Raw genomic sequence first — 114,549 nt, forward strand, 5'->3', positions numbered from 1 at the left:
TGAAAGATGATCAGGTTGATAGGTTCGAGGTGGAAGCATGGTGACATGTGGAGCTGACGAATACTAATAGATCGAGGACTTAACCATATAATATGAAGCAATGTTATCTAGTTTTGAAAGAATATAAAAAACTTGTTGACTTTCAAAGTCAAATAAGTTATAATGATTCTTGTCTTAAATGAATACAGTCTGGTAATGATGGCAGAGAGGTCACACCCGTTCCCATACCGAACACGGAAGTTAAGCTCTCTAGCGCCGATGGTAGTTGGGACCTTGTCCCTGTGAGAGTAGGACGTTGCCAGGCAAAATGGAGGATTAGCTCAGCTGGGAGAGCACCTGCCTTACAAGCAGGGGGTCGGCGGTTCGATCCCGTCATCCTCCACCATATATGTCGGAGGGGTAGCGAAGTGGCTAAACGCGGCGGACTGTAAATCCGCTCCTTCGGGTTCGGCAGTTCGAATCTGCCCCCCTCCACCATTCTTAATTAATGGGCTATAGCCAAGCGGTAAGGCAACGGACTTTGACTCCGTCATGCGCTGGTTCGAATCCAGCTAGCCCAGCCATTAAGAGCCATTAGCTCAGTTGGTAGAGCATCTGACTTTTAATCAGAGGGTCGAAGGTTCGAGTCCTTCATGGCTCACCATTTTAACAAAATATGCGGGTGTGGCGGAATTGGCAGACGCACTAGACTTAGGATCTAGCGCCTTTGGCGTGGGGGTTCGACTCCCTTCACCCGCACTTTTAATAAAATAACTCATACATGTCTTGCGGAAGTAGTTCAGTGGTAGAATACAACCTTGCCAAGGTTGGGGTCGCGGGTTCGAATCCCGTCTTCCGCTCCAATTTTCAATATGACATGCCGGGGTGGCGGAACAGGCAGACGCACAGGACTTAAAATCCTGCGGTGGGTGACCACCGTGCGGGTTCGACCCCCGCCCTCGGCACCATATGCGCCCGTAGCTCAATTGGATAGAGCGTTTGACTACGGATCAAGAGGTTAGGGGTTCGACTCCTCTCGGGCGCGCTTTTATTAACGGGAAGTGGCTCAGCTTGGTAGAGCACCTGGTTTGGGACCAGGGGGTCGCAGGTTCAAATCCTGTCTTCCCGATATTCCCAAAAAACATGGGGCCTTAGCTCAGCTGGGAGAGCGCCTGCCTTGCACGCAGGAGGTCAGCGGTTCGATCCCGCTAGGCTCCACTTTATTTATTATATGTCTCGGAGGTATACCCAAGTTCGGCTGAAGGGATCGGTCTTGAAAACCGACAGGCGGTGAGAATCGCGCGGGGGTTCGAATCCCTCTACCTCCTCCATTTTCTTTTTAAATGGTTTAGACATAAATAATATAATATTTATTTTTTCCTTCATGGAGGTATACCCAAGTTCGGCTGAAGGGATCGGTCTTGAAAACCGACAGGCGGCGAGAGTCGCGCGGGGGTTCGAATCCCTCTACCTCCTCCATTTTTTCTAAAGTAAATATTTTATCATCGCGGGGTGGAGCAGCACGGTAGCTCGTCGGGCTCATAACCCGAAGGTCGCAGGTTCAAATCCTGTCCCCGCAACCAAATGGTCCCGTGGTGTAGTGGTTAACATGCCTGCCTGTCACGCAGGAGATCGCCGGTTCGACCCCGGTCGGGACCGCCATTTATGTTGGCTCGGTAGCTCAGTCGGTAGAGCAGAGGACTGAAAATCCTCGTGTCGGCGGTTCGATTCCGTCCCGAGCCACCATTTTTTTATGCCGACTTAGCTCAATTGGTAGAGCAACTGACTTGTAATCAGTAGGTTGGGGGTTCAAGTCCTCTAGTCGGCATCCTTTAGGGGCATAGTTTAAAGGTAGAACTGAGGTCTCCAAAACCTCCAGTGTGGGTTCGATTCCTACTGCCCCTGTAAAGTATATGGGCCTATAGCTCAGCTGGTTAGAGCGCACGCCTGATAAGCGTGAGGTCGATGGTTCGAGTCCATTTAGGCCCACCATATATTATTCCGCAGTAGCTCAGTGGTAGAGCTATCGGCTGTTAACCGATCGGTCGTAGGTTCGAGTCCTACCTGCGGAGCCATGGCCCGTTGGTCAAGTGGTTAAGACACCGCCCTTTCACGGCGGTAACACGGGTTCGAATCCCGTACGGGTCATAAAAAAAGAGTCAGCAATGTGCTGACTCTTTTTTATTGTGCGTTAATCCTCCGTTATCAACTGATTTTCCTGAAATAAATAAAGGGATTTAGGAAAAGCTATGGTATGTATAAAAAGGAGGAGATAAAAATGACACGAGTGAGAGACTTGATGAGCACTCATATTGTACAGTGTACACCGCTAGACAATGTATATGAGGCTGCTGTAAAGATGAAAGAAGAATCGATTGGATTGATTCCAGTTGTTGAAAATGAGCAAGTTGTTGGGCTTGTTACGGATCGAGATTTAGTTGTTCGAGGGATTGCTGAAAAACATCCTGGATCTAATAAAATTACAAATGTAATGACAACAAACATTGTTTCAGTTTCTCCAGATGATACTATTGAAAAGGCTACAGAGTTAATGGCGCAGTATCAAATTAGACGATTGCCAGTAGTTGAGAGTGGTCAACTCGTTGGGATGTTAGCACTAGGAGATTTAGCTATAAAAGAATCGGCAGATGATCAAGCGGGATTTGCTTTAAGTGAAATATCAGAGCATACGGAATGAAGTGAGACTTTCATTAGTGGGATAAGTTACGTATAAAAATCAGATACATTATTCTAGTATATAGGGTTAAGCTAATATGTTAGCATGATGTATCTGAGCCATTATATAATAAGTATACAGTTAGTAATTTCGACAGTTTATTTAAATTTGTCATTCTTAATTTTTAATAAGAGAAAAAATGATATACTGATAGATATAAGTATTATGATAGATTTCGAATATAACAATATTTATTGTTAATGATTTATTGATGTAATAATGAATTAATATTTCCTATGTAGACAAAAGGGAAGGGGAATTATATGAGGGCTATACAGCGCAATCCAAATTGGAATTTGGTTACAGATACATATATAGAACCAAATAATTTCGCTGAATTATTTTCTTTACTTGTACCTTGTCATCCAAAAGGTGAAGGGAAAGAAAGAACTATATTAGTGTGGAAAGAAAAAGAATTTTATAAAGAAGAAAATTTAGCGGCATTTATCGTATATGGAATGGATAAAGCAAGAAATTTACCACAGTTTCATAAAGATGAAATTCCAACTTTAGTACGTATTCTTCGTTTATGCCAAGAGATTGGCTGGTATGAAGAAGCAAATACTTTTATGGTGACTCAAGGACTTGCTGAGTTTGTTCACACTTCATTGGAGTATGAAACGTGGGATCTTTTGACACAAGCGGTTGCTTTAAACTATTTAATTATTAAATATCGTATTGGTGAATTAACTGATGAGGATGTAGAAATTTGGGATAGAGTTAAATTCAATGAGAAATGTATAACAGACTGTAAACATTTATTATCTCATAAAGAAGTATTAGAATTTACATTCTTTTATATGTGTAAGAGAGCTAAATTGTTATCAAAAGAGCAATTAAATAGTGATATGATGAGTCTAGCAATGTATTGTAATACGTTTGTTTATGACTTATATACACATGACTTATTACGAAAATATCGTAAGTGTACAGATTTCCTATCATACTATGGACCTAGTCAAGCGGTGTTGGCTTGTCAAAGAGCTGTACTTTCTCAAATTTCAGATCGATTAGACCCACTCAAGACTACTCATGTTGATGATTATTTATATGTAATGAAAGAAATGATGGAGCATATGACGATAGGAATAATGGATCGATATGATCATTTTATCGGAAAGTTATTATCATATGTGCCATTTTTCGAAATGATTCAAGTTCCACAACATGCATATTATTGTGAAGAATTATTGTATATTTGTAAGGGTATTGAATATAAAGAAGAAATATTACGCAATTATATATTTATACAATTACATGATTGTTTACCATCATTCTTTAAACTATTTCTTAAAAATAAGCGTTATGCAACGATTCACGATATTCTGTTCTATTGGTGTGACGATGAACAAAGAATGAGCTTAGAAAAAAAATATAATCTTAGTTTTATTTATGAAAAATATGCTTGCGGATAAAGAGCATTTTCTATATAAATTAAAAAGGATCTCAATTTTATGTGAGATCCTTTTTTTATTAGTAAAGCAAGGAGAATGTAATTAAGACGAGAAATAACATTCCATAAAGGAGAACTTGTGCCGTATTGCTTCCTTGTATACCAAAAAAAGTATTTGTTTTTTTATATAAATTCACTATATATTTTAGCGGATTATCTTTGAAAGATTGATACACAGTGTCTCCTCTTTCTAAGCTTCTTGTTCGTGTTTTTTGTTATTAGGAACATGAATGTATCTAGCTATGAATAATAAAATAGCCATAAAAAATACAGGAAATACGGTAGATAAATAAAAACCATTACTAATAATATTTGCTATTAGGGCACTTAATAGAAAGATGGCATTATAAATATGGGCAATTTTTTGTTTTAGTTGAACTTGAAAAGATTCCATCATAATTTCTAAAGCAACAAAAGCAATGATAATAGACAAAAATACAGTATTTGTATTGTAAATGATTAAACAACAGATTAAACCTAAAAAGGCTAAGTATTCAATTAAGAGAGGTATATTGATATTGCGTGACATACAATTTACCTAACTAAATATGGCAGTGGATTTACTGCATTTGTTTTTTCAAAATTCCATTCTCCATTGTGTAATTCAAAATGAAGATGTTGCCCGTATGAATGACCTGTGTTTCCCATATGACCTACTAATTGTCCAGCTTGTACTTGATCACCAGCTTGTACAGTGCGATCTTTCATATGAGCATAGACTGTTGTATATAATTTCCCGTTTATTTGATGGGCGATGAACACAACATTGCCATAGCTAGCTGAATAATATGATTTCACAACTTTACCTGCCGCCGCCGCTTGGATAGAGACGTTACCTGGAGCTGCAATATCTATACCATAATGCATTTGTTCCCAGCGCATATCAAAGGTTGAGCTAATTTTTCCTTGTGTAGGGAATTTGAAAACTGCTGGAATGGAAGCAGTTTGGGCTTTTTGAACTTGTGCTTGATTTTGCACTACATAATGTTTTGCCACGTATCCGTATCCTGTGCCAAAACGAATTTTATACCAAGTTCCTACAGTTTCTACTACTTGTAGTTGTGTTCCATTTTGTAATGAACCAAGCAGTGCACTACTTGTACTAGCGGTGCTACGTACATTAAGTTTAGGTGTTGCAACTGTGTATTTCGTATTATTTTGAACTGTAATGCCTTTTACTAAAGGCTGTGAACCGTTAGAAACGAATGCTTTTTGTACGTAACCTGTTGTGCCATTATGTAAAATTTTATACCACTCGCCTTGTTCTTCTTGAATAGTAACGAATTTCCCATTTGGTAACACATCTAAAATTGAAGATTCTAAATTAGGTTCAGAACGAACGTTTAATGCATTGGCATTAACGATGTATTGATTATTAGATTGAAGTTTGTTTTTTAGTAGAATAGCATCTTTTTGTACGTAACCTACTTTATTATTAACAGATACTTTATACCAGCTATCAGTTGTTTCAAGTATGTTCACTTTCGTATTAAAGCGAATTGTATCAATTGATGAGCTATTTGCGTTATTTTTTGTATGTAAGGTTACTTGATTGACTTTGACATAGCCAGTTTTTACATTAGATAATTGTTCAGCGTTGGCTGTTTGTACATTTGTTTCTCCCATAGAAGGAAGTAAAGAAGCAATTGCGACAGTAGTTGCTGCTAAAGCAGTAGCTTTCATATTCATATAATAGAGACCTCCTCTAGTTGTATAGTTGTAATTTTATTATAGTATAAAGATATAATATAGTGGGTTTATTCACATAAATGTAATATGAAATCAATATAAAAATAAATTTTTTGAGGATAATGATTCCTTTTTATCCAATTAATTAGGATAATAATTTCTAACATAGAATATAAGTATTATATGGCTTTATTATTTTGTTGACAATTAAGAAAATTAAAACAGTTGATGATGTCTTATTACGATGTTATACTGACAGTGTTAATTTCATAGTTTGCTAGGAGAGCTGGTGTTGCCAGCTGAGAGTAGGCCGTAAGCCTTTGATCCTTTTCATTACCTGATCTAGATTATGCTAGCGTAGGGAAGCAATTCGGACACTAATAATAAGTCCCCGTTTCTTTGCGTATAGAAACGGGGCTTTTTTGTTTGAAAATTTCATATTGAAACCACTAGGGGTGCTTGTTGTGCTGAGAGAGGAATAATCCTTAACCCTTATAACACCTGATCTAGGTAATACTAGCGAAGGGAAGTGGAGCAACGAATAAATTATAATTTTATTTGCTGTAACCACTTCTTATTTAGAAGTGGTTTTTTATTTATATACACATACCGGAAGGGGATAGGGAAATGAAATTTTGCGATAGATTATTAGAAACTGTACAACCAGTTTGGGAGATGAGTCATAATCATCCGTTTGTTGTAGGTATGGGAGACGGTACGTTAGAAAAAGATAAGTTTCAGTATTACATTATTCAAGATTATTTATATTTGTTAGATTATGCAAAGCTATATGCCATCGGTGTTGTAAAGGCAACGAATCCACAAGTAATGGGGAAATTTGCTGAACAAATTGATGGAATATTAAATGGAGAAATGACAATCCATAAACAATATGCAAAAAGACTTGGAATTTCTATAGAGGAGATAGAGTCTGCAAAGCCATCTGCTAAAAATTTAGCTTATACAAATTACATGATGTCTGTATCTCAAAATGGCACACTTGCGGAATTAATAGCAGCACTTCTTCCATGTATGTGGAGCTACTGGGAAATTGGAAAGCGTTTAAATGATATTCCTGGAGCGAGAGATCATGAGTTCTTTGGTGAGTGGATTCAAGGATATAGTTCTGAAGAATACGGTAACCTTTGTATTTGGCTAATAGATTTATTAAATGAAATGGCAGTTGGAAAATCTGACAAAGAGCTAGATCGATTAGAGGAGATTTTCCTATATTCCAGTCGATTTGAATATTTATTCTGGGATATGTCCTATCGTAAGGAGATGTGGGGATTTGAGGAGCAAGAACATACTACAGTTTCATAATGTTTCTTTTCATTATGATGAGAAACCAATCATCAATGAATTAAATGCTTCTATACAAGATAAAGAGTTTGTAAGTATTATCGGACCGAGTGGATGCGGGAAAAGTACTTTATTTCGCCTTATTACAGGTTTAGAAGAAGCAAGTACGGGACAGATAGAGCTGACAGAAACAAAGAGCCACCCTGTAGGGTATATGCCCCAAAAAGATATGCTCCTGCCGTGGAGAACGATTATTGAGAATGCTGCCCTGCCGTTAGAGTGCCAAGGTGTACAGAAGAAAGAAGCACAAATAAAGGCGAAGGAACTATTGCATAAATTTGGCTTACAAGGGTATGAGACAAAATATCCGAAAGATTTATCTGGTGGTATGAGACAACGTGTATCCTTTATTCGAACTTTATTAACAGGCGGGGAGATATTGCTGTTAGATGAACCGTTTAGCGCGTTGGATGCTTTAACGAAGGCATCTTTGCAAGAATGGCTGTTTGAACAATGGAAAGAGTGGGAAAAAACAATTTTATTTATCACTCATGATGTGGAAGAAGCATTGTTTCTTTCTAATCGAATTTTAGTAGTAGAGCAGCAACCGATAACTACTTTAACCGAGAGGATTGTACCGCTTGATCGTAATCGAACAAGAAAAGATTTATATAAGCCTGAAGTGTTAGCGCTTAAAGATGAGCTTCTTAGTATGTTACAAAGGCAGGTACTCGTATGATGAACCGGCTGAAGGAACTATTACCTGCCCTTACACTTTCTAGCATTTTACTTGTCATTTGGGAAGTAGGCGCAAGAATTGTAGATGAAATGTACATTTTACCGTCACCGTCTGCGATTGTAATGAAGATATGGAAACTAAAAGATATATTATTTACGGTTCATTTGCCGGCAACATTATATGTCGTTTTAATAGGTGTGGCAATTTCTATCGTACTTGGGGTAGGGCTAGCGATGTTAATGAACGCGAGTAATTGGATGGAGAGAGCATTTTATCCATTATTAGTGGCTTCACAAACGATTCCTATTACAGCGCTTGCTCCGCTCTTCGTTTTATGGTTTGGATATACGATTTGGAGTAAAGTCGTTGTTACGGTTTTAATTACGTTTTTCCCAATTGCGGTCAATACGTATGATGGGCTACGCAGTACGAAAAAAGAATGGGAGGAGCTCTTAGTTACGTACGGGGCAACGAAAAAAGATGTTTTTCTTAAATTAAAATTGCCGTCTGCTCTTCCTTATTTTTTCTCAGCTTTGAAAATTGCAGTTCCGCTTAGTGTAATTGGGGCAGCAATTGGTGAATGGCTCGGTGCACAAGCTGGGCTAGGATATTTCAGTAAAAGAATGATGACGCAGTTAGATGGAGCAGGTGTATTTGCACCCATTGTATTGTTATCGTTATTAGCTATTTTCTTCGTCATACTTATTTCGATATTAGAAAAGAAATTCATTAGTTGGAGGAAGCATTCATGAAATTATTAAAACGCATCTTTGTGTTTACATTATTAGTTGCAATGATTGCTGGATGTTCTAGTAATTCAGCATCAGATAAGAGTAAAAAAGAAAAAGAAATAACGGTCATGCTTGATTGGTACCCAAATGCGGTACATAGCTTTATTTATGCAGCAATTGAAAAAGGCTACTTTAAAGAAGAAGGTGTAAAGGTGAATATTAAATTCCCTTCCAATCCGACTGACCCATTAACTTTAGCAGCTGCAGGAAAAGTAACGGTTGGCCTATATTACCAGCCAGATGTTGTCATGGCAAAAGCAAATGAACAAATTCCAGTGAAGTCAATTGGGGCTGTCGTACGTTCACCATTAAATCATGTTGTATCGCTGAAGTCAGCGGGCATTCAATCGCCAAAAGATTTAGAGGGGAAAACAGTTGGATATTCTGGAACACCTTTAAGTGAGATGTATTTAAAAACGATGATAAAAGAAGCTGGTGGTAATCCAGATACAGTGAAAGTAGTCGATGTTGGCTTTGATTTAGTACCAGCATTAATTACGAAAAAAGTAGATGCGGTAACAGGGGCATACATTAACCATGAAGTACCTGTTATGCGTCATGAAGGTCATGAGCCAGCATACTTTAATCCAGCAGATTATGGTGTACCGAATTATCATGAGCTTGTATTTGTAACAGGTGATAAAACGTTGAAGAAAGATAAAGAAGCGTTGCAAGCTTTCTTACGTGGTACGAAAAAAGGCTATGATTTCATGAAGAAAAATCCAGATGAAGCATTAAATATTTTATTAAATCATCAAGAAAAAGAAAACTTCCCGCTTGTACCAGAAGTTGAAAAAGAAAGTATGAAAATTTTATTAGAGAAGATGGAAACGAAAGATGAGCCATTTTTATCAGATTCAAAAGAATCATGGGAGAAACAAAATAAATGGCTGAAAGATAAAGGCATGACGAAAGAAATCGTTCCGGCCGATGAGTTATTCGAAAATATTTTAAAGTAGGCGAATGAATATGAGAAATGAGCTTCATGTAATCTCAAATGGTCACATGTCATTCGAAGAGTTAGTGAATGTAGCGATGCAAATTGAAAGTGAAATTGATTATTTGCATATTCGTGAGCGTGAGAAAAGTACGAAGGAATTGTATGAAGGTGTGGAAAGTCTTTTGAAGAAAGGCTTTCCGGCATCGAAAATAGTGATAAACGATCGAATTGATATTGCTATTTTATTAAACGTTCCGCGCGTGCAGCTAGGATATCGAAGCGCAGATGTAAGGTCAGTGAAAGAAAAGTTTTCTTATTTGCATGTCGGTTATTCTGTGCATTCTTTAGAAGAGGCGATTGATGCATTTAAGAATGGAGCGGATTCACTCGTCTATGGTCATGTATTTCCGACAGATTGCAAAAAAGGTGTACCAGCGAGAGGGCTTGAAGAAATTTCAAACATTGCAAAGTGTTTATCTATACCGATTACAGCAATTGGAGGAATCACCACGGAAAACACCGGGGATGTTCTTACTAACGGCGTCAGTGGTATTGCTGTTATGTCTGGGATTATAAGTAGTAGTAACCCGTATAACAAAGCGAAGTCTTATAAGGAATCAATAAGAAAGTGGGCGGAAAAACATGTGTAAGAAGTATGATGTAGCGATAATTGGCGGTGGTGTAATTGGTAGTTCAGTTGCACATTTTCTAGCAGAAAGAGGACATAAAGTAGCGATTGTAGAGAAGCAACAGATTGCATCGGAAGCCTCGAAAGCAGCCGCTGGTTTACTTGGGGTTCAGGCAGAATGGGATGAATATGACCCGCTATTTGAACTTGCTAGAGAAAGCCGTGCTATATTTCCACAACTTGCAGAAGTTTTACGTGAAAAAACAGGCATCGATATTGGATATGAAGAAAAAGGCATTTACCGCATTGCTCAAAATGAAGAGGAGAAGGAAAGAATTCTTCACATTATGGATTGGCAGCAGAAAACAGGTGAAGATTCTTACTTTCTAACGGGAGATCATTTACGAGAGAAAGAGCCATTTCTTTCTGAGTCAATTATAGGAGCTGTATATTATCCAAAAGATGGCCATGTTATTGCACCAGAGCTTACGAAAGCATTCGCACATTCTGCATCATTTTCGGGCGCTGATATATATGAACAGACAGAAGTGTTTCATATTTGTATTGAAAATAATAAAGTGACTGGAATTGTGACAAGCGAAGGTAGTATCACATGCGAAAAAGTGGTTATTGCGGGTGGCTCATGGAGTACAAAGTTACTAGGTTATTTTCACCACGAATGGGGTACATATCCAGTTAAAGGAGAAGTAGTAGCGGTAAGAAGTAGAAAACCACTTTTAAAGGCTCCTATTTTTCAAGAAAGATTTTACATTGCACCAAAGCGCGGCGGACGTTACGTAATTGGAGCAACGATGAAGCCTCATACGTTTCATAAAACTGTGCAACCGGAAAGTATTACTTCTATATTAGAGCGTGCTTATACGATATTGCCAGCTTTAAAAGAAGCAGAGTGGGAAAGCGCATGGGCAGGGTTAAGACCACAATCGAATCACGAAGCTCCTTATATGGGAGAGCATGAAGAAATAAAAGGTTTATATGCTTGTACGGGCCATTATCGAAACGGTATTTTATTAAGTCCTGTTTCTGGTCAGTATATGGCGGATTTAATAGAAGGAAAGCAGAAGAATCACTTGCTAGATTCATTGCTTTCTAAAACAGTTTAGAAAGGGGATGGAAGTTTGAATTTAAAAATTAATGGTAATCAAATTGAAGTGCCAGAGAGTGTAAAAACAGTAGCTGAGCTACTTACACATTTAGAGTTAGAAAACAGAATTGTTGTAGTAGAGCGTAATAAAGATATTTTACAAAAAGATGATCATACAGATACATCTGTTTTTGATGGAGACCAAATTGAGATTGTAACTTTCGTAGGAGGCGGTTGATTATGTTAAACATTGGACCATTTTCATTTCATTCTAGACTTTTATTAGGAACAGGAAAATTCCCTGATTTTGATGTACAGCAAAAGGCAATTGATGTATCTGAGGCTGAAGTTTTAACGTTCGCAGTACGTCGTATGGATATATTCGATGCAAAGCAGCCTAATTTATTAGAGAAACTTGATGTGAAAAAATATACGTTATTACCGAATACAGCTGGAGCAAAAAATGCTGAAGAAGCTGTTCGTATTGCAAAATTAGCAAAAGCTTCAGGGCTTTGCGACATGATTAAAGTAGAAGTTATAGGTGATGATAGAACGTTATTACCTGATCCGGTAGAAACATTGAGAGCATCTGAAATGTTACTAGAAGAAGGATTCATCGTACTTCCATATACATCTGATGATGTTGTATTAGCACGTAAATTACAAGAACTAGGTGTGCATGCAATTATGCCAGGAGCATCACCGATTGGATCAGGGCTTGGTATTGTAAATCCGTTAAATTTAAGCTTCATTATTGAACAAGCGACAGTACCAGTTATTGTTGACGCTGGTATTGGTAGTCCAGCCGATGCAGCATTTGCGATGGAATTAGGAGCCGATGGTGTGTTATTAAATACTGCTGTGTCAGGAGCAAAAGATCCTATTAAAATGGCAAAGGCAATGAAATTAGGTATTGAGGCAGGCCGTTTAGGATTTGAGGCAGGTCGTATTGCACGTAAACGTTGTGCAACAGCAAGTAGTCCTTTAGAAGGAATGAGCGTAGTTGAATAATCGATATTCTCGCCAAGAACTATTTTCTCCAATTGGAGAAGAAGGACAACGAAAGATAAGAGAAAAGCATGTGCTCATTATCGGTGCAGGTGCATTAGGTAGTGCAAATGCAGAGATGTTTGTAAGAGCTGGTGTAGGCGCAGTAACGATTGTTGACCGGGATTATGTCGATTGGAGTAATTTACAAAGGCAGCAATTGTATGCAGAGAGTGATGTGGAAAATAATCTTCCGAAGGCTGTAGCGGCAAAAAAACGTCTAGAAGAAATTAATCATGAAGTAAGAGTAGAAGCTCTCGTTCAAGATGTAACAGCTGAGGAGTTAGAAGAACTTGTTACAAACGTTAATGTAATTATTGATGCAACTGATAATTTCGAAACACGTTTTATCGTAAATGATATAGCACAAAAATATTCTATTCCATGGATTTACGGAGCATGTGTAGGAAGTTACGGCCTTTCTTACACAATTCTTCCTAGTAAAACGCCATGTTTATCATGTTTACTACAATCGATTCCGCTTGGCGGGGCGACATGTGATACAGCGGGGATTATATCACCTGCTGTATCTCTCGTCGTTTCTCATCAAGTTACAGAAGCTCTTAAATTGTTAGTGGAAGATTACGAATCAATGCGAGATGGACTTGTGTCATTTGATGTATGGAAGAATGAATATTCATGTATGAATGTGCAAAAGCTTCGTAAACACAATTGTCCTTCGTGCGGAGAGAATGCATTGTATCCGTATTTAAATAAAGAAAACACATCGAAAACAGCAGTTTTATGCGGGAGAAATACAGTTCAAATTAGACCACCTCATAAAGAGGAAATGGATTTTGAGAGGTACAAAAAGCTGCTGGATGATCGTGTGAATGATTTAAATGTAAATCCATATTTATTATCATTTTCTGTGGAAGAAAAGAGATTAGTTGCTTTTAAAGATGGTCGTGTACTTGTACATGGAACGAAAGATATAAGCGAAGCAAAAACAATTTATCATCGCTATTTTGGATAGAAAAGGATGAGTGGGATGAAAGTAAATAAAGCTTTAACAATTGCAGGATCTGATAGTGGCGGCGGTGCCGGTATTCAAGCAGATTTAAAAACATTCCAAGAGCTTGGTGTGTACGGGATGACGGCTATTACGGCAATTACTGCTCAAAACACGCTTGGCGTTCAAGGGGTATATCCAGTTCCGTTAGAAGGTATTACGGAACAGTTGAATTCAATTGGTACGGATTTAACACCAGATGCTGTGAAACTAGGAATGTTATTTAGTAGCGAAATTATTCAAATTGTAGCAGAACATATTAATAAATTTGGCTGGAATAATATTGTACTAGACCCTGTTATGATTGCTAAGGGCGGTGCATCATTATTACAACAAGAAGCAGTACAAGCATTAAAAGAATATTTATTACCAGTAGCAACTGTTATCACACCGAATGTTCCAGAAGCAGAAGTGTTAACTGGGCTGGAAATTCATAACGTTGAAGATAGTAAAGAAGCTGCAAAAGTACTGCATGAATTAGGTGCGAAATATGTACTTATGAAGGGCGGACATGCAGAATATCAAGGTAATGAAGTAATTGATTTACTTTTTGATGGAGAAAAGTTTATTGAATTTAGAAGTGAGCGAATTCCTTCAAAGCAAACACACGGAAGCGGCTGTACATTTGCGTCAGCAGTTACAGCTGGCCTTGCGAAAGGATACTCGATGGAAGAGGTAGTTCAAGAGGCAAAACGATTTATTAGTATAGCAATTGAAGAGCCGTTGCATATTGGTAGTGGTCATGGACCGACGAATCATTTTGCATACAAATTGAATAAAGCATAAGCATGAATAGTAGAAAAGTCAGTTTTGTAACTGGCTTTTTTTTGTTTACTTTTTCCAAATACAGGAGTAATATATCAGCCAGAATATATTTTTTGTAATACGCTGAGTCCAATTATATGGAGCGGAGGAACCAATTTGTGCAGTGTCACTCGGGGTGAATCTTTCAATTTTGAAAGTAGGGCTACTCTCAAAGTCCGAATCCGACAGCTAACTTCGTAAGCGTCTTGAGAGAGGACGGTGCCACGATGGATACATCACTTCATCAATCTGATTAGTATAGGGGAATATCAATCTACGTTTGAGTTCTTTTATGCTAAGGAGGATGAGGTACATGGAATTAACACTTATTTGTGTTGGAGAAGAAAGCAAGGTAAATAGTTTAATAGATTTAGTAGCATATCAACATGAGTTAATTATTTTCACAGCAAATGAAGAGATAGCGGCCGAAGTGAGGAATTGTGGATTTGATTGGACGTATAGTTGTAGTAAGGAGCAAGATTTTACTAGTATTTGTGAGTGTATTAAGAAGGTGATTTTACTAGGGGATGAGCTTCCAATCGTTAGCTTCTTCACAGAACACATTCGCTTTTCTTTTCAAGCACCTATTACTGTTGTTACAAGGAATAAACGATATCCAGCGAGGCTCTATGAAACAATTGGAGCTGCATTTGTCGTGTTTACAAATTGTGATAATATATCTTTTTTATTTTTTGAATAGGGCGGGGGAAAAGAAGATGAAGGTGTTGTTACTAGGAGATATAGCGAATCGTTGGGCGGTATCGGTAGAGCGAGTTCAAGAATTGGTGGTGCTCGATCCTATTTTTCCAAGGCCCTATATCATATTGCCATCGAAAGACGCTTTATATTTAAAAACAGATGTTATCGAATATGAGCAATTACATGCAGAATTGTCACAAGTTTATATTCGCGGGAGAAATTTACGTGCTTTTTTACGAGGGAAATAAATAGTGAGTGAAAAAAGAGCGAATGCGAAGTGCAACAAGCTATGCACTTCATGTCATTCGCTCTTTTTATTTCGTGTTTAACAGGTCATTTCTACGAAAAAGAAAGAAAAGACAAGAAAATAGATGAAAGGATATTAATAATACATAATGTAAGCGTTTAAACAGATAGATATTTTCTTATTTTCAGTAATTTGACTCTTTACAAGTGAAATATAGAGGAGTATATTTACTCTCATAAATCATTCATAAAATTTCCAAAAAAACCTAAAATCGCTGAGTTCCAGAAATGGAGCGGGGGAACCAATTTTGTGCATCGTCACTTGGGGTGAATCTTTCAGTTTTGAAAGTAGGGCTACTCTTTAGGCCCGAATCCGACAGCTAACCTCGTAAGCGTTTAGAGAGGAGGTTTACTTTTTGTTGTTCATTTTTTGAACACTGAGTAGAGCTCAGTGTTCTTTTTTAATATTTTGATGGTAAATTTTAACAATTTGAAATGAGGGATAGCTATGTTAGATGTTATAATGATCGGGATTTTTGTTGTGTTAGTCGCATCGATGGCAAGTCTTGCAAGTTGGTCAGATAAAGTTGTGAAAGAAGGGAAGCAATCATGACGATTGCCTTATCGGTTATTGTTGCAGCAATTACGGTGTACTTAGTGTATGCCTTATTAAATCCGGAAAAGTTTTAATTAGGGGGAGTCATTCATTATGATCTGGGTCGCAGTTGTTATTACAATGCTGTTGTTTATTCTTGTGGCAAAGCCAACGGGAATTTATTTAGAGAAAGCCTTTCAAGGGAGTAAAAAGCTAGATAAAGTATTCGAGCCTTTTGAAAAACTTATTTTTAAAATTACGGGTGTAAAAGAATACAATCAAACGTGGAAACAGTACGCACTATCATTAGTTTTATTAAATGGATTTATGATTGTTGTCGTATATTTCATTTTCAGACTACAAGGAGTATTGCCATTAAATCCAGTACACATTGAAGGAATGGAGCCTACGCTCGCTTTTAATACAGCAATTAGTTTTATGGCCGATACAAACTTACAGCATTATAGCGGTGAAAATGGCTTATCTTATTTATCACAATTAATTGGAATTACATTTTTAATGTTTGCAGCACCGGCAACGACGTTAGCACTTGTAATGGCGTTTATAAGGGGACTTGCTGGAAAAGAACTTGGTAACTTTTTCGTTGATTTTACGAGAGCATTGACGAGAGTGTTTCTTCCTATCGCATTTATGGCGGCACTAGTCTTTGTCGCACTTGGTGTACCACAAACGTTAGACGGGGCAGTTACGGCGCAAACGATTGATGGCGCGAAGCAAAGTATTTTACGCGGGCCTGTTGCATCATTCGTAGCCATTAAGGAACTCGGAAATAACGGGGGTGGATTTTTCGGAGCAAACTCTACACATCCTTTTGAAAATCCAGGGCAAATGAGTAATATTTTGCAAATGATGCTTATGATGTTATTGCCAACAGCACTTCCGTTTACGTACGGACGAATGGTAGGAAATAAAAAACAAGGTCGCATCCTTTTCGTATCACTATTCATGGTGTTTTTACTAGGGTTTATAACGATTACGACATCTGAATTACATGGGAATCCAGCGTTAAATGGAATGGGTATACAGCATGTACAAGGAAGTACGGAAGGAAAAGAAGTGCGATTTGGAACAGTATTTTCTTCCCTTTATGCGACAGTAACGACAGCTGCGGAAACAGGAGCTGTGAATACGATGCATGATACGTTAACACCAATTGGCGGGTTAGTACCACTTGTAAATATGATGTTAAATACAGTATACGGCGGCGTTGGAGCAGGATTTGTGAACATTATTATGTATGCGATTATCGCAGTCTTTATATCTGGATTGATGGTTGGGCGGACACCAGAGTTTTTAGGTAAGAAAATTGAAGGTAAGGAAATGAAATTAATTGCGGTAACGATACTATTTCATCCATTGCTCATTTTAGGATTTTCGGCATTAGCTCTTTCAACAAGTTTAGGAACGGATGCCATTTCCCATTCTGGTTTCCACGGTTTGACGCAAGTGGTATATGAATATACATCGTCAGCTGCGAATAATGGATCTGGATTTGAAGGGTTAGCAGATAATACACCGTTTTGGAATATTACAACTGGTTTAGTTATGTTTTTAGGGCGCTATTTCAGTTTAATTACGATGCTAGCTGTTGCAGCTTCATTGAAAGAGAAGACGGTAGTACCAGAAACAGTCGGGACATTCCGTACGGATAATAGTTTATTTGGTGGTATTTTTATCGGAACGATTGTAATTGTCGGTGCATTAACATTTTTCCCGATGTTAGTACTTGGTCCAATTGCAGAATTTCTTACATTGAAGTAATGGAGGGTAAATGATGAGACCGGTAGTAGTAAAAGAAAAAAGAGTAAATGAGTCACAAATACATGCTGTAGAAGATGAAGTTAGACAAGCGAAAACGATGGACCGTGATATCGTGAAACATGCGATAAAACAATCCTTTGCGAAATTGAATCCGAAAGTCATGATAAAGAATCCGATTATGTTTGTTGTAGAAATTGGATTTATCATTACGTTCATTTTATCGTTTCTTCCAAGCCATTCTAGTAGTGTACCAGGATGGTTTAATATAACAGTTTCTCTCATTCTCTTATTTACAGTTTTATTTGCTAATTTTGCAGAAGCGTTAGCGGAAGGGCGTGGGAAAGCGCAAGCCGATTCTTTAAAACAATCGAAGAAAGATGTGTTTGCAAATGTTGTAAAAGAAAATGGAGACATTGTTCAAGTTTCAGCAACTGATTTGAGAAAAGGTGACGTTGTTATTGTAAAACAAGGAGAAATGATTCCAAGTGATGGGGAAGTTATAAAAGGGTTAGCGTCTGTTGATGAATCTGCGATTACAGGGGAATCCGCTCCTGTTATAAAAGAAGCGGGCGGTGATTTTTGTTCCGTAACAGGTGGTACGATGGTCGTTAGTGATGAGATTACGATTGTTATTACGAGTAATCCTGGTGAATCATTTATTGATAAAATGATTTCGTTAGTAGAAGGGGCTGCTCGTCAAAAAACGCCGAATGAGATTGCTTTAAATACAGTATTAACGAGCTTAACTCTTATTTTCTTAATCGTCGTTGTGACGTTGCCGATTTTTACAAACTATTTAGGATTTCAAATTGATACAGCTGTACTTGTTGCGTTGTTAGTTTGTTTAATTCCAACGACAATTGGTGGGTTGTTATCAGCAATTGGTATTGCCGGGATGGACCGAGTGACAAAGTTTAACGTGTTAGCAATGTCAGGGAAAGCAGTAGAAGCTGCGGGTGATATTAATACAATTATTTTAGATAAAACAGGTACGATTACTTTCGGAAACCGAATGGCTCATACACTGCTTCCTGTAGGGAATGAAACGATTGAGCAAGTAGGAAAATGGGCAGCAATTAGTTCTGTTTTAGATGAAACACCAGAAGGCCGATCTGTTATTGAATATGTAAAAACGAAATCTTTATCATATGATAGAGCACTTGCAGAACAAGGTGAATTTGTTCCATTTAAAGCAGAAACGAGAATGAGTGGTGTCGATTTACAAGACGGAACGAAAGTGAGAAAAGGTGCTGTAGGTAGCGTGATTGAATGGGTTAGGTCACAAGGCGGAACGATTCCGAAAGATGTAAATCAAAAAGCAGATTTCATTTCCAAAGAGGGTGGAACACCACTTGTAGTTGCAGTGAATAATCGTATTTACGGTTTAATTTATTTAAAGGATACAGTAAAACCTGGTATGCGTGAACGTTTTGAACAATTACGCCAAATGGGGATTAAAACGGTTATGTGTACGGGTGATAACCCATTGACAGCAGCAACCATTGCAAAAGAAGCAGGAGTAGATGAATTCGTTGCTGAGTGTAAGCCAGAAGATAAAATTGCGGTTATTAAAGCAGAGCAAGATAAAGGGAAACTTGTAGCGATGACAGGTGATGGTACAAATGATGCTCCGGCACTAGCGCAGGCAGACGTTGGATTAGCGATGAATAGTGGGACGACAGCTGCGAAAGAAGCAGCGAATATGATTGATTTAGATTCGAACCCGACAAAAATTATTGAGGTTGTAGGAATCGGTAAGCAATTGTTAATGACACGCGGTGCGTTAACGACGTTTAGTATTGCGAATGATATCGCGAAATATTTTGCAATCATTCCAGCCATGTTTACACTTGCGATTCCGCAAATGGAAGCATTAAACATTATGAAATTAACATCACCACTGTCAGCGATTTTATCAGCATTAATATTTAACGCTGTTATTATTCCGTTACTTATTCCATTGGCGATGAAAGGTATCGCATATAAACCGATGAGTTCGAATGCACTACTTGGCCGAAACTTACTTATTTATGGACTTGGCGGAGTGATTGTACCGTTCATTGGAATTAAAGTAATTGATATAATTGTCGGCTTGTTTATATAAGGAAGAGGGGAAAAAGATGGCGAAGAAACAAAGTATACTATCACCAATTATCCGGATTACTTTTACATTTTTAGTGTTGTGCGGACTTGTATATCCACTTATTGTTACTGGTATTGCACAGGCAGTAATGAAGGATAACGCGGATGGAAGTCTAATATATAATGATAAAAATGAAGTGATTGGTTCTAAATTAATCGGTCAAAATTTCACAGATCCACGTTATTTTCATGGGCGTGTTTCTAGTATTGAATATAAAGCAGAAGCATCTGGTTCAAATAACTATGCACCGTCTAATCCAGATTTAGAGAAACGAGTAGAGAAAAGTATTGAAGAGTGGAAGAAACAAAACCGGGCCGTACCAGTTACAGAAGTGCCAATCGATTTAGTGACAAATTCAGGTTCAGGGTTAGATCCTGATATTAGCCCACAGGCCGCTTCTGTACAGGTGGATCGCATCTCTAAATTAACGAAAATTCCGAAAGAAACGCTAGAGCAATTGATTAAAGATCAAACGGAAGGTGCGGCACTTGGTTTATTTGGAGAAGATCGTGTGAACGTTTTAAAGTTAAATTTGGAATTACAGAAACTACTGAAATAGTAACAGTGCTACCTCAATCTAACGGATTGAGGTAGCGTTGTTTCGAAAGAAGGGTTGTGAATGTTTTGTATGCGGATGATTATAAACCAACTTTTCAAAGGCGAACACCAGAAGAGTATTTAGAATATATTCGTCAGCAAAACCGCGGGAAGTTAAAGCTATATGTGGGAGCGGCTCCAGGAGTAGGAAAAAGTTACAAAATGCTACTTGATGCTAGAGAGATGAAAAAGGATGGTACGGATATTGTAATTGGTTTAATTGAAACGCACGGAAGAAAAGAGACAGAAGACGCAATTGCTGATTTAGAAAAAGTTCCTTTGAAAGAAATAGATTATAAAGGGAAAGTATTTTATGAACTCGATGTGGAAGGAATTATAAAACGTGCACCACAGGTCGTTGTAGTGGATGAACTTGCACATAGCAACATTCCTGGATCTAAAAATAAGAAACGTTATATGGATGTGCAGGAATTGTTAGATGCCGGTATATCCGTCTTATCAGCGTTTAATATTCAACATTTAGAAAGCGTACATGACATTGTAGCTCAAATTACGAATGTCAAAGTGCGAGAACGTATTCCAGATTTTATTTTACAAAAAGCAAACGAAATTCAGCTCGTTGATGCAACGCCGGAAGTATTAAGGAAGAGATTAATAGACGGGAAAATATATAAAGAAGAAAAAATTCAGCAAAGCTTACAAAATTTCTTTACGCTTAATAATTTAGGGGCACTCAGAGAATTATCACTTCGTGAGGTTGCCGATGATATGGACGAGAAAATTAGCCAAACAGTGATAGAGCCGATTGGTGTGAAAGAAAAAATTCTCGTTTGTGTACAATACAGTTCAACAGCGGAGAAGTTGATAAGAAGGGGATGGCGTATGGCTGATCGGTTAAACGCTGAATTGTATGTATTAAATGTAGAAAGGGAAAATATAGATTCTCTTTCAGTAGGGAAAAAGCAAACGATTGAAGAGTGGAAGTCGCTAACGAATCAATTTGATGCAAGTTTTGTTTTAGAAGAGGCGAAAGGAAGAAAGCCAGCGGATGTTATTATTGAAATCGCGAAAAGACTACAAGTAACGCAAATTTTACTCGGGCAATCGGCAAGAACACGTTGGGAAGAAATACGAAAAGGTTCAATTGTAAATGAAATTATGAGAGAAACGAAGTATATTGATATTCATATCGTTGCGGATCAAAGAGTTTAGAATAGAGACCATTTGTAGGTCTCTATTCTGCTTTTTGTACAGCTTGAAAACGTATCATTTTCATTGCGCATAAAATGATAAATAGAAATGTAATTGCACCTAGGAAGAAAATCCAAAAGTAATTTTGATTAAATAATAGAAATCCACCTACAAGTGGCCCTGTGCCCATACCGAGATAGCGGATGAAGTTGTACATACCGATAGCAGTTGCACGCTCTTGTACGAATTCTTCTGTTAATAAAGTAGTGTGAGTTGGCATAGAAAGTCCCATACTAAAACCGTATAAAGATGTAACGGTAATGATGAATGGGATATTGATGTTATATGTAAAAGAGAATAAAGTGACACATATAATATTGAAGAAACTAGTAATGAATAAAGCTTGCTTTGTTGCGAGGCGTTTTTGCAAAAGTTTGTAGCAATAACTTCCTAACATAATAGAAAGGGACATTGGTACAAATATAAGACCAATTTTACTTGCAGTTAAGTGAAATAAATTTGTTAAAATGCTCGGTAAAAAAACGAGGAAGCAAAAGTAAATACAAAATTGAATAAAGCCAATAAGAGTAATAGAAAATCCAGTTTTATTTTTTAAGATAAACCAGTAATTCTTTTTTGCTTGCGGTTGTTTAATTACAGTTGTTTTTGTTTCTGGAAGTAGTGAAATGTTTATCATTAATAAGAGAATGCCAAGTATAGATAAAAAGAGAAATACGGATACGTGGCCATTTATACTGCTGAGATAACCACCTATGAGAGGGCCAATCGCAGGAGCGAGCGCAAGTAACATTTGATACAGGCTCATTGCTTCTCCGCGTTCTTTTCCTTCAAATAAATCACCGATAATCGTTGCTGCTACTACAGGTATAGCTGCTATTCCTATAGCTTGAACAGCTCTGAAAAATAGAAATACATATATGTTTGCTGAAAAAGCACATCCGATTGAACCGATTGTACTAATGATTAAACTAGGGATAAGGACAGATTTTCTCCCTTTTGTATCAATTAAAGGTCCATATATGAGCTGCATAATCGCAAGAACGAATGTGAAAAGTGAAACTGTTAAATTTATAAGATAAAGAGAAGTGTGAAAAGAACTTTGAATCATAGGCAAGATAGGTGTGTAAATATTTTGAGCGAAGGAACCGAGTAAGGCACTCATACAGACAACATATAAAATGAAATGTATTTTTGATTTTTTCATTATGTAACCTCCTCATTATTTAGTTTCCTTGGAAACTAAATTTATTTTAACATGTTTTTCTCACTTGTAAATATGAAAAAATGATTTTAAAATGGTATATAGTTGAATTGTTTCTGTGGAAACTTAGGGGGCGAACGGATTGGAACGTACAATGAAACAAATGGAAATACTTTCAGACATTCGTACACTTTTGCATAAAAAAGAAGAACATTTGAAAGGGCAAAATGAGAAGTTTCTTCGTGAGACAGGTATAAGTGGTATGTCTTTATCTGAGTTACATGTGATCGAGTGTATCGGGAAAAATGGTTTGATGAATGTAACTGCTATTACGACAGAAATGGGAATGACGAAGGGTGCAATCTCTAAAATTTGTACAAAGTTGTTTCAAAAGCAATTCGTTGAGAAGATGCAAATGTTAGATAATCAAAAAGAAATATTCTTCCGTTTAACGGAAAGCGGAAATGAAATATATAAAGCTCATGATAAATTGCATAAACAAGCTGAAGAAAAATGGCTGTTACTTTTAGATGGATATACGAAAGAAGAGCAAGATTTTATTCAAAGGTTTATAAAGGATGTCTCCAAACATTTGGAAATATAATTGGAAGAAAAAACTCCTTTATTTCAAGTCTTTTGAATATAATTTCTAAAAGAACTCATATATAATAGAAACAGATACTTAACATGGTGAATAATTAAAGAGTCAATATATAAAGAGGAGAGAATAACATGCTTGAAAATACGGGGTTAGTATTAGAAGGCGGCGGTATGCGTGGTGTATATACGGGTGGGATATTAGAATACTTTATGGAACAAGATTTATATTTTCCATATGTAATCGGTGTATCAGCTGGTGCTTGTCATGCAGCGTCGTATCTTTCCAGACAAAGAAATAGAAATAAAACAGTAAATATTGATTATGCATCACACCCGCAATATTTATCGTATAAAAATTTATGGAAAAAGCGTCAATTATTTGATATGGATTTCATTTTTCATGAAATTCCAGAAAAGCATGTGCCGTTTGACTTTGAAACATATTTTAATAGTCCAGAGCGTTTCCTTGTAGGCACAACAGATTGTGAAACAGGACAGTCTGTTTATTTTGAAAAAGAGGGAACAAATGATGATGCACTAAATTTATTACAAGCATCTAGTTCATTGCCTTTCATTGCACCTGTAGTAAATTACCGTGGTAAGCAGTTATTAGATGGCGGGATTTCTGATCCGATTCCAGTTCGTAAAGCACAGGAAGATGGATTTAAAAAATCAGTCGTTATTTTAACGAGAAATCATGGTTATGCTAAGAAAAAATCAAAGTTTGGATGGGTGGCAGCGAAAGCTTATAAAAAATATCCGAACCTTGTTAATACGATGTTGAATCGTTATGAAGTGTATAATGAAACACTTCACTACATTGAAAAAGAAGAGCAAGCTGGGAACTTATTTGTTATTCGTCCAGAAGTACAGCTTCAAGTAGATCGTATGGAAAAAGATACAGCAAAACTACAAAATTTATATGAACAAGGCTATGAAGATGCAAAGAGACAGTTTGCAGATTTACAGTCGTTCTTGCAAAATTAAGTATGGGGCTGCGGAGAAGAATTTCTCCGCAGTCTTTTTATATTGCTACTTATACGTTACTTTTTAAAAATGTATGAATGTTTAAGTGTTTAAAGAGTTTGTAAAACATCGAGGGTTCTTATTGAGGAGAATTTATTTGAAGGATATTATGATGATGTAGCGCTACTAAACTATTAAATTTATGAGGTGATTGTTAATGAAAGGAAAAGTTTTTTCAATTACGACTTTAGTATTATTAGCAACATCAATCTCAACAAGTGCATTCTATCCAACTCTAAGCGGTCACAAAAGCGGTAACCTACTATCTTACAGAGCTCAAACTACTACGAATCAAAATGCATCTCGTTGTTCAGTAGCAATTTCTTTTATTAAATCAAATGGAAATAATTCATATATTGAAAGCGCTTCAGACAAATTAGGATCCCATGAATCTGGAAGAGCATTAAACGCAACTGTGAGTAATGGTGCATATAACGCTTTTGGTGCAAAAGGACTATACTCGGAGCATTATGCGAATGAGAATAATGACTATCAAGAAGATACACACAAAGGTACTTTTGATAGTAATGGTAACTTACGATTACAGTGGTAAAAAATATTAAACAGTTGTCTTTATAAATATTTGGATAAGGAGAAGGGGATGTTCATCATCTCCTTCTTATTTAAAAGGAGCACAGACATGTACCTAGCTTTTAAAAATATAAAAAGTAATAAACTGTTTTTCTTAATTCTTCTTATGTCATTTTTTATTTCTTTTCTTTCTATATCAGTAGCCGCGCTTTTAACAGAGTCTAAACGAAATTTTATAGCTGCCTTTCAAATTGGTTTTCCAGAAAAGAATCAAACGTTAACTGTTCCGATAGCGAATGAAACCGAATTGGAAACGATAATTCCCCTCATACAAGATACTTTTGTGAAAAGTGATATTTACGTAGAAAATTTAAAAGCATTGAATAGTTCAGGGGCAACAAAGATCATAGCTGTGAACTTAAAAGATGATTATTATTGGAAGCCATATATTTCTGAAGGACAATATTTTCATCGTGAAAATGTAAACGATATGGTTGTTGGCGATCAAACGAATGTAGAGGAGTTATATGAATTTGATGATACATATAAAAAAATAGGAACTATATCAAGAAAGGACAGTGACGTCGGTGTAGCAGGCATATACGTTCCACTTCAAAACTTACCTACTATATCTAAAAAAGGTATTATCGCGAGTAAACAATTACAATTAACAGTTGTTAATCCTACATCATCTATTCATAACGAAATAAAAAAGTTTATGGGTAGGAGTAAAGAAGTGCTTTCGGGAGATGTTCAAATACTGAATGAACGAAATCTTCAGGAACTAGATGTGACACATGTAGATCCAGCAAATAAGTATTACTATAAATTCATTCTTGTTGCAATTGTTTCTGGCATTTCTGCGGTTTTATTTTGGATTTATAAAAAAGAAAAAGAGATTTCATTAAAAAAAGCAGTAGGTGCTTCTAATATATCTATTTACTGCGAACTATATATTCAAATTTTGTTTATTTCTCTAGTAGCGATGTTCTTAGTTTTTATTACGTTAGAAATGTTTTCGGGAACAATTCATACTTATTTTCAGACATACTTAGTAAAACCGTTAACACTATATGTATTGATATGCAATGTTGTTTTTATAATTCTTCTTACAATTTGTGTTACTGTAATTCCAATCAAGCACATTATAAATATATATCCCGGAAAACATTTAAGAACGTAGGAGGTCTTCATGTTTTTTATATTTGATTCTATACGGTCTGTGAAAAAACGGTTGTTACCAAGTTTGATTATAGTAATTTCTTTAATTATTGCATTTTCTTCAGCAATAGAATTTGTTAGTAATCTTTCCGGATATCGAAAAATGATGACGATAGCAAATAATTTATCGACTCATAAAAATTTCTATGAACTTTATGCGACGCAAGATATAACATTGTTTAGCGAAGAAAAAGCGAAAAATGATTATCAACATTTCATGCAAGGGTTATCTAATACGATACCAATAACAAATAAAACAAATTATTTGTTCCGTAACTATTCACTTAGTTTAAAAGAAGAAAATGGAACGATAAAGACTCTTATTGTTGATAAAGATATTAATAAGTACTTTCATATACGAATTTCACAAGGAAGATATTTTGAGGAATCGGAATTTCATAAATCAGTATTTGATATTAGACCTGTTATATTAGGGGCTAATTATATAGGTAAGGTATCTATTGGTGATGTTATACCATCTGGAAAAATGAAGCTAAAAGTAATTGGCTTTTTAGAAAAAAATTCACCATTCACATATCCTCGAAGCGGTGAAATATCGGATAATCGTATTACATTATTAGATGACATGGCGATTTTACCAATTGGAACAGAAGAAATAGAGTTCTATAGTGCAGAACTTTTATACAATGGGTTAATTATAGAAACAAATGAGAAGATAAATATAAATGAATTTCAAAAGAAAGTATTAAAGGTAACAGAAGGTAAGGGTTATTCGTATTATGTTACAAATCCGAATAAATTGTTAGAAAATGAAAAACAAGGTATTGATAATATGTCATACCCCTTATTATTAAGCGGTACAGTCTTATTTTTTTCATTTCTATCTATCGTATTAACATCAATGGCAGCACTTTATATGGAGTGTAAAAATATTTCTATTAAATCAGCGTTAGGTGCAAGCACTTTTCAAATATGTCTTCCATTTATTATTGAGTATATGTTGCTATTCGTTTTATCGATATGTTTAGGAATAATGTATTTTCAATGGGAGAATAGCGGAGTAATTGAAATTCAGAAAGGGCTAGAAAATAGTATAGTATCTTTCTTTGGAACGTTAAAAGTCTCTATAGAATCATTGGTTGTTATAGGTGCTTTATCAATTATAATGATCTTCATTATATATGCAATCATTTATTTCACTGTATTAAAAATAAAAAAATATATATGAAAGAGGTGTTATAGATGATTAGGCTTGAAAATGTAGCGAAGTGCTTTGGACATAGTAATTTTAGTGCTTTAAAAGATATTAATCTTACAATAGAACAAGGCGAAATGATAGCTATTATGGGCCCCTCTGGTTCAGGGAAATCTACTCTTCTTAACATTATTGGCTTAATTGATAGCCCCTCTACTGGAAAGTATTTTTTAGATGGAATGGATACAAGTACATTAAAGGCAAACTATCATAAGTATAGAAATACGGAAGTGGGATTTGTGTTTCAGAACTTTTCGCTATTAGATGATTATACAGTTGTTGAAAATGTAATGCTTCCGCTTGTATATAGAAGAATTTCTCATAAGAAACGTATGCAAATTTCAAAAGAAATGCTGAAAATGGTAGGGATTGAGAGGCATATTAACAAATATCCTTACGAGTTATCAGGTGGAGAACAGCAAAGAACAGCAATAGCAAGGGCTTTAGCACAAGATACTAAAATTATCCTCGCTGATGAACCAACGGGTGCTCTTGATCAAGAAAACGGAAAGAAAATTATGAGCATCTTAAAAGAGATTCATAAACAAGGGAAAACGGTGCTAGTTGTAACACACGATCAAAAGGTAGCTGCATGCTGCCAGAGGACAATACGTATGCTTGATGGATGTATGGTATAATATGGATAAAAGTATGTGAAGAGGTGATACATATGGAAAATGTATATAAAGGGCTTAGACATACTGGATTTACTATGTTGCTTATCTTTGGTGGTGTATTTTTACTGCGCTGGTTTATTCATGATGAAATGCTATTGGATCAGCTTATTGGGTTGAGTGTAGGGATGGTAATGGTTGTTTCATCCGTTTTGATTCAAAAGTATAGTAAAGAATTACAAGTAAATGAGAAGTGTTAAAAGTAATTCGTATGATTGTTATAAAAGAAAAGTAGAGCATCTAATTTCGATGCTCTACTTTTCTTTTATAAATAAAAAATCCCTCTTTATGAGGGATTTTAATGTGGTAAGAAAATCAATTGATAAGCGAACAAGATTCCGAATACATACACAAGTGGGTGAACAGCACGGAATTTACCTTTTGCCACTTTCATAAGTGGGTATGAAATAAATCCAAGTGCGATACCTGTTGCGATACTTGATGTAAGTGGCATGCTTAAGATTACTAAGAATGCTGGGAATGCTTCATCAAATGCGTCCCAATCGATGTGGCGAACTGATCCCATCATAAGACTACCAACGATAATTAATGATGGTGCAGTAATAGCTGATACACCAGAAACGGCACTTACTAATGGTCCGAAGAATGCTGCTAGTGCGAATAGAACAGCTACTGTAACAGTTGTTAAACCAGTACGACCACCAGCTGCAACACCAGCAGATGATTCAATGTAAGCTGTTGATGGTGTTGTTCCGAACATAGAACCGATTGTTGCTGAGAATGAGTCAGATAGAAGAGCTCGTCCAGCTTTTGGAAGTTTTCCGTCTTTCATAAATCCACCTTGTTGAGCTACACCAAGTAATGTACCTGTTGTATCGAATAATGTAACAAGGAAGAATGAAAATACAACGCCGTATAATCCGTAGTTAATTACATCAGATACAGCAGTAATTGGATTTGAAACGATAATTCCTTCTGGTAATCCAGGCATTGATGTAACACCGTTTGAAAATGTTAATTGTCCTGTGAAGAAAGCAATAATACCAGTTAATAGCATGCCAATAAATAGTGCGCCATTTACATTTAAAGACATAAGGACGATTGTAATTCCAAGTCCAGCTAATGCTAGTAGTACTGGAGCAGAGTGAAGATCACCAAGTCCAACTAAGTTTGCTTCATTTTTTGTAACGATACCTGTTAAACGTAAACCGATAAAGGCGATGAAAAGACCGATACCAGCAGTAATTGCATGTTTTAAGTTTTCAGGAATTGCTTCCATTAATTTTGTACGGAAAGATGTGAATGATAACAAAATTAAAATCATACCTGCTACGAATACAGCAGAGAATGCAATTGCGAAAGTCATGCCTTCATGAGCTTTTACAACAGAGTAAGAGAAGTAAGCATTTAATCCCATACCTGGTGCAATTGCGATTGGTAAATTTGTAAAGATTGCCATAAATAATGTTCCGACAACAGCAGCGATAATTGTTGCTGTAAATGCTTGTTCAAATGGAACTCCTGCATCCCCAAGGATGACAGGGTTTACGACAATGATATATGCCATTGTTAAGAAGGTAATAATACCTGCCATAATTTCAGTTTTAATAGAAGTTTTATGTTTTGAAAGGTTAAACATATAAACATCCTTTCTGTTTACGAATAATTTTCACAACAGTTATATATAATATTCGTTTTTTAACTATTTTGCAATAGTTTTGCATAAAAAGTTTACAATAATTCATATTTTGTGTCTTAAATTCGAATATTAATCGTAAAGTGACGTGTGAATTTCAGTTTTTATTGTGCGCATATTATAAGGAAAAGGAGTTGAAAGAAGCTATGCCGCAGCAAAAAAACTTTGTAACAATGCCAGCGCAACATCAAAATAAACAACCAGGTATTGAATCGTTAATGAACCCTCTACCGCAGTTTGAAGATCCAAACTATAAAGGAAGCGAAAAATTAAAAGGAAAGAATGTATTAATTACAGGGGGAGATAGTGGAATTGGACGTGCTGTTTCTATCGCTTTTGCGAAAGAGGGAGCGAATATTGCGATTGCGTATTTAGATGAAGATGGAGATGCAAATGAGACGAAGCAACGTGTAGAACAAGAAGGTGTAAAGTGTGTGTTGTTACCAGGTGATTTAAGTGATGAACAGCAGTGTAAAAATATTGTAGAAGAGACCGTCAAGCAACTAGGTAGTGTAAATGTTTTAGTAAATAATGTCGCGCAGCAATATCCGCAGCAAGGGCTAGAATATATTACAGCAGAACAGTTAGAAAAGACTTTTCGTATTAATATTTTTTCTTATTTTCACGTTACGAAAGCAGCACTTTCTCATTTAAAGCAAGGGGATGTTATTATAAATACGGCGTCTATCGTTGCGTATGAAGGAAATGAAACTTTAATTGATTACTCGGCAACGAAAGGAGCAATCGTAGCTTTTACAAGGTCACTTTCCCAATCGTTAGTGCAGAAAGGGATTCGTGTAAATGGTGTTGCGCCCGGGCCAATTTGGACACCACTTATTCCATCAAGCTTTGATGAGAAAAAAGTTGCTCAGTTCGGGAGCAATGTTCCGATGCAAAGGCCTGGTCAACCGTATGAATTAGCGCCAGCATACGTATACTTAGCGTCTGGCGATTCATCCTATGTTACTGGGCAGATGATACATGTAAATGGAGGCGTTATTGTAAATGGATAGTTTTCATTTATAAGAGCAAAGTAAAGTTAATTCCACTTATTATAGTGAGCGCTAGGGGAGAGAGATAGATGAGAAAATTATGTTTCGTCATACTATTATTTTTCATCCTACCGGTTAGTGCCTTTGCTGATACAGATCATCTAATATTAGTGAACCTTACGACAAACCAATTATCTTTTTTTGAAAATGGAAATTATACAAAAACATTCCCCGTAACAACTGGAAGAGATCGTACCCCTACGCCTGAAGGTAATTTTTGTATTATAACTAAATATAAAAATAAAGAATACCATCGAAAAAAAATAGCTGGTGGTGCACCGAATAACCCTCTTGGTACGAGATGGCTTGGACTAGATAAAAATGAATATGCGATTCACGGGACAAATCGAGAATGGACAATTGGAAGTAGGGAATCAAATGGTTGTATTCGTATGCATGACAGAGATATACAGTGGCTATATGACCGAGTCCAATTACAAACAAAAGTAATCATTTCCCGTTTTCATACGAGCCCTGAATATGAAGCGAATAAGCTTGGTTACCGAGTTGTGAGCTGGAATGGTCGTAAAGTAGAGGAAGAGCAAATTGGCGTGCTTACGTTAGTAGACCGTGCCGATATATATTGGCAAGAACCAAATGGGCAGTTAACGAAGGTGAAAACGGTATTGCCGAATGAAAGATATCCAGTGTATTCAAAACGAAAAGATGGAATATATTATATAGGAAACAATTTGTATATTGTGGATGAAACAGGAGAAAAAATTCGTTATGAGCAAATTCCTTCTTCGGTTTTAAGTAATATATATAAAAGGAAATATAATGTTCCGTAATGGCTACCGTATTATAGACGGTAGCTTATTTCTACTTTGAGTTTAACTGCAACTATTGGATTTTGCTGAATATAATACAGTACAGATAGGGGGCGGTTACATTATGAAAAGTGAATTTGCTTTTAAAGTTTTCTTAGTAACGACCTGTTTATTTATCGTGTATTTGTATGCATTTCTCGTTTTTTCTTTTTATGTTCCGTATGTTGATTTAATATTGTTCTTCGGATTTATTTTGGCATTTGTGAAAGCAAGAGAAGGTGAGAAGAGTATATATCGGCGCATTACCCTATGCGGGACAGCTATTCTCGTTATTGTGTACTTTTTTATGATGCATGATTTTTGGAGGGGGATGTAAAAAAGCATACGATTATTCGTATGCTTTTACATCTGTTAATGATGGAAGAGAGGAAATGGCTCCGTAATTTGTACATGTGAGAGCACCTACTTTATTTGCAAAGGAGATAAACGTTGTTAAATCTTCAAAATTATGAGGAAACATTTGTTCACTTTTAGCAATTTGGTATAACATCGCTCCAACGAAAGCATCACCAGCACCAGTAGTATCAACTTGTTGAATAGAGATAGAAGGTACAATCGTTTGCTTATCCTTTGTTGCAAGAAGAGTACCGTCTTTTCCGAGTGTAATAGCTACGGCTTTCGCACCGTGATTTAATAATTTGAGTGCAGATTGTTGTAAATCACTTTCTTTAGAAAGCATAATCGCTTCTTCTTGACTTACTTTTACAAAATGAGCATGTTTTATAAAAGTTAAGCAATCTTGAATAAATTGTTCGGTATTTGTAATGAGCGCATTTCGGTAATTTGGATCAAAAGAAATAAACTGGCCACTTTCTCTTGCATGCTGTAGAAGTTGAAAATACGTGTCTTTTAACGGGCTGGACAATAAAGCTGTCGCTGAACCAAAATGGATTAAATCATTCATTTTTATTTTTGATAAATCAATGCTATTGAAATGATATTCACCGTCTGCGCCACGCATAAAGGTAAAATCGCGCTCACCATTTTGGTCGATAGATACGAATGCAAGTGTGGTTTGTTTATCCTTGATGAGCATGGAAGTGTCCACATGTGCATGTTGTAAAGTTTGTTCAAGAAATTCACCAAATGGATCGTTTCCTACTTGTCCCATAAATGTAGCGTGTCCACCTAATTTTGTAATAGCAGCAGCAACGTTAGCAGGTGCTCCACCAGCCTTTTTCTCGAAATCTGAACCGTTTACTAAAGAAACATTGGTATTTCGGCAAACGAAATCAATTAATAGTTCACCGATACAAAAGACATTTCTCATACAATCCCTCTTTTCAGCTTATATTGTGTAATGATAAAGTTTAGTTTTGCATCTGAAAAGATTGCTATATGATGTTTCAAGTCTTTTCGAGGAAAAACTCGAGATGTAAAGACTGTTGAACCATCGTATAAGAAAATTTCCACGATGCTTGTATCTACAAATATTTGTAGTTCTATCGTATCTTGAATATTAATTTTTTTATAGCGTTCATAACCATATTCTCCGCCAAATTGATGGCAGAAGTTGCTCCTGTCTATAGAAATAGTACCTTCTTTCCGATTAAATGTAATTGGAAAACATTCCTCTTCATTATGGAAAAGAGAAAGTCCGAATAGGTTTGCATTCTCTGTTTTGAGAGTGACAATTAATTCATAAGAATCTTTATGATCAAGTGTTGATAATATATTTAATCCAGCTTTTATATCTCCTGAAATTTCTTTTTTTGTTGTTCGTAGTTTTGCTAGTTCTGAAACTGGTTTTTGTTTTAATATGTTGTCCTCTAATGTTAATTCACGTGGAAGCGTTAAACAATGAGCCCACATATAATCATCAGAAGGATATGCGATTTCACTCGATCCTGCCCAAGCAAACAATAGGCGGCGACTAGTAGAGTCTTTTAGAGTTTGAGGGGCATAAAAATCGAATCCTTTATCAACCTCGTAATATGAATCAACATGGAAATGTAAATTTTCAATATCGAAATGTCCTATAGCATAAACAACATTGTATACATTTTGGAAATTTTCTTCTTCTTTTTCAATTCCTTGAGGTGAAAAGAGAAGTACATCTTTCCCCGATAATTGGAAGTAATCGGGGCATTCCCACATGAATCCAAATTCTTTTAAGTTTGTTGTAATTTCACCTTGGAAATTCCAATTGTATAGGTCTTGTGACTTATATAGTAAAAGAGTTCCAGTTTTATTTTTGCGTTGTGCACCGAGTAACATATAGTATATATCGTTATGTTTCCATACTTTTGGATCACGCACATGCTTTGTATATCCGTCAGGGATCACATCAATAATAGGATTATTACTATATTTCGTCATCGTATATTGAGAATCCATTATTACCATACATTGTTTTGCATCACGGGAATTATCAGATTTTTTTATATTTCCTGTATACAGTAAGTGAAGAAGTCCGTCTTTTACGATAGCGCTCCCAGAATATGCACCGTGCGATTCATAGCTTTCAGTAGGTATGATAGCTACAGGCATACGCTCCCAGTTAATAAGATCTTTTGATTTCACATGCCCCCAATGCTTCATTCCATGGATGGGGCCAAATGGATACCACTGATAAAAAACATGATATTCATCATTGTAGTATGATACACCGTTAGGATCATTCATTAGTCCAAAAGATGGATGGATATGATAAATTGGTTTCCATGAATCTTGGTTTGCAATTTCATATAAAGAATGTAATTCGTCTTTATCAGATTGCAATATTGTTTTATATTTTGACATAGGTTTTCCCCTCGCTATTGTTTACTTTCTTTATATAAAATGAATGTGGCAACAAAAGCAGTGATAATTGCAATAGAGAATCCAATTATATAGTGAATCATATTCATTATGCCAAGAGGTGCAACAATTGTAAGCATTGGAATACCTGTTAAACCATATGCATTAGTCGCTACTTGCATCCAAACAACGTAAGCGCCACCAATTGCCCCACCAATAGCTGCTGCAATAAATGGTTTACCAAGTTTTAAATTGACCCCAAAAATAGCTGGTTCTGTAATTCCTAAAAATGCTGAAGCTGCTGCTGGAATTGCAATTTCTTTCGTTTTTTTGTTTTTTGTTTTGAAATAAACCGCTAAAGTAGCTCCACCTTGAGCAACGTTCGCCATTGACCAAATAGGGAGTAAGAAATTGACACCGATATCTTTATTTGCGAGTAAGCCTGCTTCAATAGCATGGAAGCTATGATGTAAGCCAGTAAGAACAATTGTTGAATATAGCCCACCGAATATAAGACCAGCTACTGGTCCTGCAAATTGATAAATTGTATTTAAAAGGTACGTAATGCCGTCACCAATTTTATATCCAATTGGTCCAATAATAATAAGTGATAAAAAGCCAGTTATAATAATCGTTAAGAATGGTGTAACTAATAAATCTAAAGAGTTCGGAACGCGTTTTCGAAGTTCTTTTTCAATTGTACTCATGACATATACGCATAACAGAATTGGTAAAACAGTGCCTTGATAGCCAATCATATCAATATTCATACCAAGAAAATGTAAAACAGTGGGTTTTGCATTTGAAAGAGTCCAAGGATTCGTTAAGCTTGGGTGAGTTAATATACCACCAACAACTGCACCTAAGAAAATGTTTCCACCAAATTCTTTAGCGGCACTAACCCCAATTAAAATAGGTAAAATAATGAAAGCTGCACTTGAGAACATATCAAGTAATTGGATAAGTGAGTGATCACCAGGAACTAATTTAAACGCTTTCAACATTCCGAGTAATCCCATAAGTAAACCGCTTGCGACGATAGCTGGAATAATTGGAACGAAAATATTAGATAATGTCTTTGCTAAGCGAGCGATAGGGTTCATTTTTTTCTTAGATATATCATTTGATGTTGTAGAATCCAGTTCAGCTATTCCGATTAGTTTAGAAAACTCATCATATACTTTGTTTACTATGCCAGTTCCAAAAATAATCTGGTATTGTTCAGTCGTTGCAAAAGCACCTTTCACTTCATCGATGTTTTCGATTTCGGAAGCGTTTATTTTTGTTTCATCTTTTAGTACAAGACGAAGGCGAGTAGCACAATGCGTAGCGCGAACAATGTTTTCCTTTCCACCGATGTTTTGTAATACTTGTGTTGCAATTTGTTTCATATTCATAAAAATTCCCCCTTACTATATTTTTATGGAACCGGTTCCGTGAACGGTTAAAATAAAAAACAGGGAATTGATGTGAAGAATCCTGTTTTTTAATGTGGAACCGGTTTTATTTTTATTATAGAGTGCCTTTAAATTTTGTCAACGCTTTCTTGGATTTTTAATGTATAACGAGAGTGTAATATTTTTGGTATAGTTTTATTTTCGACAAGCTGTGAAAGAGAAGTGGCAGCAAGCTTTCCAGCATACTCATAGTCAAATGCAATTGTCGTTAAGCTAGGATGTACCATTTCTGAAATATCATATCCCCCAAATCCTGTTACAGAAATATCATTTGGTACAGAAAGAGAATGGGAGTGAATGACTTTCATTGCCCCAAGTGCGATGTTATCAGTAGCACATACGATAAGCGTTGGACGGTTATTACTTAAAATATGTTGTACTTGTTTCATGGCATCTTCTATTTGGAAAGATGTTTCGTAATAACAAACATTGCAAGTTGGTTCTAAATTTTCAATGGCTTTTTGAAAACCGTTTTTTCGATTTATACCAACAGAAATATCATCTCTTTCTACTCCTAAATAGGCGATATTTCTATGCCCTTGTGATAATACGTATGCTCCTAACTCATAAGCTGCATCATAATCATCATGAACGAGGCAATATTGATCTTTATATTCTTGCCCAACGAATAAAATAGGGATATTTGAATTAGCAATAATTTGTTGATGCTTATTTGTTAAAGTTTTTGTTAATAAAATAATGCCAGCTACCCTTTGTTTTATAAAGTTTTCCATTGCTTGTATTTCAGTTTCAATTGTTTGATTTGCATTTGCTACAAGCATTTGATAATTATTTTCCTGTAACGTATTATCAATCCCAATAAGAGTTTTCATTGTAGCGAAGGAGTCTAATCGGGGGATAATAACACCAATTAAATTTGTTGTTTTTGCTTTTAAGCTTTGAGCAAATGTATTGGGAGAGAAATTTGTTTCCTGAATAATACTTTCAATTTTAAGTTTTGTTTTATCACTTACGTATCCACCGTTTAAGTAACGAGAAACTGTGCTTTTTGCAACTCCAGCCAATTTGGCGATATCTGCAATAGTTTTAGTCATATTATTTCACCTTCATATTCATAAAAATATTAATTTTATTATAGGGAGAATTGAAGAGGACGTAAACAAAAAGGGGAAAAGAAAAAACCACCTCACGTATATGAGGTGGAATATGTGTTAAAATCTTGGCTTAAATGTATGACAACAAGTTTCTACACTTGTTGCTACAGAACTTTCTAGCGTCTCGTTTGTTAAAACTGCATTTGTATACGATTCATTTTCAGTTTGACCCGTTTCATCTGCATCTGGCTGAACGATAATCGCACTGGCTTGACAAAAGTTACCTTGTCCCCAAAATGAGCAATTGGAAACAGAGCATCTTACTTCTGGCATAAAACCCCCTCCTTATACATTAGTTTGGGACTTTATGCCCATTTCATGTGTAGAAGGAGTTTCCTTTTCTCGTTATTTTTTCGTTTGTTCAAACCATTCTTTGAACTTTTCTTTTGACTGTTCTCCGCTAATACGGCTTACTTCTTTACCATCTTTAAAATGAATAATTGTAGGTGTGCCTTTAATATCATACTTATCCCAAGGCTCGTTTAAATTTTCAATATCAATTACTTTCATATCAACATTTAAATCTTTCGCTAAAGGTACGACAATAGGAGAGATCTTTTGGCAATGAACGCAAGAGGTTTGATAAAAGTAAATCGTTTGTTCTTTTTTATCTTCTATATTTTTATTGAGATCTTCAAGAGAAATTTTATTTGAGTAGTAATCTTTTTCATTTGTCGATGCATTTTTCTTTTCCATTTGTGTTACAGCAAAGATTGCCGCAAATAAGACGATAATAATACCGCCAAATATAAGCATTTTTTTCATTCTTTCATCTCCTTATTTGTTTTTGATGACAATAAAGCTACAAACAGCGATTGTAATAAAGCCGATAAGTGCTAAAAACGGGATTGTAATAAAACCAAACCAGTTTATGTATTCTCCCGTACATGGTACACGGCCGCAAGCAGCCCCTGCAGCTGAAAATGCTGCGACTTTTTGAATTGCATAGTGATATAAAGAAATACAAGCACCAATACTTGCGATTGGTAAAGAATAACTTGCGATGCGATAATCTTTTTTTACTACAGCGATACCGAGCCATAAAACGAATGGATACATGAAAATACGTTGATACCAACAAAGGACACAAGGTTCAAATTTCATGATTTCGGAAAAGTACAGACTTCCTAGTGTAGCAATAAAAGAAGCTCCCCACGCGGTAAGTAAAGCATATTCTTGCTTTTTTTCTCGTCCCATATTTTATACCTCTCTTATAATAGTTACATACTAAATTATAGTATGAAGTAGTACAGAAAAGAAAGAAAAAATATGTTTATCAATAAAAGTTTTATAAGGGGAAACTTTTATTGATATAAATATTTTAAAAAAGCGCCATTCTCCGAAAGAGAATAGCGCTATATTTTACATTTGAATTTGCTCTACTTCTTCTATATGTGACTTTTGGGATGCGTGGTCAATATATTGGAATAGGAGCTGCAATTGTTTATCAACTTCTGGCAGTTCTTTACTGTATTGATAAGCGTGTAAAAAATGTTCAATACGCTTAGAAAATAATTGATCGTTCGTTTGAACCATAAGAACGAGTAATTTATCCCAATTACAGCAATACGTGTAATAGAGAGCTTTATCATAGTCGTTATATGTTTGCACTGTGTACCCTCCTTACTGAGGAGTTATATATAGTGTGTGACAAGCAAGGAGAAATACACTTGAAAGAATTTGTTAAGAAAAAAAGCGAATGAAAAGAAAAAACGAGGAATGTCCCCGTTTTTAAGCTTTTGGCATTGGCGTAGGTGTTGGCTTGCCGTAGCCCTCTTTATATTTATTGTCGATATAGTTACGAATTTCGAGCGTTGATTTTCCTTTTTGTTTCATGGAAGCAGATTCAACTGCGATTTCTAAGCAATTGACGCAAGTCGTTGCGTGGGAATCCCAAACAACTTCACCGTTCTTTTTAATTTCACGAATAAAGCAGTTTTTATTATTTTTATGTCCTACACTATCACCACAACCGCAGTAACATGGAATCCAATCTAATAGTTCTGCATTTTGTCCAGCGACAGTGTAGATATCTTTCATTTGTGGATCAAGCTTGTCTAAGAAGGTAGGAAGTGTGTCGACTCCTTTTGTTTTTTCTTGAATATCAGCTTGCTGAGTATGCGATGCGTGTTCATGTTCTTCCTTTGATTCAGATGATTTTTTTTCATTTGTACTATTAGCTCCGCATCCAGCAAGAATTAAACTCAGTACTGCAAGTAAAGAAAATACATATTTTTTCATACGCTTGTCCCCTTTACAAATGTATTACTCAAATTGTATCAAAGATTACGGTGTATCGGTTGAAGATTTTTTCGACTGATTTTTGAAGCGCCATCGTAGTGAATGAAATAGAAATAAAATTGGGATATAGGCGTATACAATATATAAACCAGCTTGAGATAGTACCGTATTTAATGTATTGATACTTTCACGGTTTGTGAAAAATAAGGAAGCTGTAAAAACCATGAAAATAAAAAATGGTAATGTGAGTTTAAAGGGAATATGGAATGAACGCTTCATCGTTTGACATGATGACCAAATGGTTAAGCAAAGGTTTGGCAAAATAATTAAAAACCAAACAAAAATAATAATGTATTCAAAGCGTTGAATAAAAGGAACCTTAATAATTTTTAACATTGTTAAAGTAGGCCAAATCGTGTGATTTAATTGCCCCTCGCTGTAATACATAAAAGATACGATGGCTAAAATCACGTAGATTAAGGTAGTAAAAGCAGTTCCGGCATGGGCCCATCTTTTTAAGGATTTTCCTTTTTCAATAAATGGATAGAAGATTAGGATTGCTTCAAAACCAAGAAATTCTAAAGCAGAGTGTTTTGCTGATATGAGCATGTCAAAAGGTGAATGTGTAAAAATAGGTAAAATATTACGGAAATGTGCATATTTCAGCGGATAAACTAAAAAGAACACAACGAAAATAGGAAGCACAATGCCCCAAAAGCATATCCCTGTTACAGAGCGGAACCCGCCTTTTATAATATAGTAAGTCACTAATAAAAACATAAGGGTAAGTTTCCATAATTTAATAGTAGGGAAAATCCAAACTTGTATTACTTCCATATATGTACGAAGAACAGTAAGGCAGAATAATAAGCAATAAAGAGTAAAAATTACGGAAAATATAGAACCCATCCATTTTCCAAAGGTCGTCGTATGAATGCTAATCAAATCTCCATCTTTTTCTAACATTTTTAGCATGCAAAACAGTACAATGTGAGTTGCAATGCCTGCTATGATTAGAGAAATCCAAGCATCATAACCAGCATTTTTTAAAATTACACGTTGATATCCGAGAATTCCTATACCGATTTGGAGAGAATGCAATAAAATAAATGCAAAATATGGAGAGACAGTTTTTGTTTTATTCATTGTATTCATTGCTTATTTCACCTCACTATTCCCCGATTCCAGATTGTACAATGTTAATGTCTAGATTTATATCCACAGCTACATTCGGATACATATTTCGAATTTGGTTTATATTCCATTTTCTCGTATGACTTCTAATTTCATCGCGTATTCCTAAAGGATCAATTTTCTTTTGTTGAAATTGTTTTATTAATTTTTCACAGTCTTGTTCAACATTTCTTTCAATTTGTTTTTTTATATAATTGATATTTGTTTTTTTTCTTAAATCAATCCAAGTAGGAGAGTTTTTAATTAATCCATTTAGTTTCAAATGAATTTTCACTTTTGGTATGTCACCAGTTTGATCTATATCATACTTGCTTTCCCCAGCTAAGTTTTGTATGACCACCATGCCTTTATGCTTATCTTTTTTTATCGCCGCTTCGTAACGCCCATTTTTTGTAGGATTAATAAGCAATTTTGCTAAAACAGAATGTCTTTTATCTGTATACATAATGACTTTATCACCTTTTAAAAAAGCAAGTCCTTTAACAGCGACGGAATGATTATCGCCCATTTTTATATAAGGGATATAGGCATCACATACAGAAGAGTAGTAATTATATAAAAAAATGTTTAATGCAGTTTGTGGAATGTTTTCATTTCTTATATTTTGCTCGAGTAAATCAGCAATATATAATGATCCATTTTGTTTGCCATAATTTAAAAGCTCTTCAGCTGATCCATCTACAATTGCTAGTTGTACATCACGCCCGATATTTGGATCACGTTGTAAGTTAGTAATAATTTCCCCCATTCCTTGTTCTCCTAAATCTTTCCCAAATAGAACGACACGCATTTGACCTACAACAACATTGTGAGGTGATTTCGCATTTAATCGTGAAGCGATGGTTTCAAGTGAACGGGCAGATGTTGATTGAGTTTCTGGTTTAGACTTTACACCATGTGTATACTCTGGAAATAAGATCGTTCCTTGGAAGTTTTTGTTTTTTTTTATGTCAAATCCAGCAACATGAATAATACGTTGCGTATCCACTACATACGTTTGTGTACAGCCAGTTTGTATAACAAAAAAGATTATAATAAGGAACAGTAAGAGTTTTTTCATTCATTATCACCATCACGTTTTTGCTTCGCTTTGTTTGGGTTATAGCGCCATTTAGATCTTGGTCTAAGGAAAGAAGGCCTTTGTGCAGTTTGGCTAAACGGTAAACGGAGAAAACCTTCCGCTGTACCTAAACCACGAAATGGATATAAAGGTAATAAATAAGGCGATCCAAGTGATTTTAATTTAATTAAATGAGCTAAAATGAATACAAATCCGACAATAAGGCCTAATCCTCCGAATGCACCGGCTAAAAGAATAAGCGGAAAGCGTAATAACCGGATAGTAGAAGACATTTTTACAGTCGGTGTTGTGAAAGATGCAAGAGCGGATAAAGCAACTGCAATTAATAAAATCGTACTTGTTAAAGCGGCTTCAACAGATGCTTGGCCAATTACAATCCCGCCAACAATACCAATTGTTTGTCCGACTTTTGTCGGTAAACGTGCTCCCGCTTCACGAAGCAATTCGATTGTAATTTCTAAAAAGAGTGCTTCTAGAATAGGCGGGAAAGGTACGTTCGCTCTCGAGAAAATAATAGGTCCTAGTAAATCAGCAGGAATCATTTGATAATGATATGTTAAAGCCGCTGTATAAATAGCGGAGGAAAAAAGAGAAAATATAGCTCCGAAAAAACGAATAACGCGAAAGAACGATCCAATCATCCACGGTAAATAATAATCTTCTGGTGAAATGAAAAAATCTAGTAACGTTGTCGGTCCTGATAAAGCATATGGAGAGCCATCTGTTAAAATTAAAACTTCCCCGTTAATTAATGCAAATACTGCTCGATCTAATCGTTCTGTAGGTAATAGAACAGGGAACGGTGAATTGCTATTATCACTAATAAATTGCTCAATCATAGTCGAATCAAATGGTACATCAAAGTCAATGTCTTCTAGTCGTTGTATTGCAGTGTTGATAAATTGTTCATTTGTAACCCCTTCAATATAAGCAACTGCTACTTTCGTTTTTGACATAGATCCAACGATGACTTCTTTGAAAATGAGTTGCTCCGTTACAATATTTCGGCGCAATAAGTGTATATTTGTATCAAGGTTTTCAACGAAACCGATCTTAGGTCCAATTACGCTATACTCATTTTCTGTATCGTTATATAATCGTGTTCCTAAAACAGTACTTTCGGCACGAATTAAAGCATATTGATCAGGATTCGAATTGCTTTTTAATCGTACTAAAATATATCCACCTAATAATTTCTCACGAATATCATCAATAGAGGGAGAGATAATAATATCTTCAATGGAGACAATATTACATAGGTCAGAGATATTTTGAATATGTTCTGATTCCTTTTTCATAGGAGTTAAAATAAACTGTTTAATAATAAGTGCTTCCACGACAGATTTATAATAAAACAAGCATAACGTTTCATCTTCAAGTACGTTATAAGAGACAAAATCGCTAGATTCTTTCATGGTTTTTATAAATTCTGGAATAGAACAAATTGTTTTTGTACTAGTCTTTTTGGATTTCTTAGATGATAAACCGAACATTTTCTCACCCCTAACATATATCATGTACTTGTGTTAGTTTTTGGGAAAGACGGGAATTTATACTTGAAAATTGAAAGTTCATAAAGAAAAGGAAGAGTATTGAAAATCTCTTCCTTTTTGGCGTATTAAGTTGTTTTCTTTTCCTTAATAGACTTTACTAATTTAATCATTTCAGTTCGTATATCTTCTTTTTTTACATTTAATTTTTCGGCAATCTGTTTAATATCCATTCCGTCTTTTTTCATTTTTAGTACATCGTCAAGAGGGGTATTACTTTTTTGAGAGATGATTGTTAATACTGTGAGCTGACGTAATCCGATATTGTATTCTTTCATTTTTTGTTTTAGTCCGTCTGGTGTAGATTTTTGCATATTTGCTAATTGTTGCAGTAGTGCTTTTTTCGTTTCTTTATTCATATGATGCTTTTTCAACTTACTTGGATCTACGCCGAAATGCTCGGCTGTTTTCTCCCAAGATTTATTTTGTTTATAGTAAGCTAAAACGTCTTTTATTTCTTTTTTACTCATTCTTGCAATGTGAGCAGCTTTCCAAATTTCATGTTTGTTATAGCCGAGTTTTTCGAGCGACTGCATTTCTTCTTCTGAAACTGGTTTATGATGATGGAATGTTACTTCTTTTGGCGTAGCAGCGTAAGTAGGGAGGACGGCTGCTCCGAATAATAATGCTGCCATGGTCATACTTACTGCAATTTTTTTGTACATATAAATTCCTCCTAGATGGATAATGTGGAAAACTGTACACATATCATTTCCATAAAATGTGAAATGCTTGTGAACAAATCAAGTTTTTTTATTCACAAGTATGAAATGATGTTTTTGGAAGTTTTCCAACATAAAACATTGATTAATAGTAAAAAACTAAGGTATAATCGAAATTGAAAATCAATATCAATAATAAACGTATACATATAGATAAAAATAAGGGAGAGAAAAATATGACTACATATACTTCCATCGCAAATGTGATTAAAGAAAGACGTTCTGTTCGTACATTTACAGATAAAGCAGTAGACAAAGAGTTATTAATTGAACTATTAAACGACGCAACGTGGGCACCGAATCATAAACACCGTGAACCATGGAATTGTAAATTATACATTGGAGAAGGCCGTCAGAAGTTAGTAGACGCAGTATTAAACTCTTTCACAGAAGAAGAAAGAGCGAAACGCGGTAAAATTTTATCTGATCGTTTCTTAAGCACACCTGCACAAATCGTTGTATATATAAATGAAGACCCGCGTCAAATTCAACGTGACGAAGATTACGCTGCAACATGTGCATTTATGCAAAACTTCCAGCTTCTTGCTTGGGAACGCGGTTTAGGTTGCGTTTGGAAATCAGGCGGATTAAACTACAATCCATTATTTATAGAAGGACTTGGTTTAACAAGAGGTCAACGCATCGTTGGAATTCTTCACCTTGGCTATTTCGATAAAGCACCAGAAGGAAAAGCTCGTACGCCGATTACGGAGAAGATGGAGATTATTGAAGGTTAATAGATGAGACATTCTCGTTTTTTATGAGGATGTCTTTTTATTATGCAATCAATCCTCATGAAAGCTTGTTCCTCATCATACACTTTCTTAAGGGAAAGTGTAAGGAGGGAAAATAATGAGAGCAAGTGACGATAAAGCACTGCAATATGCGATTGCGGAAATTACGGAAATTGCGACTGGATTTGGGCTTGATTTTTATCCGATGCGTTATGAAATATGTCCAGCGGAAATTATTTATACATTTGGTGCATATGGGATGCCGACGCGGTTTTCACATTGGAGTTTTGGAAAACAGTTTTTCAGAATGAAATTACAATATGATTTAGGTCTTAGTAAAATATACGAACTCGTTATTAACTCTGACCCATGTTATGCCTTTTTATTAGATACGAACTCGTTAATTCAAAATAAATTAATTGTAGCGCACGTTTTAGCACACTGTGATTTCTTTAAAAATAATATTCGTTTTTCAAATACGAAACGAGATATGGTAGAAAGTATGTCAGCAACAGCTGAACGGGTGAAAGCATATGAGCATAAGTACGGAAAGGCAGAGGTAGAAACATTTTTGGATGCCGTACTTGCCATTCAAGAGCATATTGACCCGTCGCTCATGCGTCCGAAACTGGCGTGGGGTATTGATGATTTAGAAGAAGAAGTAGAAAAGAAAAAGGCATCACAATACGATGACCTATGGAATTTAGATGATCGAAATAAAAAAAGGGAACGATCCAACATACGCAAAAAGAAGAAAATTCCGCCGCAACCAGAGAAAGACTTGCTCCTCTTTATTGAAGAATATAGCCGTGAGCTAGAAGATTGGCAGCGAGACATATTAACGATGATGCGTGAGGAAATGTTATATTTCTGGCCGCAGCTTGAAACGAAGATTATGAATGAAGGCTGGGCATCATACTGGCATCAACGTATACTTCGTGAAATGGACTTAACATCTGATGAAGCAATCGAATTTGCGAAATTAAATGCAGGTGTCGTTCAGCCATCAAAAACGAGCATTAATCCATACTACCTCGGTATTAAAATGTTTGAAGATATTGAAGAACGCTACAACAACCCGACAGAAGAAATGAAACGAAGAGGCGTCAAACCAGGATCTGGTCGTGACAAAATCTTTGAAGTACGCGAAATCGAATGGGACGTATCGTTCTTAAGAAACTACTTAAATAAAGATCTCGTAATGAGAGAAGATATGTACTTATTCCAGCGCCAAGGAAAAGAATATAAAGTAATAGATAAAGAGTGGGAACATGTACGTGATCAGCTCGTAAATATGCGTACAAATGGCGGATTCCCGTACTTAGTAGTAGAAGACGGGGACTATTTAAAGAACGGAGAGTTGTACATTAAACATAGTTACGAAGGAATCGAGCTTGATTTAAAATACTTAGAAAAAGTATTGCCATATCTTCATCAATTATGGGGAAGAACAGTGCATATGGAGTCGATTGTCGAGAGTAAGGGCGTTGTGTTTTCTTATGATGGGAAGATGGTGCATCGGAAGTATGTGTGATGAAAAGAACGGACATAGCATTCTATGTCCGTTCTTTTTTATTTGAAAAAAGGTAAAATATGCCATTCTTAAAAAAAGGGAGTTACATAGAGAAATGGAGCGAATCAAATGAGCAAAATAGGGGTATGTAAGGTTGATATTACGCCGCCTGTCGGTATTGATTTTGTTGGATACCATAGAGAGACAGGAATAAATAATATTGAAGAGCGTATTTATGGGACAGTTTTTGTATTTGAAAAAGATGAAATGAAAACTGTGTTTATAAGTATTGATAATATTGGAATGTTAGTAGAAGATACGAATATCATTCGTGAGCGAGTAGCGAGTAAGCTTTACGTGCCATTTGAGCGAATAACAGTTGTTTATACACATACACACTCTGGTCCAGAAACTGTTGGTGAGCAACCTTTAATAAAGTCGTATAAAACGATTGTAGTAAATAATGTAGTGCAAGGTGCTGTTACTGCGAATGACAACTTGAAGCTATGTGAAGTTGGCTGGGGTGTTACGACAGGTGATATTGGGATAAACCGAAGAGAGAGAACATCTGATGGAAGAGCAAAGATGGGAACAAATATAGAGGGCGTTGTAGATAAACGAATTGGCATGTTAGCAATAAGAAATGCTGAAACGAAGGAGCTATTTGGTATTGTAGTATTTTGTACTGCGCATCCGAATGTTTTAAAAGGTGATAGCGATGTATTATCAGCGGATTATCCTGGAATGACGAGGGAGATTCTTGAGAAGATCATAAACTGTCCTGTTATTATTGTGCAAGGAGCTGCTGGTAATGTAAATGCGAAGTATCGCGGTTCAAGGGAAGCATTAACACAAATGGCTTACACACTTAGTGGACATGTATTAACGATGTTGCCAACAGTTACATATAGATCAATTGTAAATTTAAGAACAGTTTCGAGTATGGTGCAAATGAAGTTGAAAGATATTCCTGAAATGAATGAAATACGAAGCATGGCTCGATCCGCCGAGAAGCAGTGGGGTGTGAATACGGATGAATGGCTTACTATCGTTTTAGAGAAATATAAGCAAGGTATTCGGCAGTTAAGTATTGATTTAGAAGTTCAACTGTTTCAAGTTAATGATGGCATGTTTTTTGGTATACCGATGGAACCTTTTTCAGAGACTGCGTTAGAAATGAAAGAGCGTCTTCGAAATGAAATAGCCTTTCTTGGTGGATATACGAATGGATATATTGGCTATTTACCGACAAAGGAAGAGTATGCATATGGTGGATATGAAGTGGAATTAAGTCCTATTGTGTATGGAATGGTTACAAATTTGTTGATGCCACCGGAGGAGAATACAGCGGAGTTGATTGTGAAGAGAGTTATGGAATTATATAACGCGTAAAAAATATATTCAGTAGAATAAAATTTAAAGAAATTAATGATTTTTTAATACAGCTATAGAAAAACGAATCCATTTTGAAGAAGATGAATCAAAGTGGATTCGTTTTTTGTTTACCAGACAGGTCGTATATTTGATGATAATTTCTCTGTATTTTCTTTAGTAACGAATGTTGTTAAATCTTCTTTTAGCATTTGCATTCGTTCTGTACCTATGTTTTCAATCCATCGCTGCTCTATTTCAGCTACTATTTCTTCTTTTGCTTTCATTACGGCTAAACCACGTTCGGTTAAAACAATGATTTTACCCCTTTTATCAGTAGGGTGAGTTTTACGTGTAACGTAGCCACTATTCTCAAGAGAATCCACCATTTTACTTATAGCTTGTTTGGAAATCCCTAAATACTCAGCTAGCTCTATACCAGTTGCTCCATTAGGAAGGATGCGTTTGAACATAAAACCATGTGCTGGCCTAATATCTTCAAATCCTAATTCACTTAATTTGTCATGTAGCTCAGTAATTAATGTGCTAAATGATAATGATAAAAGCGATGTAAGATCTAACTCGTTAAATGTTTGATCCATATATATAACCTCCGCACCTTTAGTCAATTAAGTTGACTATATGTAACGCCTATTGTACTATACATAATATAGTCAATCAAATTGACTATATTATGTTGGTAGAACAAATAATGATTTATATAATATAGAATCAATGGAGGTTTCACATGGTTAATATTGTAAAAATTAGAGGGAGTGTCTTTACACCATATGTATCGCTGGAACCTATTAAGGATCCTGCAACAGGAAGATTGTTTGAATATGCTGGAGATGCACGTGAGTTTACACCATACGCGGTGAACGCAAAGCGTTCAAGATTAGAACAAGAAGTGAATATTGATTTTTATAAAAGAGAAATTTTCACATCTGCAGATGCTTGTATCGTCACAGTGAAGATTACAAATCCAGATGGTTCAACTGAGTATCAAAAAGGAGAAACAAGTACAGAAAATATTGTATGTACTAATATCGTATGGGGCGAGGATGAAGTTTCATTTGAAATGAGAGCAAGTGCCAGTAATCCGTTAAATGCGGCAGCACCTGCAGCTGATTATTTGTTGGCTATACGAGTTAATAAAAGTGGTACTGTGCATGTTGAAGGTGTACATGATGGTTTCCCTTGCTATGAATTTTATAAACAAGTAGATTTTGGTCCGTTTGAATCAATGTATACACATGATTTTAGAGAAACAAATGATACTCCAGCAGCACTAGCTGGAGAGATGGAATATAGCTTTAAAACGGCAGTCTAAACATAAATATAGCGCTATTTTTAGAAGGAAGTAGAAAAGTAAAAGCGAAATCTATTGGTTTTAGGATTGAAATTATGGTCTATTTTACTCAATAGTATTCAGTATCTAAAATAAAATTATAGAGGTGTTTCTTATGACTAACATCGTGAAAATTAGAGCCAGTGTATTTATTCCAATGTCTTGGACAGAACCGAGGAAGGATATGGAAACAGGAAAAATAATTCAATTCGAAGGTGATTCACGTGAATTTACACCACATGCGGTAAATACTATGCGCTCTAGGGTTGAGCAAGAGGTAGTAGTTGATTTTTATAAAGAAGAAGTGTTTTCATATGCGAACACAGGTATTACGACAGAGAAGATTACGAATCTAGATGGTTCTGTGAATAAAAGAACAGGAAAAGCGAGTACTGAAAATATTGTGTGTACTAATATCGTATGGAATCCTGATGGTGTGCAATTTAAAATGAGTGCGAGCGCAAGTAATCCGTTAAATGTATATGCACCTCCTGTAGATTATGTATTACATGTATGTGTGAAAAAAGATGGTAGTATTGATATTCAAGGAGAGCATGATGGATTCCCTTGTTTTGAATTTTATAAGCAAGTAGATTTCGGTTCATTTGAAAAAATATATACACATGATTTTAGAGAAACTGGTGATACAGCTGCAGCACTAGGCGGGGAAATGGATTATAGTTTTACAAAGAGATTATAGGAAGTATGACAATGGAACGATGTGTTGCTTCATTTGTAAGGAACTTGGAGATGTCTAAGTTCTTTTTTATTTGTTTCAAATTTGTGAAAGAAAGACATATATATTGAAAATGATTTTTGTATATTTTATTATATACCCATACGGGTATAAGTATTCTAGTTTTGATACATTGAGAAAATAAATCATATGGAGGTTTGAAATATGTCTAGAAAAATTGTAGTAGTAGGTGGAGTTGCCGGCGGTGCATCGGTAGCTGCAAGGCTTCGTCGTTTAAGTGAAGAAGATGAAATTATTATGGTGGAGCGCGGTGAATATATTTCATTTGCAAATTGTGGCTTACCATACTATATTGGCGGTGTTATTACAGAAAGACAAAACTTATTAGTACAAACTGTTGAAAGAATGTCAAAGCGTTTTAATCTAGATATACGTGTATTGAGTGAAGTAGTAAAGATTAATAAAGAAGAGAAAACAATTACTATAAAGAATGTAACTACAAATGAAACATACAACGAAGAATATGATATTTTAATTCTTTCGCCAGGGGCAAAACCAATTGTTCCACCTATTTCAGGTATTGAAGAAGCGAAGGCGTTGTTTACGTTACGAAACGTACCTGATACAGATCGTATTAAAGCGTATATTGATGAGAAGAAACCACGTCATGCGACGGTTATTGGTGGCGGATTTATTGGAGTTGAAATGGTTGAAAATTTAAAAGAACGAGGAATTGATGTTACTCTTGTAGAGATGGCAAATCAAGTAATGCCACCAATCGATTATGAAATGGCAGCATATGTACATGAGCATATGAAAAAGCATAATGTGGAGCTTATTTTGGAAGAGGGTGTAGATGCATTAGAAGAGAACGGGACTGTTGTACGTTTAAAAAGTGGTTCAATCATAAAGACAGATATGATTATTTTAGCAATTGGTGTGCAACCAGAGAGCAGTTTAGCAAGGGATGCAGGGTTAGCACTAGGAGTTAGAGGAACGATAAAGGTAAATGAGAGTTTTCAAACGTCGGATCCACATGTATATGCAATTGGTGATGCGATTGAAGTGAAAGATTTTGTTACAGAAACAGAAACGATGATTCCGTTAGCGTGGCCAGCTAATCGTCAAGGTCGCATGTTAGCTGATATTATTCATGGCCATACAAATTCTTTATATAAAGGTACGATGGGAACTTCTGTAGCTAAAGTTTTTGATTTAACAGTTGCTTCGACGGGAGTAAATGAGAAAATATTAAAACGATTAAATATACCCTATGAGGTAGTACATGTACAGGCGAATTCGCATGCGGGATATTATCCGAATGCTACGCCAGTGTTAATAAAATTAATTTTTAATAAAGAAAGCGGAAAAATTTACGGAGCGCAGGCGTTAGGGCGTGACGGTGTAGATAAGCGTATTGATGTTATCGCAACGGCAATAAAGGCAAATTTAACTGTAATTGATTTGCCAGATTTAGAATTATCATATGCTCCGCCTTATTCTTCTGCAAAAGACCCAGTAAACATGGTGGGGTATGCAGCAAGTAATATAGTAGATGGTTTTGTGGACACAGTACAATGGTATGAGATAGATCATATTGTTGAAAATGGTGGATATCTTATTGATGTTCGAGAGCCTAATGAACTAAAGCAGGGAATGATTAAAGGTTCTATTAATATTCCGTTAGATGAATTACGTAATCGTTTGGATGAAGTGCCGGTAGATAAAGAAATATATATTACTTGCCAGCTTGGTATGAGAGGGTATGTTGCAGCGCGCATGTTAATGGAAAAAGGATATAAGGTAAAGAATGTAGATGGTGGTTTTAAATTGTATGGAACGGTAGTACCAGACCGTATTGTATATTGATATTTTTTCATCTTCCACTTCAAAGTTTGGTGGAAGATGAAAGTCTATAGATTAAGGTTTCGCTTTGTGTTTTGTGAATGTATAAGGTGAAATTTAAAATAGGGGTTTACAAAATACCCTACAGGGTATAATATATTGTCATAGGTTATAAATAGTGACATAATGGTAATGAGGTGATTATACAATGGAATATAATCAAGACATGAAAAATAGATTAAAACGTATTGAAGGGCAAGTTCGCGGTGTGCTTCGTATGATGGAAGAAGGAAAAGATTGCCAAGAGGTTATTACACAGTTAACGGCATCTCGTTCTGCACTTGATCGTACAATTGGCCTCGTTGTTGGAACAAATTTAGAGCAATGTTTACGTGAACAGTTTGAAAGTGGTAATGGTTCAAATGAAGAATTAATTAAAGAAGCTGTTCAATTACTTGTAAAAAGCCGATAATCTGTCAAACGTAAGTGTTGACAGATTTTCAAAAACATTTTTATATACCCATACAGGTATATGTATATAAGTTGTGGAGGAATCGCTATGAGTATAAAAGTGGATATGAGTTTAGATTGCAAAGGTTTGGCTTGTCCGATGCCGATTGTAAAGACGAAGAAGGCGATGGAAGGGTTGACGTCAGGGCAAGTGATTGAAGTTCAGGCAACAGATAAAGGGTCTACTGTAGATATACAAAGTTGGGCGAGTAAAGTAGGTCATCAATATATCGGGACGAAACACGAAGGCGATCTATTAATGCATTACGTTAGAAAAGCAAATGAGCATGAAATGAATGAAGTAGTGAAATATCCTCATACAATTACAAATGCGGAATTGGAAGAGATATTATTAAGCGGTGAAGAATGTATTGTAGTAGATGTTCGTGAAGCGGCAGAATTCGCTTTTGGTCATATTCCAGCAGCTATTTCAGTTCCATTAGGCGAACTAGACAGTGCAGCATTAGATGAGACAAAGCAAATATATGTTATTTGCCGAACTGGTAACCGTAGTGATGTAGCTTGCCACATGTTGAAAGAGAAAGGTTATGAAAATGTGAAAAATGTCATTCCAGGAATGTTAGAGTGGCAAGGGAATGTGGGAAAATAAAATTTTTTAAATGAAAATATACCTACGGGGGTAATGAAATGGATGTAAAACCGCTATATGCAAAAGATGTTGCAGAGAAAGTTTTATTCGGAGAGTTATTTATTTTAGATGTTCGTAATGAGGCGGATTATGAAGATTGGAAAATTGAAGGAAAAGAAGTTACTTCAATGAATGTGCCGTACTTTGATTTATTAGAGGGTGTAGATCATATTGTCAGTGAACTACCTAAAGATAAAGATGTTTTAGTAGTATGTGCAAAAGAAGGGTCTTCTATATTTGTGGCAGAGCAATTAACAGAGGCTGGATTAGAAAATATTTATTATTTATCTGGTGGTATGAAGGCTTGGAGTGAATATGTAAAGCCTATAAAAGTTGGAGATTTAAAAAATGGGGGAAGTATGTATCAGTTTAACCGCCTTGGAAAAGGGTGTTTATCTTATATGGTCGTTTCAAATGGTGAAGCAACAGTTATTGATGCGGTAAGAACAGTTGAAGCGTACGAAGAGTTTGCGAAAGAGCATGGCGTTACGATTACGAATGTAATGGATACACATTTACATGCAGATCATATTTCTGGTGGACGTAAGTTAGCGGAAAAAGTAGGTGGTACGTATTGGTTGCCGCCAAAAGATGCGGAGGAAGTTGTTTTCTCATATGAACCGCTCGTTGAAGGGTCTGTTATTACGGTGGGGGGTACTAAAATTGAAATTGACGCATTATACTCACCGGGGCATACGATTGGAAGTACATCATTTATTGTAGATGATTCCTATTTATTATCAGGCGATATTTTATTTGTAGATTCCATCGGGCGTCCAGATCTTGCTGGGAAGGCTGAAGATTGGGTAAGTGATTTACGTAATACTTTGTATAGCCGATATAAAGAACTATCTCAAAATTTAGTTGTGTTACCGGCTCATTATTCAAAAATAAGTGAAATGGATGAAAATGGTGTTGTTAGCGCAAAATTAAAAGATTTGTTTGCTTATAATGCAGGGTTAAATATTGAGGATGAGGTAGAGTTCCGTAAAACTGTAACAGAAAACTTACCACCTCAGCCAAATGCATATGAAGAAATCCGTCAAACGAATATGGGAAAAATTCATCCAAGTGCAGATGAAGAGCGTGAAATGGAGATTGGTCCAAATCGTTGTGCAGTGCACGAATAATGAAATAAATAAAAAATGGAGGAATAGATGATGAATGTAAAACAAGTATTAGATGCGACAGGTTTAGCATGTCCAATGCCGATTGTAAGAACGAAGAAAGCGATGGATACTTTACAAACTGGAGAAGTGTTAGAAGTACATGTAACGGATAAAGGGTCAGTTAAAGATATTCCAGCGTGGGCAAATAAAGGTGGTCATGACATCGTAAAGCATGTAGAAGAAGCTGATGTGCTGAAGTTTTGGATTAAGAAGGCGTAGCAGTTTTATAAATGTAGAGAGGTTGGTTATATGAATACAATATTAAGTACGCTTTTCATTGTGCTGGCTGCAGTGTTTGTTATTTCGCGTTTTTTACCAGTGAAAGGTGTTCAAAATATAAGTGGAAAAGAATTAAAGAGTATAGCGGGAAAAAAGGGAAAACAATTCATCGATGTTCGCACAATAGGTGAATATAGAGGGAATCATATGAAAGGATTTCAAAATATCCCGTTAAATGAGTTAGCTAGTAAAGCAAATCAGTTAGATAAAAATAAGGAAGTAATCGTTATTTGTCAGAGCGGGATGAGAAGTAAGCAAGCAGCAAAAGTATTAAAGAAATTAGGGTTTCAGCAAGTTATTAATGTTTCAGGTGGTATGAATGGTTTGTGAGGAGGGAATTTAAAATGAAAGAAATGACAGTAAAAGAATTAGAAGAAAAATTGTTACGTAAAGAAGCAGTAAATATCGTAGACGTACGTGAAGTAGAAGAAGTTGCCGAGGGGAAAATCCCGGAGGCATGCAACATTCCATTAGGACTATTAGAATTTCGTATGCATGAGTTGGATAAAAAGAAAGAGTATATTATCGTTTGTCGCTCTGGTGGAAGAAGTGCAAGAGCAGTTCAGTTTTTAGAGAGCTACGGTTTTCAAGCGATCAATATGGTAGGTGGTATGTTAGCGTGGGAAGGTAAAGTCTTATAGTACAGAGATAAAGTGAAACTTTAATCAGTGGGGGTTTTTGTCCATCCCTCACTGATTATTAGTTGAACCAATCGGGCTTTTACGGGCAGTTGGTCCTCCACCTAACTTCTTTGCTTCCGCTGAATTTTGAGGTGGGGGTCTTACTGCCCGTTAATGCGGGATAAATGATTTGAGCCTTTTTATAAATAATAAAATACCCCTATAGGTAATTGGAGGGAGAACAACATGGAACAACAGAAGAAAACAACAATCGTTTTATTTAGCGGAGATTATGATAAAGCGATGGCTGCTTATATTATTGCAAATGGTGCAGCGGCGTACGATCAAGAGGTAACTATTTTTCATACTTTTTGGGGCTTAAATGCTTTAAGAAAAGATGAGCATGTGAAGGTAAAGAAAACTTTCATAGAAAAAGTATTTGGAAAAATGATGCCACGCGGTGCGGATAAGATGGGATTATCAAAAATGAATTTTGCCGGTATGGGACCAAAGATGATTAAAGGTATTATGAAAAAACATAATGCGATGCCTTTACCAGATTTAATGGATTTGGCGAAAGAACAAGGGATTAAACTTGTCGCTTGTCAAATGACGGTAGATTTATTAGGGTTAAAAGAGGAAGAGATTATGGAAGGGGTAGAGTTTGCAGGAGTAGGAGCTTATTTAGCAGATACTTCGGATGGGAATGTAAACTTATTCATTTAATTCACCTTCTTTCTAGAAGGGAGGGGATGTAAGATGAGCTTAGTCGTATTACTTTTTATAATTGGATTTATAGGATCGTTTATATCAGGAATGGTTGGAATTGGTGGTGCGATTATTAATTATCCGATGATCTTATACATTCCGGTATTGCTGGGGTTTTCTGGCTATACATCACATGAAGTGAGTGGTATTACAGCGGTGCAAGTATTCTTTGCAACCTTTGCAGGGGCATGGGCCTATCGGAAAAGTAATGATATGGATAAAAAGCTAGTTATGTATATGGGAGCTAGTATATTAATAGGAAGTTTCATAGGGAGTTTTGGTGCTAACATATTAGAGGAACATACGGTTAATGTTGTTTATGCAGCGTTAGCAACAATTGCTGCTATTATGATGTTCGTACCGAAACGCAATAATGGTGATGAAGTGAAATATAATAAATGGTTAGCAAGTTTGTTAGCATTTATTGTAGGCGGAGCATCAGGCATTATAGGAGCTGGAGGTTCTTTCTTATTAGTTCCGATTATGCTAGTTATTTTAAAATTGCCGATACGCACAACAATAGCAACATCTATCGCTATTACGTTTATTTCCTCAGTAGGGATTACAACTGGAAAAGTGATAACTGGGCAAGTAGTTGTAATACCGGCTCTTATTATTGCGATTGCAAGTATCTTTGCTGCGCCGCTTGGAGCGCGAGTCGGGAAGAGGATTAATCAAAAAGCACTGCAATATATGTTATCGATTTTGATTGTAGGAACTGCTGTTAAGATGTGGATTGATATGTTATTGAAATAAAAGGATGGTGCTGCTTGCAGCCCATCCTTTTATTTATCCCGCTATTCGCCGGGTAGTAAGACCCCCACCTCAAAATTCAGCGGAAGCAAAGAAGTTAGATGGGGGATGAACTAAACCCCCCAATGATTAAAGTTTCACTTTATGCCCAAATAACTTTCATTAAGTTTTTATATTCGTCATTTGCTAATTTATATAGCATTCTCGTATGTTCAAATACAAGCGCTGGATTAAAGTTTGGTTCTGAGAATGCAAGTGATGCTGAAATATCAATTGCATTTTGCTTGTTTAATGTGAATTTTGCAAATCGATAAGATGTGTTTAATTCATTGATAACATGCAAAATATCATTTGTTGCTGTTGCATCAGGTACGTGAGCAACATTGAAGCAGTATATATCCACAGTAGGATGTTCGTTTTGGAAAGCAGCGATTAGTTGAATTTTTGCGCCAGCTTCTGTCTCTAATCCTACTGAAAAGTGAACAGAACCATCATTTTCATCTATATTTTCTTCCATGTATATATCGTTTGATTTTAAGTAGTCTTTAAAATCTGAGATGTTATGTTTTACTGCAGCTTTCATATGTATGAGCCCCCTGATAATTGGAATAGATTGCTACTATTTATTATAATTTAAAAATATTAAAAAAGATAGTTAGAAAGTTCTGATTTTTAATTGTGAAGCAATAAAAAGAAGCAGTACTCTACCTCCATAGAGAACTGCTTCTTTTTTATTCATTGTCGTTAGACGATGTTTCTGTATCTTCACTGCTATTTTCATTCTTATTTTTAGATTCATTGTTACTTGATTCGCGTTCACTTGAATTTTCAGATTTAGATTCTTTTGTTTTCTTCGAATCAGAGTCTGTTTTCGTATATGCAGGTAATCCAAGATGAGCACGAAGATCGTTTGTAACTTTTGCTAATTCTTTTTTATCTGGATTGTAGTAATATGTTCGGCCGCCACCAGCAGATTTGCTACATGTATCGTCACCTTTTTCCATATAGCAGTCGTCACCTTGAATTTGTAATTTCTCAATTTCCGAATCCGATCCATACTTATAGAATGAAAGCATATCATCAAATGTTAAGTTTGTAACAAATTGCCCGTTAATATCATCAATAATGTTACCAACTTTTGTTACAGAGCCAACGCTTGTTAGTTTGTGTAGAATCGCTTCAATAACGAGTTGTTGACGTTGCCCACGCATTGCATCACTATCGATGTGGCGCGTTCTAGCAAGGGCAAGAGCTTCTTCACTATTTAGCTTTTGAACCCCTTTTTTCAGATGAATTGCTTCAGCATTATCATTACTATCTTGTTCAGTGAATTCAACTGGTACATCGACTTCAATGCCGCCTAAATCATCGACAATTTTCATAAATGATTTAAAGTTAAACTTTACAAAGTAATCAACAGGGACATTTAGTAATTTTTCAACTGCGTCAATACTTGCTTGTGGTCCACCATCTTTTCCATTTTTAGTAGAACCGTATGCATGAGCGTGTGTAATTTTATCTTTTTTCTTTTCCACAGGAATATAAGTATATGTATCTCGTGGAATACTTAATAGTTTTACAGTTTTGCTATCTTTATTAAACGTTGCAAGCAACAGCGCATCTGTTCTAATAGCTTCACCATATTCTTTTCCCCGGACATCGCTTTCATCAACACCCATTACTAAGACAGAGACATTGTTTGTAATAGGTTTTACAGCTTTATCACGTAAATTAGATTTATCACCGCGCGCTAAATCATGTGCGGCATTTCGAACAGCAGAAGATGCTTTATTTACTAAAAACCAAGTATAACCGCCACCTACTATTAAAAAGAATAGAATAACGCTTATAATAATTTTTATTTTTTTCTTACTTTTTTTCGGTTTACTGCGTGTATTTTCTTGCAAAGATGGGTTTTGCTCCATTTCCTGTACTCCTTCATTTGGATTGAAATACGACACTCATATCCACTTATTATAATGAAATTTAGCGAAAAAAAACATTACAAATCATTTACATTTCGTAAAAATTCAATTTATTTATAAAAAGTCAGATTTTATATATTTTATTTTTCAGATGTAGAATAAGTATAAGGTTTTTTAGTAGAAATGAAAATATATATTATGAGAAAGTAATAGAGAAGTAAGATTTGTTGAAATATAGCCAAGAAGAAATGAGTAGGTTTACTTGTTTCTTCTATATAATAAAGAAGAATTTGACGGATAAAGGAGAGGGCATAATGAATCATACATCATTCCGAGCAATCGTTGTGAACGAAACAGAAAATAAGCAGTTTGTAAGAAACGTTGTCGAGAGAGAAGTAAGTAGTTTACCTGAGGGGGACGTATTAATACAGGTTCATTATTCTTCATTAAATTATAAAGATGCGCTTTCAGCTACTGGTAATAAAGGTGTTACGAGAACATATCCTCATACGCCAGGCATTGATGCAGCAGGGGAAGTTGTGAGTAGTGAAGATGCTACCATTAAGGTAGGAGATCAAGTCATTGTAACGGGATATGATTTAGGGATGAACACTTCTGGTGGTTTCGGAGAATATATTCGCGTGCCGGCATCTTGGATTGTCCCTTTACCAGAGGGAATGTCATTAAAGGAAAGTATGATGTACGGGACAGCAGGTTTTACAGCGGCTTTATCAGTATATAAGCTTATGAGAGCAGGTATAACGCCTAGTATGGGAGATGTGTTAGTAACGGGTGCTACAGGCGGCGTAGGGAGTGTAGCTGTAAGTATTTTAAGTAAGTTAGGATTTAACGTAGTAGGAGCGACAGGGAAAATGGAAGAGGAAGAGATGCTACTACGTCTAGGAGCGAAAAAAGTGATTCATCGTACGGAGTTGAATGATGAATCAGGAAGACCAATGCTAAAAGGGGTATACGCAGGGGTTATCGATACTGTAGGTGGACATATGCTAGAAACAGCTTTAAAAATAGTAAAGTATGGTGGCTGTGTAACGACATGCGGTAATGTAGCAGGACAGGAATTGCAAACAACGGTATATCCGTTTATTTTGCGAGGTATAAGTCTTTTAGGAATAGATTCTGTGCAATGCCCAGTAGATGTGAGAAGAAATGTGTGGGCGCTTTTAGCGAGTGAATGGAAAAATAAAGAGTTACTATCTTATGCAGAAGAATTTACATTAGAAGAGTTAAATGAGAAGTTTACACTTATATTGCAAGGAAAGTTAAAAGGAAGAACGGTTGTAAATATGAAATGAAAAAAGAGACGCTCTAGTTAGCGTCTCTTTTCTATTATAATGATTGTTTTAAATTGACTTTACCTTGTTCACCTAAAACACCATCAGCGATATTTACAGCGTGATCACCGATACGCTCTAAGTTACTGACCATATCAACGAAGATGATACTTGCATCACCTGAACAGCTACGTTCGTTCAGACGTAATACGTGGCGTTTACGAAGAACACGTTCCATTTGGTCGATTTTACGTTCTTTCGCAATAACAGTTTGAGCTAATTCAGTATCGAAGTTTGTTAAAGCTTCAACTGCGTCTTGTAATGTTGAAATTGTTAACTCAAGCATTTCATTTAGTTCAGCTAGTGCTTCATCTGATAGAGAAACGCGGTTTGAAATTTGGAAATCTACAAGTTCTACAAGGTTTTCTACATGATCACCGACACGTTCAATATCTCCAACAACACCTGCTAAAACGGAATGTTTTTCAGAATCCGTAGGTGAAAGTGGCTTTTCTGATAGTAAAACTAAATACTCGGTAATTTTTTTATCTAAATTGTTAATAGCTCCTTCTAATTGAGTAGCCATGTTTTCGTGCTTTTTATCTTGTGTATTTAAATATTGATTCGCTTCTTTTAAGCCGTGTAATGAAAATTCAGCCATACGCACAACCTCTTTTTGAGCTTCAGTTAAAGCGATAGCTGGAGATTGTTCAATAAAGATTGGATTTAAATGTTGTGGTTTGAAGTTAATAGATGCATCTTCACCACGAATAATTTTTGTTACAATCCAGGCTAATACTGCAATGAATGGGAACTGAATAATTGTATTCGTTACGTTAAATGTTCCATGTGCAAATGCAATTGTCATTTCTGGATTTAAATTTAATGACGTTTGGAAATATTGAATTAAACTTGTAAATGGTATTAATATAATCGTAAAGATAATGGTACCGATAATATTAAAGATAACGTGAACTAATGCTGCACGTCTTGCCGCAATTGAAGTACCGATTGCTGCTAATACTGCTGTAATTGTCGTACCGATGTTATCACCGAATAATACAGGAAGGGCAGCTTGTAAATCGATTGCACCTTGACCGAATAGTTCTTGTAAAATACCGATTGTTGCGCTTGAGCTTTGTACAATTAAAGTGAACACTGTACCGACAATAATTCCTAAAATTGGATTATCACTCATGCTAACCATTAAATCTTGGAATGCCTCTAAAGAACGAAGAGGTTTCATACCTGCGCTCATTAATTCTAAACCGAAGAATAACATACCAAAACCGAATACAACTTGACCTACAGAATGTACTTTTTTATTTTTAAAGAAGAATAGTAAAATAGCTCCAACTGCCATAACTGGGAGAGCGTATTCTCCGATTTTAATTCCGATAATAAATGCAGTAACTGTCGTACCGATGTTCGCACCCATAATAACACCGATTGCTTGTCTTAATGTCATAAATCCGGCACTTACAAGTCCGACTGTTAAAGCAGTTGTTCCTGAACTTGATTGGATTAATACAGTAACTAACATACCTGCTAGTACACCCATCAGTGGGTTTGTTGTAAAGCGATCTAAAATATCGCGAAGACGATCCCCAGCTGCTTGTTGTAGTCCATCGCCCATGTATTTAATCCCGAATAAGAAAATACCTAATCCACCAATGAACTGGAAGATCATATCTTGAACATTGTATTCCACGCATTCCACTCCTTAAATTTCATGTACGCTGTAATTATTAACTAAACCTTGAGGTACTGTAAACGGTTTATCAGTAAAATTTACACTAAATTTACAAAGGGATGAAAAGTTTACAAATCTTTAAAGAAACAGCTGGATTTAATTGGTTTTATCCCTATATAAACAGTGTTTTTTGTAAAGAAATCACACTTTTTAGAATAGTGTTGTTTAGTTGAATATGAAGGAAAGCGTCTGCGAGTTCATCGTATATTTTTTGATGAAAGTTAAAAAAATATGTAGGGAAATGCATGTAGTTTTATAACATTAAAAATACGATAAAAAAAGCCACTGAAATTATCCAGCAGCTTTTTCTCTGTTTTTATCTCCATGCTTTTGTTTCCTTACATTTGTGATGTAAATGAACAGGAAAGCAATAAGGAGTAGTGAGGAATAGCGATATACAGTTGCGTAGTTTGTAAAATGTGCAATGAATCCAAATATAATTGCGCCAGCACCAATTCCAAGGTCAAATGCTGAGAAGAATGTAGCGGTTGCGACTCCTCGTCGGTGCGGTGCTACTCGGTCGATCATCCATGCTTGCAGTGCAGGTTGAATCGCTCCAAAGCCACTTCCGTAACATGCTGCTGCAATGATTAAACTCGGAATAGTAGTTGTGTACGACAACAAAATAATACCTGTAAACGTAATAATAACTCCTGGAATAATGACGAATGTGTGACCTTTCGCATCATATAACTTTCCAGAAAACGGACGAGTGACAGCAATTGCAAGTGCATTAAATAAGAAGAAGAGGCTTATATCAGCAATACCGACTTCCGTAGCAAATAATGTAATAAAGCTCCCGATACCTCCGTACATTAATGTAATACATAATATTAATAATGAAGGAAGTAAAGCTTTGCGTTCAATAAATCCATCGAGAAAGGTACCAGATGTTTGCTGTGGTGGTTGCGGCGATTTTTTGATTTGAAGTAGTTTCGTTAATATTAATGAAATAATCGTGCAGGAAAGTGCACATAAAAAAAGAATTGTGAAGTTATATGTTTGCATAAGCCAAAGTCCGATAAGTGGACCGAGCGCCATTGCCATCGTTCCAGAAAGGCCGAAATATCCCATACCTTCACCGCGGCGAGCTTGTGGAATTAAATCTGAAACGACAGTTCCATATGTAGTCGTTGTAATACCAAAACCAGCTCCGTGTAAAATTCGAACGGCAAGCAATAGGAAGACGGTTGAAGCGAAAAGATAACTGCCCATAGCGAGTAAACAAATAGCAGTACCAATCATTAAAATGATTTTTTTGTTGAATTTTTGCAAGGCATTTCCAGTTAGCGGTCTAATAAAAAGTGCTGCAACGGTAAACATACCGACAACTAATCCGATGTTGGAACTTGTGCCGCCAATTTCTTTCACATAAACAGGTAAAGTAGGAATTAACATTTGAAACCCTAAAAACATACATAAGTTTGCTAGAATTAGCGCAACAAACTCTTTCGTCCATAACGGTTCTCGTTTTACGAGTATTGCTTCTCCCATATATTCATCCCCTATATAAAATTTCTCTTTTCTTTCGAGTATATGTATTGGTCAATGTAACAGTCAAGGAAGGTGTCTTGAAAACGTATAACAATTTTCGAGGTGAAAAAACTGACAAATTTGTGTAAAAGCTACACAACTATGAAAAAAAGATGTAAAGTATAGATGTATAGACTTGTAGTTGTTATGAATGATAGAAATTGTTTTTTCTTTAAAGAAAGCGGATTCAAAAAGTAGTGAACGAGAAGGGGATATATACTTTTTCACTACATATATTTGAAAAGGTTTACAAAACAATGAAGAAAGAGGCGTGTACATATGAGACGATTAGGTATTTCTATTTATCCAGAACATTCAACAGTAGAGAAAGATAAGGAATATTTAACATTAGCAAGTAAATACGGATTTACACGTGTATTCACATGCTTATTGTCTGTAGATGGAGAGAAAGAGAAAATTATAGAAGAGTTTAAAGAAACGATCTCTCATGCAAATGCATTAGGGTTCCAAGTATTAGTTGATATTAGTCCATCTGTCTTTACACAATTAGGTATTTCATATAATGATTTATCGTTCTTCCATGAATTAGGTGCGTACGGTATTCGTTTAGATGTTGGATTCTCTGGTTTAGAAGAATCAATTATGACTTACAACCCATATGGCTTAAAAATTGAAATTAATATGAGTAACGGTACGAAATATGTTGATAATATCATGAGCCATAGGCCAAATCGTGAAAATTTAATTGGTTGCCATAATTTTTATCCGCATCGTTATTCAGGGTTATCATACGATCATTTCATTAAATGCTCGAAACAATTTAAAGATTACGGTATGAGAACGGCTGCTTTTATTTCATCATTTGATGCAACATACGGACCTTGGCCAGTAACAGAAGGATTATGTACGTTAGAGCAGCATCGTGAATTACCGATGACAACACAGGCGAAGCATTTGTTTGCGACAGAATTAATTGATGATGTCATTATTGCGAATGCTTATGCATCAGAAGAAGAATTACAAGCACTAGGTGCATTAAATAAAGAGAAACAAACATTTGATATAGGATTATACGATACAACAACAGAATTAGAAAAAATTATCGTATTAGACGAGCCTCATTTTTATCGCGGAGATGTATCTGAATATATGATTCGCTCGACACAAAGTCGTGTGAAGTATAAGAAAGAAGAGTTCAAACCTCATAATACACGCGAAATTAAACGAGGTGATCTTTTAATTGATAATGAACAGTATGGTCAATATAAAGGTGAATTACAAATTGCTTTAAAAGATATGGTGAACACAGGAAAAACAAATGTAGTTGGCCGAATTGTAGAAGAAGAAATTTTCTTATTAGATTATTTACAAGCATGGGATAAATTCGGATTTACATTAAAGAAATAGATAAAATGAAAAAGGAAAAAACTACTGACCTCAGCAGCTTTTTCCTTTTTATATAACTGCGAGAGGAAGAGCTATGACAAAGGTGCATCAGCGATTAGTTTCTATTTTAGAGGAGTTTTTAGAAGAGAAATCGATGTTAAATCGAGCTTTTTTAGCGAGCCGTTTACATGTATCAACGAAGACAATTCAAAAAGATATAAAATTATTAAATGATATATTGGAAGAAAACGGAGCGAAAATTGAATCGCAAAGAGGGACTGGGTACGAATTAGAAATTATACAAGCGAAGAAGTTTGAAGAGTTTTGCGTGAATCTATTTCAAAAACAGACGGAAAAGATCCCAACTTCTTATGAAGAAAGGATAGCATTCATTCTGCAGCGTATTTTAACGAGTGAGGGATATGTGAAGCTTTCACAGTTGGCAGAGGAGATTTATGTAAGTAAATCGACTGTAAATTTAATTATGAAAGATGTTACAGATATATGTGGTCGTTATCAATTACAAATTGAAAAGAGACCGTATTATGGTATACGTATTGTGGGAGAGGAGTTCAATATTCGTTCTTGTTTATCACAATATGGTTTACCGCGTTATGACCATACTCCGTTTCATGAGCAATTTGAGCAGAGTGATACATATGTATCGTTACCTCATATACCGCTTATCCGTTCGATTATATTAAAGTATATTGAAGGAGGAACGATATATTTATCAGATATAGAGATTGATAATTTAGTTATTCATATTGCGATCGCGTTAAAGCGTTGTGAAAATCAACATTATATGAAAGGACTAAATGCAGAGCAAGCTGAACTTATCATAAAGAAAGAATATACAATTGCGAAAGAGATTGTAGAGGAGTTAGAGAAAGAGTTGCATCTTTCATTTCCCGAAGAAGAAGTTTTATATGTGACGATGCATTTATTAAGTACTGCCGTTACAGCGAAAGATCGTTATGAAAATGTGGAAGAGTTATTAGGAAAAGATCTATATGCATTTATGCAACATATTCTTTTTAAAGTAGCGGAAGAACGCAATCTTATTTTTTATTATGATGAAGAATTATTATTTGGATTTGGTGTTCATTTAAAAACGTTATTAAACCGTTTGAAGTATAAGTTAAATACGAGAAATCCTCTTTTGGCAGAAGTGAAAAAGAATTATCCGTATGCTTTTGAAATTGCGGTTCTCGTTGGAGATATAATTGGTGAATATACGGGAGAATCGATTCCGGAAAGTGAAATTGGTTATATTGCGATTCACTTTGGCGGAGCGATGAGTCGTTTGCAGGAACAGAATCAAAAGAAAAGATGTTTATTAGTTTGTGCGACTGGTCAAGGAAGCGCCCAGCTATTGAAATATAAAATTTTATCACAGTTCCGAGATAAATTAGAGATTGTAGGGATTACAGGCTATTATCAATTGAAAATAGAAGATCTTTATAAAGAAAAGATAGATTGTATTATTAGTACAATTCATATACCAAGTGGTTTGCCTGTGCCTGTTATAAAAGTAAACTCAATATTTGATGATAAAGAGATTAAGTCAATCGGTCAGCAGTTGTTTACGCATGTGAATACTAGTGTGCAGCAGTATATAAAGGAAGATTTAATCTTTTTAAATCATAGTGCTTCTACGAAAGAAGAAGTTATCCAATTTTTATGTGAGAAAGCTGCTGAGAAAAACTATGTACCAGAAAACTTTTATGGTTCTGTTATGGAAAGAGAGAATACATCTCCTACAGCGGTTGGGAATTTAGTTGCGATTCCGCATCCGATGCAGTTATTAAGTGAGAAAACATTTTTGATGTTTTGTACACTTAATAAAGCGGTTGACTGGGGAGATAAGAAGGTACAAGTTATTATTTTATTTAGTGTAAAGCGCAATAATAATGAAGATTTACAAAAGCTTTATGATTTTTTATATGATATTATGTCTAATCAAAATACGATAGAGAAATTAGCTCAGGCTGAAGTGGTTGAAGATTTTCAAGAGATATTATTATCGTTATAAGAGAAGTATATAAAAACTTCCGTTACACAACGGAAGTTTTTTATGTTTAATTGTATACGTTTTCATAATAAGATAACAATATAGAAAAAAGATAGCTTGGGGGAATTTAATATGACTGATATGCAAACTCCATTTGCGTTAATTTTACATGGTGGCAACGCGAGAAGCGCGTCACTTGAAGCAATTGCTTTTGCAAGACGAGGAGATTTTGAGAATGCGAGTGAAAAGATGACACTTGCTAGTGAAGAAATTTCAGCAGCTCATCGTATTCAAACAGACTTAATTCAAGAAGAAGCAAGAGGAAATCATGCAGAAATCAGTTTACTGTTAGTGCATGCACAAGATCATTTAATGAATGCAATTACAGTGAAAGAACTTGCTGAAGAATTTATCACTCTTCATAAACGAATAGAAGAGAAAGTGACAGTATAAGATGTACATTTTATTATGTTGTGCAGCAGGCATGTCAACGAGTATGGTTGTAAGAAAAATGCAAGAAGAGGCAATGAAACAAGGAAAGAATTATAAAATTAAAGCAGTTGATTCAGAACTTGTGAAACTGGAGATAAAAAACGCTGATGTTGTTTTAATCGGACCACAGGTGAAGTATTTGTTTCCAGCGGTACAGTTTCTTGCGAAGTCATACGATATACCGGTTGCAATTATAGAGCAACGAGATTATGGCATGTGTGACGGTTTGAAAGTATTGAAACAAGCAGAACAATTAGTTTTAGCATAATTATATTTTTTTAAATATAAACATTATAATGTTATAACTTTATTTCGTTCTTTCATAGTAAGGAAAAAGAGGAGGGGTATTGATGAATGGTTTTATGAGTTTTATGGAACAAAAGATTATGCCAACAACGCAAAAGATTGCAGGACAACGACATTTATTAGCAATTCGAAACGGAGTTATTTCTACATTGCCGTTAACGATTGTCGGATCATTTTTCGTTATCTTTTTAAATTTACCAATTGATGCATATATGGAGTGGATTGCACCGTTTCGCCATATTTTAGATATTCCGTTCCGATTTACAGTAGGTTTAATGGCGTTATACGCAGCATTTGGGGTAGGAGCTTCACTCGCGAACTTTTATCAGCTCAATCAGTTAAGTGCAGGGTTGTTATCTGTACTCGCCTTTTTACTAGCATCAGTTGAACCAATTCAAATTACGAAAGCTGTACCAGGTGTTATTGATGCAGGGAGATACATTTCAGTAGGAACATTAAGTGCAACATCTTTATTCGGAGCAATTGTTACAGCATTAATTGCAGTAGAAATTTACCACTTTATGATTAAGCATAATATCTCGATTAAATTACCAGACAGTGTACCACCAGCAGTTTCAAATTCGTTTGCAGCATTAATTCCAACTTTAGTCGTTATTCTTTTATTCTGGGGTATTCGTTACGGTTTAAAATTTGATGTAAATACAACAATCACATATTTAATCGCACCACTAAAATCAGTATTAGTAGGAAATAATTTATTCGGCGGTTTATTAACAGTATTCTTAATCGTGTTCTTCTGGTCATTCGGTATACATGGCCCTGCGATTTTAGGACCAATTATTCGTCCGATGTGGGATTCAGCAATTCTTGAAAATATGGAAGTATTCACAGCTACAGGAAATGCACATCAATTACCAAACTTATTTACAGAGCAATTTATTCAATGGTTCGTATGGATCGGTGGATCAGGCTCAACGTTAGCTTTAGTTATTATGTTTATGTTCTCTAAATCTAAGTTCCTAAAAGAGTTAGGTAGATTATCATTTGTGCCAGGCTTATTCAATATTAACGAACCGATTATTTTCGGGGCACCAATTGTAATGAACCCAATCTTAATTATTCCATTCGTTATTACACCGTTAGTGACAACGACAGTATCATATTTCGCAGTTGTTTCAGGCATGATTCCGCTGATGATGGCGAAATTGCCATTTACGATGTTAGCACCAATTGCAGCGGTTATTAGTACGGATTGGACAATTATGGCTGGTGTACTTGTACTTGTTAACTTTGTTATCTCATTCGTTATTTACTATCCATTCTTCAAAATGTATGAGAAACAACAAATAGCAGGAGAGGAGAAAACAGAATGCTCGGAGCAATTATCATCTTAATTACATTCGTAGCGGGGCAGTGTATTGCACATTATTCAAAATGGGTACAAAGTAAATCTTTATTAGTGTTACTACTAATATCAGTTTTATTTATCGGTTGTTCAATGGGTGTTTATGTAATGTTAGGGTTACAATCACCGTACGTAATTATTGTACCAACGATTTTATGTGCAACATGTTTATCTGCAAAATATAGATTTACGAGCATGGCATTAATACAACGTGTGAAGGAGATGCAAAAGCATGGAGCGTAAATTAGGAATTTCACTTTATCCAGAGCATTCAACGAAAGAAAAAGATATGGCATACATTTCGGCAGCGGCACGCCACGGTTTTTCAAGAATATTCACATGTCTATTATCTGTGAATCGTCCGAAAGAAGAAATTGTAGCTGAATTTAAAGAAATTATTCATCATGCAAAAGATAATAATATGGAAGTTATTTTAGATGTAGCTCCGGCTGTATTTGATCAACTTGGTATTAGCTATAGCGATCTATCATTCTTTGCAGAGTTAGGTGCAGATGGTATCCGTTTAGATTTAGGTTTCGACGGTTTAACAGAAGCGAAAATGACGAATAATCCGTACGGCTTAAAAATTGAACTGAACGTAAGTAACGATATTGCATACTTAGAAAATATCCTTTCGCATCAGGCAAATAAACCAGCTTTAATTGGTTGCCATAACTTTTATCCGCAAAAATTCACTGGTCTTCCGTATGATTATTTCATTCGCTGTAGTGAACGCTTTAAAAAACACGGTATTCGTACGGCAGCATTTATTACGTCACATGCAGCTAACATCGGTCCATGGGATATTAATGACGGATTATGTACGCTAGAAGAGCATCGTAACTTGCCGATTGAAGTACAAGCGAAACACTTATGGGCAACAGGGCTTATCGATGATGTTATTATAGGAAATGCTTATGCCAGTGAAGAAGAGTTAGAGAAACTAGGAAACTTAAATCGTTACATGTTACAGCTAAAGGTACACTTTGTAGACAAAGCGACTGAAGTAGAGAAGAAAGCGACACTGCAAGAATTACATGTAAGACGCGGCGACATAACAGAATATATGGTACGTTCTACAGAAGTACGTAAAAAGTACAAAGACTATGACTTCCCAGTGCGCGAAAGTGTATTACAGGAAAGAGGGCAAGTTGTAATTGGGAACAACTCATTTGGCAAGTATAAAGGTGAACTTCAAATCATTCTAAAAGAAATGCCGATAGATGAACGGAAAAATATTGTCGGTACAATTGCAGAAGAAGAGTTATTCTTACTAGATTATGTAGGAGCTTGGACACAGTTTACTTGTGTGGAATAGGGTAGGGCAGGAGAGGATGCTATGACATCCTCTTTTTTCTGTTGAAATAGTAATCTATCGTATATAGAATGCAAAGAGATAGATTTAATTTAGACGGGAGAGAAGCAAGCATGTAAGAAACATAAAAAAGAGCCAGCCTCAACGATGAGACTGACTCTTTTTTACTAACTAGTTTAATACTTTAACTGTAACTGTTTTACGTCCCCAGTTACTAGATGTACCTTTATCAGGCATTAAAACGTCGATTTTATTTCCTTTAATAGCTCCACCAGTATCACCAGCGATTGCTACTCCGTAACCTTCAACCCATACTTTTGAACCTAATGGAATGACACTTGGGTCAACTGCAATTAGTTTCATGTTTGGGTTAGCTGTTAAGTTATGACCCATAGCTGATTTTACTTGGTCGCCTGCTTTATAACCATTTTCAAGTGGATCTGCTGTGTAAGCTGTTGCTACAACGCGTAGTTCACGAGAAGATGATGGTGCACTTGTTTCAGTTTCTTTTGCAACAGGTTGTTGTGTAGCAGGTTTTTGAGATTTAGCCGCTTCACGAGCTTTAGTTGCCTCTTGAGCTTTAGCTGCTTCACGAGCTTCAGCCGCTTCTTGAGCCTTAGCTGCTTCACGAGCTTTAGCTGCCTCTTGAGCTTTAGCCGCTGCTTGAGCTTCAGCTGCTTCTTGAGCTTTAGCTGCTTCACGAGCTTTAGCTGCTTCTTGAGCTTTAACTTCTGCTTGAGCTTCAGCTGCTGCCTGAGCCTTAGCTTCTGCTTGAGCTTTAGCTGCTTCACGAGCTTTAGCTGCTTCTTGAGCCTTAGCTTCTGCTTGAGCTTCAGCTGCTTCACGAGCTTTAGTTGCTTCCTCCGCCTTAGCTTGCGTTTCAGCTACTTCACGAGCTTTAGTTGCTTCCACTGCTTTAGCTGTATTTTGAACTTTCGTTGCTTTTTCAACTTTAACTGCTGGTTGAACTTTAACTGGAGCTTTACCTGTTAAATAAGGAACATGAACATAAGCTGTTTTTCCGTTATATTCAAATTGGATCCAATCATTTTCAACTTGGTGTGTTGTTTCAATTACATCATCTTGTTTTAATTTACCAAGAATTTCTGAGTCTGTGTTTGCACCAGCACGTACGTTTAATACGTTTGCTGTTACGTAGTAAGTGTCTTTTGTATAGTCAGCGCTAATGAAAGCTTCTTTACCGCTGTTTAATTTCACTTTTGACCATCCGTTTTCTGTATGTAAAACGTTAACTTTATATCCATCTAATAATTTTCCTACAACTTTTGATTCAGTAGTTGGGTTTTCTCGTACATTTAGTACATCAGTCGTTACGATTGTTTCTGCTTTAGCAGATGTTGTGAAAATCCCAAGACCAAAAACCGCTGCTGTTGCTATACCCATAAATTTTTTCATAATAGCCTCCATTGCATTTGTTTTCGTTGACCTCATTATAGCAACCATTATTTTCTTATTTGCGAAAAACATAGAATTACAAAGCTTTCGTAACGAGTCATTAATATTCTGTAATAATTCCAGTAATATCCTAAAAGCGCTTTCTTTTAGTTTATAGGGGAGGTTAGAGCATCTAATACATAAAAAGGGGAGTATTTCAATTTCTAATAGGTTAATATTATTTCGTTAGTGTTACATAATTATTTCGTAATCATTACAAAAACGATGTTTTTTTCTATTGAAACAGGAAAGTAGTTATGTAAAAATAACTATTTTAGTTGTGGAGAAATAGAAATGGGGTGAAATTTAATGGAATATCGCTATAATTGTTACAAAATAAGTCGAGGTATGGAAAAAATTACGCCTTGATTTTAGTCTTTCACATATTATTTTTGCAATAATAGGATTCTATAATAGCTTTAGTAGGTTGAAATAGTTACAGGTATGTATAACGTGAAACATATATAATAGAAGAAACACGATTTAATAGATAAATAAAAAAACGTAGGAGTGTAAATTCCTACGTTTTTGTTTATTCATATCGTAAACATTCAATTGGATCCAGTTTGGCAGCTTTGTTAGCTGGTAGTAGACCGAATATAATACCGATTAACATGGAGATACCTACTGCAAGAAGTCCAAGTTCTTTTGAGACAACGAGTGGCCATCCGGCAAAGATGGAGACGATCCAAGCGAAGAAGATACCGAGCATGAATCCGATGAAACCACCGAGACCTGTTAAAATACAAGATTCAATTAAGAATTGTGTTAATACTTTACCACGCGTTGCACCAAGTGCTTTACGAATACCAATTTCACGTGTACGTTCTGTTACAGATACAAGCATGATATTCATTACACCAATACCACCAACTAGTAAGGAGATAGCAGCAATACCACCGAATACCATTTTCATCATACCGATTGATTCGTCTAATTGCTTCGTAAATTCACCTAAGTCTTGTGCTTTGAATTTATTTTCAAATTTAGGAGCTTTCATTTCGTTTAAAACGGAAACGGCTTGTTTTTCTACACTTTTACGTTCTGTTGGTGAGGTCATTGTTAATTTTACAGAGTCATACTCAGTTACTCCTGAAATGACAGGGACATTTTCAAGTGACGTATAGCCTTCAGACATAGGCATTCCAAAGTCATTTTTCGTTTCGTACACACCGACTACCTTATAGGGCTTTCCTTTTATATCAGTGTATAAATTTGATTCCCAACCATTAAATAATTTATTGAAAGCTTCTTCATTTAATATAACAGCAGGAATTGCTTGTTTTAATTCGCTTTCGTTTAATTCGCGACCGTGAACTAATTTTATTTTCGAATCTGTCATGAAGTCGCCTGTTCCACCTTTTAAATCAAGAGAGACATCTTTTGAACCAGAAGCTGCTTTTACTTTCATACTTACATCTGGATACACATCCTTAACGCCTGGAACAGTTTGAAGACGTTTTAGCATATCAGCTGTAATTTTGGCAATATCTGTTCCGTAGTCAGAGTTGTCGTAGTAAATCGTTATTTCATTATCTTTTCCTTGGCCTAATTCTTCTTTAAACTTTGCATTCGTACCATCACCCATTGAAATGATAGTAATGATAGCGCTAATACCGATAATAATACCTAACATCGTTAAGATAGAACGCATTTTATGAGCAAAGATAGAGGAAAGGGCCATGCGTATATTTTCACTCGTGTTCAAAATTAACCTCTCCAATCTTGGACGATATTTCCGTCACGAATTACAATTTGGCGTGCTGCTGCTTCCCCAATTTCACGATCGTGGGTAATCATAATGATTGTTGAGCCTTGTTTGTTTAATTCGTAAAAGAGGTCCATAATTTGTGTACTCGTTTTCGTATCAAGTGCCCCCGTCGGTTCATCGGCTAAAATGAATTTTGGATTATTTACGATTGCACGTGCGACTGCGACACGCTGTTTTTGTCCACCTGATAATTCGTTCGGTAAGTGAGTAGCACGATCAGCTAAACCTACTTTTGTTAAAGCGGCTAATGAGCGCTCACGTCTTTCTTTTTTATCAACTCCAGCGTAAATAAGAGGTAGCTCTACATTTTGAAGTGCTGTAAGTCTCGGTAATAACATGAAGTTTTGGAATACGAATCCAATCTCTTTATTACGAACGCGTGCAAGTTCTGTTTCAGACATGTTTGAAATGTTTTGACCAGCTAGTTCATACGCACCTGTCGTCGGTTTATCTAAGCAACCGATAATGTTCATTAATGTTGATTTACCAGAACCAGATGGTCCCATAATAGAAGTAAATTCTCCCTGGTTCAGTGTTACGTCAATGCCGTGCAATATTTGAACGGATTCTGCACCATTTTGGAAAGATTTCGTGATGCCTTTTAAGTTAATCATTCAACGACAACCTCCATACCATCTTTTAAGTCTTTTTCAGGTTTAGAGATAATTTGTTCTCCTTTTTTCACTCCAGAAACTTTTGCTTCGCTATCAGTCTCGAATTCAACAGTAACTGCTTGTTCTTTCGCTTTACCGTCTTTTACAATGAAGACAACATTTTTGTCACCTTTTTTCACGATGCTGCTTTTCGGAACAATTGTCCCAGTTGCTTCGCCAGATTTACTTGTTACGTATACGTGGAAGCCGTTTTGTAATTCTTCACTATTATCTAACGTGACAGTGAATTGATAGTTAGAAACAGTTTTATTTTCATCCATGCTCTTTAATGGTGTAGAACCGATTTCTGTTACTTTTCCTGTCCAAGTCTTACCAGCGACCGTTTTTGAGGAAACAGTTACTTCTTGCCCAACTTTCATACTAGCAAGCTCATATTCAGAAAGTTGACCTTTTACTTTAAATGGACCAGCGTGACGAAGTGTAATGCCGCTCATACCTGTTTTTTCATCAGCCGTTTTTACGATATCATCAATTACGCCATCGGCAGGACTCGTTACAGAAAGTGTGTTTACTTTCTCTTTTGCTGCTTTAATCATCTCATCAGCTTTTTCAACTTCAAACTTCTTCATTTCAAGTTGTGATTCTAATTGCTGTACTTCAATTTCTGATGCTTTTAATGCTTCAGCAGGAAGGCCTGCATTTTTATCTTTTTGTAATTTTTGTTTCGCTGCATCAATTTGCTTTTGGAACAATGTTACTTCTTTTTGTGCGATTTTCTTTTGCATTTCTGCTTCCGTTACACCTTGTTTCGCAGTAGGGTCATTATATTTAAAAAGGAGTTGCCCTTTTTTCACTTCATCACCTTTTTTTACAGCTAATTCATACGTACCTTTTGTTGGATCGAATGAAATTGTTTCGATGCCGTTTGGAATGACTTCTCCGCCAAATTTTTGCGCGTTTTCAATTTGTTTTTCTGTTACTTTATATCCGCTATATGCCATTGCTACTTCTGAACCACCGCCACCAGCAAATGCAAAATATGATCCAGCTGCAATACCGATTGCTACTACACTAGTAATTAACACTTTATTTTTCTTCTTCATCTATTTATCACCTTTTCGTTCGTTTTAGTATCTACATTCAGTATAGAAGAGGTGAAGAATCTGACAAATCGTTTTAGCTTACAATAACCTTACAGTTTTGTAAGGTATGAATATGTAAATGTAAGGTAGAGCTTGTCCTAGTGTAAGCAAATGAATTGACTCGTTGTTTCTTTCTAACAATAATATTGTATGAAAGAGAGGAGGAGGCAAGATGGAAGCTTATTTTAGTGCGCATCCATTAAAACCATTTATTCCATACTCAAGGCAACACGTCCTTATATTACTTATTATGTTGGTAGGAATATTTTTTCTGTATCAATACCAAGATGTATTACGGCAAAGTGAGTGGAATATAACGGTTCGATATGCGATTGCATTTCTATTTATAGGAAGTGAAATTGGACTTCATATGTGGGAGTGGAAAGCGGGGATATTTGAGCTAGGCACTTCATTACCATTTGAGTTATGTACGATTAGTTTATTGTTAGCATCGATTATGATTGTAACGAAAAGTTACCGCATATATGAGATTGTATTTTTCACAGGAATTATTGGTGCATCACAAGCTATGTTAACGCCGAACTTGCAATATGCCTTTCCGCATTTTCGTTTCATTGAATATTTTATCGCACATATATTGCTCATTTGGGCACCACTCTTTATGACTTGGGTGGAAGGGTATCGTCCGACATTACAATCTATTAGACGCACGATGATATTTTTAAATATATTGATTCCAATTGTTTCGTTTGTAAATTACAAAACGGGCGGTAATTATATGTTTTTAGCTCGTAAGCCAGAAACTGCGTCATTACTCGATATGTTAGGGCCGCATCCTTACTATATTATTTCATTAGAACTCGCAGCGCTTATTGGATGTTTTATTTTATATATGCCATTTGCGAAAAGAGAAAAACAGTTACACAAAGAATCGTTAGGATCATAACCTAGCGATTTTTTATGCGTTGAATATTTACAATTCAGAAAATTAAGAATAAAATCAGAAGGTAAATTATATAAAGAGAGAAGGGAAAACGTGGTCAAAAAAGTTTTTCTGAATGGGATGGAAGTGACGGTTCAATTTATTATTTCGATTTTGGGCATTATTTGTCTAGGGGCATTGCCGAAATTATTTTACGGATTTGAATTGCATGCATCACAGTACATACAGAGTTTAAAGGAAGTGTTTGTGAATTTAATGGATATTTCCAATTTGCAATATGTGAGAGGTAAATTTTTATTTCCGCAGTTGTTCGTCCATTATAAAGAAACGATTATTATTTTTTTGGCTGCTTTTTTCATTTCATTATTTGTAGCATTTTGTATTGTTTATGTCATTATGAGTAGTTCACCGCGTATACAACATCGCATTAAATCATTTCTTATCTTCCTGGAATCCATTCCAGACATTCTTCTTATTTTAGTATCACAAATTTTAGTTGTATGGTTTTTTAAGCAAACAGGTTTTTTACCTTTTCAAATTGCATCAATTGGAGGCGAGTCGATTAGAGGATTGCCAATATTTTGTTTGAGTATACCGACTACGATTCTGTTTGTAAAAATGTTAGTGCTTCGTTTTGAAAATGAACTAGAAAAAGATTATGTACTATTTGCTAAGGCGAAAGGGTTGAATCGTTTTCATATTTTAAATCGTCATGTTTTACGAAATGTGTTGCTTAGTACACTTTTCTTTGCGAAAACGAATATCTTTTTTATGTTATCTAATTTATATATTATAGAATGGATTTTTAATACGGGTGGTATTTTTATGTTTTTGAAATCGTACGAAGGTATTAGGATTGAGGTTTTCATCGTTAGTGTGTTACTTATTTATATTCCGATTTTTATTTTGTTTAAATTGTTTCATTACCTCATTCCAGCTGCGATGAAGGAGAGGCTATAATATGTGGACGTATATAAAATGCGATAAAAGATTTTGGATAAGCATTGGGTTTCTTCTCATATTAGTTCTTTTGAGCATCGGAAATACGATATGGAATGATGGACATATTAGACAAGTTACATTGCAATATGATGCAGATGAAAATCCAGAAGTTCCACCGTTTTTACCTTCATTCCAATTTTTACTTGGGACAGACCGGAAAGGATACGACCTGTTACATTTAGTCATTGAAGGCGCAAAGTGGACGATTGGTATATCTATTTTAATTGCGGCACTTAGAATGGTAATAGGTGTGTTTTTCGGTGTTGTGCTTGGAACATATGTAAAAAGAGGTTTTTCGAAAATCGAGGCTTTTTTTGATAGTTTTACAGTTATTCCAACAGTTATGATTGCGTATTTCTTTCTTCACTTTGCAAATACATTTGGGAGTGGAGAGGAAACAACAACTTTTTTTGAAAGGGCTACGTTTCAAGTTTTATTACTTGTAATGCTTGTAATGCCAGTTATTGCATTGTATGTTGCGAAGGAAGTTCGCAAATTGAGAACCGAAGAATTTATTGAAGCTGCGTGCATATTAGGTGGATCGAGCAGGCACATTGTTATAAAACATATTTTTCCGCATCTCTATATGACGTTTATACTTGTATTTTTCCAGCAGTTTACGCAAACTCTTACTATTTTACTGCACTTAGGGTTGCTGGAAATATTCTTTGGCGGAACGGTTAAGTTTTTAGGACCGATAGAAGAAATAGAATCATACACACATGAATGGTCAGGCTTAATTGGAGTCTATTTTAGATCATTAACAGTGAATCCGTGGATTCCGCTCGTTCCCATTACATTTTTTGGACTTACTATTTTTTCAGGAAATATGATTGTAAAAAGTATAGAAGAGGCGATGATGAAAGTAAGGTTAGGAGGAGTGATAAAGAAGGACGTTGCAGAAGAGGAACAATGTGCTGTGCAGTCAAAAGAAGAGTTATTTACTTTTAAACATACGATGTGAAGAGCCTAGGAAACTAGGTTCTTTTATTTTGTTATATTACAATATCGTAAGGGAGATGTAATGAAAATCGATAGGGGAGAAATGCAATTTCGTATACACTTCATGTATTGAGAAATGCGAGAGTGGGTGAAGGTATACGATGGATTTTTTAGAAGTATCAAAACGTAGTATAAAACGAAATATGAAAGATTATTTTCTATACTTTATTTCATTAGTAGGCAGCATTATTATTTATTTTACATTCGTATCGATTAAACGAAATGAAAGTGTAGTAGCTCTTTTAAAAGAGTCGGATAAAGTGGAAACGACATTTACGTTTGCACAAATATTGTTGATTATCTTTTTAACGATATTTATTTTTTATTGTAATAGCTTCTTTTTGCGAAAGAAGAAAAAAGAAATTGCACTATACAGTTTATTAGGTATCCGTAAAGAAGAAATTGCGAAGTTACTTTTTTATGAAACGTTATTAGTTGGTGCTGCGGCAAGTGTGTTAGGTATTCTTGCTGGTTTATTTATAGCGAATATGTGCGCGGGGCTTCTTGTGAAGCTAATGGGAAGTGCGTTTACGTTCACATTTACGATTTCATTTTTATCTATAGTAGAAGTTCTTATAACGATAGGAGCAATTTTCTTTATTGCATCATGGAAAAGTAAAAAGTTAATTTATGAGCATCGTTTAGTTGAATTACTATATGGTGAAAATCAGAAAGAAGAGGCACCTACGTATGCAAGTAAGAAGGCAAAACGAGCGATTGTTTTATTAATTACAGGTTATATTATTACGCTACTTACACAGATCTTTGGGTTCGGAGCAATTTTTATTACAGGTTTACTGATTTTTGGTTGTATTGTAAAAGGTACGTTTTTACTATTTGAGCAATATACAGTGAAATCACTCCATAAAATAAAGGGAGATAAAACGAAATATTGGAATGGAACGAACATTTTATCCATTTCTTCATTGTTCTTCAGAATAAAAGGAAACGTAAAGATGCTCGCGCTATTATCTTTATTAAGTGCGGTAACACTTTGCACAATTGGTATAAGTTCTAGTATGTATTATGGAGCGCAGAAAACGGCGGCATTAATGAACCCAGTTAGTTATGGGTATGTAACAACTGGAAAGGAATTAGATAAGAAGGTTAGAGAAGAAATTCAAAAACATGAGTTAGGAATCAAAAATGAAACGTCTGTGGCTATGCTCTCTATGAAAGGGAAGATAGATGGAGAACACATATTAACTGGGTATTTAATAGGTAATGGCAATGTGCAAATGATAAAAGTGACAGATTATAATAAAGTAGCTTCTATGTTAGGGAAGAAACAAGTTATTCTCGGTTCGGAAAAGGAAGTTATTTTATTAGATCCATATAAATCATATAATATCGAAAAGAATTCGCTTGAAGGAAACAACGTATCCTTTGAAGGGCTGAAGGATAATATTACAATCGTTGACCATCGAGAGGAAACAGTTGTGAGTGCGAAACTTGCACCGGTTGGACTTGTTGTTCAAGATTCGCTATTTAATAAGTTACAGCAAGGACATGCTGTTTCTACAGTTAGCGGATTTATCGTTGAAGGAAATGGTAATGTAGAGGTAACGAAAAATCTAGCGAATATCCTTTCCAAAGAAGCGAAATTCCAATCATTTGAAGAGGCGAGCCAATCTGAATTGCAAGATGGTGCAGTGTTATTATTTGCTAGTGTATTTTTAGGGATTGTCTTTATTCTTGCAACAGGTTGTATTTTATACTTTAAACAAATAACAGAAGCGATGGCAGAGCGACCAGCATATGCAATGTTAAAGAAAATTGGACTAACGAAAAAGGAAGCAACAGAGTCTGTAAGAAAGCAAGTAGGTGCAATATTCTTAGTACCATTACTCCTTGCGATTTGTCATACATTTTTTGCATTTTTAAGTTTGATGGGCTTTACAGGCATGTTTGAATATAGCCTTCCTTTATTAGGCAGTATAGGGGTTTATATCATCATTTACTTTGGTTACTATACGTTAACGGTCCGTTCGTACACAAATACAGTATGTAGCGATAGAAAATAAAAAAGAAGCAAGCATGGATTTCATGCTTGCTTCTTTTTATTTTGTAGAAACTTCACCTTCAGCTTCTGTTTGCGGAATATAGTATCCGATTATACCACCGATGATTGCTGGAATAATCCAGCCGATTCCTAAGTTATAAAAAGGAATGGTGTGTACGATGTTAGCGATAAAGTTTGGTATCATTTCCACATTATCAAGTGCGTGAATACAGCTAATAATGAATGCTGCGATCATTGCTCCGATGTAGACAGAAGGTTTACGTTTCGTATATTTATCAATAAATGATACGAAAATTAAAATGATTGTAATTGGATACAAAATGATTAATACAGGTAATGTAATTTTAATTAATAAACTTAATCCTAAGTTTGAAATAACGAAGCTAAAAATACAAACGTATAGTACGAGTTTCTTATATGAAACATTTGTTAATACTGTTGCGAAATAGTTGGCGAATGCACTTACAACACCAATTGCTGTCGTTAAACAAGCGAAGATAATGGCGATACTTAATAAAACATTACCGCTTGTCCCAAAGAATTGATACATAACGGTAGCTAATAGTTGACCACCGTTTTCGAATTGTCCTAGATTACCGTTTGAAGCGCCGATATAACCGAGTAGGAAATAAACAATTGTTAAGAATAGAGCTGCGATACTTCCGCAAATAATTGTATATTTTGCAATCGATTTCTTCTCTTGTATACCGTTTTGGCGAATTGCATTTACAACAATTGTTGATAATACGAGTGCTCCAATTGCATCTAACGTTAAAAATCCTTCAAGAAAACCTTTGAAAAATGGAATTTCTTTATAGTCACCAACAGGTTCTGCAAACGTTCCTGGTGAAAGAATCGCTTTTGTTGCCATAATGGCAATAATTCCAAGTAAAATTGGCGTTAATATTTTTCCAATATGATCTACTAATTTTGATGGATTTAATGATAAGAAGTAAACGACTGTAAAGAAAATCGCGCTAAAAATTAACATAGAATACCATTGATCTGGGAAAAGTGGTGCAATCCCAATTTCGTAAGATACAGATCCAGTTCGTGGAATAACAAATAGTGGGCCGATTGAAAGATAAATAATGATAGCGAATATTGCTGCGAATTTTGGGTGAACACGGCTTGCTAAAGTGTTAAAACTACCACCGGCAAGGGCAACAGCGACGATAGCTAGTAAAGATAAACCGACGTCTGTAATAATAAATCCTGTAATGGAAATCCACATATTTTCTCCGGAAGAAAGACCGAGAAGCGGCGGGAAAATCATATTACCAGCACCGAAGAAAACTGCGAATAGTAATAAACTAATCGAAAGTATTTGCGCTGGTTTTAAAGTTGTACGCATATAAAGAAAATCCTCCTAATGAGTGTTTTTGTCGAAAATTCAAATAATTTGTCGAGTAACTGTTACTATTTTAAAGGTCTGATGACTAGAAAGCAATAGGGAATTTTGAAAATATTAAAAAATAATGCATTAAATCGAATAAATATACTATTTATATGTTTAATAGGAAGGATTTAACTTTAAGCGTAAAAAAACACATATCGCTAGGATACGTGTGTTAAAAATAAATTTTTCGATCACGTTCTTCTTTTAAAATTTCGACAGCTTCTCGGAAACGTTGTGAATGAACAATTTCTCGTTCACGTAAAAAGCGCAAGCTATCATTTATGTCGGGATCGTCTGATTGATTAATAAGCCATTGATATGTGGCACGTGCTTTTTCTTCAGCGGCAATATCCTCGTATAAGTCAGCAATTGGATCACCTTTAGCTTGTATATAGGTTGCAGTAAATGGAACACCAGCCGCGTTATGGTAATGAAGTGCGCTGTCATGGTCGACGTAATGAGGATCAAGACCAGCTGCCTTCATCTGTTCAGGAGTCGCATCTTTTGTTAGTTTATAAACCATCGTAGCAATCATTTCAAGATGCGCAAATTCTTCTGTACCAATATCGGTAAGGAGGCCAATGACTTTATCAGGAATTGTATAACGCTGATTTAAGTAACGTAGTGCAGCAGCTAACTCTCCATCTGCACCGCCATATTGTTCAATCAATAATTTTGCAAGTGCTGGATTGCAAGTTCCTACTTTAACAGGGTATTGTAATTTTTTTTCATAAATCCACATAGTTTCTCTCCTTTATATTTGCCATGGCCAAGGACCTTTGCTCCATTCCCAAGGGGCATTAGAATAGCTATTTCCATACTGTTGAAGTGGTCCATATTTTTCTTCCATCTGTTGTTTTAGTACTCTTCGTTTATAGGAAAAGTCATTAAATTGATTAATAGCTGCTGTATCGTCTGGGTGGGTATCTAAGTAAAGCGTTAGTTCGACTAGTACAAAGTCTAATTCTTGGAGATTCTCTAAAAGTCGATAATATTCTTCTGGTAGTGGCTGGTTCACGTCAGTAGTCACCGCCCTTTTTTATAAGGATTTTCGTAATAGTCATAAAAAACTGGCCATAAAGTCCCTTTTTGTAGCGCTTCTTTCGGTGAGAATTGTGGTAAATTTGGCGGTTGAAAACCTAAATATAAATTAGGAGGGGTAGAGTAATATTTTTTACCAATAGGAGGACAAGGGTCTTGAGGACTATGATATGGCACATATGATTTCATGTATTTATCCATTAATAAACCTCCCTATATTCTTCATCACTACGTATTGTATTCAGACATAATAGGCATTTATGACACATATAAAAAGGTAATAGGTACAGGGGGAATGAATGTGGAGCAATGTATTGTATTGGAAGTGAAGAATTTAAAGGAAACTTTGTATTTTTATGAAGGGATTTTAGGAATTAAACCTAGTTTAGAAAGACCGCAATTAGATACAACAGGGGTTTGGTATGATTCTGATTCAAAGAGAATTAGTTTTGTCATGAATCGCATGTTAGGTGGACGGGAAAAAAGTGTCACAGATTCATGTGAGGATTTAACATTTACAATTTCTAACATAGAGAAATTGAAAAAGAAGCTAGCGTTTTATGAAATTTTATATACAGAAAATGAATGTGCGAGGAGTATTGTAGTACAAGACCCAGATGGATATAAACTTCAAGTGGTAGAGAAGGGTGAATAAACGGAGGGGATTTGGTGGAGAGAAATTATGAAGAAAGTGCGTTGTTTGAGCATCAATTTTGGCTAAAGGTGCTTAGTGATCATGCGCAATTTTTACTTGATGCGTTAGCTCCAAAGGAAAAAGAAGATATAAAAAAAGCTACTTATTTTGTTGAAACATTTACGAATCTGTTAAATAAAGTTCGTAATGTCGATCTTATTGTATTTTCAAAAGAGGCAGAACAAGCCGCTAAGGAGATTCGGACGTTTAAATTAAATATTATACAGAAACAGTTGGAAGGGAAAATTACAATTCATTTTACGCCAACTTTTATTAATCATATGGTAAATGAAGTAGAGGAGTATATAACAGTGTTAGAATTTTTAAAGAAGGGAGAAATTCCACCTGTTTTTCATGAACTGCATTATCATCTCGTTTGGTTAACAGATGCAGCTGGTCATGCAGGCTCTATTTCTGGTGGGTTAGATCTTGTTGAAAAAAGGTTGAAAGAGAAAAGCGAAGAATTCGAGAAACACTTTGAACAATTTTATTTGAAGGCAGTTGAAATGACGGGTTATTTAAGAACAGAGCTTCATCATTTTCCTGCATTAAAGAAGTTTACAAAAGATGTTTCACTTGAACTAAAATTATTTTCACATTTTTTACATGAAGTTGAAGAATTGGAGTTATCAAATGAAATATTAAGTGCATTATCAGCGAGAATGGCAGATCATATGGCAAGAGAGGAATGTTATTATTTATTAAAATTAGCTCAATCATCTGGACTTGAAATGCCGAAATGTAATCCGCTTTAAAGAAAAAGAGGTCAATTTTATTTGGCCTCTTTTTCTGTTTTATTGTCTCTTTTTATTTTTGCTTGTTCAATACTTGCCTGTAATGTCTCCATAATATTGATGATGTTTGGAGCAGGAGAGATGGTTTCCGTTTTCTCCTGTTCTTCAATTTTATTTTCGATTAATTCGGTAAGAGCTTCTTTATATTCATCTGTATATAACTCTTGTTCGAAAGGGTTTGTAAGATGGTGGATTAAATTAATTGCTGCGGTGAGTTCTTGTTTTTGAATCGGATAATTTTCGTTACTTGGTAAGTTAGGTGTATTTGTTATATCGCGAATTTCATTAGGATAGTGAATAGTTTGCAACATAAGCCCATCTTCAAAGTTACGGATAATAGCTAAATGTTGTTTTTTTCTAATGGAAATATGGATAAGACCAAGTTTATTCGTACGTTCAAGAGCTTCTTTTAATAATAGATACGATTTTTCGTGTCCTGGAGTAGGGCCTATAAAATAAGAGCGGTCATAGAGAACAGAATCAATTTCGTTATTTTGGATAAAAGATATAATACGAATAGATCGTGGTTCGTGAGCTTTTTGCAACGCAGCTAATTCTTTTTCATCCATAATAATGTACTTATGAGGGGCGTATTCATAGGCTTTTACAATATCTTTATCTTCAATTTCTTCATCCGTACAATTAGGAGCAAATTTTTTATATTTAATAGGTGTTAAGCATTCTTTATGAAGACTTAAAAATTTTATATCGTTTTCTTCTACGGCGCTATATAGTTTAATTCCTATATTTAATAGTCCAAGTGAAAGTGCACCTTTCCAGACGGTATGCAAATGAAGCCTCTCCTTTCATTCAAAAATGATTATGTATATTATGAGATAGTAAGAAATTTCCTATACGTTTTTTGTTTTTACGGAAGGGATTGGGATATGAAATATATTGACAAGCCCTCTGAAATATTTTAATGTGAGTGTATAAAATTGTGTATAAAGGGGAGTAACTTATTACAATAAAGTCGTCATTACAGGGAGAAACCCTCGGCTTTATTGGCAACGTTTCGTTGTTAGTGAGACCTTTACCAGCAATGGTAAAGGCCCCTTATTGTCTTTTTTAGGACCCTTACCATATTTGGTAGGGTCCTTTTCGTATACAAAGAGAGGAGAAATAAAAATGAAAAAACTTATTAGTAGATTAAGAGTTGTATTTCATGTTCGCCGATTTGTTCCATTCCTATTTGACTTTTTTACTTCAAAAGAGGTTTCAATAAAGAAGAAAATTTTATCTGTTGCTTTTTTAGTTGGGTATGTTGCGATGCCACTTGATTTAATTCCAGACTTCCTGCCGTTTATCGGTATTTTAGATGATATTGGAATTGTGTTATTCATTTTGAACCGAATTGTAAAGATGGCGCCAGTTCAATTACAAGAAAAGCATAACGTAAACGTAGGATAGGAGTTAAAAATATGGAGCAAATTATTTTAGATATTATCGAGTTTTTAAAGCAGTTTTCTTATTTTGGAGTTGTGTTAGCATTAACGTTTGAATTTATTCCAGCAGAAGTCGTTTTGCCTATGGTTGGGTATTGGGTATACGAGGGAGATATGAATTTCTGGTTAGCTGTATTAGCTGGGACACTTGGCGGAACGACAGGGCCGTTAACGTTATATGCACTCGGTTATTATGGGGGTCGTCCTCTATTAATAAAATACGGGAAATACTTCTTTATTAAAGAAGAGCAAATTCAAAAAGCAGATGATTTCTTTGAGAAATATGGACCAGTTGTAGCATTTGTTGGACGTTTTGTACCGGGAGTTCGAACGCTTATCTCTGTTCCGTGTGGTATTGCGAAAATGAACATATGGAAATTTAGCATATATACATTTGTAGCAATGTTCCCGTTAACGACTTTATATGTCTATTTTGGGATGAAATTAGGACCGCATTGGGAGAAGGCCGCAGATGTTGTTGGACAATATATGTTACCGATATTAGCGGTCGTAATTATTGTTGTAGGTGGTATATTAATCTATAAATTTATGAAAAAAAGAAATAGAACGGAATCTATCTAGTCATGCGTACAGGAGTTGTCTTATTTTTTGAAAATAGATGAATAGTACAGGCAAAAGACTCTGAAGGACATACACATATAGGGAATAAAAAAAGAGAGAGGGGAAACAACTATGTCTTGTGAGTGCTCAGGGGCTGCATTAACTTGTTGTCCAGATAAAAATTATGTACAAGATAAAGTGTGTAGTCCGTGGTCTGCTACTGTAGTTGCAACAGCAATCGATAATGTTCTTTATACAAATAATATTAACCAAAACGTAGTTGGTACTGGTTTTGTTAAATATGATGTTGGACCAGGCCCAATTACGGTAGAGGTGCTTGATTCTGCTGGTACTGTACTAGATACACAAACATTAAATCCAGGAACGAGTATCGGGTTTACGTATCGTCGTTTTGATATTATACAAGTTGTGTTACCTGCAACACCTGCTGGAACGTATCAGGGAGAATTTTGTATTACAACACGTTATCCACTTTCATAGCAGAATAGGAGAGGATCAAAATGGGAATGAGAAGTTCCAGTTTGTCTTGTTGTTCTAATAAAACGCTTGTACAAGATCAAGTATGTACAGACTGGTCTATTACAGGTGCCGGTACTCAAAATGTAGAAGCATGGCCGATGTGTTAAAAAAAGAAGGAAATGTTAAAAATTAAGATTGTCTAATAGGCTTAAACCTTAACTTATTATTCATGTTATAGAAAAGATTATATGTGAATAAACAGGGGAAAAGAATGACCAGACTCTTTTAGACAAAAGGTGGTTGTATACAATAGTACGAGGAATGTTGGACTTAACTTATAATTAACTGTATATTTACAAAAATCTAATAAAATTCATTTGTTATTTAAACTGCATTAATATGTTTTAGATAAAATAGCCCTTGTAATGAATCGATTATTATGAGGAGGATTCACGTGGAAAGAACTGTTTTACGAAAAGTAAAAGGCCTTATTGGATTATTAATGGTTTTTGTATTAGCGTTCGTATCATTTCCGTGGAGTACATCAGTCAAAGCGGAAGAGAAGAAGCAAGAAAAGGCACCAAGTGAGAAGAAGATCGTTTTTCCAGTCGTAAGTGATGTACATATTAAAAATAGTGGAACGGATGATACGTTTCGCTGGAAACGAGCAATCGAGCAACTTAATACACTTGCACCTAAACAAGATGCCTTCGTAATTGTGGGAGACTTTACTGATTCAGGGTCGGTACAACAATATGATCGTTTCATGCAAGTGTATAATGAAAATGCAAATAAAGATGCCGTGCGAATGAATTCTCTTGGTAACCATGATTATTGGAATGGTTTATCTGTAGAGGGTGCGCAGAAGCGTTTCTTAGAAAAAACAGGTATGAAATCAATTTATTATCATAATGTGGTAAAGGGTTATCACTTCCTTGTTATGTCTCCAGAGGACGGGACAACTCATGGATATTATTCAGACAAGCAAATTAATTGGTTAAAAGAAGAGATGGCAAAGGCGCAAAAAGATGATCCGGAAAAACCGATTTTCGTATTTTTACATCAACATATTAAAGATACAGTATACGGTAGCCAAGAGTGGGGAACGAAAGATAGTGCGAAAATTAATGAGGTATTAAAACAATACCCACAGGTTATTACGTTTTCAGGGCATTCGCATTATCCGTTAGATGATCCAAGATCGATTCATCAAAAAGACTTTACATCAATTGGTACATCTTCTGTAAGTTATATGGAAGTGGAAGGTGGGAAAGTACAAGGAAATATCCCACCAGGAGCAAGCACATTAAGTCAAGGTTTATTAGTAGAAGTGGATGATAAAGAAGTAACGATTAATCGTCGCGATTTCCATACGAATTCTTGGACAGGCGAACCGTGGAAAATTCAGTTGCCATCAAAGAAAGAAACTTTTACACATGTAGAAAATCGTGATAAAGAAAAGCCATCTTTTTCGGCAGATGCGAAGTTATCAGTATCAAATGTAACAGAAAATGCAGCAACAGTAACATTCATGCAAGCGTTGGACAACCTTCTTGTTCATTCTTATCGTGTACAAGCTAAAGATAAGCAAACAGGTGAAATAAAGAATAAATTGTTGGCATTCTCAGAGTTTTATCGTGATCCAGTGCCGAAAGAGCTGACATTTACACTTGCAGGTTTAGATGGCGGGAAAACGTATACACTTGAAGTTGTTGCGATTGATTCATTTGGCAATGAGAGTGTACAGCCGTTAACAGCAGAAGTTACTACGAAAAAAGATAATATTGATCCGAATGTAAAAGTACCAAAGGCAGATGTTTTTGATGTGAATTTTTTAGATGGTACATTTAAAGATAACTCATCGTTTGGAACGAAAGGCGATGTAAAAGGGAATGTATCTATTGCATACGATAAAGCTTTAAAAACAAATGTAATGAAATTGAATGGACAAGCCAATACATTTGGATACCTTCCGTTTTCAGCAGCACAAAAAGAAAAAGTAGCAAATACGTTTACGTTAGAAACTGTATTTTCAATGAATCAAATTCGTGGACAAGGTATTTTACAAAATACAGAGAGCGGCGGAATTGGCTTTGAATCTACAGGAAGTGGAAATGTTGAATTGTGGGCTCATATTGGTGGCAGTTATAAACGTGTTGGAGTTCAATTAGAAGCAAATAAAACGTATCACTTAACAGGAACGTATAACGGAAGTGAAGTAGCTATTTATGTCGATGGTAAAAAAGTAAATAGCCAGCCAGCTAAAGGGAAAGTGTCTCATCCGAACGTACCATTTGCATTTGGAGCTGACCCTGATAGCAACGGGAATGGTGGTATTCCGTTGAACGGACAAATTGCGCTTGCGAGATTATATAGTAAAGCGTTAAGTTCTTCAGAAGTATTAGCGGCGTACAATGAGTTTTCTAACCGTACAAAGTTAGAGCAAGTGAACGCGTTATATGAAGAGCTTGGAAAAGTGAAAGAAGTGTTAGCTGGTACGTATGAGTTTGGTGACAAGCCAGGTCAATATTCAAAAGAAGCATTTCAAGAATTAGAGAAAAGCTATAACATAGCAAAGCAAGCATTTGAAAATGTAGGGAGTACGGGAGAGCAAATCGTTCAAACGTATAATGAATTAAAAACAGCTAATGTAACATTTGTACAATCTAAAGTAGTAGAGCAACCGAAAACACCGAAAGAAAAATTACAAATTAATATTGAATCTGCAAAAGTAGTAGTGAAAAAAGCGCAAGCTGCAAATGTAACGGACGGTTCAGTGAAAGCACTGAGTCAAAAAATTACAGTGGCAGAAGCTGTAGTGAAAGATATAAAAGTAAAAGATGCACAAGTAGAAACGATGAATCGTACGATGGAATATGCAATTTCACTCGTTGAAAAAAGCATAAACAAATAAGAGAGAAGAACAAGAAGCTTATCATGATAGGCTTCTTTTTTGTTATACTAAAAGTAGCATAGAATGAAGGAGCGAATAATTTGGAAGAGAAAAAGCTAAAAAGAATTCTTGAATATGTATGGATCGCGGTTGTGCTCCTTGTAGGATATTATTTCTTAAAAGAAAAAAGTATATGGGTTCTATTTTTAATGACGTTTTTATTAGCGGGTTTAGGCACGTTATTTATTAACTTCTTCTTTGATAGTTTAAATGCATGGAAGAAGAAAAAGAAGGGAACGAAGTAAAGGAGGGAATATATGCAAAAGTGGAGGCTCATATATCAGGTGATTATTTTCTTAGTGCTTGTAGGTATTGGCGTTTTTAAATATTCTACACCAATAGGAAATTGGGCATCGTTTACAGCTTGCATCGGCATATTTTTCATTTTACAATCGTTAACGAAAAAATATAATAGTACAGAACGATAGCTCGCCACTAAAACGGCGAGCTATTTTGTTATGCTTTTTTCTCTTCATCATTTGTTTTTTCAGTAGCTAAATGACTATGTTTTCTAGAGTAGAAGAAATAGAAACATAAGCCGACTATAAGCCAAGCTATAAAGCTAATCCATGTCGTTTTAGATAAATTAGCCATCAAATATAAACAGCAAAGAATCGCGACAACTGGTAATACAGGGACGAAAGGTGTACGGAATCCGCGTTTTAAGTCAGGATGTGTTTTTCGTAAAATAAGTACCGCGCAGCAAACGAATGTGAATGCTGTTAACGTACCGATGTTTACTAAATTCGCTAGTAAATGTAGGTCTAAAAGTCCTGCTAATAAAGCAGCAACAACACCAGTGATCCACGTGTTTAATAAAGGGATTTTCACTCTATTATTCACACGTGCTAGTGCTTTTGGAAGTAGACCATCGCGGCCCATCGCATAAGAAACGCGAACTTGTCCATACATAACGACTAAGAGAACGGTTGTCATTCCAGTCATCGCTCCAACAGCGAGTAGTCCAGCAATTGTATCTTCACCAACGAAATGTAAGGCAAACGCAACTGGATCAGAAACGTCTAATTGTGTATACGGAACCATACCTGTTAAAACGAAAGATACAATCATGTATAAAACAGTACAAATAAGAAGGGAACCGATAATGCCGATTGGTAAATCGCGCTGTGGTTTTTTCGTTTCTTCCGCAGCAGTTGCGATCGCATCAAAGCCTAAGAAGGCGAAGAATACAGTGGCAGCTCCAGTAATGATACCGTCGTATCCAAACGGAATGAACGGCGTCCAATTTTCAGGTTTTACATATTTTGCGCCTGCTACGATAAAGGCGATAATAACAGCTAACTTGATAAGAACCATAATATTATTAATGCGTGCGCTTTCGCGTATACCGAAACTTAAAAGTCCCGTAATGAGTAGTAAAATACAAACAGCTGGTAAATCGATAAGACCGCCTTTTCCTACGCCAGGGGCCGAGGCGATTATAGCGGGCAGATGGATGTTAAATCCTTGTAGTAAAGATTGTAAATAACCAGACCAACCGACAGCAACTGCCGCGACTGCAAGTAAATATTCGAGCATTAAACACCAGCCGACGATGAAGGCGACGACTTCTCCGACTGTCATATATGCGTAAGTATACACACTTCCTGAGACTGGAATAGAAGAAGCGAATTCGGCATAACAAAAGGCTACACAAGCACAAGTAAATGCAGCAATAAGAAATGATAGCATAATACCAGGACCAGAATGTTTCGCTGCGACAATACCTGTTAATACAAAGATCCCTGTCCCAATTACGGCGCCAATTCCTAAAAACGTTAAATCAAGTGCAGTTAATGTTCTATTTAACTGTCGTGGTGATTCAGTACTAAGCGCTTTTTTTCGTAATAATGACTTCACTTTGGACTCTCCCCCCGTTTTTTCATTTCCATAACTGCGAATATAGTAGGAGCCCACTAGAAAAGAGTATGTAAGTAAATAGAGGTACAGTTATGGTATATAGTTTTTAAAATTGCTGGATTAATCTTAATATAATTCAGAATATTTTGTCAAATAAAAATATGAAAAATAAAATGCGAATGAATAGGGGAAACTACTGGCAGGAATGGACGAGGGTTAATAATCTACTTGGATGGAGAACCCCACTGATTAAAGTTAAAGTAGGAGCAGATGCTATGTTATTTTATTTTGAACTTGTTGTCATTTTACTTTGTACGAAATTAGCTGGCGATATTAGCGTGAGACTCGGCCAGCCCTCTGTACTTGGTAAATTAATTGTCGGTATTATTATCGGTCCAGCGGTACTCGGTATTATTAATAGCTCTGAATTAATCGATGAACTGAGTGAGATTGGTGTTTTACTACTTATGTTTATGGCAGGGCTTGAAACCGATTTAGAAGAGTTAAATCGGAATTTGAAATCGTCATTTGCAGTAGCGGCTGGTGGAATTATTTTTCCTTTCGTCGGTGGTTATGTAACAGGATTGTTGTTTGGATTAATACAATCTCATGCAATTTTCTTAGGTTTATTACTTTGCGCAACATCCGTTAGTATTACGGTGCAAACGCTAAGGGATTTAGGGAAAATGAATACGAGAGAAAGTACGACGATTTTAGGGGCTGCTGTATTTGATGATGTCATCGTCGTTATTTTATTAGCGTTTGTTATGAGTTTTTTAGGAACGCAAGATGTGAATATAACACTTGTTATCGCAAAGAAAATTATTTTCTTCGTCAGCATTGTTTTTATCGCATGGAAAGTGGTTCCGTGGATTATGAAAATGCTTGTGCCACTTCGCGTAACAGAAGCGTTAATTAGTGCAGCTCTTATTATTTGTTTCTCTTTTTCGTATTACAGTGAAATGATGGGGATTGCAGGTATTATTGGCGCATTTGCAGCCGGAATTGCCATTTCTCAAACGGAGTATAAGCACGAAGTAGAACATAAAATTGAACCGATTGCGTATGCGATATTTGTACCGGTCTTCTTCGTAAGTATTGGAATGGAAATTACATTTCAAGGCATTGGAAGTCAGCTTTGGTTCATTATCATCATGACGCTTATTGCGATTTTTACAAAGTTAATCGGATCAGGTTTAGGAGCAAGACTAACAGGGTTCAACCTTCAATCTTCTATTAGTATTGGAGCGGGGATGGTATCGCGTGGTGAAGTAGCGCTTATCATCGCTGCAAATGGACTTACAGCAAATTTATTAGCGAAAGAAAATTTCACAGCGATTGTTATAGTTGTTATATTAACGACGATTATTACGCCGCCGCTTTTGAAGAAGTATTTTGTATAGAGAGGAAGGGCTTATCTCATGTAGGTAAGCTCTTTTTTTATTGGAAAAAAGCAATAGTCATATAGCGTGAATAGGTTGTAATTATGGTAAAATCTACGTATATGATAAGTCGAGGGGAGAAAATGTGTGAAGATTACGAAGGGGAAGGTTATCGGTGTAATCATACTTATTGCACTCTGTATACCATTTACTGTGTGGAAAGAGTCAAAAGTGAAAGACTTTCCTGTTTCTATTTTTTCTTCCTATGTAGAAGACGAAAACTTGAAAGACTATAAGTACACTGCTTTTGTACCTGACTTTGCAATTTGGATAGGTGGTTGGGAAAAACAGAAGTCTGAAGGTGAAATAACGTCATATAAAAAAGGGAATCGAACTGTAATTGTTCACCACCCACCTGGTAATGATGGTTTTTATTTATATGATATAAATGATATGAGAGAATATACGCAACCGTAAGAAGTGGAGGTTAAATAGTGAAAGCTTCAACGTTACTATTTAAAATTGAAAGTAATATGGATCAATTTTCACCAGCTGAAAAGAAGGTTGCCATGTACATAATGGAGAATGCAGAGATTGTTCCAAACTTAACGACGAAAGAAGTGTCAACGAATGCGGGAGCAAGTGAAGCAAGTGTTGTTCGCTTTTGTAAATCGATTGGGATTGGAAGCTTTAAAGCATTTAAGATAGCGCTCGTTCGTGAATTAACGATTGCTGATTATAATATTAACGATTTTTCAGTGATGAATACGGAAGATGGACCGTACGACTTGTTTAATAAAGTTACATATGTGAATAAAGCTGCAATTGAGGCGAGCGTTACGGCGATAGATAAAAAAGAACTTGAGAAAGCTGCAGATCGTATTGTAAATGCGGGCAAAATTATATTTTACGGAGTAGGCGGATCAGCTACTCCAGCGATGGACGGGGCTTATAAATTTACAAGGCTCGGATTTACAGCGATGATGCTATCTGATTTTCATATGATGTTGCCGCTTGTGACGAATTTAAAAGAGGGCGATATATTTGTTGCGATTTCAACATCTGGTCGTACGAAAGATGTACTTGAAATGGCGCAATATGCGAAGAGACAAGGTGCAACAGTTATTGCGATTACGAAGCTTGATCAATTATCACCGTTATATAAAGAGGCGGATATTCGTCTTTGTATGCCAGATGTAGAACAAGATCATCGTATTGCGAGTATTGCTTCAAGAATGACACAGCTGAATATGATTGATGCCTTATATGTGATTACCTTTAATCGCATTGGTAATAAAGTGTTGGATCAATTTATGGAGACAAGAGAAGAAGCCTTGCGATTACGGAAGTTAAAATGAGAAGATGGGGAAACCCATCTTTTTTTGCATACTGACATAAATTCGTCATGGAAAGAAATAAAATTTCATAAAATATTAAAGCAATATTGATTTTAAATTTCTTAAATTTATAATGAAAGTATGAAATTAAATTTCAAAGTGGGTGGTAATATGTTAGAAAATTTATCGACAGAACATCGTAATGAGAAGACGATGAATTTAGATGAAATGGGCATAAAAGAAGTGTTACAAAGTATGAATGAAGAAGATCGAACTGTTGCGTTAGCAGTTGAAAATGAAATAGAAGAAATTGAAAAGGTTGTAAAGATTGTTATTAAATCCTTTGAAGAAGAGGGCCGTTTAATTTACATTGGGGCTGGTACGAGTGGCCGTTTAGGTATTTTAGATGCGGTTGAATGCCCGCCGACATTTGGTACAGATGATACAATGGTGCAAGGATTTATAGCAGGTGGGTTGAAAGCGTTTACTAAAGCAGTGGAAGGTGCTGAAGACCGCGAAGAGTTAGCAGAAGAAGATTTAAAAAGTATTGGATTAAACGAGAAAGATACAGTGATTGGAATTGCGGCAAGTGGTCGAACTCCTTATGTAATTGGCGGCTTGAAGTACGCGAATAGCGTAGGAGCGAGTACAGCTAGTATCTCTTGTAATAAAAATGCTGAAATAAGTAAATATGCAAAACTAAATGTGGAAGTAGAAACAGGCGCAGAAATTTTAACAGGCTCAACGCGTTTGAAGGCTGGTACAGCACAAAAATTAGTACTCAATATGATTTCAACAGCATCTATGATTGGTGTTGGGAAAGTATATAAAAATTTAATGGTAGATGTGCAATCTACAAATGAAAAGTTAGTAGAACGATCAAAACGAATTATTGTGGAAGCAACAGGCGCTAGTTATGAAGTAGCGGCAGAGTACTATGAAAAAGCAGAACGTAACGTGAAAGCTGCGATTGTTATGGTGCTATTGCAGTGTGAGTATGGGGAAGCACTGGAGAAACTAAAAGAAGCGAAAGGGTTTGTGAAGAAGGCATTATAAATAATAGGGAGGGGGATTCTATTATGAGGAAAGAAGAGAGAATGGCGAAAGAAATTTCGGAGCAACTTGGGGGAGTAAAAAATATTCGCGGTATTGCTCATTGTATGACGAGACTGCGATTAACGCTTCATGATGAAAGTAAAGTGAATATGGACCTTTTGAAAAAGGTTGAAGGGGTTATGGGTGTTATTGAAGATGAGACGCTTCAAGTTGTTGTTGGACCAGGAACGGTAAATAAAGTAGCAGCTGAGATGGAAGTTTTAACGGGACTCCGAATTGGTGAGGTGGCAGATCATCACCTTGAAGACCTTGGGCAAGAGATGAAGTCAGAGATTAAGAAGAAAAATAATACACCAGTGAAAAACTTTTTACGAAAAATAGGAAGTATTTTCATTCCGTTAATTCCGGGCCTTGTTGCGTCAGGTATTATAAACGGGGTCGCTAACTTTGCGAAAAACGCAGGTGCTGATCCGAATGCAACGTGGCTACAAATGTTGCTTTTAATTGGCGGCGGTATCTTTACATTTTTAGGAATTTTAGTCGGTTGGAATACAGCGAAAGAATTTGGTGGGACACCAGTTCTTGGAGCGATTGCGGGTATTTTAATTTTTAACCCAGCGATGGCGAACGTAAAATTATTTGGTGAAGCGCTCGTACCTGGACGGGGTGGATTGTTTGCAGTTATTTTTGCAGCGTGGCTTATGGTTGTAGTGGAAAGACAAGTTCGAAAAGCAGTGCCAAATGCAGTTGATATTATCATAACGCCGCTTATTACTGTGTTAGTCGTAAGTATCGTAACGATGTTAGCGATTCAGCCGGTAGCAGGTTTCTTATCTGAAGGAATTACAAGCGGAATTAATGGTATTTTAAGTATTGGCGGAGCATTTGCGGGAGCAGTGCTTGCGGGAACATTTTTACCGCTCGTTATGGTCGGGTTGCATCACGGTTTAACACCAATTCATATGGAGTTTATTAATCAAACGCACGTAACACCTTTATTACCAGTACTCGCAATGGCTGGAGCTGGGCAAGTAGGAGCAGCGATTGCGATTTTTGTTAAAACAAAAAACAAACGACTTCGTAACGTAATTAAAGGTGCATTGCCAGTTGGATTTTTAGGAATTGGCGAACCGTTATTATATGGGGTTACATTACCACTTGGGAAACCGTTTCTTACAGCTTGTTTAGGAGCAGCAGTTGGCGGCGCATTCCAAGCAGTTATGAAAACAGCCGCACTCGGAATTGGCGTATCAGGATTATCATTAATTCCGTTAATTGCTGATAATAAATATTTATTATATTTCCTTGGGTTAGTTGTGGCATATACGTTCGGATTCATCTTTACGTACTTCTTCGGATTCAAAGAAGAAATGGCAGAAAACATATAGAGAAAGGGATTCCTTTCTCTTTTTCTATTCATAGAAAGGGAGATTCATATGATAGGAGTTTCAATTTATCTTGCAAAAGAACGAGTAAAGAAACAAGAAGAGTGGCTAAAAGTAGCGAAGGAAAACGGGTTTTCATCTATTTTTACATCACTTCATATACCAGAGGATGATCCTGGTACGTATAAAGAGTTAATTCAAATACTTGGGAAGCAAGCTCTCGAAAATGAAATGGAATTAATGGTCGATGTTTCTCCAAAATCGTTACACCATTTAGGTATGACGTACGAAAATGTCGAAGAGTTAGTAAACTGGGGCATTACTGGTTTACGAATGGACTATGGCATCACGCCGAAAGAAATTGCGAGCGTATCTCATAAAATGAAAGTAGCTTTAAATGCGAGTACGATTACAGATTCATTTTGGAAAGAGTTAATCACTGAAAAGATACGGGTAGAGAATGTAGAAGCGTGGCATAATTTTTATCCGCGTCCAGAAACAGGACTGGCAAAATCATTCTTACAAAAACAAAACGAATACTTACATGAGTGCGGCATAAAAACGATGGCATTTATTCCGGGAGATGGGGAAAAACGTGGTCCGCTATATAAAGGCTTACCAACGTTAGAAAAGCATCGCAATATGCGCCCACTTGAAGCGTACTTAGAACTTGTACAACATTGTGGTGTCGATAAGGTGCTAATCGGAGATATAAGCGGAAGTGTAGAAAGTGTACAAGAGATAGCAAGTGCGAGTAGAGGGATTATTCCGCTGCGATATGAGCCATTGATAAAGGAAAGTGAAGCATTAAAAATGGTAGAACAAGTGCATACAAATAGACTAGATCCAGCTCGTGATGTCATTCGGTCTGTAGAATCGAGAGAAGAAAATAAAGTCGTGTTACAGCCGATGCATACTATTTCACGAAAGAAAGGTAGCATTACAATTGATAATGAATTGTATGGTAGATATGCTGGAGAGATGCAAGTTGCCACACATGATTTGCCTGTAGATGAGAAAGTGAATGTTGTTGGAATGGTTGTAGAAGAGGACTTGTCTTTATTGCCGTATGTTGGCGCTGGAAAAATGTTTCAACTTTTTTGCGCAATAGAGTAAAAGCTTGAATTAGCGCTATTTTGTAAGAAAACATTATCCGTAAAAGGGGTAATGTTTTTTGTTTTCTTAAAAAAAGTATTTGACGAATGAAATGAAATACCGTATTGTTTTGACTTGTAAATAAAATTTCACTATAACAAAACAAAAAGGAGAGTTCAAAATGAACCAATATATTGGGAATTTAATTATTCGCATCGTGTTAGGAGTGACATTCTTTGCGCACGGTTTAGCGAAGTTTCAATCAGGTATCGATAACGTAGCAGGATGGTTTACAAGCATCGGCTTACCAGGTGGTCTTGCATACGGCGTAGCAACTGTAGAATTAGTTGGTGGTATATTATTAATTATCGGTTTAGGCGTAAGATATGTAGGATTGTTATTCGCTCTTATTTTAGCTGGAGCTATCGTAAAGGTAAATGGAGCAGCTGGTTTATTAGGAGATGGAAAGAATCCAGGATATGAATTAGATCTTGCATTATTAGCAATGGGTGCGTATTTATTCGTTGTAAAAGCAGAAGGATATGTAGATCGTTTCTTAAAAGAGAAAGTCATGAAAACGAAGTAAACTTATTTATAAATTGTTGACTTGAATCATTATTGTAACTATAATGATTACAACGTATAGATTAAGAATATAAACTAAATATTTTTTACGCAAGGTGTAACGATTTTGGTTACATCTTGTGTGAAAAATAAATAAAATGGGAGGAAGTAACATGCCTAAATCAAATTTAGAAATAATTCGAAGTACATATGAAGGATCAGCTTCTTCGAATGCAAAACATTTAGTAGAAGCCCTCTCTGAAAAAGTAGAATGGACAGAGGCAGAAGGGTTCCCGTACGGGGGGACTTATATAGGTGTAGAAGCGATCATGGAAAATGTATTTAGCCGATTAGGATCAGAATGGGATGATTATAAAGCAAGTGTAAATACGTATCATGAAGTAAACGAAAAAGATGTAATTATTGCTGAAGGTGTTTATTCAGGAGTTTATAAAGAAACGGGAAAATCATTTGAAGCAGAATTTGTTCATGTATGGCAACTTGAGAACGGAAAAATTGTGAAGTTTAAGCAATATGTAGATAGTCATATTGTTAAGGAAGCGATGAAGAGCTAATGCTTTTTAAATGGATCGTGGGCATATGTATTACAATTATGGTAATTATCTCGTCTATAGTTGGTGGAAATAAATTGCTGGCATATGTAGAAAGAGAAAATAAAAATATTCAAACCCAGCGAGTAGCAAACGAAAAAGAGAAGAAAGTTGCAGAAGAAACTCCACAAGTTAGCGAAGGTGAAATTATTTCTACTATGCACAAAATGGTGCACCAAAAAGTAAAATCCTCTGAAAAATGGGGATTTGTAGAAATGACAACAAAAGAAATTTATAGCGTAAAGAAAGGGATTGAAAATAGTACAGATTTTCAATATAAAATGAAGTTATTTTCTATTATAAATAGATGGGAAAAAGGAGATTTTTCTCAAACTGTTGAGGAGCACAACTTTTTATGGAGCCTTCAAGGTGGAGATACTGGCAAGGCGACGGAACGTTTATCACCAGAAGAGGAAAAGCAGTATATAAAAGAAATGAAGAGTAAATAAAAACATCGCCAATTAGATGACGATGTTTTTTCCTTAAGAATGTTTTCGCATTAAAGCTCTAGTTGGCTGAACAGCAACTGTTTTGAAATGAGAAAATAAATAGCATCCTGTCACAACGATCATTGTTCCTACAATTTGTATCCATGTTAGTTCTTCACCGAGGAAAAGGAATGCTAAAATAGCTGTGAAAATTGGATTGAAGTTTAGAAAAATGCCAGATGTAGTTGCTCCTAATTTTTGTACGCCGACATTCCAAAATACCATACAAAGAACTGTGGAAATAAGCCCTGTATATAAAAGTGAAGTTATGAAAGAAGTATTTATATTTGTAACAGTGAAGCTCCCTATATTAAATGGCAGTAATAAAATAACGCCGAAAATACCAGAGTATAGCGTGGCCATAAGTGGTGTCGTCGTTTTTGTTGCCCATTTACTACAAACAGAATACATTCCCCAAATACAAACAGCCGCAATCATCCATAAGTCGCCGATATTAAAATGTAGTGAAAATAAAAGGGCAAAGTTACCTTTTAATAGGACAAGAATAACTCCAAAGAATGAAAGAATCATGGATAGAATTTGAAGTGTATTTACTTTTTCTTTTAGAAATAATACTGAAAATAGTGCAATTGAAATTGCATTTAATGTAGAAATAAGCCCGACATTCGTTGCGGATGTTTTTTCTAGTGCTAAAAATTGAAAGATGTTAAAAAGAGCGACCCCTGAAATCCCCATGAGTATTAACGGAAGTATTGCAGCGCGAGGCGGGATGATCTTCTTTTCTTTAAACCATACCATCGGTAATAAGCAAACGATCGCAATCATCCATCTTAAACTTGTAAGTGTCATCGGAGACGCGTGATCAACGAGCGATTTTCCAACGACGAAATTTCCTCCCCATAATAAGCTCGTTAGTAATAGTAAAAAGACATAAAAATAAGGCATATTAAAATCCCCTTTGTTGTAATCAATATGAATTTTAAATAATTTTAGCATTTTTCTTTATTGTGTAATATATTATTTTGTATAATAGATAAAAGTTGATAATATATTTTGTTTTGGATGATATTTATGGAAAGGTATTCAGTTTTATATAGATTATAAGTTGTTTTTTCGAATAATCATCGGTAATAAAAAGGGGGAATTTTGATGGAGTCGTCTGTTATTAAAGTGTTAGATGATTTGGACGTACAAATTTTAGATATATTGCAGAAGGAATCACATGTAAGTAATGCAGAGCTTGCGCGACGAGTTAATTTATCACCAGCTGCGATGCATGCGAGAATAAAAAGATTAGATGGAGAAGGATTCATTGATAAGCAAGTAGCCATTTTAAATCAAGAAAAGCTTGGTTTTGATTTGTTATGCTTCATTTTTATGAGTACGAATATTCATCAATCGGATAAGCTTGAAGTGTTGGAAAAAGAATTAGAATCGATGCCTGAAGTGTTAGAATGTCACTGTTTAACAGGAGAGTATGATTATTTATTAAAGGTTGCAAATCGTGATCGTAAAGAGCTAGAGCAGTTTATTAGAAAGCTGAATAAGCTTGGTATTACAAGGATACAGACGAGTTTAGCACTTCGTGAAATTAAATATTCGACAGTATTACCGATACGAAATGAGGAACCAAGCATCGACTAGATTGCTTGGTTTTTTGTTTGTATAAAGTAATTGACGGGGAGAAAAGAGAGATGTATTATTATATAAAATTATGTATTAATATTCATTTAATTTTATAAATATTAATATCAGGGACAAGGGGATAAAATATGAAAATCTTTAATGCAGTTACGAGTGATGTGAAAGAAATTTATAGTCTCATTGAAGTTTATGCAAAAGAGGGAGTGGTTTTACCGCGTTCTCTTTTATCTCTCTATCAATATTTACAATGTTTATATGTTATGAAAGAAGGGGAAGAAATCGTTGGAGTTGCTGGTTTACATGTGTTAGGGGAGGATCTTGCAGAAGTCCGTTCGCTAGTCGTTTCGCATACATATGCAGGGAAAGGAATCGGGCGTATGTTAGTGAACCATGTAATAAATGAGGCAGCGAAAATAAAAGTGAGTAGAGTCATTTCTTTAACATATGAAACGGAATTTTTTCAAAAGTGCGGGTTTAATTTTGTGAATAGAGAAGCGCTACCAGAAAAAGTATGGATTGATTGTAGACATTGTCCAAAGGTAGATTATTGTGATGAGGTGGCGATGATTCGGTATGTTGGGTGAAAAAAGTAAAAAAGAGCAGCTAGCATAAGCTAACTGCTCTATTAAAGGGATCTCTCCAAGGGGGAGTGGAGAAAATATTATGTTACTAGCAGTATTGACAGATTATTAGGAAATATACAAATCGGATGAAATAAATTTTAAATAAACTTTTGGCATTGACAGTTTTTAAAATATTCATGTACAATATTTATGAATGACATTCAGTCATATTTATATAAAAGGGTGTAGTGAGTTTAGCAACTGAACAAATACAATGGTAAATGAGGATGATAGTTGTTTTATATATAGTAGTGATGAAAGGGTATATTTTTTTAAAACAAAAATGACTGATAGTCAGTCATAAGGGGTGAGAGGTATGAAGAATAGAGCTTGGTTATATGTCATATTAACATGTATCTTTGAAATTTTTTGGGTGTTTGGTTTTAATACGGCCGATACTTGGTGGCATTGGATTATTATTTTAGGCGTTATCGCTGTTGATTTTCACTTCCTTTCTAAAGCGTGTGAGCATCTTGCAACAGGGACTGTATATGCCATTTTCGCCGGAGCTGGTACGGTAGGTACTTTCTTAATGGATGTATTCCTTTTCGGCGGAAGTTTCAGTGTAGGGAAATTATTCTTTATTGTAATGGTTGTAGCTGGCGTTATCGGTTTAAAGCTAGCTGATAATAAGGAAGAAACTGTGGAAGGAGCTGCTTAAAAATGGGTTGGTTTTTCGTATTTTGTGCTGCAATTAGTGAAATAGTTGGTGTGATCGGTCTAAAAATGTATAGTAAAGATAAAACGTTAGCAAATGGAGCACTTTATATAGGCGGGTTTGCTACATCCTTCGCATTCTTGTATACATCTTTCTTATTCTTACAAGTCAGTGTCGCGTATGCGGTTTGGATTGGTATTGGAACAGCAGGTGCCGTTTTATTAAACATGTTCCTGTTTGGTGAGTCGAAAAGTAAAGCACGTATCATTAGTGTGGCCCTTATTGTATGTGGAGTGACAGGATTAAAAGCTCTTTCGTAAAGATATACTGTATCTCCTAACAAGTTGTTAGGAGATTTTTATTATAAAAAGTGCACGATAATTGACAGTACAGCTACTTATTTTATAAAATGAGTGACAGTCATTCAATACGCGTGTGAAAGGGTTCAGATGATGAATAAAAAAGAGAAAATTGTCTATGCAGCTATTGAAGTGTTTCAGGAAAAGGGCGTTGAAAAAACGAAGATTTCTGATATCGTGAAATTGGCTGGCATTGCCCAAGGAACTTTCTATTTATATTTTCCTTCTAAGTTATCTGTTATGCCTGCAATAGCAGAAGTGATGGTTGAGAAGATGATCCTTGCAGTGAAAGAAAAAGTGCAAAACGATGCGCCTTTTTCAAGTAAAGTTACGCAAGTAATAGATGCGGTATTTCACTTCATAGCGGAATATCGTGAAATACAAGCTTTAATGTATGCAGGTCTTGCATCTACAGAACATATAAAAGAATGGGAAGCTGTGTATGAGCCTCTTTATATGTGGCTAAGTGAATTTTTAAATGAGGCGAAAGAAGCTGGTGAAATTCGTGATTCGGTTCATGCAGAGCGAACAGCGAAGTTATTTATCGCTCTAGTTGAATCAGCAGCGGAACAAGTTTATTTATATGATCATAAAGATGATGAGCAAGTCGAGCTACAAAAGGCTGAAGTACTAGATTTTTTAACACATGCACTACATATAAAGAAGTAGTAAGATGAACCTGTCTGAGAAGGTAGGTTCATTTTTGAGGAAAAATGAATGATAGTCATTCACCTAATACTTATGTATGTGTGGAAGGATAGAGTGAAATTCTAATGAGTGGAGGCATTTCTACTCATGATTAGCCCACAAATAGCAGGATAAAGAAAAAGCTTCTTGGGTATTATTTTTTGAGAGGAGCTTACGGGAAGAGGTGTTAAAAGTGAAGAAACCGATAAAAGAACAAAAGATGGTATTGGTCATTCTTTTGAGTAATATATTTATCGCTTTTTTAGGGATTGGATTAATCATTCCGGTTATGCCGTCCTTTATGAATGACATGCATTTAACAGGGAAGACGATGGGTTACCTCGTTGCAGTGTTTGCAATGGCTCAGCTTATTACATCACCTATTACAGGCCGGTGGGTCGACCTGTACGGCAGGAAGAAAATGATCATCATTGGATTATTTATTTTTGGTGTTTCAGAACTTCTTTTTGGATTAGGAAAAGATGTGTGGATGCTTTATGTAGCGAGGGTGCTAGGCGGAATTAGTGCTGCGTTTATTATGCCTGGTGTTACGGCATATGTTGCGGATATTACATCTATGCAGGAACGTCCAAAGGCGATGGGATATTTATCTGCGGCAATTAGTACTGGATTTATTATAGGGCCTGGAATTGGCGGATTTATTGCAGAGTACGGTATACGTGTGCCGTTTTTCGTTGCAGCAGCAATTGCATTTATAGCATGTGTAATTTCAATCTTTATTTTAAAAGAGCCGTTAACGAAAGAAGAGCTTGCAGAGATTTCGGCTAACACGAAAGAATCAAGCTTTATTGGTGATTTAAAGAAATCATTACATCCAATGTACGCAATTGCATTTATTATCGTATTTGTACTCGCATTCGGATTATCAGCGTATGAAACTGTGTTTAGTCTGTTTTCTGATCATAAGTTTGGATTCACACCGAAAGATATTGCGGCAATTATTACAATTAGTTCTATCTTTGGGGTAGTTGTGCAAGTATTTATGTTTGGTAAATTGGTTGATATATTCGGTGAAAAAGTGTTAATTCAAATCTGTTTAATTGTAGGTGCAGTATTAGCATTCGTTTCAACTGTAGTCTTTAATTATTGGATTGTACTTCTCGTTACGTGCTTCATTTTCCTTGCATTTGATTTACTTCGTCCAGCTTTAACGACGTTTTTATCAAAAGCAGCTGGGAAAGAGCAAGGATTCGTTGCTGGTATGAACTCAACATATACGAGTTTAGGAAATATAGCAGGACCAGCGATGGGCGGAATATTATTTGATATGAATATTCATTATCCATATGCATTTTCAGGAGTTGTTTTAATAGTTGGTCTCGCTATTACATTTATGTGGAGAGAGAAACAGCTAGCTGAAAGTTTTGCGAAGTAATCAAACCCCTTACGACGGTAAGGGGTTTTTGTTTTATTCTGCTATTTATGGGAGGCGGGCTGCCCGTAAAAGCCCGATTGGTGGGGCTGATTAAAGTTTCACTTTATAAAAACTCACATTTTAAGACATGGATGGCTGTATCCATAACTTCGCAAAATTTGCCCAACCGAATGAATCAATTGTTACATTTTTTAGAGAAGAAGGGTATGTTTTTCTTTTTAAAACGTGATAGTTAAATAAAATGATGTTCTCTGCTTGTAAAAATTCTTCGATTTCATACATGAGCTCATAGCGTTTTTCTTTATTTTCCTCTAATAAAAATGTATCAAGTAAACAGTTAATTTGTTTTTCATAGTGCGGGTCCATGAACCGATTTACGAAGCAACTTTTATTTTTAAACACATTTAAGAATGCGAGTTCATGATCGGCATCAAATACTTCTCCCATGAAAATAATATCGGCATGTGTATCGATAGAACGATCCATATAATCTGAAACGAGAAATGGGTGAAGTTCTACGTGTATTCCTAATTGTCCGCAACGTTCTTTTAGGAAATGTGCGTCATTTGCACTATCTTTAAATGCGAAGAAATAAATATGTATTGTTTCGCCGTTATAGGTGCTCTTTTTTAAATACTCTTTCGCTTTTTCTAAAGAGTAGGACCTTTTAGTAGCTTGGCGGCTTCTTTCAGGGAAAAAGCTTGATGCAGCAATTGTTCGTCTACCCTCTATGCTACGAAGTATCGTTTCAACGTCGTATATTTCTCTCCAAGCTTTTCGAAAGTATATGTCGTGATGAGGACCGGGTTTTGTAAAGTTGAAGCCAGCATAAATACAACCTATTTCTTCTATTTGTATATCATGTCTTTCATTCTCTTCTTCATTTGGTAGTTCATAATCAGCATCTATTTGCACATGATCAGGAATACCCCAAAATTCAATTCGGTCTAATAACGCGCGTTCTTTAAAATAATGGGTGAACGCTTCGAGTACGATATTGTCTTCAGAGTAATGAGCAAGTTTGAATGGTCCAGTACCTATATAATGATGATTTTCAATACTAGCATCACGCGGCAAAATTGCTAGTTGCATGGAACTTACATAGTGTAAAAAAAATAAGTTGGGTTTTGCTAAATGGAATCGAATTTGCAGTGGTGATGGTGTTTCAATTTGAACAATTTCTTCTATTAACCATTCGAAAGGAGAGTGAACTTGCTTTAATCGTTCAAATGAAAACTGTACATCTTTAGAAGTTAAAACGGTTTCGTTATGAAAATGTATATCCTTTCGCAAATAAAAGGTCCACGTAAGCCCATCTTCACTTAATTCCCAAGTATGCGCAATGTGTGGCTCTATTTTTTCAGTAACATCGTTATAAACGACTAACGTGTCAAAAATTTGACTTGTAAGATGGCTCTCCGTTGTTACAGCTACAAAAGCCGGATCTAATGGGAATATCTTTCTCGATATAGGAATCTTTAATATGTCGTACATATCATTTGAAGGTTCGTATCCAAAATGATGATGTAGTTTATTTTCTATTTTTTTTTGAAGTGCAGGAGGTAGCGGTTCTTTTAAAAGAAGAAAAACATCCTTTAATTTTTCTTGCGCTAACAGTTCATCTGTATAGCATTCAATCGCTTCTACGAAATTATGTATAAATAAGATTTCTGTTTTATTCCCGCGGCCACGCCCTGGAGTCCAATGAATTAATTGTTCCGCACTCATTTTCTTTAATAAAATCTTTACGTTTTTCGTACTGCAATATAAAACATCCGCTAATTCTTGTAAGCTATTTCGTATATGTTGTTGATCTTGTGCATGTAGTCTTAGTCTAATGTAATAGTCCATAATTTTCATATATACACTTCCTTCTATCATAAAAGGGGAAACTCTTTAGAATATTCTAACCTTTTTCTTCCTTTTTTTCAAAGTAAAATAAGTAAGCATAAGGAGGGGGAAACAATGGGGTTTTGGAGTATGCATCGAAATATAAAGATTAGAATTATAACTTCTTTTTTAACACGTACGGTGTCCACGATGATTTTTCCATTTATGGCGATTTATTTTTCAATAAAATTAGGTAGTGCAATTGCTGGTGCGTTACTACTCATTAATGTCATAGCTTCATTAGTAATTGGTTTATACGGTGGATATGTTGGAGATAGGCTTGGTCGTAAAAAGGTGATGATTATCGGTCAAAGTATACAAGTCATTTCCATTGCTTGTATGGGAGTTGCCAATTCAGATTATGTAGATTCACCGTGGCTAACATTTATATTTATGTTAGTGAATAGTTTAGGGTCTGGTCTTATGAATCCTGCGACAGAGGCGATGTTAATTGATGTGAGTACACCTGAAAATCGAAAAGTGATGTACAGCATCAACTACTGGGCAATTAATTTATCCATTGCGATTGGAGCGATATTTGGAGGGTTACTATTTGAAAACTATAGATTACAATTGTTTATCGTATTAACGCTTGTTGCTGTTATTACTTTATATGTGATGGCTGTATATATGGAAGAAGTGTATGTAGCACGAAAAACGGTGGAGAAGAAAAATGTATTAAAAGATATGGCGGATAGTTATAAAGTCGTAATGAAAGATAGAGCATTTTTAATTTTTTGTGCAGCAAGTATATGTACATTATCTTTAGAGTTTCAAGTTAATAATTATTTAGGGGTACGTTTGCAGCAGGAATTTGAAACGGTGCACTTTTTCCTTGGGAATGGTGTTACGTTTGATTTAACAGGTATTCGAATGATGAGCTGGATTTCAGCAGAGAATACAATTTTAGTTGTGTTATGTTCGGCGCTTCTTATTAAAATGCTGAAAAGCTTTAACGATTTGAAAATCTTATATGTAGGCTTATTCATTTACACGATTGGCTTTACAATACTCGGAACGAGCAATAGCTTATGGATCTTATTAATTGCAGGGCTTTTCCAAACGGTAGGTGAGATGATGTATGTGCCAGTACGTCAATCTATTATGGCAGATATGGTGCCAAATGAGGCAAGAGGTTCATACATGGCGATTAACGGAATGGTCTTTCAAGTGGCAAAAATGAACGGGGCATTAGGTGTTATGTTAGGTTCATTTCTTGCATCTTGGGGCATGAGTGCTCTGTACTTTATCGTTGGTATGAGCAGTATTTTATTATTTATGAAGGCGATTGGGAAAGAGAAGTATGAGGGGGAGAGAAATGCTTCTCAGATTGGATAAAACTATATAAAAAGCGAACGGACTGGACTCGCTTTTTATATAATTTTTAGAACGGATCAACTTCAGCTAAGTCTGGAGTGGTACTAGGCTGTAGCAAAAGCTTTTTTAGTGTTCCTACTTCAGAAAGAGCTACTAATATGTAGTCACTAATCAGTACAATAATCCCAATGACGCGTAACGTTTGTAAGCTCACTTCACGAGTATTTGTTTCAGTAGGATTTGGGGGCGTTGAAGGTGGAGTGTTATTCATAATTAAGGCTCCCATCTTTTTTATTTATATATGTGTAAAATTATTATTTAACTTATGGATAGGAATCGTATAGTCATTTTCACTATATGAGAAATGACTATGAAAAGTGATTAGAAATTTGGGGACGAGAAAAGAGTGTAAACCAAAAGGTCATTAAAATTGCACTTTTGGATTACACTCTTTTTATTTATCTCGCTATTTGTGGAGGTCGAATTGCCTGTAAACGACCAGTTGGTGAGGGCTAATAATCAGTAGGGGATGAACAAAACTCCACTGATTAAATTTTTTTCATACAAATAAAATGAGGTTAACCAAAATAACTATCCTAATATACGTAACGATTCTTCAATAAACGCTGGGATATCCTCCGGTTGTCTACTTGTGACTAGCTGATTTTGGCATACGACAACCTCTTTGTCATGAAAATGTCCACCAGCATTTTTTAAGTCGACCTCAATAGATTTATATCCAGTCACATCGCGTCCTTCAAGTGTTTGTGCAGTGATGAGTAATTGGGGTCCGTGACAAATAGCAAAAACAGGTTTTTTCGCATCCATAAATGCTTTGCTAAAGCGAACAAAACGTTCATCTGCACGAAGTATATCTGGGGAAAATCCGCCTGGTATGAAGAGGGCATCAAAGTTCTCTGGAGAAACATCATCGATACCTTTATCAATTAAAACTTCACTTTTTCCTTGTTTACCGTGTACCGTTTTACCTTTTTCTGCTTCAATAGTTGTTAATTCATATCCCTTTTGTTTAAAAGCTTCTGCTGGCTCTGTGTATTCTGTGTCCTCGAAATAATCTGTTATTAAAGTAGCAATTTTTTTACTCATTCTCATCCGCTCCTTACATTATATTATCGGTTCCAGAATCGTCCTTGGGCAATGCCTTCTATAAATGATTCAATTGAAGTATCTGTTAAGTTGTAAACTCCTGCTTCATCCAGTTTAACCTTACTATGGTCTAAAGCATGAGGATCGCTAAGGACATAGGCTATCGGTTTAAAGTGTTTAAAAGTAGTTTCTGCAAATTCTAAAACAGGGGGTTGAATGACAGATTCACTACTAAACACTAATACTGCATCAAAAAGTGAGGAGTCTGATGTTGTATAAGTATCCGTTACTTTAATGGAATCATTGAAATGATGAATTTTATTATCTATGATGCCATAGTTAATTCGGTGCTGTGCAAAAGCTTGAATCCATTCGGACAGAAGGGAGACGCTTGGGTCACCATTTAATAGAATTGCCACATTTTTGGAATCAGCTTTAAAAATAGTATTGGACATGCTGAGTGCAGGTGATTTTGCATCCGATTTTATTTCGTGATTTTCTTTAGGCAAAGGGGCTCCAATCATGTTAGCGACTTCCTTTGCTAATTGACGATCGACGTGGTTTAAAAGAGCAATTACATTTGCCTTCACCATGTCTGATTTGCACTTCCCAACTTCAAAGCAAAATGCGTCTTTTATGTGCTGCTTTTCAATAGGATTCATACTATTGTAGAAAAGTTTAGCTTGAGAATAAAAGTTAAGGAAGCTTTTACTGCGCCCTCTAATTTTATGTCCATCAATCTTTTCTTGATAATGCTCATATCCGCCCTGTTCGGCTTGGACGGTTGCTGGTTGATTATTATTTAAGCCATTAGGATGATAGCTTGTTTGACCGCGATGAATCTGCATTTGATGCATGCCATCACGTTGATTATTATGAAAAGGACATACAGGCTGATTAATAGGAATTTGGTGGAAATTAGGGCCTCCTAAACGAGATAATTGTGTATCTGTATAGGAGAACAATCTTCCTTGCAGAAGAGGATCATTTGAAAAATCAATACCTGGTACGACATGGCCAGGGTGAAAAGCTACCTGTTCCGTTTCAGCAAAAAAGTTATCAACATTTTTGTTCAGTGTCATTTTACCAACTAGTTTTACAGGAACTTCTTCTTCAGGCCATAGTTTTGTTGGATCTAAAATATCAAAATCAAATGCATGCTCATCTTCTTCCGGAATTAACTGTAATCCAAGCTCCCATTCCGGATAATCGCCTTTTTCAATTGCTTCGTATAAATCTTGACGATGGAAATCAGGATTTTTCCCAGCAATCCTTTGAGCTTCATCCCATACTAATGAATGAACCCCGAGGGTAGGTTTCCAGTGAAATTTTACGAAGTGGGCTTTTCCTTCTTTATTAATAAGTCGAAATGTATGGACTCCAAAGCCTTCCATCATTCGTAAACTACGCGGAATTGCGCGATCACTCATCTGCCACATAACCATATGAGTAGACTCGGGATTATGCGTAACAAAATCCCAAAATGTATCATGAGCACTAGCTCCCTGAGGAATATCATTATGTGGCTCGGGTTTAACTGCATGTACAAAATCAGGAAATTTAATAGCATCTTGGATAAAGAATACTGGCATATTATTACCTACTAAATCATAGTTACCTTCATCTGTATAAAATTTTGTGGCAAATCCGCGCACATCTCTTACTGTGTCATTGGATCCTTTAGAGCCTTGAACGGTCGAGAACCGTACAAATACAGGTGTTTTTTTTGAAGGGTTAGTAAGAAAATCTGCTTTTGTATATGCCTCTAAAGATTCATAAAGCTGAAAATGACCATGTGCTCCAACTCCGCGCGCATGAACAATTCTTTCAGGAATTCGTTCATGATCAAAGTGGGTCATTTTCTCGCGAAAGTGGAAATCCTCCATTAAGGTAGGGCCTCTTAAGCCCATCTTTAAAGAAAATTCATCCTCTGTTATTTTTACTCCTTGGTTTGTTGTTAAAGCATGTTTGCATTGATTATCTGTAACGTGATGTTCCAATTGCTCCATTTTCTTATTCACAATATAGGCACCTCCTTTGCCCTGTTAATTTAATACATACCCTTTTTATTAGGGCGTAAACATGTATTATCATTTTTGTATGTAAAAAGCATAAAATATCGGTTGTTTCAGTGATTCTTGTTTGAGGAAGAAAAATAAAAAAGCCAAGGAGATAATTTATTTTCTCCTTGGCTTTTAAGATACTTCTTTTCGTTAAAACGAAGAAATGCGTTGCTTCGTTTTTGGCACGATAATAAATTTGATCCAGATTAATCCGATAATCATAATGATAAGGCTATGTAAAAATTGTCCTGTAGCAATGAGTATAACAATTGAAAATACAATGAGTTGAATGCTTAGTAATATAAAGATTAAGTGAAGAAATTGGTTCATTCGTTTTTCAGTATGAATTGGATATAATGCTACAATAATATTTCCCGAAAAATATTTCCACAGGGAACGCATTTGCATAGAAATCATATATAGGACGATATATGCGATAGCGCCTTTTACGTATATGTTTGGTATAAAATATAAGGCGAAGGCACCGATCAATCCTAAGCGAATATATATACCGAAATAATCATTCCCGCGTAAAAATGCGAGTGTATGTAAATAGAAGAAAGTTGCTTGCTTTTTATGTAATAAAGGTTCAATCCAATTTGTAAGCCATTTTCTTTTATTTACTTGCTTATTCAGTTGCGGAACATCGGTAAAAATGCTAGCAAATTGATAAAAACGAACGTTCATTTTTTCTTCTTGTTCGATTATGTAATCCCACGGTATTCGTTTTGTTGGCTGCTTTTTCGTATATAAAAGCAGGAAAGCAAGTAGTAAGAGCAATCCGCCTAATATGAGAACATGTGCCGAGTAAAATAGCATGTAAATAATGAGTGCGTTACAAGCAATACGAATAATGAACCATATGTTTTTTTCATGGCTATCACGCCACATCCAATGTATGTACATGTTCCAAGCTTTCGTAATCATTAAAACGATAAAGATTGTACATAAGAAAGGTACCGTTACTTGTAATGATTGCATGGCAAGTGGAACAAGAATCAAGAACGTAAATAATAATGGGAAAAGCTGCATGATGAAATTATATAGAAGAGATTTTTTAAAATACGATGTTAGTTTCTCTTCTAATGCAAGCAAATAGACAGCATCAGGTTTTTGAATAAATGTACGGATAGGGCATCTCGTTATAATGAATGTAAGTACAATTGTGATAAGTAGTAAAGATATTCCTTTAGAAGGAGATGCTTTTAGAAACTGAGCATAGTAGTATGCACCAACGCATGAAATAAAGATAAAGCTATATAGTAAACCGTTAATCATACGTGCAAAGTATGTAATGATATTTTGCATATGTTGTTGGAAGCGACTGCTCCATAGCGATTCGATTGACATGTTTTTCACCTCTTTGTTCTATTATATATGTTTTACAAAAGAAAAAACGAGCAAATTGCGTTATGCAACTTGCCCGTTTTTCTTTTCGTTATTTTTTTTCTGATCACGATTCATTAATGGATAGAATGCAAAGCCGATTACGAATAAACCGATTCCGAGAAGGAATGTTTTTATATCGGCTGCACCCGTTTTAATAACCCATAGTGCGTAGCAAAGTGCGATTACTGCGACTATACCATCTGTAATTCTTGCCCGCATTTCATTTTTATATGTTTCACCAGTTGCGACTAGTTTTAACTGGAAGATTGGTGAAACGAGATATGGAATGAGGTAGGCCAATGTTGATACGGTAATAACGAATGTATAAGCTTCCGCAATTGTTCCTGATAATGTTGAGAATAAGAAAACTTGCGACATAATGTTTGTTAACCGTAATGAGTAAATCGGACTTCCTTTTTTATTCGTTTTCGTGAAGAAGGAAGGGAAGAAACCTTCTTTTGCTGCTTGATATGGTACTTCTGAGCTTAATAAAATCCAACCTAAGATAGAACCGAATAGGGAAGTAAGAGCAAGTAATGCCATCAGTTTCCCGCCGCCATGACCCATTGCAGCGTTTAGTGCGTCTGCTAATGGACGTTCAGAAGCTTGTAATTTATCAACGTGAAGTACACCCATTGTTAAAATTGTAATTCCTAAGTAAATCGCAACTGTAATAAGTAATCCCGCAACTGTTGCACGTTTTACCGTTTTTGGAGAAACAGCACGGTTTGATAAAAGAACCGCTGATTCAATTCCGATAAATGCCCAAAGCGTTGTAAGAGCAGCTAAGTTTACTTGTGAAAGTAGGCCGTGTGATGCACCTGATTTATCGATCATCGGTGTGTACCATTGTCCAAACTTAGAAGCTTCGAATGCAAATAACGTAACGACGATGAATAAAAGGAATCCAGTTACTTTCGTTGTTGTTGCTAAGAAGTTTAGCTTTCCAGCTCCGCTTACACCGTTCGTTAATATAATGTGAGTTCCCCAAAGTAAGATGGAACAAATCGTAAATGTAATTAGTTTTCCGACTTCTATGTTAAAAGAACCGATTGAAAATAGTAGTCGTGTATCTTTCATAATCGGGAAGAAGAGTGATAAATATCCCGCGAAAGATGTAATGATGGCAACGTTACTTGCCCAGTTTGCAACCCAATATCCCCATACCATACTGAAACCAGCCATTTTTTTCTTTTTTGGTGTTGAGAATAAAGCATATGCATGACTTTGTGGTCCTGTCGTTAAATCAGGACGACGAATTGCTAAATTACCGAAAACAAGAGCTAGCATTAAAACACCAAACCCTGTTGTTAACCAAGCTAAAGTGACACCGAGAGGACTTGCTGTTTGTGCTAACGTACTTGGCACCATGAAAATACCAGCGCCAACCATGTTACCGACAACGAAAGCTGTTAGTACCCAAAAGCCCCATTTTTTTTGTTGCATAGAAAATACCTCCAAAGTTAGTATAACCAAGTCAAGCGAGGAGATATGTATGTCTTCTTAGTAGAGAAGAGAAGTCCCAAACAAAACAAAAAAAGCACGTAATTTGCCGCTACATGCTTTCTATCTTATAAGAAACCCACGACATACCTCTCGATAGCTCTCCACAAACGAAACGTTTCGTTTGTGACAGTTCTGCACTTATTAAATGCAGACCCAGCAAGTGTGCATGGTGGACACGACTTACTTCGGCAATCATTCCTTTCTCATTCCTTCATCAATGCCACTACATCTCCTGAAATGATACTCTTAATGACTGCAACCTCTACCTCACCGAGATACGAATGAGGATTTAAATATTAAATTAACGTCTTTAAGAGTAACAAATGAATTTTTATACGTCAATGGATATATTAATAATCAGATTATAGAGAAGAGTTTGTGATTAAAAAGGGGTTAGGAAGGGCTATAGCGTTTATTCGTTATGCAGAAGAAATAGCGACAGAGTGAAGCACAAAGAATTTTGTCTGAAAATCTTAATCCGAAGCATCGGTTTTTTTAACAGGCTTTGTTTCATAAGAAGGAAAGAATAAGCTTTTCATTGAAATGATTAAGGTCATTTTAATGAAAGGAGAGGTTTGATTATGGAATTATCAAGATCTCAATTATTTGCTTTACAGTATATTTCAAAATATGCAGAGAACGAAAAACGTGAGGCTAAAGCAACAATTAATCATATACTTAAAATGTCTAATATTACAGATGAAATGTTTGAAGAAGCTGTCGTTCATTTAAAATCAAATGCGAGGATTGCTTTACACTTTCATCCAGATAGATTAGATTCGAACATGAAAAATATTGCTGAAGCACTGTTTGAGCAAGGAATATATAAAAGTCAGTTTGAAACATTGCTATCTAATGGAAGTGTGTCTGCTTATCCGGGTGGTGAACGTGACCTTTGGGAACAGAGAATATTTGGAGGCGCATATCAATTGGAAGGCGTAACGAATAATGAACGGCCCAAATATGGGGCGCTAAATTTAATGTTACATCCAGATGGGCCTGCCCCGCGCTTTGGATCATGTTATTTTCTCTTATCTCCAAAAGTTTCTTATCGCTCTACATATACGTATTTAGATTCGCATCAAGATCCAAAAGAAAAGGGTACTTATGAAGAGTTTGACATGATTTTAGCTGCTCTTTTGGAAGAGACATTCGTAAGAGATTTTGCAATTGGTGAAGGGAATTTGACTCCAACAAGATTCATTCATCATTTACTAGCTAACCTGGAAAGGCCGTTTATAGATTTCGTAAACAAAGAGTCAGCCCGTAATCTTAATCATTATATTGAAGCACAGATTCATGGAAATATTTCTCTTAAAGAAGACGTAGAAGTGCTTGTTGTAGATCCTTCATTTAAGGGGACGAATGTAGGTAGAAATTTAGAAGAAATTTGTTTGAAGTATTCTATTGATTTGTATTGGCACAAAGGTTTTGTACTTATGGTAGATGAAGTTCCGGTGGATTTTAGAGGTTCAAAAATGCCATCTTTGGCAAGACGTATTGCACGAAATAATTGTATTGATGCACATATAATTGGTTCTGCTGTAGTGGATTTGAAAAGTAATCCACTATCGTGGAGTGATCGCGGAACATATGAAGAGGTGCTTCAGGAATTAAAGTTATTATGGCATGTTTTAGTTCGATTTGGAAAACCAAATCGGAACTTGAAATAAATACGCCATTATTTTTGGAAGCATGTATTTAAAAAGAAGCTGATCTAA

119 protein-coding genes, 20 tRNA genes, 2 rRNA genes, 2 pseudogenes and 5 riboswitches are annotated in these 114,549 nt (G+C 35.8%); of the genes and pseudogenes, 104 read left to right on the plus strand and 39 right to left on the minus strand.

Going from position 1 to position 114,549, the window contains the following annotated elements; genetic code table 11:
• The 24 genes from ACUXEY_RS16770 to ACUXEY_RS16885 all read left to right on the plus strand — a co-directional run.
• Positions 1–87: ribosomal RNA gene (locus ACUXEY_RS16770) — 23S ribosomal RNA — on the plus strand; the annotation flags it as partial.
• 101 nt (positions 88–188) lie between these two features.
• Positions 189–304 (plus strand): 5S ribosomal RNA (gene rrf / locus ACUXEY_RS16775).
• A 5-nt stretch (positions 305–309) separates the two neighbouring features.
• A tRNA-Val gene (locus ACUXEY_RS16780) sits at positions 310–385 on the plus strand.
• An 8-nt stretch (positions 386–393) separates the two neighbouring features.
• Positions 394–477 (plus strand) — tRNA-Tyr (locus tag ACUXEY_RS16785).
• Between the two features lie 11 nt (positions 478–488).
• Positions 489–563: transfer RNA gene (locus ACUXEY_RS16790), tRNA-Gln, on the plus strand.
• A 4-nt stretch (positions 564–567) separates the two neighbouring features.
• A tRNA-Lys gene (locus ACUXEY_RS16795) sits at positions 568–643 on the plus strand.
• Positions 644–657: 14 nt separating this feature from the next.
• Positions 658–738: transfer RNA gene (locus tag ACUXEY_RS16800), tRNA-Leu, on the plus strand.
• Between the two features lie 29 nt (positions 739–767).
• Positions 768–842 (plus strand) — tRNA-Gly (locus tag ACUXEY_RS16805).
• Between the two features lie 16 nt (positions 843–858).
• A tRNA-Leu gene (locus ACUXEY_RS16810) sits at positions 859–947 on the plus strand.
• 3 nt (positions 948–950) lie between these two features.
• Positions 951–1,024, plus strand: a tRNA-Arg gene (locus ACUXEY_RS16815).
• 10 nt (positions 1,025–1,034) lie between these two features.
• A tRNA-Pro gene (locus tag ACUXEY_RS16820) sits at positions 1,035–1,108 on the plus strand.
• Between the two features lie 16 nt (positions 1,109–1,124).
• A tRNA-Ala gene (locus ACUXEY_RS16825) sits at positions 1,125–1,197 on the plus strand.
• Between the two features lie 20 nt (positions 1,198–1,217).
• Positions 1,218–1,310, plus strand: a tRNA-Ser gene (locus ACUXEY_RS16830).
• A 55-nt stretch (positions 1,311–1,365) separates the two neighbouring features.
• Positions 1,366–1,458: transfer RNA gene (locus tag ACUXEY_RS16835), tRNA-Ser, on the plus strand.
• A gap of 27 nt (positions 1,459–1,485) precedes the next feature.
• A tRNA-Met gene (locus ACUXEY_RS16840) sits at positions 1,486–1,562 on the plus strand.
• 3 nt (positions 1,563–1,565) lie between these two features.
• A tRNA-Asp gene (locus ACUXEY_RS16845) sits at positions 1,566–1,641 on the plus strand.
• Between the two features lie 8 nt (positions 1,642–1,649).
• Positions 1,650–1,725, plus strand: a tRNA-Phe gene (locus ACUXEY_RS16850).
• 9 nt (positions 1,726–1,734) lie between these two features.
• Positions 1,735–1,807, plus strand: a tRNA-Thr gene (locus ACUXEY_RS16855).
• A 6-nt stretch (positions 1,808–1,813) separates the two neighbouring features.
• Positions 1,814–1,884: transfer RNA gene (locus tag ACUXEY_RS16860), tRNA-Trp, on the plus strand.
• A 10-nt stretch (positions 1,885–1,894) separates the two neighbouring features.
• Positions 1,895–1,971 (plus strand) — tRNA-Ile (locus ACUXEY_RS16865).
• Between the two features lie 8 nt (positions 1,972–1,979).
• Positions 1,980–2,054 (plus strand) — tRNA-Asn (locus ACUXEY_RS16870).
• Between the two features lies 1 nt (position 2,055).
• Positions 2,056–2,127, plus strand: a tRNA-Glu gene (locus ACUXEY_RS16875).
• Positions 2,128–2,257: 130 nt separating this feature from the next.
• Complete coding sequence (locus tag ACUXEY_RS16880; RefSeq protein ID WP_166705066.1) at positions 2,258–2,677, plus strand: CBS domain-containing protein; 420 nt, start codon at positions 2,258–2,260, stop codon at positions 2,675–2,677.
• 302 nt (positions 2,678–2,979) lie between these two features.
• A complete protein-coding gene (locus tag ACUXEY_RS16885; RefSeq protein WP_461301179.1) occupies positions 2,980–4,131 on the plus strand; it encodes a DUF3965 domain-containing protein in 1,152 nt (383 codons plus the stop codon).
• Between the two features lie 228 nt (positions 4,132–4,359).
• Here the strand turns inward: ACUXEY_RS16885 and ACUXEY_RS16890 are convergent, their stop codons facing one another.
• On the minus strand, positions 4,360–4,698 hold the full coding sequence (locus ACUXEY_RS16890; RefSeq protein WP_166705064.1) for a hypothetical protein: 339 nt from the start codon (positions 4,696–4,698) through the stop codon (positions 4,360–4,362).
• A gap of 5 nt (positions 4,699–4,703) precedes the next feature.
• Positions 4,704–5,858, minus strand: a complete 1,155-nt coding sequence (locus tag ACUXEY_RS16895) for an SH3 domain-containing protein (RefSeq protein ID WP_461301180.1) — start codon at positions 5,856–5,858, stop codon at positions 4,704–4,706.
• Between the two features lie 269 nt (positions 5,859–6,127).
• Positions 6,128–6,239: riboswitch (TPP riboswitch) on the plus strand.
• A gap of 60 nt (positions 6,240–6,299) precedes the next feature.
• A riboswitch (TPP riboswitch) is annotated at positions 6,300–6,403 on the plus strand.
• A gap of 82 nt (positions 6,404–6,485) precedes the next feature.
• On the opposite strand from ACUXEY_RS16895, the gene tenA reads away from it, so the two are divergent.
• From tenA to kdpDN, 18 genes are all read left to right on the plus strand, one after another.
• On the plus strand, positions 6,486–7,181 hold the full coding sequence (gene tenA, locus ACUXEY_RS16900) for a thiaminase II (RefSeq protein ID WP_087957401.1): 696 nt from the start codon (positions 6,486–6,488) through the stop codon (positions 7,179–7,181).
• A complete protein-coding gene (locus ACUXEY_RS16905; protein ID WP_429607481.1) occupies positions 7,150–7,899 on the plus strand; it encodes an ABC transporter ATP-binding protein in 750 nt (249 codons plus the stop codon). The genes tenA and ACUXEY_RS16905 overlap by 32 nt, the downstream gene beginning before the upstream one ends.
• Entirely contained in the window at positions 7,899–8,651 is a 753-nt protein-coding gene (locus ACUXEY_RS16910) for an ABC transporter permease (RefSeq protein WP_429601002.1), read from the plus strand. The genes ACUXEY_RS16905 and ACUXEY_RS16910 overlap by 1 nt, the downstream gene beginning before the upstream one ends.
• A complete protein-coding gene (locus ACUXEY_RS16915; protein WP_429600994.1) occupies positions 8,648–9,649 on the plus strand; it encodes an ABC transporter substrate-binding protein in 1,002 nt (333 codons plus the stop codon). The genes ACUXEY_RS16910 and ACUXEY_RS16915 overlap by 4 nt, the downstream gene beginning before the upstream one ends.
• 10 nt (positions 9,650–9,659) lie before the next feature.
• A complete protein-coding gene (tenI, locus tag ACUXEY_RS16920; protein WP_429600993.1) occupies positions 9,660–10,280 on the plus strand; it encodes a thiazole tautomerase TenI in 621 nt (206 codons plus the stop codon).
• Positions 10,273–11,382 carry a glycine oxidase ThiO gene (gene thiO, locus ACUXEY_RS16925; RefSeq protein ID WP_461301181.1) on the plus strand — a complete coding sequence of 370 codons (1,110 nt, stop codon included), beginning with the start codon at positions 10,273–10,275 and terminating at the stop codon, positions 11,380–11,382. The genes tenI and thiO overlap by 8 nt, the downstream gene beginning before the upstream one ends.
• Before the next feature lie 15 nt (positions 11,383–11,397).
• Entirely contained in the window at positions 11,398–11,601 is a 204-nt protein-coding gene (thiS, locus tag ACUXEY_RS16930) for a sulfur carrier protein ThiS (protein WP_001049508.1), read from the plus strand.
• Positions 11,602–11,603: 2 nt separating this feature from the next.
• Complete coding sequence (gene thiG, locus ACUXEY_RS16935) at positions 11,604–12,374, plus strand: thiazole synthase (protein WP_166705057.1); 771 nt, start codon at positions 11,604–11,606, stop codon at positions 12,372–12,374.
• The gene (locus ACUXEY_RS16940) at positions 12,367–13,386 is read left to right on the plus strand and encodes a thiazole biosynthesis adenylyltransferase ThiF (RefSeq protein WP_461301182.1); all 1,020 of its coding nucleotides are present in this window, start codon (positions 12,367–12,369) and stop codon (positions 13,384–13,386) included. The genes thiG and ACUXEY_RS16940 overlap by 8 nt, the downstream gene beginning before the upstream one ends.
• Before the next feature lie 15 nt (positions 13,387–13,401).
• The gene (gene thiD / locus ACUXEY_RS16945) at positions 13,402–14,208 is read left to right on the plus strand and encodes a bifunctional hydroxymethylpyrimidine kinase/phosphomethylpyrimidine kinase (protein WP_429600990.1); all 807 of its coding nucleotides are present in this window, start codon (positions 13,402–13,404) and stop codon (positions 14,206–14,208) included.
• 90 nt (positions 14,209–14,298) lie between these two features.
• Positions 14,299–14,446: riboswitch (cyclic di-AMP (ydaO/yuaA leader) on the plus strand.
• 93 nt (positions 14,447–14,539) lie between these two features.
• Positions 14,540–14,926 (plus strand): hypothetical protein, encoded by a 387-nt coding sequence (locus tag ACUXEY_RS16950; RefSeq protein WP_000424076.1) that lies wholly within the window; start codon positions 14,540–14,542, stop codon positions 14,924–14,926.
• Between the two features lie 16 nt (positions 14,927–14,942).
• Positions 14,943–15,173, plus strand: a complete 231-nt coding sequence (locus ACUXEY_RS16955) for a hypothetical protein (protein WP_461301183.1) — start codon at positions 14,943–14,945, stop codon at positions 15,171–15,173.
• A 261-nt stretch (positions 15,174–15,434) separates the two neighbouring features.
• Positions 15,435–15,580, plus strand: a riboswitch (cyclic di-AMP (ydaO/yuaA leader).
• 99 nt (positions 15,581–15,679) lie between these two features.
• Positions 15,680–15,784 (plus strand): SipW-dependent-type signal peptide-containing protein, encoded by a 105-nt coding sequence (locus tag ACUXEY_RS16960; RefSeq protein ID WP_461301184.1) that lies wholly within the window; start codon positions 15,680–15,682, stop codon positions 15,782–15,784.
• Positions 15,781–15,861, plus strand: a complete 81-nt coding sequence (gene kdpF / locus ACUXEY_RS16965) for a K(+)-transporting ATPase subunit F (protein WP_000150656.1) — start codon at positions 15,781–15,783, stop codon at positions 15,859–15,861. Before ACUXEY_RS16960 ends, kdpF begins: the two co-directional genes overlap by 4 nt.
• A gap of 19 nt (positions 15,862–15,880) precedes the next feature.
• Positions 15,881–17,548, plus strand: a complete 1,668-nt coding sequence (kdpA, locus tag ACUXEY_RS16970) for a potassium-transporting ATPase subunit KdpA (RefSeq protein ID WP_461301185.1) — start codon at positions 15,881–15,883, stop codon at positions 17,546–17,548.
• A 13-nt stretch (positions 17,549–17,561) separates the two neighbouring features.
• Entirely contained in the window at positions 17,562–19,652 is a 2,091-nt protein-coding gene (gene kdpB, locus ACUXEY_RS16975; protein ID WP_461301186.1) for a potassium-transporting ATPase subunit KdpB, read from the plus strand.
• A gap of 16 nt (positions 19,653–19,668) precedes the next feature.
• Entirely contained in the window at positions 19,669–20,250 is a 582-nt protein-coding gene (kdpC, locus tag ACUXEY_RS16980) for a K(+)-transporting ATPase subunit C (RefSeq protein WP_429600986.1), read from the plus strand.
• A gap of 56 nt (positions 20,251–20,306) precedes the next feature.
• Entirely contained in the window at positions 20,307–21,461 is a 1,155-nt protein-coding gene (kdpDN, locus tag ACUXEY_RS16985; RefSeq protein ID WP_461301187.1) for a KdpD-like non-kinase potassium sensor, read from the plus strand.
• 22 nt (positions 21,462–21,483) lie between these two features.
• Here kdpDN and ACUXEY_RS16990 read toward each other — a convergent pair whose 3' ends face one another.
• Positions 21,484–22,665 carry an MFS transporter gene (locus ACUXEY_RS16990; RefSeq protein ID WP_461301188.1) on the minus strand — a complete coding sequence of 394 codons (1,182 nt, stop codon included), beginning with the start codon at positions 22,663–22,665 and terminating at the stop codon, positions 21,484–21,486.
• Positions 22,666–22,816: 151 nt separating this feature from the next.
• Here ACUXEY_RS16990 and ACUXEY_RS16995 point away from each other — a divergent pair, with 151 nt between their 5' ends.
• The 7 genes and pseudogenes from ACUXEY_RS16995 to ACUXEY_RS17025 all read left to right on the plus strand — a co-directional run bounded on the left by ACUXEY_RS16995 (position 22,817) and on the right by ACUXEY_RS17025 (position 28,130).
• A complete protein-coding gene (locus ACUXEY_RS16995; RefSeq protein WP_376749149.1) occupies positions 22,817–23,266 on the plus strand; it encodes a MarR family transcriptional regulator in 450 nt (149 codons plus the stop codon).
• A 128-nt stretch (positions 23,267–23,394) separates the two neighbouring features.
• Positions 23,395–24,249: a patatin-like phospholipase family protein gene (locus tag ACUXEY_RS17000; RefSeq protein WP_429600983.1), complete on the plus strand. Its 855-nt coding sequence runs from the start codon at positions 23,395–23,397 to the stop codon at positions 24,247–24,249.
• Positions 24,250–24,445: 196 nt separating this feature from the next.
• The gene (locus tag ACUXEY_RS17005) at positions 24,446–24,841 is read left to right on the plus strand and encodes a hypothetical protein (protein WP_000676983.1); all 396 of its coding nucleotides are present in this window, start codon (positions 24,446–24,448) and stop codon (positions 24,839–24,841) included.
• Between the two features lie 87 nt (positions 24,842–24,928).
• Entirely contained in the window at positions 24,929–26,002 is a 1,074-nt protein-coding gene (locus tag ACUXEY_RS17010; protein ID WP_000280233.1) for an ABC transporter permease, read from the plus strand.
• Between the two features lie 9 nt (positions 26,003–26,011).
• Positions 26,012–27,243, plus strand: a pseudogene (locus ACUXEY_RS17015) (ABC transporter permease).
• Positions 27,244–27,894: an ABC transporter ATP-binding protein gene (locus ACUXEY_RS17020; RefSeq protein ID WP_461301189.1), complete on the plus strand. Its 651-nt coding sequence runs from the start codon at positions 27,244–27,246 to the stop codon at positions 27,892–27,894.
• Positions 27,895–27,926: 32 nt separating this feature from the next.
• Entirely contained in the window at positions 27,927–28,130 is a 204-nt protein-coding gene (locus ACUXEY_RS17025; RefSeq protein ID WP_144612976.1) for a hypothetical protein, read from the plus strand.
• Between the two features lie 98 nt (positions 28,131–28,228).
• Here the strand turns inward: ACUXEY_RS17025 and ACUXEY_RS17030 are convergent, their stop codons facing one another.
• On the minus strand, positions 28,229–29,530 hold the full coding sequence (locus ACUXEY_RS17030; protein ID WP_000482728.1) for an NCS2 family permease: 1,302 nt from the start codon (positions 29,528–29,530) through the stop codon (positions 28,229–28,231).
• Positions 29,531–29,733: 203 nt separating this feature from the next.
• Between ACUXEY_RS17030 and ACUXEY_RS17035 the strand changes: the two genes are divergently transcribed.
• From ACUXEY_RS17035 to ACUXEY_RS17045, 3 genes are all read left to right on the plus strand, one after another.
• A complete protein-coding gene (locus tag ACUXEY_RS17035; protein WP_166705043.1) occupies positions 29,734–30,600 on the plus strand; it encodes an SDR family oxidoreductase in 867 nt (288 codons plus the stop codon).
• A 68-nt stretch (positions 30,601–30,668) separates the two neighbouring features.
• Complete coding sequence (locus tag ACUXEY_RS17040; protein WP_342718236.1) at positions 30,669–31,430, plus strand: L,D-transpeptidase; 762 nt, start codon at positions 30,669–30,671, stop codon at positions 31,428–31,430.
• A gap of 103 nt (positions 31,431–31,533) precedes the next feature.
• Positions 31,534–31,785: a hypothetical protein gene (locus ACUXEY_RS17045; protein ID WP_461301190.1), complete on the plus strand. Its 252-nt coding sequence runs from the start codon at positions 31,534–31,536 to the stop codon at positions 31,783–31,785.
• 12 nt (positions 31,786–31,797) lie between these two features.
• Here the strand turns inward: ACUXEY_RS17045 and scrK are convergent, their stop codons facing one another.
• The 13 genes from scrK to ACUXEY_RS17110 all read right to left on the minus strand — a co-directional run bounded on the left by scrK (position 31,798) and on the right by ACUXEY_RS17110 (position 43,511).
• Positions 31,798–32,739 (minus strand): fructokinase, encoded by a 942-nt coding sequence (scrK, locus tag ACUXEY_RS17050; protein ID WP_166705041.1) that lies wholly within the window; start codon positions 32,737–32,739, stop codon positions 31,798–31,800.
• A complete protein-coding gene (locus tag ACUXEY_RS17055) occupies positions 32,736–34,211 on the minus strand; it encodes a glycoside hydrolase family 32 protein (protein ID WP_166705040.1) in 1,476 nt (491 codons plus the stop codon). Before ACUXEY_RS17055 ends, scrK begins: the two co-directional genes overlap by 4 nt.
• A 14-nt stretch (positions 34,212–34,225) precedes the next feature.
• On the minus strand, positions 34,226–35,605 hold the full coding sequence (locus tag ACUXEY_RS17060) for a sucrose-specific PTS transporter subunit IIBC (protein WP_461301191.1): 1,380 nt from the start codon (positions 35,603–35,605) through the stop codon (positions 34,226–34,228).
• Positions 35,606–35,733: 128 nt separating this feature from the next.
• On the minus strand, positions 35,734–36,720 hold the full coding sequence (locus tag ACUXEY_RS17065; RefSeq protein ID WP_166705038.1) for a LacI family DNA-binding transcriptional regulator: 987 nt from the start codon (positions 36,718–36,720) through the stop codon (positions 35,734–35,736).
• 117 nt (positions 36,721–36,837) lie between these two features.
• Positions 36,838–37,053 (minus strand): DUF1540 domain-containing protein, encoded by a 216-nt coding sequence (locus ACUXEY_RS17070; RefSeq protein WP_196472426.1) that lies wholly within the window; start codon positions 37,051–37,053, stop codon positions 36,838–36,840.
• Positions 37,054–37,125: 72 nt separating this feature from the next.
• A complete protein-coding gene (locus tag ACUXEY_RS17075; RefSeq protein WP_166705037.1) occupies positions 37,126–37,545 on the minus strand; it encodes a thioredoxin family protein in 420 nt (139 codons plus the stop codon).
• 12 nt (positions 37,546–37,557) lie between these two features.
• Entirely contained in the window at positions 37,558–37,977 is a 420-nt protein-coding gene (locus ACUXEY_RS17080; RefSeq protein WP_166705036.1) for a disulfide formation protein C, read from the minus strand.
• Between the two features lie 165 nt (positions 37,978–38,142).
• Positions 38,143–38,391 carry a YhdB family protein gene (locus ACUXEY_RS17085; RefSeq protein ID WP_001195458.1) on the minus strand — a complete coding sequence of 83 codons (249 nt, stop codon included), beginning with the start codon at positions 38,389–38,391 and terminating at the stop codon, positions 38,143–38,145.
• Between the two features lie 120 nt (positions 38,392–38,511).
• Positions 38,512–39,021: a PCYCGC domain-containing protein gene (locus tag ACUXEY_RS17090; protein WP_429600977.1), complete on the minus strand. Its 510-nt coding sequence runs from the start codon at positions 39,019–39,021 to the stop codon at positions 38,512–38,514.
• Positions 39,022–39,066: 45 nt separating this feature from the next.
• Entirely contained in the window at positions 39,067–40,176 is a 1,110-nt protein-coding gene (locus ACUXEY_RS17095; protein ID WP_196472428.1) for a GerAB/ArcD/ProY family transporter, read from the minus strand.
• A 16-nt stretch (positions 40,177–40,192) separates the two neighbouring features.
• On the minus strand, positions 40,193–41,275 hold the full coding sequence (locus ACUXEY_RS17100) for a Ger(x)C family spore germination protein (protein WP_429600976.1): 1,083 nt from the start codon (positions 41,273–41,275) through the stop codon (positions 40,193–40,195).
• On the minus strand, positions 41,272–42,789 hold the full coding sequence (locus tag ACUXEY_RS17105; protein WP_196472430.1) for a spore germination protein: 1,518 nt from the start codon (positions 42,787–42,789) through the stop codon (positions 41,272–41,274). Before ACUXEY_RS17105 ends, ACUXEY_RS17100 begins: the two co-directional genes overlap by 4 nt.
• Positions 42,790–42,914: 125 nt before the next feature.
• Entirely contained in the window at positions 42,915–43,511 is a 597-nt protein-coding gene (locus ACUXEY_RS17110) for a hypothetical protein (protein ID WP_166705032.1), read from the minus strand.
• A gap of 233 nt (positions 43,512–43,744) precedes the next feature.
• Between ACUXEY_RS17110 and ACUXEY_RS17115 the strand changes: the two genes are divergently transcribed.
• The 3 genes from ACUXEY_RS17115 (at position 43,745) to ACUXEY_RS17125 (ending at position 47,207) form a co-directional block, all read left to right on the plus strand.
• The gene (locus ACUXEY_RS17115; protein ID WP_000214810.1) at positions 43,745–44,305 is read left to right on the plus strand and encodes a nitroreductase family protein; all 561 of its coding nucleotides are present in this window, start codon (positions 43,745–43,747) and stop codon (positions 44,303–44,305) included.
• A gap of 115 nt (positions 44,306–44,420) precedes the next feature.
• On the plus strand, positions 44,421–45,836 hold the full coding sequence (gene spoVR / locus ACUXEY_RS17120; protein ID WP_461301192.1) for a stage V sporulation protein SpoVR: 1,416 nt from the start codon (positions 44,421–44,423) through the stop codon (positions 45,834–45,836).
• 108 nt (positions 45,837–45,944) lie between these two features.
• Positions 45,945–47,207 (plus strand): neutral/alkaline non-lysosomal ceramidase N-terminal domain-containing protein, encoded by a 1,263-nt coding sequence (locus tag ACUXEY_RS17125; RefSeq protein ID WP_461301193.1) that lies wholly within the window; start codon positions 45,945–45,947, stop codon positions 47,205–47,207.
• Between the two features lie 110 nt (positions 47,208–47,317).
• On the opposite strand, the gene ACUXEY_RS17130 is transcribed toward ACUXEY_RS17125, so the two are convergent.
• A complete protein-coding gene (locus ACUXEY_RS17130; RefSeq protein WP_000372890.1) occupies positions 47,318–47,788 on the minus strand; it encodes a MarR family winged helix-turn-helix transcriptional regulator in 471 nt (156 codons plus the stop codon).
• A 146-nt stretch (positions 47,789–47,934) separates the two neighbouring features.
• Between ACUXEY_RS17130 and ACUXEY_RS17135 the strand changes: the two genes are divergently transcribed.
• The 11 genes from ACUXEY_RS17135 to ACUXEY_RS17185 all read left to right on the plus strand — a co-directional run bounded on the left by ACUXEY_RS17135 (position 47,935) and on the right by ACUXEY_RS17185 (position 55,830).
• Positions 47,935–48,519, plus strand: coding sequence for a DUF3238 domain-containing protein (locus tag ACUXEY_RS17135; RefSeq protein WP_461301194.1), 585 nt, complete (start codon positions 47,935–47,937; stop codon positions 48,517–48,519).
• A gap of 133 nt (positions 48,520–48,652) precedes the next feature.
• Positions 48,653–49,237, plus strand: a complete 585-nt coding sequence (locus ACUXEY_RS17140) for a DUF3238 domain-containing protein (RefSeq protein ID WP_429600971.1) — start codon at positions 48,653–48,655, stop codon at positions 49,235–49,237.
• A 201-nt stretch (positions 49,238–49,438) separates the two neighbouring features.
• Positions 49,439–51,103, plus strand: coding sequence for a CoA-disulfide reductase (gene cdr / locus ACUXEY_RS17145; RefSeq protein ID WP_461301195.1), 1,665 nt, complete (start codon positions 49,439–49,441; stop codon positions 51,101–51,103).
• 184 nt (positions 51,104–51,287) lie between these two features.
• Positions 51,288–51,551, plus strand: coding sequence for a metal-sensitive transcriptional regulator (locus ACUXEY_RS17150; RefSeq protein ID WP_461301196.1), 264 nt, complete (start codon positions 51,288–51,290; stop codon positions 51,549–51,551).
• Between the two features lie 87 nt (positions 51,552–51,638).
• Positions 51,639–52,199 (plus strand): sulfurtransferase TusA family protein, encoded by a 561-nt coding sequence (locus tag ACUXEY_RS17155; protein ID WP_429600969.1) that lies wholly within the window; start codon positions 51,639–51,641, stop codon positions 52,197–52,199.
• A gap of 38 nt (positions 52,200–52,237) precedes the next feature.
• Positions 52,238–53,368 carry an MBL fold metallo-hydrolase gene (locus tag ACUXEY_RS17160; RefSeq protein ID WP_461301197.1) on the plus strand — a complete coding sequence of 377 codons (1,131 nt, stop codon included), beginning with the start codon at positions 52,238–52,240 and terminating at the stop codon, positions 53,366–53,368.
• Between the two features lie 27 nt (positions 53,369–53,395).
• Positions 53,396–53,626 (plus strand): sulfurtransferase TusA family protein, encoded by a 231-nt coding sequence (locus ACUXEY_RS17165; protein ID WP_002006967.1) that lies wholly within the window; start codon positions 53,396–53,398, stop codon positions 53,624–53,626.
• A 30-nt stretch (positions 53,627–53,656) separates the two neighbouring features.
• Entirely contained in the window at positions 53,657–54,016 is a 360-nt protein-coding gene (locus ACUXEY_RS17170) for a rhodanese-like domain-containing protein (RefSeq protein ID WP_461301198.1), read from the plus strand.
• 14 nt (positions 54,017–54,030) lie between these two features.
• Complete coding sequence (locus ACUXEY_RS17175; protein ID WP_429600966.1) at positions 54,031–54,327, plus strand: rhodanese-like domain-containing protein; 297 nt, start codon at positions 54,031–54,033, stop codon at positions 54,325–54,327.
• Positions 54,328–54,552: 225 nt separating this feature from the next.
• Positions 54,553–55,032 carry a DsrE/DsrF/DrsH-like family protein gene (locus ACUXEY_RS17180; protein ID WP_461301199.1) on the plus strand — a complete coding sequence of 160 codons (480 nt, stop codon included), beginning with the start codon at positions 54,553–54,555 and terminating at the stop codon, positions 55,030–55,032.
• Between the two features lie 33 nt (positions 55,033–55,065).
• A complete protein-coding gene (locus tag ACUXEY_RS17185; RefSeq protein WP_429600965.1) occupies positions 55,066–55,830 on the plus strand; it encodes a sulfite exporter TauE/SafE family protein in 765 nt (254 codons plus the stop codon).
• A 139-nt stretch (positions 55,831–55,969) separates the two neighbouring features.
• On the opposite strand, the gene ACUXEY_RS17190 is transcribed toward ACUXEY_RS17185, so the two are convergent.
• Positions 55,970–56,410 (minus strand): hypothetical protein, encoded by a 441-nt coding sequence (locus ACUXEY_RS17190; RefSeq protein ID WP_048526307.1) that lies wholly within the window; start codon positions 56,408–56,410, stop codon positions 55,970–55,972.
• Between the two features lie 148 nt (positions 56,411–56,558).
• The gene (locus tag ACUXEY_RS17195) at positions 56,559–57,752 is read right to left on the minus strand and encodes an LCP family protein (RefSeq protein WP_429600964.1); all 1,194 of its coding nucleotides are present in this window, start codon (positions 57,750–57,752) and stop codon (positions 56,559–56,561) included.
• A 314-nt stretch (positions 57,753–58,066) separates the two neighbouring features.
• On the opposite strand from ACUXEY_RS17195, the gene ACUXEY_RS17200 reads away from it, so the two are divergent.
• Entirely contained in the window at positions 58,067–59,065 is a 999-nt protein-coding gene (locus ACUXEY_RS17200; protein ID WP_461301200.1) for a YhdH/YhfP family quinone oxidoreductase, read from the plus strand.
• A gap of 34 nt (positions 59,066–59,099) precedes the next feature.
• On the opposite strand, the gene ACUXEY_RS17205 is transcribed toward ACUXEY_RS17200, so the two are convergent.
• Together ACUXEY_RS17205 and ACUXEY_RS17210 are read right to left on the minus strand one after the other, a co-directional pair.
• On the minus strand, positions 59,100–60,755 hold the full coding sequence (locus ACUXEY_RS17205; protein ID WP_461301201.1) for a Na/Pi cotransporter family protein: 1,656 nt from the start codon (positions 60,753–60,755) through the stop codon (positions 59,100–59,102).
• Between the two features lie 333 nt (positions 60,756–61,088).
• Complete coding sequence (locus tag ACUXEY_RS17210; RefSeq protein WP_429600962.1) at positions 61,089–62,291, minus strand: MFS transporter; 1,203 nt, start codon at positions 62,289–62,291, stop codon at positions 61,089–61,091.
• Positions 62,292–62,609: 318 nt separating this feature from the next.
• On the opposite strand from ACUXEY_RS17210, the gene ACUXEY_RS17215 reads away from it, so the two are divergent.
• The 7 genes from ACUXEY_RS17215 to ACUXEY_RS17245 all read left to right on the plus strand — a co-directional run bounded on the left by ACUXEY_RS17215 (position 62,610) and on the right by ACUXEY_RS17245 (position 69,173).
• Positions 62,610–63,698, plus strand: a complete 1,089-nt coding sequence (locus tag ACUXEY_RS17215) for a DUF871 domain-containing protein (protein WP_048562483.1) — start codon at positions 62,610–62,612, stop codon at positions 63,696–63,698.
• A gap of 73 nt (positions 63,699–63,771) precedes the next feature.
• Entirely contained in the window at positions 63,772–65,712 is a 1,941-nt protein-coding gene (locus tag ACUXEY_RS17220; RefSeq protein WP_461301202.1) for a BglG family transcription antiterminator, read from the plus strand.
• 111 nt (positions 65,713–65,823) lie between these two features.
• Entirely contained in the window at positions 65,824–66,144 is a 321-nt protein-coding gene (locus ACUXEY_RS17225) for a PTS lactose/cellobiose transporter subunit IIA (protein WP_461301203.1), read from the plus strand.
• 1 nt (position 66,145) lies between these two features.
• Positions 66,146–66,451, plus strand: a complete 306-nt coding sequence (locus ACUXEY_RS17230; RefSeq protein WP_000275651.1) for a PTS sugar transporter subunit IIB — start codon at positions 66,146–66,148, stop codon at positions 66,449–66,451.
• A gap of 82 nt (positions 66,452–66,533) precedes the next feature.
• The gene (locus ACUXEY_RS17235) at positions 66,534–67,844 is read left to right on the plus strand and encodes a PTS sugar transporter subunit IIC (protein WP_001013058.1); all 1,311 of its coding nucleotides are present in this window, start codon (positions 66,534–66,536) and stop codon (positions 67,842–67,844) included.
• Positions 67,820–68,098: a hypothetical protein gene (locus ACUXEY_RS17240; protein WP_461301204.1), complete on the plus strand. Its 279-nt coding sequence runs from the start codon at positions 67,820–67,822 to the stop codon at positions 68,096–68,098. The genes ACUXEY_RS17235 and ACUXEY_RS17240 overlap by 25 nt, the downstream gene beginning before the upstream one ends.
• On the plus strand, positions 68,088–69,173 hold the full coding sequence (locus tag ACUXEY_RS17245; RefSeq protein WP_461301205.1) for a DUF871 domain-containing protein: 1,086 nt from the start codon (positions 68,088–68,090) through the stop codon (positions 69,171–69,173). The genes ACUXEY_RS17240 and ACUXEY_RS17245 overlap by 11 nt, the downstream gene beginning before the upstream one ends.
• 168 nt (positions 69,174–69,341) lie before the next feature.
• Here the strand turns inward: ACUXEY_RS17245 and entC are convergent, their stop codons facing one another.
• The 4 genes from entC to ACUXEY_RS17265 form a co-directional block, all read right to left on the minus strand.
• Positions 69,342–70,709, minus strand: coding sequence for a cell wall-binding protein EntC (entC, locus tag ACUXEY_RS17250; RefSeq protein WP_461301250.1), 1,368 nt, complete (start codon positions 70,707–70,709; stop codon positions 69,342–69,344).
• A 448-nt stretch (positions 70,710–71,157) separates the two neighbouring features.
• A complete protein-coding gene (locus tag ACUXEY_RS17255) occupies positions 71,158–72,309 on the minus strand; it encodes an ABC transporter permease (protein ID WP_461301251.1) in 1,152 nt (383 codons plus the stop codon).
• A gap of 26 nt (positions 72,310–72,335) precedes the next feature.
• Positions 72,336–73,010, minus strand: coding sequence for an ABC transporter ATP-binding protein (locus ACUXEY_RS17260; protein WP_000609098.1), 675 nt, complete (start codon positions 73,008–73,010; stop codon positions 72,336–72,338).
• Positions 73,007–74,113 (minus strand): efflux RND transporter periplasmic adaptor subunit, encoded by a 1,107-nt coding sequence (locus tag ACUXEY_RS17265; RefSeq protein WP_429600956.1) that lies wholly within the window; start codon positions 74,111–74,113, stop codon positions 73,007–73,009. The genes ACUXEY_RS17260 and ACUXEY_RS17265 overlap by 4 nt, the downstream gene beginning before the upstream one ends.
• 211 nt (positions 74,114–74,324) lie before the next feature.
• Between ACUXEY_RS17265 and ACUXEY_RS17270 the strand changes: the two genes are divergently transcribed.
• The 4 genes from ACUXEY_RS17270 (at position 74,325) to ACUXEY_RS17285 (ending at position 79,084) form a co-directional block, all read left to right on the plus strand.
• Positions 74,325–75,059: a YwaF family protein gene (locus ACUXEY_RS17270; protein WP_461301206.1), complete on the plus strand. Its 735-nt coding sequence runs from the start codon at positions 74,325–74,327 to the stop codon at positions 75,057–75,059.
• Between the two features lie 90 nt (positions 75,060–75,149).
• On the plus strand, positions 75,150–76,016 hold the full coding sequence (locus ACUXEY_RS17275) for an ABC transporter permease subunit (RefSeq protein ID WP_461301207.1): 867 nt from the start codon (positions 75,150–75,152) through the stop codon (positions 76,014–76,016).
• A gap of 1 nt (position 76,017) precedes the next feature.
• Positions 76,018–77,022 (plus strand): ABC transporter permease, encoded by a 1,005-nt coding sequence (locus ACUXEY_RS17280; RefSeq protein WP_461301208.1) that lies wholly within the window; start codon positions 76,018–76,020, stop codon positions 77,020–77,022.
• Between the two features lie 139 nt (positions 77,023–77,161).
• Positions 77,162–79,084 (plus strand): FtsX-like permease family protein, encoded by a 1,923-nt coding sequence (locus ACUXEY_RS17285; protein WP_461301209.1) that lies wholly within the window; start codon positions 77,162–77,164, stop codon positions 79,082–79,084.
• Between the two features lie 36 nt (positions 79,085–79,120).
• Here ACUXEY_RS17285 and brnQ2 read toward each other — a convergent pair whose 3' ends face one another.
• The 4 genes from brnQ2 to ACUXEY_RS17305 all read right to left on the minus strand — a co-directional run bounded on the left by brnQ2 (position 79,121) and on the right by ACUXEY_RS17305 (position 81,724).
• Positions 79,121–80,437, minus strand: coding sequence for a branched-chain amino acid transport system II carrier protein BrnQ2 (gene brnQ2 / locus ACUXEY_RS17290; protein WP_098884296.1), 1,317 nt, complete (start codon positions 80,435–80,437; stop codon positions 79,121–79,123).
• 217 nt (positions 80,438–80,654) lie between these two features.
• Entirely contained in the window at positions 80,655–81,224 is a 570-nt protein-coding gene (gene cotJC, locus ACUXEY_RS17295; protein ID WP_000265278.1) for a spore coat protein CotJC, read from the minus strand.
• A 12-nt stretch (positions 81,225–81,236) separates the two neighbouring features.
• Entirely contained in the window at positions 81,237–81,500 is a 264-nt protein-coding gene (cotJB, locus tag ACUXEY_RS17300) for a spore coat protein CotJB (RefSeq protein ID WP_001075543.1), read from the minus strand.
• A gap of 8 nt (positions 81,501–81,508) precedes the next feature.
• Positions 81,509–81,724, minus strand: coding sequence for a spore coat associated protein CotJA (locus tag ACUXEY_RS17305; RefSeq protein WP_000362188.1), 216 nt, complete (start codon positions 81,722–81,724; stop codon positions 81,509–81,511).
• A gap of 94 nt (positions 81,725–81,818) precedes the next feature.
• Here ACUXEY_RS17305 and ACUXEY_RS17310 point away from each other — a divergent pair, with 94 nt between their 5' ends.
• Together ACUXEY_RS17310 and ACUXEY_RS17315 are read left to right on the plus strand one after the other, a co-directional pair.
• Positions 81,819–82,178, plus strand: a complete 360-nt coding sequence (locus tag ACUXEY_RS17310; RefSeq protein WP_166705151.1) for a VOC family protein — start codon at positions 81,819–81,821, stop codon at positions 82,176–82,178.
• Positions 82,179–82,192: 14 nt separating this feature from the next.
• On the plus strand, positions 82,193–82,972 hold the full coding sequence (locus ACUXEY_RS17315; protein WP_429600950.1) for a DUF2935 domain-containing protein: 780 nt from the start codon (positions 82,193–82,195) through the stop codon (positions 82,970–82,972).
• Between the two features lie 17 nt (positions 82,973–82,989).
• Here ACUXEY_RS17315 and ku read toward each other — a convergent pair whose 3' ends face one another.
• Complete coding sequence (ku, locus tag ACUXEY_RS17320; RefSeq protein ID WP_461301210.1) at positions 82,990–83,802, minus strand: non-homologous end joining protein Ku; 813 nt, start codon at positions 83,800–83,802, stop codon at positions 82,990–82,992.
• 337 nt (positions 83,803–84,139) lie between these two features.
• Here ku and ACUXEY_RS17325 point away from each other — a divergent pair, with 337 nt between their 5' ends.
• The 7 genes and pseudogenes from ACUXEY_RS17325 (at position 84,140) to ACUXEY_RS17355 (ending at position 88,878) form a co-directional block, all read left to right on the plus strand.
• On the plus strand, positions 84,140–84,421 hold the full coding sequence (locus tag ACUXEY_RS17325) for a YkvA family protein (protein ID WP_000733852.1): 282 nt from the start codon (positions 84,140–84,142) through the stop codon (positions 84,419–84,421).
• A gap of 11 nt (positions 84,422–84,432) precedes the next feature.
• Positions 84,433–85,038 (plus strand): DedA family protein, encoded by a 606-nt coding sequence (locus tag ACUXEY_RS17330; RefSeq protein ID WP_166705154.1) that lies wholly within the window; start codon positions 84,433–84,435, stop codon positions 85,036–85,038.
• Positions 85,039–85,149: 111 nt separating this feature from the next.
• Entirely contained in the window at positions 85,150–85,518 is a 369-nt protein-coding gene (locus tag ACUXEY_RS17335) for a DUF3992 domain-containing protein (protein ID WP_064470958.1), read from the plus strand.
• A 20-nt stretch (positions 85,519–85,538) separates the two neighbouring features.
• Positions 85,539–85,643 (plus strand): annotated as a pseudogene (locus ACUXEY_RS17340) (S-Ena type endospore appendage); the annotation flags it as partial.
• A 308-nt stretch (positions 85,644–85,951) separates the two neighbouring features.
• Complete coding sequence (locus ACUXEY_RS17345; RefSeq protein WP_461301211.1) at positions 85,952–88,411, plus strand: LamG-like jellyroll fold domain-containing protein; 2,460 nt, start codon at positions 85,952–85,954, stop codon at positions 88,409–88,411.
• Positions 88,412–88,491: 80 nt separating this feature from the next.
• On the plus strand, positions 88,492–88,695 hold the full coding sequence (locus ACUXEY_RS17350) for a hypothetical protein (protein ID WP_000391504.1): 204 nt from the start codon (positions 88,492–88,494) through the stop codon (positions 88,693–88,695).
• A gap of 12 nt (positions 88,696–88,707) precedes the next feature.
• A complete protein-coding gene (locus ACUXEY_RS17355; RefSeq protein ID WP_166705157.1) occupies positions 88,708–88,878 on the plus strand; it encodes a hypothetical protein in 171 nt (56 codons plus the stop codon).
• A 28-nt stretch (positions 88,879–88,906) separates the two neighbouring features.
• On the opposite strand, the gene ACUXEY_RS17360 is transcribed toward ACUXEY_RS17355, so the two are convergent.
• Positions 88,907–90,310 (minus strand): amino acid permease, encoded by a 1,404-nt coding sequence (locus ACUXEY_RS17360; protein WP_461301212.1) that lies wholly within the window; start codon positions 90,308–90,310, stop codon positions 88,907–88,909.
• Between the two features lie 179 nt (positions 90,311–90,489).
• Between ACUXEY_RS17360 and ACUXEY_RS17365 the strand changes: the two genes are divergently transcribed.
• From ACUXEY_RS17365 to ACUXEY_RS17405, 9 genes are all read left to right on the plus strand, one after another.
• Entirely contained in the window at positions 90,490–91,713 is a 1,224-nt protein-coding gene (locus tag ACUXEY_RS17365; protein WP_432207175.1) for a cation:proton antiporter, read from the plus strand.
• Positions 91,714–91,839: 126 nt separating this feature from the next.
• Positions 91,840–92,169 carry an outer surface protein gene (locus tag ACUXEY_RS17370; RefSeq protein ID WP_429600944.1) on the plus strand — a complete coding sequence of 110 codons (330 nt, stop codon included), beginning with the start codon at positions 91,840–91,842 and terminating at the stop codon, positions 92,167–92,169.
• 17 nt (positions 92,170–92,186) lie between these two features.
• Entirely contained in the window at positions 92,187–93,050 is an 864-nt protein-coding gene (locus ACUXEY_RS17375) for a MurR/RpiR family transcriptional regulator (RefSeq protein ID WP_461301213.1), read from the plus strand.
• Between the two features lie 150 nt (positions 93,051–93,200).
• Positions 93,201–94,085 carry an N-acetylmuramic acid 6-phosphate etherase gene (gene murQ, locus ACUXEY_RS17380; RefSeq protein WP_429600943.1) on the plus strand — a complete coding sequence of 295 codons (885 nt, stop codon included), beginning with the start codon at positions 93,201–93,203 and terminating at the stop codon, positions 94,083–94,085.
• Between the two features lie 23 nt (positions 94,086–94,108).
• Positions 94,109–95,473, plus strand: coding sequence for a PTS transporter subunit EIIC (locus ACUXEY_RS17385; RefSeq protein ID WP_461301214.1), 1,365 nt, complete (start codon positions 94,109–94,111; stop codon positions 95,471–95,473).
• 48 nt (positions 95,474–95,521) lie between these two features.
• Positions 95,522–96,586, plus strand: coding sequence for a DUF871 domain-containing protein (locus tag ACUXEY_RS17390; RefSeq protein WP_461301215.1), 1,065 nt, complete (start codon positions 95,522–95,524; stop codon positions 96,584–96,586).
• Between the two features lie 160 nt (positions 96,587–96,746).
• Positions 96,747–97,151 (plus strand): DoxX family protein, encoded by a 405-nt coding sequence (locus ACUXEY_RS17395; RefSeq protein WP_001077748.1) that lies wholly within the window; start codon positions 96,747–96,749, stop codon positions 97,149–97,151.
• Between the two features lie 151 nt (positions 97,152–97,302).
• Entirely contained in the window at positions 97,303–97,704 is a 402-nt protein-coding gene (locus ACUXEY_RS17400; RefSeq protein ID WP_461301216.1) for a nuclear transport factor 2 family protein, read from the plus strand.
• Complete coding sequence (locus ACUXEY_RS17405) at positions 97,704–98,189, plus strand: PRK06770 family protein (protein WP_461301217.1); 486 nt, start codon at positions 97,704–97,706, stop codon at positions 98,187–98,189. Before ACUXEY_RS17400 ends, ACUXEY_RS17405 begins: the two co-directional genes overlap by 1 nt.
• Before the next feature lie 33 nt (positions 98,190–98,222).
• On the opposite strand, the gene ACUXEY_RS17410 is transcribed toward ACUXEY_RS17405, so the two are convergent.
• The gene (locus ACUXEY_RS17410) at positions 98,223–99,134 is read right to left on the minus strand and encodes a DMT family transporter (RefSeq protein ID WP_166705166.1); all 912 of its coding nucleotides are present in this window, start codon (positions 99,132–99,134) and stop codon (positions 98,223–98,225) included.
• Positions 99,135–99,338: 204 nt separating this feature from the next.
• Here ACUXEY_RS17410 and ACUXEY_RS17415 point away from each other — a divergent pair, with 204 nt between their 5' ends.
• The 6 genes from ACUXEY_RS17415 (at position 99,339) to ACUXEY_RS17440 (ending at position 103,556) form a co-directional block, all read left to right on the plus strand.
• Positions 99,339–99,833: an Lrp/AsnC family transcriptional regulator gene (locus ACUXEY_RS17415; RefSeq protein ID WP_016089188.1), complete on the plus strand. Its 495-nt coding sequence runs from the start codon at positions 99,339–99,341 to the stop codon at positions 99,831–99,833.
• Positions 99,834–99,961: 128 nt separating this feature from the next.
• Positions 99,962–100,417 (plus strand): N-acetyltransferase, encoded by a 456-nt coding sequence (locus ACUXEY_RS17420; protein ID WP_461301218.1) that lies wholly within the window; start codon positions 99,962–99,964, stop codon positions 100,415–100,417.
• Between the two features lie 355 nt (positions 100,418–100,772).
• On the plus strand, positions 100,773–101,117 hold the full coding sequence (locus tag ACUXEY_RS17425; protein ID WP_000796014.1) for a DMT family transporter: 345 nt from the start codon (positions 100,773–100,775) through the stop codon (positions 101,115–101,117).
• Between the two features lie 2 nt (positions 101,118–101,119).
• Positions 101,120–101,434 (plus strand): DMT family transporter, encoded by a 315-nt coding sequence (locus tag ACUXEY_RS17430; protein ID WP_000539674.1) that lies wholly within the window; start codon positions 101,120–101,122, stop codon positions 101,432–101,434.
• Between the two features lie 129 nt (positions 101,435–101,563).
• Entirely contained in the window at positions 101,564–102,142 is a 579-nt protein-coding gene (locus ACUXEY_RS17435) for a TetR family transcriptional regulator (RefSeq protein WP_001996782.1), read from the plus strand.
• Between the two features lie 211 nt (positions 102,143–102,353).
• Positions 102,354–103,556, plus strand: a complete 1,203-nt coding sequence (locus tag ACUXEY_RS17440; protein WP_166705167.1) for an MFS transporter — start codon at positions 102,354–102,356, stop codon at positions 103,554–103,556.
• A gap of 120 nt (positions 103,557–103,676) precedes the next feature.
• Here ACUXEY_RS17440 and ACUXEY_RS17445 read toward each other — a convergent pair whose 3' ends face one another.
• On the minus strand, positions 103,677–105,437 hold the full coding sequence (locus ACUXEY_RS17445; protein WP_461301219.1) for an SgrR family transcriptional regulator: 1,761 nt from the start codon (positions 105,435–105,437) through the stop codon (positions 103,677–103,679).
• Positions 105,438–105,521: 84 nt separating this feature from the next.
• Between ACUXEY_RS17445 and ACUXEY_RS17450 the strand changes: the two genes are divergently transcribed.
• Positions 105,522–106,784 (plus strand): MDR family MFS transporter, encoded by a 1,263-nt coding sequence (locus tag ACUXEY_RS17450; protein WP_461301220.1) that lies wholly within the window; start codon positions 105,522–105,524, stop codon positions 106,782–106,784.
• 46 nt (positions 106,785–106,830) lie between these two features.
• On the opposite strand, the gene ACUXEY_RS17455 is transcribed toward ACUXEY_RS17450, so the two are convergent.
• The 5 genes from ACUXEY_RS17455 to ACUXEY_RS17475 form a co-directional block, all read right to left on the minus strand.
• Positions 106,831–107,034, minus strand: a complete 204-nt coding sequence (locus tag ACUXEY_RS17455) for a hypothetical protein (protein WP_461301221.1) — start codon at positions 107,032–107,034, stop codon at positions 106,831–106,833.
• Between the two features lie 320 nt (positions 107,035–107,354).
• Positions 107,355–107,870: a type 1 glutamine amidotransferase domain-containing protein gene (locus tag ACUXEY_RS17460; RefSeq protein ID WP_461301222.1), complete on the minus strand. Its 516-nt coding sequence runs from the start codon at positions 107,868–107,870 to the stop codon at positions 107,355–107,357.
• 23 nt (positions 107,871–107,893) lie between these two features.
• Entirely contained in the window at positions 107,894–109,891 is a 1,998-nt protein-coding gene (locus tag ACUXEY_RS17465; protein ID WP_461301223.1) for a catalase, read from the minus strand.
• A 192-nt stretch (positions 109,892–110,083) separates the two neighbouring features.
• Positions 110,084–111,283 carry an ABC transporter permease gene (locus tag ACUXEY_RS17470; RefSeq protein ID WP_461301224.1) on the minus strand — a complete coding sequence of 400 codons (1,200 nt, stop codon included), beginning with the start codon at positions 111,281–111,283 and terminating at the stop codon, positions 110,084–110,086.
• 60 nt (positions 111,284–111,343) lie between these two features.
• The gene (locus ACUXEY_RS17475) at positions 111,344–112,768 is read right to left on the minus strand and encodes an amino acid permease (protein ID WP_429600931.1); all 1,425 of its coding nucleotides are present in this window, start codon (positions 112,766–112,768) and stop codon (positions 111,344–111,346) included.
• Between the two features lie 146 nt (positions 112,769–112,914).
• Positions 112,915–113,101: riboswitch (Lysine riboswitch) on the minus strand.
• A gap of 308 nt (positions 113,102–113,409) precedes the next feature.
• Here ACUXEY_RS17475 and ACUXEY_RS17480 point away from each other — a divergent pair.
• Positions 113,410–114,501, plus strand: a complete 1,092-nt coding sequence (locus ACUXEY_RS17480) for a DUF3626 domain-containing protein (RefSeq protein ID WP_429600930.1) — start codon at positions 113,410–113,412, stop codon at positions 114,499–114,501.
• Positions 114,502–114,549: the final 48 nt, after the last annotated feature.

The sequence above is a fragment of the Bacillus sp. F9_6S_D1_P_5 genome (genome assembly GCF_054823925.1).

What these genes read in the sequence shown, in the direction of transcription:
- ACUXEY_RS16880 (WP_166705066.1), top strand. Translation starts at nt 2,258, where the DNA reads ATGACACGAGTGAGAGACTTGATGAGCACTCATATTGTACAGTGTACA.
- ACUXEY_RS16885 (WP_461301179.1), top strand. Translation starts at nt 2,980, where the DNA reads ATGAGGGCTATACAGCGCAATCCAAATTGGAATTTGGTTACAGATACA.
- ACUXEY_RS16890 (WP_166705064.1), bottom strand. Translation starts at nt 4,698, where the DNA reads ATGTCACGCAATATCAATATACCTCTCTTAATTGAATACTTAGCCTTT.
- ACUXEY_RS16895 (WP_461301180.1), bottom strand. Translation starts at nt 5,858, where the DNA reads ATGAATATGAAAGCTACTGCTTTAGCAGCAACTACTGTCGCAATTGCT.
- tenA (WP_087957401.1), top strand. Translation starts at nt 6,486, where the DNA reads ATGAAATTTTGCGATAGATTATTAGAAACTGTACAACCAGTTTGGGAG.
- ACUXEY_RS16910 (WP_429601002.1), top strand. Translation starts at nt 7,899, where the DNA reads ATGAACCGGCTGAAGGAACTATTACCTGCCCTTACACTTTCTAGCATT.
- ACUXEY_RS16915 (WP_429600994.1), top strand. Translation starts at nt 8,648, where the DNA reads ATGAAATTATTAAAACGCATCTTTGTGTTTACATTATTAGTTGCAATG.
- tenI (WP_429600993.1), top strand. Translation starts at nt 9,660, where the DNA reads ATGAGAAATGAGCTTCATGTAATCTCAAATGGTCACATGTCATTCGAA.
- thiO (WP_461301181.1), top strand. Translation starts at nt 10,273, where the DNA reads ATGTGTAAGAAGTATGATGTAGCGATAATTGGCGGTGGTGTAATTGGT.
- thiG (WP_166705057.1), top strand. Translation starts at nt 11,604, where the DNA reads ATGTTAAACATTGGACCATTTTCATTTCATTCTAGACTTTTATTAGGA.
- thiD (WP_429600990.1), top strand. Translation starts at nt 13,402, where the DNA reads ATGAAAGTAAATAAAGCTTTAACAATTGCAGGATCTGATAGTGGCGGC.
- ACUXEY_RS16950 (WP_000424076.1), top strand. Translation starts at nt 14,540, where the DNA reads ATGGAATTAACACTTATTTGTGTTGGAGAAGAAAGCAAGGTAAATAGT.
- ACUXEY_RS16955 (WP_461301183.1), top strand. Translation starts at nt 14,943, where the DNA reads ATGAAGGTGTTGTTACTAGGAGATATAGCGAATCGTTGGGCGGTATCG.
- ACUXEY_RS16960 (WP_461301184.1), top strand. Translation starts at nt 15,680, where the DNA reads ATGTTAGATGTTATAATGATCGGGATTTTTGTTGTGTTAGTCGCATCG.
- kdpF (WP_000150656.1), top strand. Translation starts at nt 15,781, where the DNA reads ATGACGATTGCCTTATCGGTTATTGTTGCAGCAATTACGGTGTACTTA.
- kdpA (WP_461301185.1), top strand. Translation starts at nt 15,881, where the DNA reads ATGATCTGGGTCGCAGTTGTTATTACAATGCTGTTGTTTATTCTTGTG.
- kdpB (WP_461301186.1), top strand. Translation starts at nt 17,562, where the DNA reads ATGAGACCGGTAGTAGTAAAAGAAAAAAGAGTAAATGAGTCACAAATA.
- kdpC (WP_429600986.1), top strand. Translation starts at nt 19,669, where the DNA reads ATGGCGAAGAAACAAAGTATACTATCACCAATTATCCGGATTACTTTT.
- ACUXEY_RS16990 (WP_461301188.1), bottom strand. Translation starts at nt 22,665, where the DNA reads ATGAAAAAATCAAAAATACATTTCATTTTATATGTTGTCTGTATGAGT.
- ACUXEY_RS16995 (WP_376749149.1), top strand. Translation starts at nt 22,817, where the DNA reads ATGAAACAAATGGAAATACTTTCAGACATTCGTACACTTTTGCATAAA.
- ACUXEY_RS17000 (WP_429600983.1), top strand. Translation starts at nt 23,395, where the DNA reads ATGCTTGAAAATACGGGGTTAGTATTAGAAGGCGGCGGTATGCGTGGT.
- ACUXEY_RS17005 (WP_000676983.1), top strand. Translation starts at nt 24,446, where the DNA reads ATGAAAGGAAAAGTTTTTTCAATTACGACTTTAGTATTATTAGCAACA.
- ACUXEY_RS17010 (WP_000280233.1), top strand. Translation starts at nt 24,929, where the DNA reads ATGTACCTAGCTTTTAAAAATATAAAAAGTAATAAACTGTTTTTCTTA.
- ACUXEY_RS17020 (WP_461301189.1), top strand. Translation starts at nt 27,244, where the DNA reads ATGATTAGGCTTGAAAATGTAGCGAAGTGCTTTGGACATAGTAATTTT.
- ACUXEY_RS17025 (WP_144612976.1), top strand. Translation starts at nt 27,927, where the DNA reads ATGGAAAATGTATATAAAGGGCTTAGACATACTGGATTTACTATGTTG.
- ACUXEY_RS17030 (WP_000482728.1), bottom strand. Translation starts at nt 29,530, where the DNA reads ATGTTTAACCTTTCAAAACATAAAACTTCTATTAAAACTGAAATTATG.
- ACUXEY_RS17035 (WP_166705043.1), top strand. Translation starts at nt 29,734, where the DNA reads ATGCCGCAGCAAAAAAACTTTGTAACAATGCCAGCGCAACATCAAAAT.
- ACUXEY_RS17040 (WP_342718236.1), top strand. Translation starts at nt 30,669, where the DNA reads ATGAGAAAATTATGTTTCGTCATACTATTATTTTTCATCCTACCGGTT.
- ACUXEY_RS17045 (WP_461301190.1), top strand. Translation starts at nt 31,534, where the DNA reads ATGAAAAGTGAATTTGCTTTTAAAGTTTTCTTAGTAACGACCTGTTTA.
- scrK (WP_166705041.1), bottom strand. Translation starts at nt 32,739, where the DNA reads ATGAGAAATGTCTTTTGTATCGGTGAACTATTAATTGATTTCGTTTGC.
- ACUXEY_RS17055 (WP_166705040.1), bottom strand. Translation starts at nt 34,211, where the DNA reads ATGTCAAAATATAAAACAATATTGCAATCTGATAAAGACGAATTACAT.
- ACUXEY_RS17060 (WP_461301191.1), bottom strand. Translation starts at nt 35,605, where the DNA reads ATGAATATGAAACAAATTGCAACACAAGTATTACAAAACATCGGTGGA.
- ACUXEY_RS17065 (WP_166705038.1), bottom strand. Translation starts at nt 36,720, where the DNA reads ATGACTAAAACTATTGCAGATATCGCCAAATTGGCTGGAGTTGCAAAA.
- ACUXEY_RS17070 (WP_196472426.1), bottom strand. Translation starts at nt 37,053, where the DNA reads ATGCCAGAAGTAAGATGCTCTGTTTCCAATTGCTCATTTTGGGGACAA.
- ACUXEY_RS17075 (WP_166705037.1), bottom strand. Translation starts at nt 37,545, where the DNA reads ATGAAAAAAATGCTTATATTTGGCGGTATTATTATCGTCTTATTTGCG.
- ACUXEY_RS17080 (WP_166705036.1), bottom strand. Translation starts at nt 37,977, where the DNA reads ATGGGACGAGAAAAAAAGCAAGAATATGCTTTACTTACCGCGTGGGGA.
- ACUXEY_RS17090 (WP_429600977.1), bottom strand. Translation starts at nt 39,021, where the DNA reads ATGAAAAAATATGTATTTTCTTTACTTGCAGTACTGAGTTTAATTCTT.
- ACUXEY_RS17095 (WP_196472428.1), bottom strand. Translation starts at nt 40,176, where the DNA reads ATGAATACAATGAATAAAACAAAAACTGTCTCTCCATATTTTGCATTT.
- ACUXEY_RS17100 (WP_429600976.1), bottom strand. Translation starts at nt 41,275, where the DNA reads ATGAAAAAACTCTTACTGTTCCTTATTATAATCTTTTTTGTTATACAA.
- ACUXEY_RS17105 (WP_196472430.1), bottom strand. Translation starts at nt 42,789, where the DNA reads ATGTTCGGTTTATCATCTAAGAAATCCAAAAAGACTAGTACAAAAACA.
- ACUXEY_RS17110 (WP_166705032.1), bottom strand. Translation starts at nt 43,511, where the DNA reads ATGTACAAAAAAATTGCAGTAAGTATGACCATGGCAGCATTATTATTC.
- ACUXEY_RS17115 (WP_000214810.1), top strand. Translation starts at nt 43,745, where the DNA reads ATGACTACATATACTTCCATCGCAAATGTGATTAAAGAAAGACGTTCT.
- spoVR (WP_461301192.1), top strand. Translation starts at nt 44,421, where the DNA reads ATGAGAGCAAGTGACGATAAAGCACTGCAATATGCGATTGCGGAAATT.
- ACUXEY_RS17125 (WP_461301193.1), top strand. Translation starts at nt 45,945, where the DNA reads ATGAGCAAAATAGGGGTATGTAAGGTTGATATTACGCCGCCTGTCGGT.
- ACUXEY_RS17130 (WP_000372890.1), bottom strand. Translation starts at nt 47,788, where the DNA reads ATGGATCAAACATTTAACGAGTTAGATCTTACATCGCTTTTATCATTA.
- ACUXEY_RS17135 (WP_461301194.1), top strand. Translation starts at nt 47,935, where the DNA reads ATGGTTAATATTGTAAAAATTAGAGGGAGTGTCTTTACACCATATGTA.
- ACUXEY_RS17140 (WP_429600971.1), top strand. Translation starts at nt 48,653, where the DNA reads ATGACTAACATCGTGAAAATTAGAGCCAGTGTATTTATTCCAATGTCT.
- cdr (WP_461301195.1), top strand. Translation starts at nt 49,439, where the DNA reads ATGTCTAGAAAAATTGTAGTAGTAGGTGGAGTTGCCGGCGGTGCATCG.
- ACUXEY_RS17150 (WP_461301196.1), top strand. Translation starts at nt 51,288, where the DNA reads ATGGAATATAATCAAGACATGAAAAATAGATTAAAACGTATTGAAGGG.
- ACUXEY_RS17155 (WP_429600969.1), top strand. Translation starts at nt 51,639, where the DNA reads ATGAGTATAAAAGTGGATATGAGTTTAGATTGCAAAGGTTTGGCTTGT.
- ACUXEY_RS17160 (WP_461301197.1), top strand. Translation starts at nt 52,238, where the DNA reads ATGGATGTAAAACCGCTATATGCAAAAGATGTTGCAGAGAAAGTTTTA.
- ACUXEY_RS17165 (WP_002006967.1), top strand. Translation starts at nt 53,396, where the DNA reads ATGATGAATGTAAAACAAGTATTAGATGCGACAGGTTTAGCATGTCCA.
- ACUXEY_RS17170 (WP_461301198.1), top strand. Translation starts at nt 53,657, where the DNA reads ATGAATACAATATTAAGTACGCTTTTCATTGTGCTGGCTGCAGTGTTT.
- ACUXEY_RS17175 (WP_429600966.1), top strand. Translation starts at nt 54,031, where the DNA reads ATGAAAGAAATGACAGTAAAAGAATTAGAAGAAAAATTGTTACGTAAA.
- ACUXEY_RS17180 (WP_461301199.1), top strand. Translation starts at nt 54,553, where the DNA reads ATGGAACAACAGAAGAAAACAACAATCGTTTTATTTAGCGGAGATTAT.
- ACUXEY_RS17185 (WP_429600965.1), top strand. Translation starts at nt 55,066, where the DNA reads ATGAGCTTAGTCGTATTACTTTTTATAATTGGATTTATAGGATCGTTT.
- ACUXEY_RS17190 (WP_048526307.1), bottom strand. Translation starts at nt 56,410, where the DNA reads ATGAAAGCTGCAGTAAAACATAACATCTCAGATTTTAAAGACTACTTA.
- ACUXEY_RS17195 (WP_429600964.1), bottom strand. Translation starts at nt 57,752, where the DNA reads ATGGAGCAAAACCCATCTTTGCAAGAAAATACACGCAGTAAACCGAAA.
- ACUXEY_RS17200 (WP_461301200.1), top strand. Translation starts at nt 58,067, where the DNA reads ATGAATCATACATCATTCCGAGCAATCGTTGTGAACGAAACAGAAAAT.
- ACUXEY_RS17210 (WP_429600962.1), bottom strand. Translation starts at nt 62,291, where the DNA reads ATGGGAGAAGCAATACTCGTAAAACGAGAACCGTTATGGACGAAAGAG.
- ACUXEY_RS17215 (WP_048562483.1), top strand. Translation starts at nt 62,610, where the DNA reads ATGAGACGATTAGGTATTTCTATTTATCCAGAACATTCAACAGTAGAG.
- ACUXEY_RS17220 (WP_461301202.1), top strand. Translation starts at nt 63,772, where the DNA reads ATGACAAAGGTGCATCAGCGATTAGTTTCTATTTTAGAGGAGTTTTTA.
- ACUXEY_RS17225 (WP_461301203.1), top strand. Translation starts at nt 65,824, where the DNA reads ATGACTGATATGCAAACTCCATTTGCGTTAATTTTACATGGTGGCAAC.
- ACUXEY_RS17230 (WP_000275651.1), top strand. Translation starts at nt 66,146, where the DNA reads ATGTACATTTTATTATGTTGTGCAGCAGGCATGTCAACGAGTATGGTT.
- ACUXEY_RS17235 (WP_001013058.1), top strand. Translation starts at nt 66,534, where the DNA reads ATGAATGGTTTTATGAGTTTTATGGAACAAAAGATTATGCCAACAACG.
- ACUXEY_RS17240 (WP_461301204.1), top strand. Translation starts at nt 67,820, where the DNA reads ATGCTCGGAGCAATTATCATCTTAATTACATTCGTAGCGGGGCAGTGT.
- ACUXEY_RS17245 (WP_461301205.1), top strand. Translation starts at nt 68,088, where the DNA reads ATGGAGCGTAAATTAGGAATTTCACTTTATCCAGAGCATTCAACGAAA.
- ACUXEY_RS17255 (WP_461301251.1), bottom strand. Translation starts at nt 72,309, where the DNA reads ATGGCCCTTTCCTCTATCTTTGCTCATAAAATGCGTTCTATCTTAACG.
- ACUXEY_RS17260 (WP_000609098.1), bottom strand. Translation starts at nt 73,010, where the DNA reads ATGATTAACTTAAAAGGCATCACGAAATCTTTCCAAAATGGTGCAGAA.
- ACUXEY_RS17265 (WP_429600956.1), bottom strand. Translation starts at nt 74,113, where the DNA reads ATGAAGAAGAAAAATAAAGTGTTAATTACTAGTGTAGTAGCAATCGGT.
- ACUXEY_RS17270 (WP_461301206.1), top strand. Translation starts at nt 74,325, where the DNA reads ATGGAAGCTTATTTTAGTGCGCATCCATTAAAACCATTTATTCCATAC.
- ACUXEY_RS17280 (WP_461301208.1), top strand. Translation starts at nt 76,018, where the DNA reads ATGTGGACGTATATAAAATGCGATAAAAGATTTTGGATAAGCATTGGG.
- ACUXEY_RS17285 (WP_461301209.1), top strand. Translation starts at nt 77,162, where the DNA reads ATGGATTTTTTAGAAGTATCAAAACGTAGTATAAAACGAAATATGAAA.
- brnQ2 (WP_098884296.1), bottom strand. Translation starts at nt 80,437, where the DNA reads ATGCGTACAACTTTAAAACCAGCGCAAATACTTTCGATTAGTTTATTA.
- cotJC (WP_000265278.1), bottom strand. Translation starts at nt 81,224, where the DNA reads ATGTGGATTTATGAAAAAAAATTACAATACCCTGTTAAAGTAGGAACT.
- ACUXEY_RS17305 (WP_000362188.1), bottom strand. Translation starts at nt 81,724, where the DNA reads ATGGATAAATACATGAAATCATATGTGCCATATCATAGTCCTCAAGAC.
- ACUXEY_RS17310 (WP_166705151.1), top strand. Translation starts at nt 81,819, where the DNA reads ATGAATGTGGAGCAATGTATTGTATTGGAAGTGAAGAATTTAAAGGAA.
- ACUXEY_RS17325 (WP_000733852.1), top strand. Translation starts at nt 84,140, where the DNA reads ATGAAAAAACTTATTAGTAGATTAAGAGTTGTATTTCATGTTCGCCGA.
- ACUXEY_RS17330 (WP_166705154.1), top strand. Translation starts at nt 84,433, where the DNA reads ATGGAGCAAATTATTTTAGATATTATCGAGTTTTTAAAGCAGTTTTCT.
- ACUXEY_RS17335 (WP_064470958.1), top strand. Translation starts at nt 85,150, where the DNA reads ATGTCTTGTGAGTGCTCAGGGGCTGCATTAACTTGTTGTCCAGATAAA.
- ACUXEY_RS17355 (WP_166705157.1), top strand. Translation starts at nt 88,708, where the DNA reads ATGCAAAAGTGGAGGCTCATATATCAGGTGATTATTTTCTTAGTGCTT.
- ACUXEY_RS17365 (WP_432207175.1), top strand. Translation starts at nt 90,490, where the DNA reads ATGAATAGGGGAAACTACTGGCAGGAATGGACGAGGGTTAATAATCTA.
- murQ (WP_429600943.1), top strand. Translation starts at nt 93,201, where the DNA reads ATGTTAGAAAATTTATCGACAGAACATCGTAATGAGAAGACGATGAAT.
- ACUXEY_RS17385 (WP_461301214.1), top strand. Translation starts at nt 94,109, where the DNA reads ATGAGGAAAGAAGAGAGAATGGCGAAAGAAATTTCGGAGCAACTTGGG.
- ACUXEY_RS17390 (WP_461301215.1), top strand. Translation starts at nt 95,522, where the DNA reads ATGATAGGAGTTTCAATTTATCTTGCAAAAGAACGAGTAAAGAAACAA.
- ACUXEY_RS17395 (WP_001077748.1), top strand. Translation starts at nt 96,747, where the DNA reads ATGAACCAATATATTGGGAATTTAATTATTCGCATCGTGTTAGGAGTG.
- ACUXEY_RS17400 (WP_461301216.1), top strand. Translation starts at nt 97,303, where the DNA reads ATGCCTAAATCAAATTTAGAAATAATTCGAAGTACATATGAAGGATCA.
- ACUXEY_RS17405 (WP_461301217.1), top strand. Translation starts at nt 97,704, where the DNA reads ATGCTTTTTAAATGGATCGTGGGCATATGTATTACAATTATGGTAATT.
- ACUXEY_RS17410 (WP_166705166.1), bottom strand. Translation starts at nt 99,134, where the DNA reads ATGCCTTATTTTTATGTCTTTTTACTATTACTAACGAGCTTATTATGG.
- ACUXEY_RS17415 (WP_016089188.1), top strand. Translation starts at nt 99,339, where the DNA reads ATGGAGTCGTCTGTTATTAAAGTGTTAGATGATTTGGACGTACAAATT.
- ACUXEY_RS17420 (WP_461301218.1), top strand. Translation starts at nt 99,962, where the DNA reads ATGAAAATCTTTAATGCAGTTACGAGTGATGTGAAAGAAATTTATAGT.
- ACUXEY_RS17425 (WP_000796014.1), top strand. Translation starts at nt 100,773, where the DNA reads ATGAAGAATAGAGCTTGGTTATATGTCATATTAACATGTATCTTTGAA.
- ACUXEY_RS17430 (WP_000539674.1), top strand. Translation starts at nt 101,120, where the DNA reads ATGGGTTGGTTTTTCGTATTTTGTGCTGCAATTAGTGAAATAGTTGGT.
- ACUXEY_RS17435 (WP_001996782.1), top strand. Translation starts at nt 101,564, where the DNA reads ATGATGAATAAAAAAGAGAAAATTGTCTATGCAGCTATTGAAGTGTTT.
- ACUXEY_RS17445 (WP_461301219.1), bottom strand. Translation starts at nt 105,437, where the DNA reads ATGATAGAAGGAAGTGTATATATGAAAATTATGGACTATTACATTAGA.
- ACUXEY_RS17450 (WP_461301220.1), top strand. Translation starts at nt 105,522, where the DNA reads ATGGGGTTTTGGAGTATGCATCGAAATATAAAGATTAGAATTATAACT.
- ACUXEY_RS17455 (WP_461301221.1), bottom strand. Translation starts at nt 107,034, where the DNA reads ATGAATAACACTCCACCTTCAACGCCCCCAAATCCTACTGAAACAAAT.
- ACUXEY_RS17460 (WP_461301222.1), bottom strand. Translation starts at nt 107,870, where the DNA reads ATGAGTAAAAAAATTGCTACTTTAATAACAGATTATTTCGAGGACACA.
- ACUXEY_RS17470 (WP_461301224.1), bottom strand. Translation starts at nt 111,283, where the DNA reads ATGTCAATCGAATCGCTATGGAGCAGTCGCTTCCAACAACATATGCAA.
- ACUXEY_RS17475 (WP_429600931.1), bottom strand. Translation starts at nt 112,768, where the DNA reads ATGCAACAAAAAAAATGGGGCTTTTGGGTACTAACAGCTTTCGTTGTC.
- ACUXEY_RS17480 (WP_429600930.1), top strand. Translation starts at nt 113,410, where the DNA reads ATGGAATTATCAAGATCTCAATTATTTGCTTTACAGTATATTTCAAAA.